At 50.6% G+C, this 115343-nt stretch carries 110 protein-coding genes and 1 pseudogene; 76 read left to right on the forward strand and 35 right to left on the reverse strand.

Annotated elements, in window-relative coordinates; all coding sequences use genetic code 11:
* Window positions 1-118 precede the first annotated feature (118 nt).
* The 13 genes from EKM83_RS05935 (at window position 119) to EKM83_RS05990 (ending at window position 16566) form a co-directional block, all read left to right on the forward strand.
* A complete protein-coding gene (locus EKM83_RS05935; RefSeq protein ID WP_164505601.1) occupies window positions 119-1834 on the forward strand; it encodes a hypothetical protein in 1716 nt (571 codons plus the stop codon).
* A 172-nt stretch (window positions 1835-2006) separates the two neighbouring features.
* Window positions 2007-2471 (forward strand): hypothetical protein, encoded by a 465-nt coding sequence (locus tag EKM83_RS05940; RefSeq protein ID WP_125575714.1) that lies wholly within the window; start codon window positions 2007-2009, stop codon window positions 2469-2471.
* An 83-nt stretch (window positions 2472-2554) separates the two neighbouring features.
* Window positions 2555-3070, forward strand: coding sequence for a hypothetical protein (locus tag EKM83_RS13440; RefSeq protein ID WP_225418627.1), 516 nt, complete (start codon window positions 2555-2557; stop codon window positions 3068-3070).
* 21 nt (window positions 3071-3091) lie between these two features.
* Window positions 3092-4201 carry a hypothetical protein gene (locus EKM83_RS05945; RefSeq protein WP_225418628.1) on the forward strand — a complete coding sequence of 370 codons (1110 nt, stop codon included), beginning with the start codon at window positions 3092-3094 and terminating at the stop codon, window positions 4199-4201.
* 6 nt (window positions 4202-4207) lie between these two features.
* Window positions 4208-5890, forward strand: a complete 1683-nt coding sequence (locus EKM83_RS05950; RefSeq protein ID WP_125575715.1) for a glycosyltransferase family protein — start codon at window positions 4208-4210, stop codon at window positions 5888-5890.
* A gap of 158 nt (window positions 5891-6048) precedes the next feature.
* Entirely contained in the window at window positions 6049-7188 is a 1140-nt protein-coding gene (guaB, locus tag EKM83_RS05955) for an IMP dehydrogenase (protein WP_125575716.1), read from the forward strand.
* A gap of 652 nt (window positions 7189-7840) precedes the next feature.
* A complete protein-coding gene (locus tag EKM83_RS05960) occupies window positions 7841-8530 on the forward strand; it encodes a response regulator transcription factor (RefSeq protein ID WP_125575717.1) in 690 nt (229 codons plus the stop codon).
* Between the two features lie 98 nt (window positions 8531-8628).
* On the forward strand, window positions 8629-9804 hold the full coding sequence (locus EKM83_RS05965; RefSeq protein WP_125575718.1) for a sensor histidine kinase: 1176 nt from the start codon (window positions 8629-8631) through the stop codon (window positions 9802-9804).
* Window positions 9805-9852: 48 nt separating this feature from the next.
* On the forward strand, window positions 9853-11175 hold the full coding sequence (locus EKM83_RS05970; protein WP_125575719.1) for a D-alanyl-D-alanine carboxypeptidase family protein: 1323 nt from the start codon (window positions 9853-9855) through the stop codon (window positions 11173-11175).
* A gap of 323 nt (window positions 11176-11498) precedes the next feature.
* Window positions 11499-14612, forward strand: coding sequence for a YhgE/Pip domain-containing protein (locus EKM83_RS05975; protein ID WP_225418636.1), 3114 nt, complete (start codon window positions 11499-11501; stop codon window positions 14610-14612).
* An 85-nt stretch (window positions 14613-14697) separates the two neighbouring features.
* Complete coding sequence (locus EKM83_RS05980; RefSeq protein WP_125575721.1) at window positions 14698-15192, forward strand: GNAT family N-acetyltransferase; 495 nt, start codon at window positions 14698-14700, stop codon at window positions 15190-15192.
* A gap of 202 nt (window positions 15193-15394) precedes the next feature.
* Window positions 15395-16201, forward strand: a complete 807-nt coding sequence (locus EKM83_RS05985) for an AzlC family ABC transporter permease (protein ID WP_125575722.1) — start codon at window positions 15395-15397, stop codon at window positions 16199-16201.
* A 17-nt stretch (window positions 16202-16218) separates the two neighbouring features.
* Complete coding sequence (locus EKM83_RS05990; RefSeq protein ID WP_125575723.1) at window positions 16219-16566, forward strand: AzlD domain-containing protein; 348 nt, start codon at window positions 16219-16221, stop codon at window positions 16564-16566.
* Window positions 16567-16655: 89 nt separating this feature from the next.
* Here EKM83_RS05990 and EKM83_RS05995 read toward each other — a convergent pair whose 3' ends face one another.
* From EKM83_RS05995 to EKM83_RS06010, 4 genes are all read right to left on the reverse strand, one after another.
* Complete coding sequence (locus EKM83_RS05995) at window positions 16656-17180, reverse strand: hypothetical protein (protein WP_125575724.1); 525 nt, start codon at window positions 17178-17180, stop codon at window positions 16656-16658.
* Between the two features lie 82 nt (window positions 17181-17262).
* On the reverse strand, window positions 17263-17505 hold the full coding sequence (locus EKM83_RS06000) for a hypothetical protein (RefSeq protein ID WP_125575725.1): 243 nt from the start codon (window positions 17503-17505) through the stop codon (window positions 17263-17265).
* Window positions 17506-17794: 289 nt separating this feature from the next.
* On the reverse strand, window positions 17795-18742 hold the full coding sequence (locus tag EKM83_RS13445; protein ID WP_225418629.1) for an Ig-like domain-containing protein: 948 nt from the start codon (window positions 18740-18742) through the stop codon (window positions 17795-17797).
* Between the two features lie 405 nt (window positions 18743-19147).
* A complete protein-coding gene (locus tag EKM83_RS06010; RefSeq protein WP_125575727.1) occupies window positions 19148-20344 on the reverse strand; it encodes an SAM-dependent methyltransferase in 1197 nt (398 codons plus the stop codon).
* A gap of 210 nt (window positions 20345-20554) precedes the next feature.
* On the opposite strand from EKM83_RS06010, the gene EKM83_RS06015 reads away from it, so the two are divergent.
* The 8 genes from EKM83_RS06015 (at window position 20555) to EKM83_RS13590 (ending at window position 28878) form a co-directional block, all read left to right on the forward strand.
* Complete coding sequence (locus EKM83_RS06015; RefSeq protein ID WP_125575728.1) at window positions 20555-21460, forward strand: hypothetical protein; 906 nt, start codon at window positions 20555-20557, stop codon at window positions 21458-21460.
* An 871-nt stretch (window positions 21461-22331) separates the two neighbouring features.
* Window positions 22332-23300 carry an ROK family protein gene (locus tag EKM83_RS06020; protein ID WP_225418630.1) on the forward strand — a complete coding sequence of 323 codons (969 nt, stop codon included), beginning with the start codon at window positions 22332-22334 and terminating at the stop codon, window positions 23298-23300.
* Window positions 23301-23564: 264 nt separating this feature from the next.
* Window positions 23565-24650: an AI-2E family transporter gene (locus tag EKM83_RS06025; protein WP_125575730.1), complete on the forward strand. Its 1086-nt coding sequence runs from the start codon at window positions 23565-23567 to the stop codon at window positions 24648-24650.
* A gap of 168 nt (window positions 24651-24818) precedes the next feature.
* Window positions 24819-25511: a 2,3-diphosphoglycerate-dependent phosphoglycerate mutase gene (locus tag EKM83_RS06030; RefSeq protein ID WP_125575731.1), complete on the forward strand. Its 693-nt coding sequence runs from the start codon at window positions 24819-24821 to the stop codon at window positions 25509-25511.
* Window positions 25512-25598: 87 nt separating this feature from the next.
* A complete protein-coding gene (locus EKM83_RS06035) occupies window positions 25599-25886 on the forward strand; it encodes a hypothetical protein (RefSeq protein WP_225418631.1) in 288 nt (95 codons plus the stop codon).
* 343 nt (window positions 25887-26229) lie between these two features.
* Entirely contained in the window at window positions 26230-26352 is a 123-nt protein-coding gene (locus EKM83_RS13525) for a hypothetical protein (protein WP_263853778.1), read from the forward strand.
* Between the two features lie 672 nt (window positions 26353-27024).
* Window positions 27025-28617, forward strand: coding sequence for a DUF5776 domain-containing protein (locus EKM83_RS06040; protein WP_125575732.1), 1593 nt, complete (start codon window positions 27025-27027; stop codon window positions 28615-28617).
* 153 nt (window positions 28618-28770) lie between these two features.
* Complete coding sequence (locus EKM83_RS13590; RefSeq protein ID WP_164505603.1) at window positions 28771-28878, forward strand: LPXTG cell wall anchor domain-containing protein; 108 nt, start codon at window positions 28771-28773, stop codon at window positions 28876-28878.
* 81 nt (window positions 28879-28959) lie between these two features.
* Here EKM83_RS13590 and EKM83_RS13295 read toward each other — a convergent pair whose 3' ends face one another.
* From EKM83_RS13295 to EKM83_RS06055, 3 genes are all read right to left on the reverse strand, one after another.
* Window positions 28960-29136 carry a hypothetical protein gene (locus EKM83_RS13295; RefSeq protein ID WP_164505604.1) on the reverse strand — a complete coding sequence of 59 codons (177 nt, stop codon included), beginning with the start codon at window positions 29134-29136 and terminating at the stop codon, window positions 28960-28962.
* A 24-nt stretch (window positions 29137-29160) separates the two neighbouring features.
* On the reverse strand, window positions 29161-29445 hold the full coding sequence (locus tag EKM83_RS06050; protein ID WP_125575733.1) for a hypothetical protein: 285 nt from the start codon (window positions 29443-29445) through the stop codon (window positions 29161-29163).
* Window positions 29446-29635: 190 nt separating this feature from the next.
* Window positions 29636-30154: a MarR family winged helix-turn-helix transcriptional regulator gene (locus EKM83_RS06055; RefSeq protein ID WP_164505605.1), complete on the reverse strand. Its 519-nt coding sequence runs from the start codon at window positions 30152-30154 to the stop codon at window positions 29636-29638.
* 149 nt (window positions 30155-30303) lie between these two features.
* Here EKM83_RS06055 and EKM83_RS06060 point away from each other — a divergent pair, with 149 nt between their 5' ends.
* The 3 genes from EKM83_RS06060 to EKM83_RS06070 all read left to right on the forward strand — a co-directional run bounded on the left by EKM83_RS06060 (window position 30304) and on the right by EKM83_RS06070 (window position 32936).
* Window positions 30304-31239, forward strand: a complete 936-nt coding sequence (locus tag EKM83_RS06060) for an ATP-binding cassette domain-containing protein (RefSeq protein ID WP_125575735.1) — start codon at window positions 30304-30306, stop codon at window positions 31237-31239.
* Window positions 31240-31251: 12 nt separating this feature from the next.
* Window positions 31252-32025 carry an ABC transporter permease gene (locus EKM83_RS06065; RefSeq protein WP_125575736.1) on the forward strand — a complete coding sequence of 258 codons (774 nt, stop codon included), beginning with the start codon at window positions 31252-31254 and terminating at the stop codon, window positions 32023-32025.
* A 194-nt stretch (window positions 32026-32219) separates the two neighbouring features.
* Window positions 32220-32936, forward strand: coding sequence for a nuclease-related domain-containing protein (locus EKM83_RS06070; protein ID WP_164505606.1), 717 nt, complete (start codon window positions 32220-32222; stop codon window positions 32934-32936).
* 335 nt (window positions 32937-33271) lie between these two features.
* Here EKM83_RS06070 and EKM83_RS06075 read toward each other — a convergent pair whose 3' ends face one another.
* Window positions 33272-33673, reverse strand: coding sequence for a winged helix-turn-helix transcriptional regulator (locus EKM83_RS06075; protein ID WP_125575738.1), 402 nt, complete (start codon window positions 33671-33673; stop codon window positions 33272-33274).
* Between the two features lie 99 nt (window positions 33674-33772).
* Here EKM83_RS06075 and EKM83_RS06080 point away from each other — a divergent pair, with 99 nt between their 5' ends.
* The 8 genes from EKM83_RS06080 (at window position 33773) to EKM83_RS06115 (ending at window position 40434) form a co-directional block, all read left to right on the forward strand.
* Entirely contained in the window at window positions 33773-34735 is a 963-nt protein-coding gene (locus tag EKM83_RS06080; RefSeq protein WP_125575739.1) for a 2-hydroxyacid dehydrogenase family protein, read from the forward strand.
* A gap of 199 nt (window positions 34736-34934) precedes the next feature.
* The gene (locus EKM83_RS06085; protein ID WP_125575740.1) at window positions 34935-35495 is read left to right on the forward strand and encodes a hypothetical protein; all 561 of its coding nucleotides are present in this window, start codon (window positions 34935-34937) and stop codon (window positions 35493-35495) included.
* An 18-nt stretch (window positions 35496-35513) separates the two neighbouring features.
* Window positions 35514-36077: a hypothetical protein gene (locus EKM83_RS06090; RefSeq protein WP_125575741.1), complete on the forward strand. Its 564-nt coding sequence runs from the start codon at window positions 35514-35516 to the stop codon at window positions 36075-36077.
* Between the two features lie 370 nt (window positions 36078-36447).
* The gene (locus EKM83_RS06095) at window positions 36448-36825 is read left to right on the forward strand and encodes a hypothetical protein (RefSeq protein ID WP_125575742.1); all 378 of its coding nucleotides are present in this window, start codon (window positions 36448-36450) and stop codon (window positions 36823-36825) included.
* 18 nt (window positions 36826-36843) lie between these two features.
* Complete coding sequence (locus EKM83_RS06100) at window positions 36844-37407, forward strand: hypothetical protein (protein ID WP_125575743.1); 564 nt, start codon at window positions 36844-36846, stop codon at window positions 37405-37407.
* 22 nt (window positions 37408-37429) lie between these two features.
* The gene (locus EKM83_RS06105) at window positions 37430-38539 is read left to right on the forward strand and encodes a CAP domain-containing protein (RefSeq protein WP_125575744.1); all 1110 of its coding nucleotides are present in this window, start codon (window positions 37430-37432) and stop codon (window positions 38537-38539) included.
* The gene (locus EKM83_RS06110) at window positions 38539-39306 is read left to right on the forward strand and encodes a hypothetical protein (protein WP_125575745.1); all 768 of its coding nucleotides are present in this window, start codon (window positions 38539-38541) and stop codon (window positions 39304-39306) included. The genes EKM83_RS06105 and EKM83_RS06110 overlap by 1 nt, the downstream gene beginning before the upstream one ends.
* A gap of 186 nt (window positions 39307-39492) precedes the next feature.
* Window positions 39493-40434, forward strand: a complete 942-nt coding sequence (locus EKM83_RS06115) for an aldo/keto reductase (RefSeq protein WP_125575746.1) — start codon at window positions 39493-39495, stop codon at window positions 40432-40434.
* A 32-nt stretch (window positions 40435-40466) separates the two neighbouring features.
* Here the strand turns inward: EKM83_RS06115 and EKM83_RS06120 are convergent, their stop codons facing one another.
* Window positions 40467-40820, reverse strand: a complete 354-nt coding sequence (locus EKM83_RS06120) for a winged helix-turn-helix transcriptional regulator (RefSeq protein WP_125575747.1) — start codon at window positions 40818-40820, stop codon at window positions 40467-40469.
* Between the two features lie 102 nt (window positions 40821-40922).
* Between EKM83_RS06120 and EKM83_RS06125 the strand changes: the two genes are divergently transcribed.
* Complete coding sequence (locus EKM83_RS06125; protein WP_125575748.1) at window positions 40923-41510, forward strand: NAD(P)H-dependent oxidoreductase; 588 nt, start codon at window positions 40923-40925, stop codon at window positions 41508-41510.
* A gap of 171 nt (window positions 41511-41681) precedes the next feature.
* On the opposite strand, the gene EKM83_RS06130 is transcribed toward EKM83_RS06125, so the two are convergent.
* Window positions 41682-41933 carry an NAD(P)-dependent oxidoreductase gene (locus tag EKM83_RS06130; protein ID WP_125575749.1) on the reverse strand — a complete coding sequence of 84 codons (252 nt, stop codon included), beginning with the start codon at window positions 41931-41933 and terminating at the stop codon, window positions 41682-41684.
* Window positions 41934-42181: 248 nt separating this feature from the next.
* On the opposite strand from EKM83_RS06130, the gene EKM83_RS06135 reads away from it, so the two are divergent.
* The 10 genes and pseudogenes from EKM83_RS06135 (at window position 42182) to EKM83_RS06180 (ending at window position 51173) form a co-directional block, all read left to right on the forward strand.
* Window positions 42182-43813 carry an SWIM zinc finger family protein gene (locus EKM83_RS06135; RefSeq protein WP_164505607.1) on the forward strand — a complete coding sequence of 544 codons (1632 nt, stop codon included), beginning with the start codon at window positions 42182-42184 and terminating at the stop codon, window positions 43811-43813.
* 19 nt (window positions 43814-43832) lie between these two features.
* The gene (locus EKM83_RS06140) at window positions 43833-44363 is read left to right on the forward strand and encodes a plasmid pRiA4b ORF-3 family protein (protein ID WP_125575751.1); all 531 of its coding nucleotides are present in this window, start codon (window positions 43833-43835) and stop codon (window positions 44361-44363) included.
* Between the two features lie 308 nt (window positions 44364-44671).
* Complete coding sequence (locus EKM83_RS06145; RefSeq protein WP_125575752.1) at window positions 44672-44986, forward strand: hypothetical protein; 315 nt, start codon at window positions 44672-44674, stop codon at window positions 44984-44986.
* Between the two features lie 34 nt (window positions 44987-45020).
* The gene (locus EKM83_RS06150; RefSeq protein WP_125575753.1) at window positions 45021-45221 is read left to right on the forward strand and encodes a hypothetical protein; all 201 of its coding nucleotides are present in this window, start codon (window positions 45021-45023) and stop codon (window positions 45219-45221) included.
* Between the two features lie 125 nt (window positions 45222-45346).
* Window positions 45347-45472: an LPXTG cell wall anchor domain-containing protein gene (locus EKM83_RS13595; protein WP_225418638.1), complete on the forward strand. Its 126-nt coding sequence runs from the start codon at window positions 45347-45349 to the stop codon at window positions 45470-45472.
* 433 nt (window positions 45473-45905) lie between these two features.
* Entirely contained in the window at window positions 45906-47123 is a 1218-nt protein-coding gene (locus EKM83_RS06160; RefSeq protein WP_125575755.1) for a Firmicu-CTERM sorting domain-containing protein, read from the forward strand.
* Window positions 47124-47187: 64 nt separating this feature from the next.
* Window positions 47188-47787: an exosortase family protein XrtG gene (gene xrtG, locus EKM83_RS06165; protein WP_125575756.1), complete on the forward strand. Its 600-nt coding sequence runs from the start codon at window positions 47188-47190 to the stop codon at window positions 47785-47787.
* Window positions 47787-49142, forward strand: a complete 1356-nt coding sequence (locus tag EKM83_RS06170) for a TIGR03111 family XrtG-associated glycosyltransferase (protein WP_125575757.1) — start codon at window positions 47787-47789, stop codon at window positions 49140-49142. The genes xrtG and EKM83_RS06170 overlap by 1 nt, the downstream gene beginning before the upstream one ends.
* A 2-nt stretch (window positions 49143-49144) precedes the next feature.
* Window positions 49145-49507: pseudogene (locus tag EKM83_RS06175) on the forward strand (6-carboxytetrahydropterin synthase); the annotation flags it as partial.
* A gap of 73 nt (window positions 49508-49580) precedes the next feature.
* Window positions 49581-51173, forward strand: a complete 1593-nt coding sequence (locus tag EKM83_RS06180) for a TIGR03766 family XrtG-associated glycosyltransferase (protein WP_125575759.1) — start codon at window positions 49581-49583, stop codon at window positions 51171-51173.
* A 145-nt stretch (window positions 51174-51318) separates the two neighbouring features.
* Here EKM83_RS06180 and EKM83_RS06185 read toward each other — a convergent pair whose 3' ends face one another.
* Genes EKM83_RS06185 through EKM83_RS06195 form a run of 3 tightly spaced genes read right to left on the reverse strand, consistent with a single transcriptional unit; the run spans window position 51319 to window position 53814 of the window.
* Window positions 51319-51987 carry a YczE/YyaS/YitT family protein gene (locus tag EKM83_RS06185; RefSeq protein WP_191987404.1) on the reverse strand — a complete coding sequence of 223 codons (669 nt, stop codon included), beginning with the start codon at window positions 51985-51987 and terminating at the stop codon, window positions 51319-51321.
* Window positions 51980-52639, reverse strand: a complete 660-nt coding sequence (locus EKM83_RS06190; RefSeq protein WP_125575760.1) for a cyclase family protein — start codon at window positions 52637-52639, stop codon at window positions 51980-51982. Before EKM83_RS06190 ends, EKM83_RS06185 begins: the two co-directional genes overlap by 8 nt.
* Window positions 52640-52662: 23 nt before the next feature.
* On the reverse strand, window positions 52663-53814 hold the full coding sequence (locus tag EKM83_RS06195) for an iron-containing alcohol dehydrogenase (RefSeq protein WP_125575761.1): 1152 nt from the start codon (window positions 53812-53814) through the stop codon (window positions 52663-52665).
* Between the two features lie 81 nt (window positions 53815-53895).
* Here EKM83_RS06195 and EKM83_RS06200 point away from each other — a divergent pair, with 81 nt between their 5' ends.
* The 5 genes from EKM83_RS06200 (at window position 53896) to EKM83_RS06220 (ending at window position 60181) form a co-directional block, all read left to right on the forward strand.
* Window positions 53896-54699, forward strand: coding sequence for a MerR family transcriptional regulator (locus tag EKM83_RS06200; protein ID WP_125575762.1), 804 nt, complete (start codon window positions 53896-53898; stop codon window positions 54697-54699).
* Window positions 54700-55239: 540 nt separating this feature from the next.
* Window positions 55240-57699: a phosphoketolase family protein gene (locus EKM83_RS06205; RefSeq protein WP_125575763.1), complete on the forward strand. Its 2460-nt coding sequence runs from the start codon at window positions 55240-55242 to the stop codon at window positions 57697-57699.
* Window positions 57700-57904: 205 nt separating this feature from the next.
* Window positions 57905-58852, forward strand: a complete 948-nt coding sequence (locus EKM83_RS06210) for a helix-turn-helix transcriptional regulator (RefSeq protein WP_225418632.1) — start codon at window positions 57905-57907, stop codon at window positions 58850-58852.
* A 172-nt stretch (window positions 58853-59024) separates the two neighbouring features.
* The gene (locus EKM83_RS06215) at window positions 59025-59672 is read left to right on the forward strand and encodes a hypothetical protein (protein ID WP_125575764.1); all 648 of its coding nucleotides are present in this window, start codon (window positions 59025-59027) and stop codon (window positions 59670-59672) included.
* A 113-nt stretch (window positions 59673-59785) separates the two neighbouring features.
* Window positions 59786-60181, forward strand: a complete 396-nt coding sequence (locus tag EKM83_RS06220) for a type II toxin-antitoxin system HicB family antitoxin (protein WP_125575765.1) — start codon at window positions 59786-59788, stop codon at window positions 60179-60181.
* Between the two features lie 95 nt (window positions 60182-60276).
* Here EKM83_RS06220 and EKM83_RS06225 read toward each other — a convergent pair whose 3' ends face one another.
* From EKM83_RS06225 to EKM83_RS06240, 4 genes are read right to left on the reverse strand one after another with little or no spacing between them, the layout of a single operon-like run.
* Window positions 60277-61536, reverse strand: coding sequence for an extracellular solute-binding protein (locus tag EKM83_RS06225; protein ID WP_125575766.1), 1260 nt, complete (start codon window positions 61534-61536; stop codon window positions 60277-60279).
* On the reverse strand, window positions 61533-62360 hold the full coding sequence (locus EKM83_RS06230; RefSeq protein WP_225418633.1) for a carbohydrate ABC transporter permease: 828 nt from the start codon (window positions 62358-62360) through the stop codon (window positions 61533-61535). Before EKM83_RS06230 ends, EKM83_RS06225 begins: the two co-directional genes overlap by 4 nt.
* Complete coding sequence (locus EKM83_RS06235) at window positions 62360-63268, reverse strand: carbohydrate ABC transporter permease (RefSeq protein WP_125575767.1); 909 nt, start codon at window positions 63266-63268, stop codon at window positions 62360-62362. The genes EKM83_RS06230 and EKM83_RS06235 overlap by 1 nt, the downstream gene beginning before the upstream one ends.
* Entirely contained in the window at window positions 63261-64304 is a 1044-nt protein-coding gene (locus EKM83_RS06240) for an ABC transporter ATP-binding protein (protein ID WP_125575768.1), read from the reverse strand. Before EKM83_RS06240 ends, EKM83_RS06235 begins: the two co-directional genes overlap by 8 nt.
* An 831-nt stretch (window positions 64305-65135) precedes the next feature.
* Here EKM83_RS06240 and EKM83_RS06245 point away from each other — a divergent pair.
* From EKM83_RS06245 to EKM83_RS06265, 5 genes are all read left to right on the forward strand, one after another.
* Window positions 65136-65840, forward strand: a complete 705-nt coding sequence (locus EKM83_RS06245) for a response regulator transcription factor (protein ID WP_125575769.1) — start codon at window positions 65136-65138, stop codon at window positions 65838-65840.
* Complete coding sequence (locus EKM83_RS06250) at window positions 65815-67248, forward strand: sensor histidine kinase (protein WP_125575770.1); 1434 nt, start codon at window positions 65815-65817, stop codon at window positions 67246-67248. Before EKM83_RS06245 ends, EKM83_RS06250 begins: the two co-directional genes overlap by 26 nt.
* A gap of 342 nt (window positions 67249-67590) precedes the next feature.
* Entirely contained in the window at window positions 67591-68259 is a 669-nt protein-coding gene (locus tag EKM83_RS06255; protein WP_125575771.1) for a GNAT family N-acetyltransferase, read from the forward strand.
* 407 nt (window positions 68260-68666) lie between these two features.
* Entirely contained in the window at window positions 68667-69551 is an 885-nt protein-coding gene (locus EKM83_RS06260; RefSeq protein WP_164505610.1) for a zinc ribbon domain-containing protein, read from the forward strand.
* A gap of 609 nt (window positions 69552-70160) precedes the next feature.
* Entirely contained in the window at window positions 70161-71291 is a 1131-nt protein-coding gene (locus tag EKM83_RS06265; RefSeq protein WP_125575773.1) for a GGDEF domain-containing protein, read from the forward strand.
* Between the two features lie 561 nt (window positions 71292-71852).
* On the opposite strand, the gene EKM83_RS06270 is transcribed toward EKM83_RS06265, so the two are convergent.
* From EKM83_RS06270 to EKM83_RS06285, 4 genes are all read right to left on the reverse strand, one after another.
* Complete coding sequence (locus EKM83_RS06270) at window positions 71853-73313, reverse strand: Ig-like domain-containing protein (protein WP_125575774.1); 1461 nt, start codon at window positions 73311-73313, stop codon at window positions 71853-71855.
* Window positions 73314-73330: 17 nt separating this feature from the next.
* Window positions 73331-74389, reverse strand: a complete 1059-nt coding sequence (locus tag EKM83_RS06275; RefSeq protein ID WP_125575775.1) for a DUF916 and DUF3324 domain-containing protein — start codon at window positions 74387-74389, stop codon at window positions 73331-73333.
* Window positions 74390-74617: 228 nt separating this feature from the next.
* On the reverse strand, window positions 74618-75346 hold the full coding sequence (locus EKM83_RS06280) for a WxL domain-containing protein (RefSeq protein ID WP_125575776.1): 729 nt from the start codon (window positions 75344-75346) through the stop codon (window positions 74618-74620).
* 755 nt (window positions 75347-76101) lie between these two features.
* Window positions 76102-76527 carry an Rrf2 family transcriptional regulator gene (locus tag EKM83_RS06285; RefSeq protein WP_125575777.1) on the reverse strand — a complete coding sequence of 142 codons (426 nt, stop codon included), beginning with the start codon at window positions 76525-76527 and terminating at the stop codon, window positions 76102-76104.
* Window positions 76528-76748: 221 nt separating this feature from the next.
* Between EKM83_RS06285 and EKM83_RS06290 the strand changes: the two genes are divergently transcribed.
* The gene (locus tag EKM83_RS06290) at window positions 76749-77324 is read left to right on the forward strand and encodes an NADPH-dependent F420 reductase (RefSeq protein ID WP_125575778.1); all 576 of its coding nucleotides are present in this window, start codon (window positions 76749-76751) and stop codon (window positions 77322-77324) included.
* A 91-nt stretch (window positions 77325-77415) separates the two neighbouring features.
* Here the strand turns inward: EKM83_RS06290 and EKM83_RS06295 are convergent, their stop codons facing one another.
* Both EKM83_RS06295 and EKM83_RS06300 read right to left on the reverse strand, forming a co-directional pair.
* On the reverse strand, window positions 77416-78456 hold the full coding sequence (locus EKM83_RS06295) for a zinc-binding dehydrogenase (RefSeq protein ID WP_125575779.1): 1041 nt from the start codon (window positions 78454-78456) through the stop codon (window positions 77416-77418).
* Window positions 78457-78558: 102 nt separating this feature from the next.
* The gene (locus tag EKM83_RS06300; RefSeq protein ID WP_125575780.1) at window positions 78559-79428 is read right to left on the reverse strand and encodes a LysR family transcriptional regulator; all 870 of its coding nucleotides are present in this window, start codon (window positions 79426-79428) and stop codon (window positions 78559-78561) included.
* Window positions 79429-79546: 118 nt separating this feature from the next.
* On the opposite strand from EKM83_RS06300, the gene EKM83_RS06305 reads away from it, so the two are divergent.
* The 3 genes from EKM83_RS06305 to EKM83_RS06315 all read left to right on the forward strand — a co-directional run bounded on the left by EKM83_RS06305 (window position 79547) and on the right by EKM83_RS06315 (window position 82583).
* On the forward strand, window positions 79547-80416 hold the full coding sequence (locus EKM83_RS06305; protein ID WP_125575781.1) for an aldo/keto reductase: 870 nt from the start codon (window positions 79547-79549) through the stop codon (window positions 80414-80416).
* A 4-nt stretch (window positions 80417-80420) separates the two neighbouring features.
* A complete protein-coding gene (locus tag EKM83_RS06310; RefSeq protein ID WP_125575782.1) occupies window positions 80421-81287 on the forward strand; it encodes an aldo/keto reductase in 867 nt (288 codons plus the stop codon).
* 132 nt (window positions 81288-81419) lie between these two features.
* The gene (locus tag EKM83_RS06315) at window positions 81420-82583 is read left to right on the forward strand and encodes a DUF998 domain-containing protein (protein ID WP_125575783.1); all 1164 of its coding nucleotides are present in this window, start codon (window positions 81420-81422) and stop codon (window positions 82581-82583) included.
* Between the two features lie 712 nt (window positions 82584-83295).
* On the opposite strand, the gene EKM83_RS06320 is transcribed toward EKM83_RS06315, so the two are convergent.
* The 4 genes from EKM83_RS06320 to EKM83_RS06335 all read right to left on the reverse strand — a co-directional run bounded on the left by EKM83_RS06320 (window position 83296) and on the right by EKM83_RS06335 (window position 86541).
* Complete coding sequence (locus EKM83_RS06320; protein ID WP_125575784.1) at window positions 83296-83835, reverse strand: hypothetical protein; 540 nt, start codon at window positions 83833-83835, stop codon at window positions 83296-83298.
* 167 nt (window positions 83836-84002) lie between these two features.
* On the reverse strand, window positions 84003-84401 hold the full coding sequence (locus tag EKM83_RS06325; RefSeq protein ID WP_125575785.1) for an aggregation-promoting factor C-terminal-like domain-containing protein: 399 nt from the start codon (window positions 84399-84401) through the stop codon (window positions 84003-84005).
* Window positions 84402-84629: 228 nt separating this feature from the next.
* Window positions 84630-85466: an undecaprenyl-diphosphate phosphatase gene (locus EKM83_RS06330; RefSeq protein ID WP_125575786.1), complete on the reverse strand. Its 837-nt coding sequence runs from the start codon at window positions 85464-85466 to the stop codon at window positions 84630-84632.
* Window positions 85467-85623: 157 nt separating this feature from the next.
* On the reverse strand, window positions 85624-86541 hold the full coding sequence (locus EKM83_RS06335; RefSeq protein WP_125575787.1) for a hypothetical protein: 918 nt from the start codon (window positions 86539-86541) through the stop codon (window positions 85624-85626).
* Window positions 86542-86772: 231 nt separating this feature from the next.
* On the opposite strand from EKM83_RS06335, the gene map reads away from it, so the two are divergent.
* The gene (gene map, locus EKM83_RS06340; protein ID WP_125575788.1) at window positions 86773-87561 is read left to right on the forward strand and encodes a type I methionyl aminopeptidase; all 789 of its coding nucleotides are present in this window, start codon (window positions 86773-86775) and stop codon (window positions 87559-87561) included.
* A gap of 284 nt (window positions 87562-87845) precedes the next feature.
* On the opposite strand, the gene EKM83_RS06345 is transcribed toward map, so the two are convergent.
* On the reverse strand, window positions 87846-88589 hold the full coding sequence (locus EKM83_RS06345) for a glucose 1-dehydrogenase (RefSeq protein WP_125575789.1): 744 nt from the start codon (window positions 88587-88589) through the stop codon (window positions 87846-87848).
* 231 nt (window positions 88590-88820) lie between these two features.
* Between EKM83_RS06345 and EKM83_RS06350 the strand changes: the two genes are divergently transcribed.
* The 5 genes from EKM83_RS06350 (at window position 88821) to EKM83_RS06370 (ending at window position 93505) form a co-directional block, all read left to right on the forward strand.
* Window positions 88821-89690: a tyrosine-protein phosphatase gene (locus EKM83_RS06350; protein ID WP_125575790.1), complete on the forward strand. Its 870-nt coding sequence runs from the start codon at window positions 88821-88823 to the stop codon at window positions 89688-89690.
* A gap of 86 nt (window positions 89691-89776) precedes the next feature.
* Window positions 89777-90583, forward strand: a complete 807-nt coding sequence (locus EKM83_RS06355; protein ID WP_125575791.1) for a Cof-type HAD-IIB family hydrolase — start codon at window positions 89777-89779, stop codon at window positions 90581-90583.
* Between the two features lie 182 nt (window positions 90584-90765).
* Window positions 90766-91959: a multidrug effflux MFS transporter gene (locus EKM83_RS06360; RefSeq protein ID WP_125575792.1), complete on the forward strand. Its 1194-nt coding sequence runs from the start codon at window positions 90766-90768 to the stop codon at window positions 91957-91959.
* 251 nt (window positions 91960-92210) lie between these two features.
* The gene (locus EKM83_RS06365; protein ID WP_125575793.1) at window positions 92211-92924 is read left to right on the forward strand and encodes a matrixin family metalloprotease; all 714 of its coding nucleotides are present in this window, start codon (window positions 92211-92213) and stop codon (window positions 92922-92924) included.
* Window positions 92925-93031: 107 nt separating this feature from the next.
* Window positions 93032-93505 carry a glutathione peroxidase gene (locus EKM83_RS06370; protein WP_125575794.1) on the forward strand — a complete coding sequence of 158 codons (474 nt, stop codon included), beginning with the start codon at window positions 93032-93034 and terminating at the stop codon, window positions 93503-93505.
* Between the two features lie 171 nt (window positions 93506-93676).
* Here the strand turns inward: EKM83_RS06370 and EKM83_RS06375 are convergent, their stop codons facing one another.
* The 6 genes from EKM83_RS06375 to EKM83_RS06400 all read right to left on the reverse strand — a co-directional run bounded on the left by EKM83_RS06375 (window position 93677) and on the right by EKM83_RS06400 (window position 99728).
* Entirely contained in the window at window positions 93677-95611 is a 1935-nt protein-coding gene (locus EKM83_RS06375) for a copper-translocating P-type ATPase (protein ID WP_125575795.1), read from the reverse strand.
* Window positions 95608-95880 carry a cupredoxin domain-containing protein gene (locus EKM83_RS06380; RefSeq protein WP_125575796.1) on the reverse strand — a complete coding sequence of 91 codons (273 nt, stop codon included), beginning with the start codon at window positions 95878-95880 and terminating at the stop codon, window positions 95608-95610. Before EKM83_RS06380 ends, EKM83_RS06375 begins: the two co-directional genes overlap by 4 nt.
* 19 nt (window positions 95881-95899) lie before the next feature.
* Entirely contained in the window at window positions 95900-96271 is a 372-nt protein-coding gene (locus tag EKM83_RS06385) for a cupredoxin domain-containing protein (RefSeq protein ID WP_125575797.1), read from the reverse strand.
* A gap of 182 nt (window positions 96272-96453) precedes the next feature.
* Window positions 96454-97431, reverse strand: a complete 978-nt coding sequence (locus tag EKM83_RS06390) for a serine hydrolase (protein ID WP_225418634.1) — start codon at window positions 97429-97431, stop codon at window positions 96454-96456.
* A gap of 168 nt (window positions 97432-97599) precedes the next feature.
* Complete coding sequence (locus EKM83_RS06395; protein WP_125575798.1) at window positions 97600-98433, reverse strand: DNA-binding domain-containing protein; 834 nt, start codon at window positions 98431-98433, stop codon at window positions 97600-97602.
* A complete protein-coding gene (locus EKM83_RS06400) occupies window positions 98433-99728 on the reverse strand; it encodes a sensor histidine kinase (protein ID WP_125575799.1) in 1296 nt (431 codons plus the stop codon). Before EKM83_RS06400 ends, EKM83_RS06395 begins: the two co-directional genes overlap by 1 nt.
* 107 nt (window positions 99729-99835) lie before the next feature.
* Here EKM83_RS06400 and argF point away from each other — a divergent pair, with 107 nt between their 5' ends.
* The 13 genes from argF to EKM83_RS06465 all read left to right on the forward strand — a co-directional run bounded on the left by argF (window position 99836) and on the right by EKM83_RS06465 (window position 114404).
* Entirely contained in the window at window positions 99836-100834 is a 999-nt protein-coding gene (gene argF / locus EKM83_RS06405; RefSeq protein ID WP_125575800.1) for an ornithine carbamoyltransferase, read from the forward strand.
* 14 nt (window positions 100835-100848) lie between these two features.
* Window positions 100849-101778: a carbamate kinase gene (gene arcC, locus EKM83_RS06410; protein WP_125575801.1), complete on the forward strand. Its 930-nt coding sequence runs from the start codon at window positions 100849-100851 to the stop codon at window positions 101776-101778.
* 389 nt (window positions 101779-102167) lie between these two features.
* A complete protein-coding gene (locus EKM83_RS06415) occupies window positions 102168-103715 on the forward strand; it encodes a YfcC family protein (RefSeq protein WP_125575802.1) in 1548 nt (515 codons plus the stop codon).
* A gap of 217 nt (window positions 103716-103932) precedes the next feature.
* On the forward strand, window positions 103933-104901 hold the full coding sequence (locus EKM83_RS06420; RefSeq protein WP_125575803.1) for an aldo/keto reductase family protein: 969 nt from the start codon (window positions 103933-103935) through the stop codon (window positions 104899-104901).
* A 76-nt stretch (window positions 104902-104977) separates the two neighbouring features.
* Complete coding sequence (locus EKM83_RS06425; RefSeq protein WP_125575804.1) at window positions 104978-105634, forward strand: hypothetical protein; 657 nt, start codon at window positions 104978-104980, stop codon at window positions 105632-105634.
* Between the two features lie 835 nt (window positions 105635-106469).
* Window positions 106470-107657, forward strand: a complete 1188-nt coding sequence (locus EKM83_RS06430) for an NAD(P) transhydrogenase subunit alpha (RefSeq protein WP_125575805.1) — start codon at window positions 106470-106472, stop codon at window positions 107655-107657.
* 2 nt (window positions 107658-107659) lie between these two features.
* A complete protein-coding gene (locus EKM83_RS06435) occupies window positions 107660-107974 on the forward strand; it encodes an NAD(P) transhydrogenase subunit alpha (protein ID WP_125575806.1) in 315 nt (104 codons plus the stop codon).
* The gene (locus EKM83_RS06440; RefSeq protein ID WP_125575807.1) at window positions 107971-109386 is read left to right on the forward strand and encodes an NAD(P)(+) transhydrogenase (Re/Si-specific) subunit beta; all 1416 of its coding nucleotides are present in this window, start codon (window positions 107971-107973) and stop codon (window positions 109384-109386) included. The genes EKM83_RS06435 and EKM83_RS06440 overlap by 4 nt, the downstream gene beginning before the upstream one ends.
* 321 nt (window positions 109387-109707) lie before the next feature.
* A complete protein-coding gene (locus EKM83_RS06445) occupies window positions 109708-110082 on the forward strand; it encodes a GntR family transcriptional regulator (RefSeq protein ID WP_125575808.1) in 375 nt (124 codons plus the stop codon).
* The gene (locus EKM83_RS06450; RefSeq protein WP_125575809.1) at window positions 110075-110785 is read left to right on the forward strand and encodes an ATP-binding cassette domain-containing protein; all 711 of its coding nucleotides are present in this window, start codon (window positions 110075-110077) and stop codon (window positions 110783-110785) included. The genes EKM83_RS06445 and EKM83_RS06450 overlap by 8 nt, the downstream gene beginning before the upstream one ends.
* Window positions 110778-111542, forward strand: coding sequence for an ABC transporter permease (locus EKM83_RS06455; protein ID WP_125575810.1), 765 nt, complete (start codon window positions 110778-110780; stop codon window positions 111540-111542). Before EKM83_RS06450 ends, EKM83_RS06455 begins: the two co-directional genes overlap by 8 nt.
* A 497-nt stretch (window positions 111543-112039) precedes the next feature.
* Window positions 112040-113089, forward strand: coding sequence for a proline racemase family protein (locus EKM83_RS06460; protein ID WP_125575811.1), 1050 nt, complete (start codon window positions 112040-112042; stop codon window positions 113087-113089).
* A 34-nt stretch (window positions 113090-113123) separates the two neighbouring features.
* Window positions 113124-114404 carry an MFS transporter gene (locus EKM83_RS06465; protein WP_125575812.1) on the forward strand — a complete coding sequence of 427 codons (1281 nt, stop codon included), beginning with the start codon at window positions 113124-113126 and terminating at the stop codon, window positions 114402-114404.
* 48 nt (window positions 114405-114452) lie between these two features.
* Here EKM83_RS06465 and EKM83_RS06470 read toward each other — a convergent pair whose 3' ends face one another.
* Complete coding sequence (locus EKM83_RS06470; protein WP_125575813.1) at window positions 114453-115319, reverse strand: LysR family transcriptional regulator; 867 nt, start codon at window positions 115317-115319, stop codon at window positions 114453-114455.
* Window positions 115320-115343 lie beyond the last annotated feature (24 nt).

Below are 115343 nucleotides of genomic sequence, written 5' to 3' on the forward strand. Positions count from 1 at the left end.
CAGCGATAATTTCTGTGGTAAGTTCATTCATGGGGAATGCCTCCTGTGATGTTTTCTGTGGTTACTAAATATCATAAGGGAAGGCATTCCCTATTTCTATACAATTTAGAAATCTTTTGTGCGTTTACACAAGATATTTTACGCTCTCTTAATTTTTGCTGTTATCAGTATGATTGATATTAGCGTTTTTTTGAAGTTTAATTGGCTTTTTGGCGCACCAGATTTACAATTCCATTTACAAAGAATTGATGAACTATACCAAAATGTTTTGAGCCTTCACTTCTTTCCGTTATTAGCGACGTACCACTTTAACCAAGTAGGTTCAGCTGTAATGTCGATGTACCCTAAATTGCCACTATATGTATATGTTTTCGTGAGAGTCTTGTTAAGAAATCCCATTCTCAGTTATTATGTCGGAAATGCTGTGATGGTTTGGATAGGATTATTGATCGGGTATTTCAGCTTTTTGTCGGTTATGCCTAAAGAAAAAGTGATGGCATTTATTTTTTCCATCACATATGGACTGTCTTCTGTCCTAGTTTCTTATCAGTATCGAATAGCAGATCTTGGAGTTGTGTCAGCACTTTTGGTTTTACCATTGGCCTTTTCAGGATTTTATCACTGGATTTCTAGTGGGCGTTATCGGATGATGGCGATAGGAATCACACTAGTATTGCTTTGCCATGTGTTGACTTTTATTTTCTTGATTTTGACATTGATTATTTTTACCATAATAAATATTAAAAAAATCAGTAAGAAAAAAATACTTAGTTTAAGTAAGGCCGTTGTGGCAACCGTGTTATTGACTAGTACGTATTGGTTACCAGCGATGGTTATTAGTTTTACTACTCGTATTAATCCACCGCAAGTATTCTCTTTGGGGGGGATGGACTTAAGCCAATTTGTGAAGGATGCGCTGACCAATAATGTTACATTTGGATTTTCAATTATTGCATTCTTAGGATTTGTACTTGGGACAGTAGGCTATAAACAGTTATACAAACCGTTTAAACAGATTTATTGGGTTTCTATAAGTTATGTAATTCTTAGCAGCTCACTAATTCCTTGGAAAATTTTTCAGCATACGCCACTTTGGATAATCCAATTTCCTTGGCGGTTTATTGGTATTTCCCAGCTGGGTTTTAGTGTTTTATTCAGTATTGGGTTAATTACATTTCTCTCTAGTTTAAGCAAAAAATTTAGTGTTATATTGTGTGTTATGGCGGTGACAATCATTACTGTGGGATTGGCAGTGAACCTACAAGCACGCTATGTGTCTTTTGAACTACCTTCTCCAGAGTTTAAACATCCTGTGACACCTACACACAGTTTTGTTGTACGCAGGAGTGAAGTGTGGGATAAGATAACGAATAAACGTGAATATCAAAATTTGATGAAATTTAACGGAACATATGATTACTACCCACAGAAAACAATGCATCTATCAGCTTGGATTTCAGAAGATAAAGCACGCATTAATGGAAAAAAGAGAGACGTTATCACTACAACAAAAAGTCTTCCTGATGGAAAGATCTTTATCTTGAGAACCAAGAGAATGCGTAAGTATCTCACTTTGCCATTTATTCTCTACAATAAGAACTATTCTGTTTCAGTAGATGGTCGAGGAGTTGCACCTGTCTTGAATAGGCAGCAGTTATTAACGATTAACGATGTTTCAGCAGGAAGACATGTTATTAAAGTCTCATATAATGAAACTATCATTTTTATTGCAATGATTTTGTTAACGATGAGTGGTGTGGTTTGGTTGGTACACCCAGGAAATTTAATGTCAAAACGACTCAAATTCGGAATGAAACAAGGAGTCAACGAATAGGTATTTGTCGGATGCCGTTACCCTTTTATGGCCCCATCAGCTAACGCTTACAACAATTGTCACTATCAGTGAAAATGCCCCTTGACGGATGAGGGGGAAAGAACTACGATTATTTAGTAATAAAATTATTTTATAGTTTTATTAGACTTACATATCTGGGAGGGTATTTTTCATGAAGAAAGTATTTGGTTATGTCTTAAGTTTACTGGCTGCCTTGACGTTTGCCGGGGTTATCGCCACGACTGCTAACGCTGCTGGTAGCAGTGCAACTGCCACTAGTGGTAGCGGTGTTTCTAGCAGTGTTGTTGCTTCCAGCAGCTCCAAGAAAGCTACGAAGAAAGCTAAGAAAGCTGTTAAGAAGACGGTCAAGAAGTCAAAGCGTGTTAAGTTAAGCAAGAAGTACAAGAAGAACGCACGTAAGGTCTACATCAAGAAGGCCATGAAGGGCTCCAAGATCAACTTCAAGAACAGCAAGAACAAGTCTGTCAAGAAGGTTTCTGTCAAGAAGGCCGGCAAGAAGACTGTTAAGTTCAGCAAGAAGCAAGCTAAGAAGCTCAACAAGGGTAAGAAGTTCAAGATGACTGTTACCAAGAAGGGCTACAAAGCTTACACGGTTAAGGTTACCATCAAGAAGTAAGGGTTAATTTTAACGTAACAGAAAGGACGTGGCTGAACCACGTCTTTTCTTTTTGAGTTTTTTAGGAAAAGGAGCAGGGTCCCGTGTACTTACGAATCAAGGAAAAATTGCAAAGCCACGAAGCTCAGTACTTTGTGTTACTCGCCATTATTGGGGTTTTTATGATGGCGTTTTGTTCATACACCTCGCCGGCATTTTATTTTGACACGTCGCCCGACAACAACGCCTTCTTCACGGTCGGCAAGGCCATGATGCACGGCATCACCCCCTACAAAGATATTTTTGAACAGAAGGGGCCGTACGTCTACCTGTGGCATGGATTGGCCTATTTGGTCAGTCACCGCAGTTTTCTGTTGATTTTTATTTCAGAAATTGCCGTGCTGATTGCGGCCATGATTTTGACGTATAAAATCGCACGCCTGCTCAAGTTAACTGAGCTACCGGCCTTTTTGGCGGCTATGCTGTCGCCCATGTTATTTCTCTACCATCCCTACTACAACTACGGCGATACGGTGGAGTTCTTTACGCTGCCACTATTGTTGTCGCTGATTGACCTGATCTTCTTGTTAGACCAGCACCGCACCGTCAGTCACTGGTGATATTTCACTCAAGGCCTGTTCGTGGGCGTCGTCTTCCTGTCCAAGTACACGCTACTGGGCGGCTGGATCGCCTTTTATCTGGCTTACGGCATCTACCTGCTGGTTAAGAAACAGTGGCGTGAACTGGGCCGACTCGTTTGGTGGAGTGGGCTAGGCTTCTTGTTAGCGACGTTGCCGTGGCTGATTTATTTCCTGGCGACCGGGTCGTTAGGCGACTTCGTCCGGGTTTATATTTTATTTAATACCAAGGTCTACATGACGTCATCGGTCTCGTTTTTCTCAAACCTGATTCAGTCGGCCATCTTGCTGGGGCATTTTTACCTGAGCGATGTGCTGTTCTTCATTCTCGGGGTGGGCGGCACGCTGCTGATCATGTTCCAGCGCACGATTTTGACCAGCAACTTCGCCCGAGCGCTCTATCTGGCGGCTTTTTTGGGCAGTGACCTGTTGGCGCTGTACGGCTACCAGACCGGGTCGCTGTACCAGTATTATCAGCTGGTGTACTTCGCTTTCTTCGTGGTGCCGTTCATTTTCCTGCTCGACCGCTTTTTCAAATGGGTGCATCTCCCCGCTGGCGACGACCCGTTTGTGATTCTGGGTACCTTGGTCTTAAGCGTGTTCTTAGTTCTCGGGGTCAACAACAACGTGGTCAGTTCGCGGCTATTTCCGAACAACCAGGCGATTACCAAACGCAACACGACCAAGCCGCAACAGCCGGCTCAAGTGGAATTTGCCCGGATCATGAACCGCCACAGTTCCCACCCGACGCTACTGAATTATGGGTCAATCGACATGGGCTTTTACACCGCGGCTGACGCCCTGCCGCCGACTTATTATTTCCAAAATTATAATATCCCCGAAAAGGCGGCGCCACAGATCTTGCGGTCCCAACGCAAGCTGATCCAGCGGCACCAGGTCCAATGGGTCGTCCTCAACACGCCGGCAAAACAGTCCGTGCGGGAATGGGACGGCGATAGCGATACGCCGGGCCGCATCACCAGTGGCAACCTGAACCCGGGGACGGCCAAATTAGCGTCGGCGCTGTATCGCAACTACCGCGTGGTCAAGGTCCACCGGCAGATGTTTGAACAGGTCGACGTCAAGTACTGGTTGTTTGAGCGGAAGGGGTAACCACACGTGAAAAATAAGCAAGGCGCGCCGGACTGGCTGACGCGGTATCGCTGGTTCTGGGAACTGTTGCTCTTCAGTGCGTTGAGTGTGTTTTGGTTGTTCCTGTGGGCCAGCCAGGGGAAAATTTACATGGGCGACGACTTGAGCTTTCATTTGAACCGCGTCCAGGGACTCGTCCAACAGCTGGTCACGGGGCATTGGAGCTTGGGCCACATCGCCACGACCACCTTTAGCGGATGGGGATATCCCATCAATTTGTTTTATCCGGCCTATACTTTGGTGCCGCTGGCCATGCTCCAGGTCTGGTTGGGCGGCGTCCGGGCCTATACGGTATTTTTATTTTTGGTGACGCTACTAACGCTGTACGTGACCCGCTTTGTGGGGCAGCGCCTGTTGGGCAGCTACTTCCAAGGGGTCTTGATGGCGATTCTTTACAGCTTTTCGCAGTACCGCATCCTGGATTTCTTTGCCCGCGGTGCTTTGGCGGAGGGCATCGTCTTTGCCTTCCTGCCATTGGTGCTGTACGGGACCTATGAGCTGGCGATTGGCGACGTTCATCAGAGTTATTGGCTGGTGGTGGGGATGGCCCTGATTGGCCTGACCCACGTCGTTTCCTTATTGCTGGCATCCGTGCTAGTCTTGCTGACGTTAGGCTTGTTTTTCCTGCACCGGACAGATTTCAAACGACGCCTGGGTGCACTCGGCCTGGTGATTGGGGCGACCGTCTTGTTGACGCTGACCTTTCTTGCGCCGCTGGCCGAACAGCTCCGTAGCCTGTCTGCGCTGAGTATCCTGCAGTTTAAGTTGACCCAAAGTGCCGTGCCCATGGGAACGTTCTTGGTAAACTCGGCGGTCAATCAGATGTGGTCGGGGCAGATCAACCTGGGATGGCTGATGTTGATGCTCTTGCTGCTGTCGCTGGTGATGTGGCGGCGACTGACGCCCGTGCTACGCTACTGGTTAGTGCTGGCGGTGGTCTTCGTGTGGCTAGTGACCACCTGGTTTCCGTGGGCGGTGTTTCAGCGTGTGTTAGGGATGATCCAATTTCCCTGGCGCTTTCTCGCGATTGCCAGCTTGCTGATTGCCTTGGTGGGGGCACGGGCCTTGACGCTAGTCCTCCCCCGGCTGACGCGACGTGGTCAGTGGGGAATCCTGACGATAGTGGCCGTCTTTGGCGTTGTTCTGAATACGACCAGCTACATTGCCTTTTATCAAAATCCTTATGGAAACGCCATTACCCAGGCCGATTATCACCGAGTGGCCACCACCAGTACCAGTACCGATTACGTGCGGCCCCAGTCGTTGGTGGCTATGCCGGCTTTGCGGGCGCATTCGGTGGCGGTCATGAATCCCGGCCACGGCTTGCGTCAGTTGAGTCGTCGCGTGAGTTCGGACCAGTTCAGATACCTGGTCCACAGCCCCCGCGCGCAAACGGTCAAGTTGCCCCATCTCTATTACCCGGGCTATCGGGTGACGGTCAACGGCCAGCGTCAACGCGTCCGGCACAATGGCATGGCCATTTTACAGGCGCGGCTCAAAGCGGGCCACAACCACATTCAGGTGGCTTATCAGGCTACGGGGATTCAGCGGGTCAGTGCCTGGATTTCAGCGCTGGCTTGGCTGGGGTTAGTGATCTTCTGCGGGCAAAAATGGCGCCGAAACTGGCGTAACCATCACCAGACAAATTAGTTTTTTGAATAATCATTTTAGCCACTGTGAATAATTAAACCATGATAGTTCCATGAGAAACCTTGACCTGAATGGCCTAGACTGGTAAATTAAGAAACAATATCTCCCAGGATTCCTAACCGAGCCTGAGACTAAAATCAAGAGGAGCGATATCAACTATGTCTAATTGGGACACGAAGTTTGCTAAAGAAGGATTCACGTTTGATGATGTTTTGTTAATACCCGCTGAAAGCCACGTTTTGCCGAATGAAGTTGACTTGAGTACCCAATTAGCACCGAACCTAAAGCTGAACGTTCCGTTTTTAAGCGCCTCAATGGACACGGTCACTGAGACCAAGATGGCCACGGCCATGGCTCGTAATGGGGGCCTCGGGGTCATCCACAAGAACATGAGCGCCGACAGTCAAGCCCAAATGGTGGCTGATGTGAAGGCCATTGAAAATGATGCCAGCCAGTTCCCTAACGCCGCGGTTGATGACAACAATCATTTGTTAGTTGCCGCCGCCGTGGGGGTCACCTCTGACACGTTTGATCGAGCCAGTGCCTTACTTAAGGCTGGTGCCGACGCCATCATCATCGACACGGCGCACGGTCACTCCGCTGGGGTGCTGCGCAAGGTCGCTGAGATTCGCCAACAATTGCCAGACGCAACGCTGATTGCGGGGAACGTGGCTACGGGTGAAGGTACCCGGGCGCTGTTTGAAGCCGGTGTTGACGTGGTCAAAGTGGGTATCGGCCCTGGTTCCATCTGCACGACGCGGGTGGTGGCCGGTGTCGGTGTGCCGCAGTTGACGGCCATTTACGATTCAGCGCAGGTTGCCCGTGAATTTGGCAAGCCCATCATCGCTGATGGCGGGATGAAATACTCCGGCGACATCGTCAAGGCCTTGGCCGCGGGTGGTAACGCCGTGATGTTCGGTTCGATGTTCTCCGGGACCGACGAAGCCCCTGGTGACGTCATCGAAGACAACGGTAAGAAATACAAGACTTACCGCGGGATGGGGAGCTTGGCTTCCATGTCTCACGGGTCGGCTGACCGTTACTTCCAAGGTGGTGTGAACGAAGCCGACAAGCTGGTGCCAGAAGGTATCGAAGCCCGTGTGGAATATAAGGGTAGCGTCAACGACATCATCTTCCAAATGGTCGGTGGCCTACGTTCCGGCATGGGTTACACGGGTTGCGGCACGATTCAAGACTTGATCAACGATGCCCAATTCGTGCGGATTTCCAACGCCGGCTTGATCGAATCACATCCACATGATGTGCAGATCACCAAGGCGGCACCTAACTACAAGTAAACAAGCGTGAGGCCAAGTGCCTGCGTCAGTGCTGTCTTGACTGGTAGTGTCTACTAACTTTAGAAAAATTATGATGAAGACCATTTACCTGGCTGTAGCTGGGGGGAATGGTCTTTTTTCATGAAGCTAAAAGAATGTGATATTGTCAAAGTTGCTGGTATCGGCTTGTAACGATTGCTATCGTAGACGAGTGGTGCAAGCGGTCTAAATCATTGTTGCTGGCATCGGCCACAGTAGCCGTGAGTCCGCCAACTATGGGTTCAGCCGTGGGAGTTGTCTTAGCGGCGCGATTCATGCCGCTTAGACAACTGGCGTCTTTGAGACGCGGGCTTCCGGCTCAAAGCGAGGGCCGAGACCGGTTCTCAGGCTCGGTCCGGTCCGCCCACCGCGTTCCAACCCATAGTTGGCGGACGGTAGGCGGAGTTCCCCTCAATCTCGTCAGCCAGCAACGATATTTAACCCCAGCTTAAACGCTAGGTTGGCGACGGGCCCACAAATAGTGTAAGATTAAGGAATGGTAAAGTGCCTTACGCCCGACTAAAGGTTCGGGTTTTCCGGTCACGCTGCGGGATTTATTTGCTAAAATAGACGTAAACCTACGGGGAAGACCGCTAGTGAAGTAATCTAGCTGGTAAAAGGAGATTTGCACGTTATGAAAATTCTAGTTGTCGATGATGATAAAGAAATTGCGCAATTACTTGAAATCTACATTAAAAATGAAGGCTACGAACCCTTGACCGCTTACAACGGGAAGGAAGCCTTGACCAAATTACACACGACGCCGGATATTGCCCTGATGATTTTGGACATCATGATGCCCGAAATGAGTGGGATTGAAGTCGTCAAGGAAGTACGGAAGGACTCACAAATTCCGATTTTGATTCTGTCAGCCAAGACGGGTGACATGGATAAAATTCAGGGATTGATCACTGGGGCCGACGATTACGTTACCAAGCCATTTAACCCCTTAGAGGTCATGGCCCGGGTCAAGTCACTGTTGCGGCGGAGCCAAGACCAAGTGACTGATGATAGCCCCGATATCCTGGACATCGGGACGTTGACCATCAATAAGGATTCCCACGAAGTCAAGACGATTGCCGGTAAGACGGTGTCGTTGACGGCCTTAGAGTTCGGGATTTTGTACCTGCTGGCGAGTCACCCCAACCGGGTCTTCTCCGCAGACGAGATTTTCGAGCGCGTTTGGCGGCAGGAAAGCATCGTCTCGGCCAAGACGGTCATGGTCCACGTGAGCCACTTGCGGGATAAGATCGAAGACGCCACCAACGGCGAAAAGGTCATTCAAACCGTCTGGGGCGTGGGCTACAAGATCGAATCGCACTAAGGCATTCGGCGGCCAGCCAGTCAAGAACCAATCTAGAGAGGGAATTATATGGTTAAAACAAAAAAATCCCCAGCACAACGCCGCCAGGGGGCCCGAGCATGAAGCTGACCACCCGAGAAAAAAGCGCGTTGTTCATGGAGGGTGTCGTCACCGTCATCTTACTGTTGATGCTGAACTTGGCGCTGCTGGTATTGATCAGCCAAGCCATCGAAAGCAACCCCGGTCTGCGGGACGGTATTTTTATCATCAAACGGTCCGTAGTGTTTGGGCCGAATCACTTTCAGCTGTGGAGCTGGGAAAATGTCTTCATTGGCTTCATGGTGATTGCGGACGCCGTGGTCGTTTGGTGGCGGCTGATTCGGCGTTACCGGCAAATGCAGCTGCACCACATCATTGAAGAGCTGCACTACATTGCCAACGGCCATTTTGACCACCGCATTCCGTTTCGGGTCAGCGGCGACGTACAACGGGTCGTGGACTCGGTCAACGCGCTGGTCGATTCCGTCATCCACTCGATGGATGAGGAGCGGGCCATCGAGAAGTCCAAAGACGAGCTGATCACCAACGTCAGCCACGATATCCGGACGCCGTTAACGTCCATCATTGGCTATCTGGGGCTGATTGAAGACCAGCAGTATCACAGTGAGGACGACTTGTTAAAGTACACGCACACGGCATTTTTGAAGTCTAAACAGATGAAATCCTTGGTGGACGACCTGTTCGAATACACCAAGGTCCGGCAGACGGATACGCCGCTGAGCCTGACCACCATTGATTTGGCCGCCATGCTGGAACAATTAGGTGCCAGCTTTGAGTTGGAGGCCCAAAAGAAGGGCATGACCATCGGCGCGTCCAGCGACCCGGCCAGCTTGATGATGGAGGCCGACCCCGAAAAATTGGTCCGTGTCTTCAACAATTTGGTAGCTAACGCCCTGAAGTACGGTGACGGCGGGAAGGAAATCAATTTGATTGCCAAACGCGTCACGGCCAATGAGCTGGAGGTCCGCGTGACCAATGACGGGCCGAAGATTCCACAAGAGTCGCTGGCCCTCATCTTCGAGCGGTTCTACCGCGTCGAGGAGTCACGCTCCAAGGAGACCGGCGGCACCGGGCTGGGGTTGGCGATTGCCCAAAGCATCGTCGCCCTGCACGGTGGCTACATCTACGTCGAATCCGACGACGACCTGACCAGTTTTGTGATTCATTTACCCGTAAAACACGACCACCCTTTGGCGATTCCCCAACGGTTAAAAACGGCGGGAACGCTCAAGTAACGCTGCCGGGCGACCGGCAACTACATAAGATAGAGGAGTTTTGATGAAATGAAACGTTTAAAGCAAGTTGTGATGGGCCTGGTAACGGCGATGACGCTGTTTGCCGGGAGCCTCAGTGGCTTCAGCGCGCCGGTAACGGCTCAGGCGGCCACCACCAACGCCAGCACCACGGTCAACCTGAAGGCCAAAGCCGGTATCGCGGTCGACGCCAAGACGGGCCAGATTCTCTACGATAAAAATAGTGATAAAGTCCTGCCGGTGGCTTCGATGACCAAGCTGTTGTCGATTTACCTGGTCTTGGATGCGGTCCACAGTGGCAAATTAAAGTGGGACCAAAAGATCACCATCAATAAGGCCACGGCCAAGGTCGCCCAAGACACGAACTTGTCCAACGTGCCACTGCGGGCGGGTCACCAGTACACGGTCAAGTCCTTGTACCAAGCGTCCCTGATCTACTCCGCTAACGGCGCCATCGAAGCGCTGGGGACGGCGGTGGCCGGTTCGCCTCACGCCTTCGTGACGATGATGCGTGCCCAAGCCAAGAAGCTGGGGATGACCAACGCCAAGATTTACAACGCCTGTGGCTTGACTAACAAGCAGGTCGGTAAGCTGGGTTACAGTAACGAGGCCGGTTCGGCGGAAAACGAATGGTCCGCCGCTGACCAAGCAAAATTAGCCGTGGCGTTGCTCGACAAGTACCCCGAAGTCCTGAAGACCACCAGCATCAAGAAGATGTGGTTTGAAAAGGGCAAGGCGGACGCTACCAAGATGGAGAACTGGAACTGGATGCTCAAGGGCTTGTCCGCTTCCTATTCGAAATTACACGTGGACGGCCTGAAGACCGGGACCTCTGATGCGGCCGGTGCCAACTTTACCGGGACTGCTAACAACGATGGTAACCGCATCGTGACGGTCGTGCTCCACGCGGCTCACAAGTCAGAGACTGACCCCTCACGTTTCCAACAGACCCAAAAGATGATGTCTTACGTCTACAACAACTTCAAGACGGTGAACCTGAAGGCCGGTAGCCAAGTCGCTGGCAGTAAGACGGTCAAAACTAATGACGCCAAGCAACCAACTGCCAAGACGGTCTTGACTGATGGTTTGAAGCTGTGGATCCGCAACGACCAAGTCGCTAGCAATGTCCAATCCACGACGACGCTGAAGCACAAGCTGACCAAGAACAAGGCGCTGGAAGCCCCAGTTGCCAAGAATACCCAAGTGGGGACGGCCAACATTTCCTTGAAGGGTGACCAGCTCGGGTTCTTGGGGAACACCAAGACCACGACGGTACCATTGAAGGTCACCCAGACCGTGGAGAAGGCCAATGTCTTCGTTCGTATCTGGCGGTCGATCGTCGCGTTATTCTAATTTAACGATGCCAAAAGTCCGGGCCAAGTGCTCGGGCTTTTTTTGTCGCCATTGATTTGAATCAAGGCCCCCGCTGACCGGCAATGATAAGCTAGATGATGTTGTCAGGACCTGACTTTAGCGAATCTGGAAAATTAATTTATTTAATTAATCAGCGTCCAAACGCCGTCGTATTGCGATTGGTAGCGATTTTGTGAATTGATTGATGGCCTGTTGTTATTTTGACAAGTCAAGTATTAATGTGCGAAGATACTTTTAATATTAGCTGAGAACGCGCAATTTTAAGATTATTTTGAGGAAAAAGGGAGTTGGCATTCGTGAACATGATTAAAGGCGAATGGAATTACATCCGGCACAATCGGTTGATCTTGATCTCCGTACTAGCCATTATGTTTATTCCATTCCTCTACAGTATCTTCTTTCTGAAGTCGGTCTGGGACCCGTATGGGGAGACCGGCGAACTGCCCGTAGCGGTCGTGAACCAGGATAAGCCGGTCACGTACCAGGGACAGAAGCTAAACGTTGGGGACCAAACCATCACCAACTTAAAGAAGAATCACCAATTGGGTTGGAAATTTGTCTCCGCCAAAACGGCGGCAGACGGCTTAAAGCACCACAAGTACTACACCGTCATTACGATTCCGAAGAACTTCTCGGCCAACGCGGCGACCGCGCTGGATGCCCATCCGAAGAAGATGACGTTTACCTACAAGACGAATGGTTCAGCCAACTACATCGCGCAAGTTATGAGTGAAGTTGGTTCTTCCAAGCTGGATAGCCAGATCCGCGCTAAGGTGACGAAGGCCTACGCCCAAGCCACATTTAAGCAGATCTACGCTGTCGGTAAGGGGATGGACAAGGCTGCCAAGGGGTCCGCGAAGTTGAAAGATGGGACCGTGACCTTGACGGATGGCCTGAACACCTACACGACTGGGGTTCACACGTTGAACAACGGCCTGCAAGAAATGAAGACGTCCGTGACGCCATTGGCTAACGGAATTCAAAAGCTGACCAGTGGGGCTTCGACCCTACAGAGTGGGCTGTCGACTTACACGTCTGGTGTCGGGCAATTCGCTAGTGGGGTGGATACCTACACGAGCGGGGTCGGTCAATACACGAATGGTGTCAACACTTATACGAGTGGCGTTGGTCAATACACGAATGGTGTCAACCAGTTCACTGGCGGGGTCTCCAAGCTGAGTGCGGGGATGCCAAAACTGACCGCCGGCACGTCACAACTGGCTAGTGGGGCCAACTCGTTGAAGAGCGGGACCTACAAGTACGTGGATGGCGTTTATACGCTGAATTCTGGTGTGAAGACCTTGGGCGCGGGTTCGACTTCTTTGGCTAGCGGCGTTACGAAGCTGGCTGACGGGAGTAAGACTTTGAACTCTGGGTTGAGTACTTTGAGTGGGAAGTCTAGTGAACTGAACAGTGGGGCCAATACATTGTCATCGCAAGCTTCTACGCTCTCATCAAATATCGCATTGTTAAGTGAAGCGGCTCAGGAGATTTCTGGACAATTAGATGCGATGTCCCCTTCCTTGTCGGGGATTTCTGGTGCGTCTAGTGCCATTGAGGGTTTAAGTAATGGATTAACTGATTTTTCTAGGGCAATCAAACTTATTGATGATAAGAGTAGTGAGATCAATAAACTTGCAACTTCGGGAAATGGAGATAACGGGAGTGCTACGGTTACTGGGCAAGACGGTGCCCAAACCGCTATTAACAATGCCCGAGATGCTGCCTCAGCGATAGATGAAGCAACCAGTGTTGATGACGCAAAGAAGCTTGCTAAGGAAGCTGTTAATAATATGGATACTGCTAAGACAGCAGTATCAAATATTAAAGCTACCGGAGGAACCAGTAATGATTCCTCCAATGCAACGACAATTAAAGCGGATGTGACTGTTATTCAAAAAGCCACTAAGGGAATGACTGATGGGATTTCTACAATCAATGCTTCACTTAGCAAGTTGTCACTACCTGATACTTCGGGACTGACTAGTCAAATTCAAGGACTACAAACTTTTATGTCCAAAGTAGTTGAGTTGAACGCGGCGGTTAATCCAACAGAGGGAACCAGTTTAGTCGCTGGTGTTAACCAGCTGGCTTCAGGTGTGACTCAGTACACGTCCGGTGTAGACCAAGCCTTCGCCGGGTCAACGACCTTAAACAATGGCTTGTCACAACTTAACAGCCAAGTGCCGACCTTAACCAACGGGGTAACCCAGATCATGAACGGAACTGCCAAGTTAGCTAAGAATGGTGGCACATTGAAGAGTGGATCTAAGCAAGTCGCTGCTGGTGCTAACCAGTTGAACTCTGGCTTGAAGACCGCTGCTTCGGGTGTTAACCAACTGAACGCCAACACGGGTAAGCTGACGGCCGCTGGCAACAAGCTTAACGCCAATACGCCGAAGTTAACGGCTGCTGGCAACAAGCTCAACGCCAACACGCCGAAGTTAACCGCCGCTGGTAACAAGTTGATGAGCGCTTCCAGTCAACTGAACAACGGTGCTGGCCAGCTGTCTTCTGGTTTGAACACCTTGAATGGCAAGATTCCAACGCTGACCAGTGGGGTCAACCAACTGGCCGACGGGTCACAAAAACTGGACAACAACAGCAACAAGCTCATGCAAGGGGCCAACAAGCTGAAGAACGGGAACGGCACGTTAGCCAAGTCACTGAAGAGTGGGGCTGATCAGATTCAGAACCAACCACTGTCCAGCAAGACGGCCGACATGTTCGCGGCACCAACACAATTGAAGCACGAAAGCTACAGCTACGTGCCAAACTACGGCCACGCCCTGGCACCTTACGTGCTGTCCGTTGCCTTGTACGTTGGGGCCTTGGTCTTCAACTTTGCCTTCCCAATTCGGAAGGTCTCACGTGAAGACGGCACCGCTACGGGCTGGTACTTGAGTAAGATTTCCATCGGAGCAGTGGAAGCACTGGCCATGGGTCTGATCGAACCAGTCTTGATGATGTTAGGTGGCTTGAGTGTTGATCACCCAGGTCAAATGATTCTGATTTCGATTTTCTTCGCGGAAGCGTCGATGTTTATCGTCATGTTCTTGTCAATGTTACTGGACAACCCTGGTCGATTCATCGCCATGGTTCTCCTGATGCTACAACTTGGTGGTTCCGGTGGGACGTTCCCAATGGAAGTGACCAACCACTTCTACAACGTCGTGCACCCATTCCTACCAATGACTTACTCAATCCTCGGATTCCGGCAAGCCATTACGTCAGGGATGCAGGGCATGGTCGGTCAAGCACTGTGGGTCTTAGCACTCTTTACCGTTATTGGTTTAGCTCTGTTATGGCCAACCATGGTTTGGCTCCAGAAGAAGCATCTCATGGGCAAGTCACAATTGGATGATAATCAGAAACTCCAAGCAGTGGAAGATCCAACTTCCAATTCACACTCATAAAATAACGAAAGCGTCGTGAAGCCACTGGTTTTGCGGCGTTTTTTGCGTATAATGAGATTCATTGAGAGAAGAGAGGAACTTAAAAATGTCAGTTAGTTTTCGTCTAGCCACCACCGCGGACCAGCCGCGTATCGTCGAGATTTATAACCAAGCCATCGCCACCAAGGGGAGTACCGCCGACCTGGCATTGACCACCGTTGCGCAACGCCAACCGTGGTTCGCTGAATTTTCTGCCGACCATTTTCCGTTATGGGTGATTGAAAATGACGGCCAGGTAGTCGGTTATGTCGGCTTGGAACCGTACAGTGATCGCGTAGCTTACGCGCAAACGGCCGAAATTGCCCTGTATTTGGCTTCCGAGGCCCAGGGCCATCACTTGGGTGGCCAGGCCATTCAGTGGGCTGAGAACGCCGGAAAACAGCTGGGACTGCACGCCATTATTTCGCGAATTTTTGGACACAATCAGGCAAGTCGCCATTTATTTGAAAAACACGGCTATGAACACTGGGGACATTTGCCAGCAATCGCCGACATGCAGGGCTTTAGCGCTGATTTGGAAGTCTACGGCAAGCATTTCTAGGTGGCCGTGGGGGATGAAAATTCGCTGGTTTTTTTCACAAACTTTTAATCAAACCAGGGTAGATTGCGGATTCTCTTTGCTAAATATCAGAAGTGTTATATGAAAATAGCGTGAAACATGTTAAAATATCATCGTGTGGTTTTCTCATGTAAACCCATTAACTTGCTTCATATCTCAGAGTATTCGACGGAGGCAAACATTCTTGAATAAACGACGGCCAAACCCCAAGCAGGTGCCGGACCCCAATGAACCCTTATGGCGGTCGACACTGCGGGTAGCCATGCCCCTTAATTTGAGTTACATTCCGATTGGGCTGGCTTGTGGGATTTTGCTACACGCGGCAGGGTTCAATACCTTACTGACTGGATTAGTTTCAATCTTGATCTTTTCTGGTGGGGCACAATTTTTAATTGCCACGATGTTGACCATTAATTCCCCACTACTTTCAATTGTTTTGATGTTGTTCTTTTTGGAATTACGGTATGCATTACTAAGTTCGAGTCTATCGCCTTACTTAAAAGGCCAGTCCAATCGCTTCTTATTTGCGTTTGCGATTTCTCTAAACGATGAAAATTACGCCATTAATTACTTAAAATTCGCCACGGATAAAAAGTGGACGGGTAAGGAAGCCCTGATGGTGGAGCATTATTCCTTGCTGTTCTGGGCCGTCAGCAACGTTATCGGCAGTCTGATCGGTAGCGCGCTGAAGATTGACCTGGGTGTCGTAAACTTTGCGTTAACAGCCTTGTTCTTGTACATGATCGTGATGCAGATCAAGAACCGTCTGACCATTGTGATTTGTCTGGTCTCAGGCGTCTTGGCGGCGGTCTGCATGATGCTCACCAAGAGTACATTAGGGCTAGTTATTTCGACGATTATCGCTTCATTGATTGGGTTCTTCTTGGAAACCACGCTGCGGAAACACTTGCCGGCGAGTCATTGGCTGTGGAAGTTACGTAGCCCGGGTGCCAAGAAGTCGACCGTGGAAAGCGAATCGGATGCTAATTAGGATACAGGAGACGCTATATGAGTGCAGTTAATACGTGGAACAGTACGCAACACTTTTGGTTGATCATTCTTGGTTTTTGCGTTGCCTTCGTGCCGCGCTTCCTTCCCTTGATGTTATTCACCAAGCGGGCCATTCCGGAATGGTTCAACGAATGGATGAAGTTTGTGCCGGTATCGCTATTTACGGCGCTGGTCGTGAAGGATGTCTTCATCGACAGTGCCACGTACCAAATCATCTTTACCCATTTTTCCGAAATGATTGCGGCCGTGATTGTCGTCGTCATTGCTTATCGCACGCGATCCATGGCCATTTCGGTGATTACAGGATTGATAGCTGTTTTCCTGTTGTCTATGTTTATTGCGTGAGTGAATTTAATTGAATGAGACTATGTAGGGCGGAGCCGGTTTTTGGCTTCGCCCTTTTTTGAAAAAAATAATTAGCAGGGGGGAACGTGTTAAGCATGTGCTGGAGCTGCAGTTGGAGTTAGTCCAGGCATGGTTGTAACAACCGTAGAAATTTCGTTCCAATTGTCTAATACGTTACCATAGTCAATTACAGCTTTATAAGCAGCGGGATTTTGGGGAAGTCCATCGATAAAGTTAGCAAAGGATGTCTTAGCATCACTATTTCCTGCCTTGTAAGGAGTTTTACCCTGTAAAGCTACAAATGCATCTTTGTCTGCCTGCTTACCAGTTAAAGTCTTGTGTTGAGCCTTGGCATACTTAACGAATGAATCAAAAGTGTCTTTGTTGTATGAAAAGTTAGAAATTCGCTCAAGCTCTGTCTTGGCAGTAACTAACTTTTCGTGTGCTTTTGTGATCTTATCTTGAGCAGTCTGAGTATCAGTTACGTGAACAACACTGACACTAGGTTTGCTCTGTGGCTTTTCCTTATCCGCAGGTTTCTTCCCCTCATCAGGCTTAACAGGGGTAGTCGAAGCAGGCGTTTCAGTAGTCACACTGTTATCAATCGCTTGCACGGCTTTCTTCACCTTGTGGGTGTAAGTCCGGGCCTTCATGCCGGGCTTAGTTGCTTTGATCTTGAACTTCAGCTTGGTTAAGTTATTGTTCTTGACCTTGACCGTGAACTTGCCTTTCTTGTTGGCCGTAGCTGAAGCCTTTTCCCCGTGCTTCAGCTTCATCAACTTTGGCCGTGGTGTAACCGGTGACTTTGTGCTTGGTGACTTTGACGTGGGTGATTTTGGCAACTGACTGGTGCGTGGTCTTGGCCGCTAAGGCACTGACTTCTCCACCGGTAACAATTGAGAGCAACGTTGCGGCCATAACAATCTTTTTCATGTCCATAACAAATATAATCCCCTTTATAAGTTGGTGTACCAACATCTCTGTCGGTAAAATCACTATATCATGTTGGCCACCCCAGCAAAAGAAGAGATGCCAATCAGTCACAAAGGTTCATATCATATACAGCGTTAATCGCCTATGCTGACGGTGATTCTGGGGCACCACCATTTATCCATAAATTTAGTAATACGAGAAATCGCTACTTTTCGGCGAGCCAGCGGCAGTGAGTAGGGGACGAAAAAAGGAGCCGGGACAACCGCCCCAACTCCTGATTTCACTTGCAAGTCGCTTAATTTAATTCTTCTGGAATGTAACTGTTATCCAAGACCCACAGCTCGTCCATCAGGGAACTGACCTTGGTCCGCGCATCTTCCAGGGGCAACAGCTTGGGATAAAGGTCGGCACGCTGGTCCTGCTTAGCCGCGATAATGTCACTGATTATTTTTGCTTGTTCCGTCAGTGTCGCCATTTTTTGCGTATCGTGGTTATCGGTGGCCACCTTCAAATCCGCCTGAATGACCCGTAAGTTATTCAATTGTTTGTGAATCTCAGTGGTCAAAGCCTCAATCTGATCCGAAATCGGCTGTAACTGTTTCTTCACCTGGTAGTAGTTCTGCTTAGCGGCCTCAATCTGGGCCTTCTTCGCCGCAATTTGGCGGTCCTTAGCCGACAGGTTGTTTCCTGGCCGACTCGGCGTTGTTGGCTTGCCAGGGTTTGCCGGACTCGCTGGACCGGACGGCTTGGTTGGCTTACTTGGTTTTACCGGTTTCGTCGGTTTCACTGGTTTTGACGGTTTCACCGGCTTGGCGGGCGTCGTCGGTTTCACCGGTTTATTCGGCTTATCCGGTTGACTGGGTACCGTCACGTTCGGCGTGGTGGTTGGCTTGGCCGGTTTTGCCTGTGCCCGTTTGATCTGCTTATTCGAGAACGTCCGGGACTTGAAGCCGGGCTTGGACGCCGCGAGTTTGAACGACAATTTCGTCAGATTTTGTTTCTTCACCGTGATCTTAAACTTGCCGACCCGGTTGGCCTTACCGCTAGCAAACGACTTCCCCTGAGCGTTCACTAACTTGATGCGGGCGTACTTGGTGGTCTTACCGGTCAGGCGGTGCTTGGACAGCTTGACCTGCGTGAGCTTACCAATCGTGTGGCTCTTAGCCATCGCGTTGACTTCGCCCCCGAAAGCCACCGTTAACGCCGCTGCGACCAGTAATGCTGGTTTAATCCCCATACTCATGATGAAATTTTTCTCCCCATTCTTTTTGCTAACACAATTTAATTGCGTACCATCAGTCTAACATGAACCATTTCAGAAAAAAAGCAGAGATGAAAATCACAAATAAAGATTGAGGGGCAACAGTTCACAATTCCTCGCGCCAATTAAATTGCGTATCAATAGGAAAGACAACGGTTACACAAATATCAAAATTCACAACCGAATATAAATAAGATTGTGAAAAATCAACCATCACCAACTAGACCACCCCTGGCTTAGCCTCCGCACGACTCGCTACAAGCTTCAAGACAGCTGGTCATTAAGACTAGCTAACCGCAGGCACACAAAAACACCCAACTACCGGTGATCAATCCGCTAGCTGGGTGTTTTTTAGTGAGTGATCCGCGGTCACTCGACTGATTTGAATTAATCCGCTACCTTGGCGTGGGTCTCATCATACATGTAATCCCGCGTCATTGGTAACATCCGGGCAGACGGGCCCTTGGAAATCAAATACTGAATCACGTCAATATTACCAGACTTGAAGGAAGCTGCGCAAGCTTGGAGGTAAAGATCCCACATGCGAACGAAGTTTTCGTCAAACATCTCGGCAACCTCGTCGCGGTGTTGGTTGAAGTTCTGATCCCAGATCTCCACGGTCTTTTGGTAGTGACGACGTAGGGGTTCCATGTCGTCGATCTGTAGGCCGTTTTCAATGATGTGGGTCGTGTTTTCAATCAAGCCGGGCACGTAGCCACCAGGGAAGATCCACTTGTTCAACCAACCGTTGTTGGCGCCACCTTGTTGCCGGGTAATCCCGTGAATCAAAGCGACCCCGTCGTTCATCAGGTACTTTTGGACGCAGTCGAAGTATTGGCCCAAGTTTTCTTGGCCAACGTGTTCGAACATGCCGACAGAGGTGATGTAGTCCCACTGTTCGTTGCCCAATTCGCGGTAGTCTTCCAAGCGAACTTCGGCGACGTCTTGGAGGCCTTCGTCTTGGATGCGTTGGTTCACGTAGTCGTATTGTTCCTGGCTCAGCGTGATCCCGGTAACGTGCAGGCCGTAGTCTTTGGCCGCCGTGAGCATCAAAGTGCCCCAGCCACAACCAATGTCCAGCAAGGTCTTGCCGGGTTGTGGGTTGAGCTTCTTGATGATGTGGTGGACCTTGTTCATTTGCGCCGTGTAGAGGCTGTCGTCCGGCGTTTCAAAGTAGGCACAGGAGTAAGTCATGGTGTCGTCCAACCAGAGCTTGTAGAAGTTATTACCGATGTCGTAGTGGTTCTGGACGTCGGCCTTGCTTTCCTTTTCCGTGTGCTTTTGTTTTGGTAAGAAATGAATGAACTTCTTGTTGTGGAAGAAGCTATCGGCGTTCTCGTAGGCTGCGGTCAGCAGGTCTTCGATACTACCGTCAATTTCAATCGTCCCATCCATGATGGCTTCCCCCAACGCGATGGAGGCGTTGCGGGAGATTTCCTTGACCGGAATGGCCTCGTGAATGGTAATCGTGATGTCGGGAGTGCCAGTCCCATAAACATCGGTGGTGCCGTCCCAGTAGTTTACGCGGACGGGGATGTTAAAGGTGTGGCTGAGAAATGTTTTGTAGAATGTTTTTTCAAGCATGTCAGGAGTCCTTTCCGGTTTTCTCTTAGATTTGGACACAAGAAAACGAAATTTACTTAGCCATTATACGCCTTTAATGGGAGAAAGGGTAAGGGGCGACTTCGTGTAACCGCTTAACATTAATTTGCCATGAGGGCGTGGCAAAAATGACGGATTCTTAAATGGAGCATGGTATAATGGACTTACAATTAACCAGCGGAGGTCTTTCATTTGAAAAAATGGGTATGGGTCGTGGCAACAATCGTTGTGGCACTGCTGATTGGCGGGTACGCGTATTCCAATCACCACGCGACAGCCAAGGAGTACCAAGCGGCAATGGCCAACGGACGGACTGCCATCCAAGCGAAACATTATACGCAAGCGGAAAGTTATTTCCAAAACGCCTTGAAACGGCGGCTAAACGACAAGCCAGCCCAACGCTACCTGACGCAGACCCAACGGTTCGTGTCAGCGGAAAATGCGTTGAGCGACCTGAAGTTTGCGAGCGCCGAGAGCCACTACACGGCGGTCGTGAATACCACCAATGCATCTAACGTGCTGGTGACGAGAGCCAAGGCCAAGGTCAAACAGGTCAAGGACATTCGCGCCAACGTTAAGCAATTTAAGAAGATTCTGAAGACGGCTAGCGGGCAAAACCTGGCGCTGAACTATGGCCAATCCAACACCACGTTAGACGAACTCTTCAACAATGCCAAGTTCCGGCAGAAGTACTACAAGGACTTGTATGACCAAGCCTTAGCCTTACGCAAGGCCAACAATGCTGGTCAATCGGCGGCAACGTCGAGCGCTAGCAGCACCAGTAGCAGCAGTAGTGCGGCGGCTAGTTCCTCTAGCAGTAGCACCTCAACGGGCAGTTCTAGTGCCTCGTTGACGTCTTCTGAACAGGCAGCGGCCAACAATTATTCCGGGAGCAACGAATACACCGTGACCCAGAAGCAAAAGGAACTCAACGGCAAGACCATCACGGCCGGCCAGATCGACAGTGCCCGTAAGACCATCAATGCGGCGGGCGGTCAAGCCGATGCCATGAGTGATCAAGACGTGCGGGTCGCCTTACAGACCGCTAGCAAGAAGAACATGTCATTGACACAATACACGAAACAATACCTCAAATAGGTCGGTTGGTTCGCCAATCAGCGAAACGACTCACCGCGCAGACGTGGTTAGCCCCTCATGGGTTAGGCACGCCTGCTTTTTTATTGCTCATTTTTTGACGAAATGGCTTGTATTTTGGGAGGCCCCTGCGCCTGGACAGTGAGTTCAGGTTATGGGACGTAGAAATTGCGACGGCGGAAATCTAAATCCCTTGATTGGCGCGCCTTTAACCGGTGATGAAGGGGCCACATCCCCCGACCGTGAAATTAGGTTGCCCGTTAAAGAGTTCAGTCGATTAAGTAAGAAACCTTACCTTTCCCAACCTTTTGAGGTAATAACTTGACATGTAAGGTAGGTTAGTAAACAAATTGGTTAATCAACTGAACGGGTAAATTACTGACGTATTTAAGAAATTAACGCCGTCAGACCGGGCCGCAACGGCATTTTTCCGAAAATTCCCGTTAAAAACCAGGAGAAAATTCGCGAGTCATAATCCAAGCACTATTTGTAAAGAGGAATTACTATATAGTTAGAATCAGAATCTACAAGGGGGGTTAGGTAACACGGCCCCCACAATAAGCAGGTGAGCACCAACCTTGGGGGATGGGGCAACCTAAACTGATTTGATTCCCGAATCACCGTAAGCTATTGGGGGAGTAGTGTTACCAAGAAAATTATGATTATCAACAAACACATTATGCGCACCACCAATGAAAAACAGGTTTTGCAGCAGATTGTGAATGCTGGCCCGATTTCTCGGAGTCAGATATCACGAAATCTTAGTCTGAATAAGGTGACGGTCTCGGATATTTATAGTCAGTTACTTCATGAAGGGTTGATCCGTGAGGTTGGTCACGGTGTCAGCACCCGGAATGGTGGACGGAAACCAGTGATGGCATTGCTAAACGTGGGGTATGGCTATGTCATCAGCATTAACATCTTGCGGTCACGCTTCTCGATGATCACTTGCCGGTTGGACGGGCGATCTGAGAATTATGAGAGCGTCTCGACGCGGGATGTGGACTTGACCTCGGTCCTGGATATGATTGATGAACGCATCAATCACACCGTGGCGGCTAGTGAAACGCGGCTGCTCGGGATTGCCTTTGGTCTGGACGGCACGATTTACGAAAACCAAATCTTGGACGCCTCATTGAAAGGCTTTAAGAACTTTGATTTGGCGAAATACTTTAGTGATAAATTTCAGGTCCCAGTTGTTTTGGAAAACTTAGCCAACGAATCCGCTATTTACGAACGAGACTTCGCAGGTGAAGGGGTCTACCGTAACCTGATCTCCGTGACCATTCGTGACCAGGTCGCTGCGGGAATCGTGGCGGAAGGCCACCTGTACCGTGGCCACAACGGCGAGGCCGGCAATATTGGCTGTTGCCCATTGGCAGACCGCTATCAAGAAGATAATATGGAAACGGTCAACCACTACGTCGCTGAGGGTAATGTCTTACAACGCATCATGGCCTATCAACACCTAGACCGGGTAGACGTGAACCGCATTCGGCGGGACTACTTAGGTCACCGGCCAGAACTGTTGAGCATTTTGGATGAATTTGCTTACTACCTAGGGAAAGTGCTGGGCAACCTGTCCAGTACCTTTGCCCCCGATGCCATCGTGGTCAACGCGCCAATCTTGGAGCTGTTACCGGAATTAATGGATCAGGTCCGCGAGTACGTTGGCCAGCTGGATATTTGCCGCAAGGCGCCGTTACTTCTGACCAAGAACTCTAAGGAAGCATCCCTGATGGGTGGGGCTTCCGCCATCATTCACCGGGCCTTGGCCTTGGATGACTTGCAATTGACGTTTGGCAATCAACGGTCGGCAGTTTTAGAGGAAGTTGAATCGTAAACACTTTGGATGGAAGCCCGGGCATGGTGCCTGGGCTTTTTTTGTTTCGAGTGGGGCCAAAGGTGCTTAGCCGGCCGCCCACCGCGTGCCAGCCACATAGTTCACGGCCGGTAGCGATAACCCCAGCCTGCTGGCCTGGATTTCACGCACTGGTAGGTAGCTGGAGCCGGCCATTTCGAATTTTGACCAAGATTCACCGAAACTATTAGGGATTTAGCCGAGATACGGTATAATAAAACTATTACGGGATGGAGGAATTTATCATTGAGTTTATGGCAACGCTTCGTTGAAAATGTTCGGCTCCGACGCTTTACCGTGCTGGCGCTGATTATCTTTGTGCTCTGGCTAATTCGCGCGGAAATGAACATGATTCTGCTGACGTTTATTTTCACGTTTTTAGTCCTGCAATTGGTTAAGGCGATTCGCAAGGTCGTCAAGCTACCGCCAGCGCTGATCGTGACGGTCACCTACGTCGTCGTGATTGGGGCGCTCTACTGGGCGGTGACCACGTATCTCCCGCAGATTCTGAATTCCTCGATTCACGGGATTGAGAACCTGTACCAGTTTTATCAAAATCCGAAAAATAACAGTAATGAGATTATCAGTTATGTCACGAATTATATTCAGACGTCGGACATCGTCAACCAGCTGCAGAACGGGGCTAAATTGGTGCTGACGTACGTGTCGACGATTGGATCGTTTGGGGCCACGCTGTTCATGTCCATGATCTTGAGTTTCTTCTTCACGATTGAAAGCAAGCAAATGGGTGAGTTCTCTCAGCGCTTCTTGACCAGTACCTACGGATGGTTCTTTCAAGACATTAACTTTTTTGCCACGAAATTTGTAAACACCTTTGGGGTCGTCTTGGAGGCGCAATTCTTCATTGCCCTGTGCAATACCGTGATTACCACGATTGTGCTGGCTATCATGGGGATGCCGCAACTGCCGACGCTGGCGATTATGATTTTTATTTTAAGCCTGATTCCAGTGGCCGGGGTCATCGTGTCCATCGTACCGCTGACGATTCTGGGCTACTCCGTGGGCGGCTTCCGCTACGTCATTTATATCCTAGTGATGATCGTGGTGGTCCATGCGCTGGAAGCCTACGTGCTGAACCCTAAGTTCATGTCGAGCCGGACTGAATTGCCCATCTTCTACACGTTTGTGGTCCTCCTCGCCGGTGAGCAGCTGTTCGGCGTCTGGGGGCTGATCGTCGGGGTCCCAATTTTCACGTTCTTCTTAGATATCCTAGGGGTGCGGCCGGTCCACGGTTTACATCCGGCGCCACACGTCGACGTGAAAAAATTGCGCGAGATTCGCCGCAACCATAATCAAAATAATGAAAAATAATTGGTAGCACTTAACGGTCGTCCCGAGAAATGGGGATGGCCGTTTTACTTCACAGGATTCTCACAGAAGAAAACGATTACATGCAAAGAAGCGCACAATTTAGCTGAAATCCGCGGCTAGATGGTGTAAAATGACAAGGTATTCTACGACAGAAAGAGGTTATAAGTGATGGCAAAATTAGTATTGATTCGCCACGGCCAAAGCGAATGGAACTTGGCTAACAAGTTCACTGGTTGGGTTGACGTTGATTTAAGCGAAAAGGGTGTTGAAGAAGCTAAGTCCGCTGGTCAAAAGATCAAGGAATCTGGCTTGAAGTTCGACTACGCTTACACGTCAGTTCTGAAGCGGGCCATCAAGACGTTGCACTACGTTTTGGAAGAATCTGACCAACTTTGGATTCCAGAAACCAAGACTTGGCGTTTGAACGAACGTCACTACGGTGCTTTACAAGGCTTGAACAAGAAGGAAACCGCTGAAAAGTACGGTGACGACCAAGTCCACATCTGGCGTCGTTCTTACGATGTCTTGCCACCACTCTTGGACGCAGACGCTGAAGGCTCAGCTGTCAAGGATCCTCGTTACGCTAACTTGGACCCAAACATCGTGCCTGGTGGGGAAAACTTAAAGGTTACCCTGGAACGTGTAATGCCATTCTGGGAAGACCAAATCGCACCAAAGCTGCTTGACGGCAAGAACGTGATCATCGCCGCCCACGGTAACTCACTGCGTGCCCTTTCCAAGTACATCGAACGGATCAGTGATGATGACATCATGAACCTTGAAATGGCAACCGGCGAACCAGTTGTCTACGACTTCGATGACAAGTTAAACATGACTAACAAGACGAAGTTGGGCAAGTAATTCTCAACTGACTCGAAGCCGCCTCGTTTGTGGGGGCGGCTTTTTCGTGGGAAAAAATGTCACTAGAGGTCACTAGAGGGGCCGCTAGTGACCGAAAATTTAGATAAGAGAAAAGAGATTGAATTGGCAGACAAAGAAGTATCACAGATTGAAATGATGAAGATTATCGCCTTATTCCGCAAAGAAGGGTTCAAGGGTGAATACGAAGACTTCCAACGCGTCAGCGGCACTGACCGGGAGTTCTTCGTGGTGATGAGTAATGAGCAAGGCATCAAGGCGTTGTTCCGGGCAAGCCTGATGTTGAATTCCGTGGCCTTCCAGTATGTGTTGGATGACAAGCATACGTTTGTGCAGGAAGACGCGGACGCTAGCTAGGGTAGAATGAACCACTAGAATACGGTTAGGCTCTGTTGGGGGCCTAGCCGTATTCTTTTACGATAAGCTAACTTATACGAGGACCACTCAGGTAAATAAATATTTAAAGCAGCTGGTCGACTCTAACGTTTTGAAAAAGGTTGGTGCGGGTCCCACGACAAGATACGTGCTGGTGCAACAAATTCTCAATAAATAAAAATTGGCCGGGAGATACCGGGAAACTGGAAAATTTGGTTATGATTGATGGTTCATGCTAGGAAGATTCGAACCGAATCAAAGTCATCTAACGATAAGAATATGATTGTGTTCGTGTAACTCCCAGTTGTTTCATTTGCGAGGGCGAGTGAAGGCAACCTCAGGCATCAAGGCGTTGTTCCGGGCAAGCCTGATGTTGAATGCCGTGGCTTTCCAGTATGTGTTGGATGACAAGCCTACGTTTGTACAGGAAGACGCGGACGCTAGCTAGAGTTGAATGAACCACTAGAATACGGTTAGGCTCTGTTGGGGGCCTAGTCGTACTTTTTTTCGATAAGCTTCTTTGCCCTTGGCCCCCTGGTGTACGGGCTCTCCAGCCAAACTATCATTATTTCAGTGATAAGCAACGCGGCGCTTGTGGTGAACACGCAAAATTTAGGGCAATTGGGGCGCGGTTAAAACAGGTTGCCAATAGACTGATGCGACGATTCACGTCATAGATTATTAGCATGAACCATCAAGCTATGAAATGAAGCATGTGTAATAAAGTTAATTACATTTTTGGTTAAAATAATGTACCAAATATGATAAACTGAAAGTGTCATAATAACGATTTTAACTTGTTTTAGGGAGGAGAAGCTCTTGAAACGAAGACTTATTACACACTTACAGGCCGGCTTAATAGTAGTTATGCTAGCAGTGACTGTTTTGCTAATCTGTCCAACTGCAGTGGGACGTGCGGACACTGCTGCGGATATCAATCCGGTAACTCAAAAGCCAATTACTTTTTTGGACAATCTGGATGATCTCTTACCTCCAGGCGACCCTAACGCTGATATTGTGCGAGCGGCTTTGGAACGATATAACATACGTACCAATACTATCAATAATGAACCGCGTTACCTCACTATGTCTGGTCAGCAGTTGGGACTCCTTCCAAACCATGGGTACACAAATCTACATTGACCAGCCGATGACCGACTACACGCCGTTATTGCGAGTTGCGAGGGGCCTGACCGGACTACATCTCTACAATCAAACGGCACTCAAGTCGACGGACATTACCGCGATCACCAATGCAATGCTGAACAATCGTCTGACAAGTTCTAGGGGAGAGATTGCTTCCTATCCGGCGGTGATTGATTTTTCTAGACATAACTTAGGTAATTCAGAATTTTCGGCCTTTGTTAAAGCGGTTCGGGCGAATGTTGACTTGGCGGCTTCTCGACCACCAGTCAGATTAGGATTTGCTCAAAATCGGGTGACTGACTTTGGTCCGTACTTAGCTTATAAGCAAGCGCTACTTAAAAGTGAATCGGAGAATCAGCGTTTTTCAGCCTCAGGTTTGACTCTTTCGGCCCCCTTTCAGCAGGCGCACGGAAGTATCAAACTCCCTGATACCAGTGACGTGAAGCTAGACGGGAACACACTCACGGTACCATTTTCGGCATTCCCCGAAAATAAAATTCAGACGTTACAAGATGCCAAAAAGGAAATACCAATGGTGATCGGTTATCGGATGGACCATGGCGAGCCGGATTACTTTGACGACCCACAAAACGTGCAAACGCATGTCAGCGCTAACCCAAAGCAGCAGAGCCAAGAAGGGGTCGATCAGGATCAGGATACGGCTGGTTTTAAAAATTCATATGGGCCGTTCATCGCTCTGGATCAATTAAGTGACAAACTAGGTAGCAATGACCTGACACGAGTGAATCAGTTGGATGCGCAGCAGCGGTTGACCAAGTATGCGACGCGGTTAAGTACCGACGATTTGGCCGAATTGAAAGAGCTGGTACAGGAAGTTCCGGAGTACTTTAAAGGGGAGTTGCCCGACCAAAATATCTTGCGAATCACCAATGTACCAGCTGATAGTACGTCGGTTAAGATTCGCGTAATGTCTTTTGCGGTGCCGATTTCCAATTCACCACTTAGCAGTATTTTGCCGTACGCTCAGACGTACAACATTCCCATTCCCCGGGCAACGACGACCGGCAATCACGGGACTTCAGGAGAAACTGACTCGTCTCAGTCGGACACTGTAGCCCCACAACCAGATGCTGTAGCCACGCGACCGGCCAAGGTGAAGCAGAAGTTGGTCTGGTCCACGCGAAAGATTGGCTTGTATCGGCGACCAACCTTTACAGTCAAGAATCGCCTGCGTTGGTACCAGAAACAGCCACGGATCAAGCGGCCCATGTTCAAGGTGATCGGGTACGCCCGTTCTAAGCATGGTGTGTTGCGCTACCGAGTACGTGAGGTCACACCGGGGGCTGCCGGACGCCAGGGGTACATTACCGCTAGAAAAGCCTTTGTCGACCAGGCCTATTACCAAACGACTGCCAAGCAGATCAAGGTTCTTAAGGGACTAAATGGTTATCGGACAACAGACCATTTGGGCAAACAAGCCCACTACAAGAAAGGTCAGATTCTGCGAGTAAAGCGTTTGGTCAAATGCAAGCTGACAGCGCGTTACCAACTGACGAACGGTCAATATGTTTCGGCGGCTAAGCGATTGGTTCTCAAGGTGAAGTAAGTTGGTTTGCGGGAGTCAAGCCAGGCTTTGACCATTAGCCTAGCCGTATTTTGAGTAACAATTGCGTCTGGTGATTTAATCATAACAAAAACCAGTGATTCCGGAGCGGTTGATTTAAACGCAGCGAAAACCGGCGATTCCGCAGCCACCACCTTGTCGCAAACCGATGAGCAACAGTCCGGCCTGGCAGCCTGGTTTGGTAGCTGGCTGCTGGCCTTGGCGAGTCTCTCATTGTTTAAACGGCGGAAGAAACGAGATTAGCTAACTCATCTTTCAACCTTCAGCAGCTAGCTAAATAAAAATCCGGTCAGGCCCTGTTCAAGGGTCTGACCGGATTTTTTACTAATGCTTCGGGGTGCCGCAGAAGCCGTCACAAGCGCACTTGCGATCAGAAATCATGGGGCAGTGGCAAATACCATCGGCACTGGCACAGCCGCAGCCGGGGGCGCAGGTCATCCCCGCGTGGCAGAAGGGATTGTCGTCAGTTTTCGGATTGTTCTGTTTGGAATTTTCAGCCATCGTCATCGTCTCCTATTCAGTTCGTTAGCAGCTTTCCAAGTTATCGGTACTGATGATTTCAAAGCGGGCGTCGAGCTTTTCCGTCAATTGCGCCTGTTCCTGCTCGCTCAGTTGGGAACGCTCGCTACCGACCGCGGGATGCGTTAAGACCTGTTGGTATAGCGCGGCTTTGGCGTCCGTTGGGGTCGCGCTTTTAACGGCGGCGGCGACATCCAACCCCGCGGCTGTGTCGACGTAGGCGTTGCCATGATTGACGGTAAAGCCCGCTGCGAAGTAGTCCTGTTGATTCACCAGAAAGTACTCGGTCATGTTGTTCCTCCTTTGAAATCAAAAACCCATCACTTACTCAAAGTATACTAGCCCAAGCTGAAAAAACAACCGCCGCTGAGCCGACATCAGGGCGATTTAAAAATTAAGGCACGCAGTCACCCCTGAAATAGCCGGTGTTGAGCGGTGTCGGTTCGAGGATTGGGCGCTGGTGCCAGCCGAGCAACGCACGCTACAAAAACCAATCCCGCAAATGATCCGCCACCGACCGCTGGAAATTCTCAAACCAGTGGGGATTCTCCGTGTGGATCTCGTCGTACAGGCTATTGTTGATCTTGGTTAAAATCGCAATCAGCTGGTCCAGTTCGGTATCCGTCAAGTCGTCTAGGTAGGCGGGAATCTTCGCGGATTCCTTGCTGGCGGTTTGGCGGCCGTGGTCGGTCAGCCGAATGATGGTCTTACGCCGGTCGACCGTGGATTTTTCCTTAGAGACCAGGTGTTTCTTGACCAGTTTATTGACGAATTCGGCCGTGGACTGGGCCGTCATGTTCAGCCGGTTGGCCAGTTCCTTTTGGGAGAGGCCGTCCGTTTGCGACAGGGCTAGCAGGATTTTTCCCTGGCCCTGAAATGGCGATTGCTGGTCGCCCTTATTGGCGTGGCGGCGGTGGGCGAGGTCATCGGCCATGTGCTGGACCATGCCGTACTCAATCAGCTTACCGGCCGCGTTTCTTTTCTTCGTTAAATTAGGCATGTTATCGCCCTCCATACAGTCATTATACCTGACATCGGCGACGAGGCCAGCGGAAGTTGTGGCAAAATTGTTGACAATTTCATCAGGGGGCCTTATTATAATTTTAGTCAGGGGGACCTGATTAATCGAACAGCTAAGAGGGAATGAACATGTCACAAGAAAATGCCATTGAAGTACGTCATTTAACGAAACGGTTTGGGACGAATCTGGCGGTCGCCGATGTCTCGTTTGATGTCCATCAAGGTGAGGTGTTTGGCCTGCTGGGGCCCAATGGTGCCGGGAAGACCACGACGCTGCGGATGATCACCACGTTACTCAAGCCGGATGCCGGGCAGGTCAAGATTTTTGGCCACGACACCGCGACTGAGGGGCGATTGGCTCGGTCCTTGTTTGGGTTGACCGGGCAATATGCCTCAGTAGACGAAGACATTTCGGCCCGGGAAAACCTGATGATCTTTGCGCGGTTAAATGGCCTGTCGCGCGCAGATGCCAAGGCGCGGACGGCGGAGTTATTAGCCGAGTTCTCGCTGGAACATTCGGCGGATAAGGCGTTGAAGCATTTTTCCGGGGGGATGCGCCGGCGTTTGGATTTGGCCGTCAGCTTGATCACGCGGCCGGCGTTGATTTTCCTGGATGAACCGACGACGGGGTTGGACCCGCGGACGCGCACCCAGATGTGGACCACGATTCGCGGCTTGGTGGCGCAGGGGTCGACCATCGTGCTGACGACGCAGTATTTGGAAGAAGCCGACCAGTTGGCCGACCGGCTGGCCGTGATTGACCACGGTAAGTTAGTCAAGATGGGCACGCCCGCAGAGCTCAAACGACAGGTCGGCGGCACGGTACTGACTTTCACCGTGAACCAGGCCGAACAAGTTAAAGCGGCCCAGACCGTCCTGGCCCAACAGGGGGTCGGGACCGGCCAACTGACCGGCTCACAGCTTAGCGTCACGTTGGCCCGGCCAGCCCAGTTAACGTCGATCTTGGAAAAGCTGGCGCAGGCCCAAGTGGCCATCAGTCATTTAACGGTCAATGAACCCTCACTGGACGATGCCTTTATGGCGTTGACCGTGGGGCAGAATTAGGAGGTCTTGAGAATGGATGTACAAACACACAGCGGCAACGTGGTCATGAATACGGCCACGATGGCTTATCGGAATTTATTAAAGACGGTGCACAACCCGGACCGGTTCATGGATGTGATCATCCAACCCATCTTGTTCATGATGATGTTCGGCTACCTGTTCGGCGGCGCGATTGCCGGCAACGTGCAGGCGTATTTGCCGACAATCGTGCCCGGCATCTTGGCGCAAACGATGTTGTCAGCGGCGTCTGGATCGGGATCCCAGTTGCGTGAAGACCTGGATTCCGGTATCTTTGACCGGTTCAAGTCCTTGCCGATGGCCCATATCGCCCCACTAGCCGGGCAACTGTTCGCCGACAGTCTACGGCTAGTGATTGCGGCCATCACCTCGCTGACCACCGGCTTCTTGATGGGCTGGCGGCCAGCCGCAGGGTTCGGCTGGGTCTTAGTCTGTGGCCTGCTGGCGATTTTCACCGGCTGGGCGCTGTCCTGGGTCTTTGCCTTGTTGGGACTGTTGGCCAAGCAAGCGACGACCGTCCAGAGCTTTTCGCTGATCACCATGCTGGTCCTGTCGTTCGTATCCAATGCCTTCGTGCCGCTCAAATCGCTGAGTAAGCCATTGCGTGTGCTGGCGGAGCTGAATCCCGTGACCTACGTGATTACCGCGATTCGCCAAATCTTAGCCACGGGTGGCTGGACTCGCGAATCACTGCTGGTGCTGGTCGCCGGGGTGATCATCGTGCTGGTCTTTGCGCCGCTAGCGGTGTGGGCGTATGACCGTAACTGAAGGGGTTTATTGAAAAAACTGCGGGGTAACCAGACCACACAGTTTTTTTGCGTTGATCGGTGGGACTCACAACTTGGGTAGGTGGTCTGCCTAACTGGTAAGGTGGTCAAGACGTTTTCTGTCGTACCTGATCAAAATCTGCTGGTACTCGTCAGCGTTTTTTCCTATACTTAGAGATACGGAGGATGATATGCATGGCGGTCAATTATACCAATCGTGGCGAGTACCGAACTTATAAATTATTAAAAGAATTAAGCAATAAATATCCAGAGGATAAATTTCATATATTTGCCAATTTATATCTAGATTCAGATGACAGTCGCTTTCCCAACCGGCAAGTCGATCACCTGGTGATTTGTCGCAAGGGCATCTTCATGATTGAGACCAAATATTGGACGGGGACGGTCTACCATGACGTGCGGCTACGAGATCTATTAAAAATGGTCGGCGGCAACGAAGCGGGCAAAACCCTGTTATCGCGGCTGTTACCGCAAGAGGTCATGGACCAGGGCAACCAGAGTTTTACGATGTGTATTAAAAGTCCAGAGAATATCCAGGTGTATGCCGGGGATGAGAACCCGATTCGCCAGGTGGAACTGTCCGGGCTCAGTCTGAACAGTTTGATTCAAGATAAATTAAACGAGTTAGGCATCAAGCCCTATATTCATGAGTTTGTGTTCTACAATTACGTCAGCCGGGCCGAAGACGACCAGGTCGTGGACCCTAACGGCGTGTTGAACCGGCCATATAGCAATAACTACGATGACTGGGGTGAGGGCTTTACCAAGCCGCAGCACTTCCGGGAATTCTACGAGGCTGTCCATGAACGGTTGCCTCATCAGCTGGAGCTGAAAGAGGGACAAGTCAACGCGATTGCCCGGCTGATTCACCGGACGATTTTGTTTGATTAGTGGGTTGAGATAGGCGGTTATCAGCTAAAGGTTGAGAGCTGAAAGTTAGCTAGAAACATTGGCACCACGCGACTGATGGCATAAAGATTAGTCGTTTACAGCTTCATAGTGAGGAATGGCCGCCTACCGTCCGCCAACTATGGGGTGGAACGCGGTGGACGGACGGGTCGAGCCAAAGGCCGGTCTCGACGCCTCGCTTTGAGCCGGAAGACCGCTCCTCAGGCTGGAGGTGTTCCCCATAGCAGGCGGAACCCTGGCTGACGCAGGCATCTGGTTTCACTAGTTCTGGTGGACAAAAAACGAGTTTGGGCGGTTTGGGCCCAAGCTCGTTTCGTTTACTGTTTAACTTTCCCCAACCCGAACTGGACATCGTGGACGTTCAGCTCGCGTAGGCGCTTGTCACCCCAGTCGTACATGGCGTCGATGATGGGGAGTAGCGAGCGCCCCAGCGGCGTCAGGGAATAGGCGACCTTGACACGGGGGCCGTTGTCCTCAATTTCGCGGTCGATCAGGCTGTCTTCTTGGAGTTCCTTGAGCTTCTTGGCCAGCTCCTTGTGTGAAGCGTGGGGCAACAGCGCCTGGAGCTCGTGAAAGTAGTAGCTGCCCTCGTGGCCCAGGTGATAAATAATATTGACTTTCCATTTGCCATTGAACATGGCCAAAGTGAACTCCTTGCGGCAGGTGTAATCGCCGTCACGGAGCCGTTGTTGGACGAGTTTGCGAACTGAATCAGTCATGTGATTTCCTCCTTGTAGATTGGGTAACTAAAAAGTGCGTTATTGAGAATGTATCCGTTTCCATTATACTAAGAGTATCAAATCTTTAGGAGGCAAATTATGAAAAAAGTCTATTTATCCGCCCAGTTTCCCCAAGTTGCGCTTGATGAATTGCGCCAAAACAATCTAGAGTTCGCCAGCTATACGGGTGAGGGCTTGATTTCACATGCAGAGTTATTGCGTCAAGTAGCTGACGTGGATTACCTGATCACCACGCTGTCCACGCAGGTCGACCAGGAGATCATCGACGCGGCGCCCAAGCTCAAGCTGATTGCCAACTTTGGAGCGGGCTTCAACAATATCGATACCGCCTACGCTAAGACTAAGGGCATCCAAGTCACCAATACGCCGGCGGTCTCCACGAATTCCGTGACGGAAGTGACCATGGGCTTGATGCTGGCATTGAGCCACCGGATGGTCGAAGGCGACAAGCTGATGCGGACCAAAGGCTTTGCCGGCTGGGCCCCACTGTTTTTCTTGGGCCACGAGATTGCGGGCAAGCAATTGGGAATCGTGGGTCTCGGCAGCATTGGTAAGGAAGTGGCCAATCGCGCGAACGCTATGGGGATGTCTGTGACTTACTACGGCCCACATCCACTGGCCGCTGAAGACGCCAAACGGTTGAACGTTCACTACCTGCCGCTGGAAGAACTGATCAAGACCAGTGACTTCATCAGTATCAACGCACCGGGCACGCCGCAAACGCATCACATGTTTGACGCAGCTGCCTTTGACAACATGAAGGACACGGCTTATTTGATCAACGTTGGGCGGGGTCCAATCGTTGACGAGGCCGCTTTACTGCCAGCATTGAAGGCGGGAAAGTTGGCCGGGGCCGCTTTGGACGTTTACGAAAACGAGCCCGAAGTTGACGACGGCTTCAAGGCCTTAGACAACGTGATTTTGGTGCCACACATTGGTAACGCCACCGTGGAAGCACGGAATGCCATGGCTAATATCGTGGCCCACAACGTGGTTTTGCTGGACCAAGGCCAAGCGCCGAAGTTCGTGGTCAACGCTTAGCGGACTTGATTTTAGCAAATTGACGAGAATGAGAAAGGCCATCGACTGGAAATTACCGGTCGATGGCCTTTTTCGCCATGAATCATTTGAAATGACAAGTTGTGACACCCCCAACCGCTATAATGAAATTTAGTTGGTGGGATACATAAGCAAATGGCGTAAACGACCACCAACAGAACTTAATGAGGAGGAACAGATCATGCGAGTGAATCATATTTTAGGCGCCCTCTTAGTGGCGACCACGATTGGCATCGGCGGTACGACGCTGAGTGCCCCGACCACGGCTCAGGCCAAGGCGAAGAGTAGTTTGACGACCTTTCCCAAGAACATGCGGGGGACTTGGTACCACTATGAGGAGAACAATGGGTATTACTACAAGAGTATGAAGTTTACGACGAAGAAGCTGGTTTTGCGGAACTACTTTGGCTATTCCGGCGGCGGTTTTACGGCTAAGCGGACATTAAAATATGTTAAGGCAAAGAGCCCTACTAGTCTTGAAGAAACTTACAACTTCACGAGTAAGCGTCGTAATCGTGTCAGTGCGTTTGCGGCCAAGAGTGGCTACACCAAGTTGGTGTCGGGTGGTCTAATGGTCACAGACGGTAATGGAACTTACAAGGTGATTCACAAAAATTACAAAGGTAAGTCAGTGAAGGTGTTATATAAGAAGGCTGATAACATGGGTAAAATCACGGATCATTTCTACCAAACCAAGGCGCAGGCTAAGCACTTCAATCCAGTTGGCGCGCTGCACAAATAAGCAAGGAGGACGAAATCAATGAAATTCACAAATATGGTAGGCGCATTACTAGCGACCGTTAGCTTTGGCGCGGCCTTAGCTGTGACAATGCCAACGACGGATGCACAAGCCAGTACTAAGATGACCATGGCTAGCTTCCCGAAGAAATTTCAAGAGACCTGGTACTACTACCAAAAGGGTCACTACAACCGGTATACGATCAAGGCCAAGCAGACTTCGTATCGGAACTTCAGCGGTAAGAAGTGGCGTACGGGGCAGAGTCCAGTTAAGGTAACACCACTGAACAAGAAGACTAAAAATGTGAAGAAATATCAGGGGTATACGGTTCTGTTCATGAGCAAGGGCTGGTTGATGGATCATCCCTGGGAAAACTACTCCAAGGGCATTAAGTTCCAAGACCCAGGAACAGAGGGCTATAAGATTGTGACGCGTCATTACCAGGGTAAAAAGGTTAAATCACTAGTCGTTAGCAGCATGTGGTCTCTTAGCAACGGCGAAATCCATCAGCAACACTACTACAAGACCAAAGCCCAGGCTAAGGCGTTTAACCCAACCGGCTTGGCGGAAGACTATCTGGATTAAGCATGATTGTCCTTGGTTGCGAGCGCAGGTCAAACTGCTTTTCGAGCCAAGTAATATGAGGATTGATTGCTAGGCTTTAGGCCTTAAATCTGTCTAATCGCGTAGAAAAGGCCATCGACTGGCAATTACCGGTCGATGGCCTTTTTCGCCATGAATCATTTGAAATGACAAGTTGTGACACCCCCAACCGCTATAATGAGATTTAGTTGGTGGGATACATAAGCAAATGGCGTAAACGACCACCAACAGAACTTAATGAGGAGGAACAGATCATGCGAGTGAATCATATTTTAGGCGCCCTCTTAGTGGCGACCACGATTGGCATCGGCGGTACGACGCTGAGTGCCCCAAAGGCTACTACTACAAGAGTATGAAATTTAGTGCCAAGAAGCTGACCGTGAAGAACTATTTCGATGCTTATGGTAGGAAAAAATCTAAGCGAGTGATGACGCTACATGCGGCTAAGAGCTCTCTGAATTATCGGCAAGGGTTAAGCAACAAGAAATTTAAGCAACACCTAGTGAGTGCCTTTGCCGCCAACGGGAGCTATACCCAAGTAACACCTTATGGCTTTCTCGCTACTGACGGGTTGGGCAAGTATAAAGTTATTCATAAAACTTATAAAGGTAAATCCGTAAAAGTGTTGTATAACAACTTGAACGATGATCACTTTAAGGTCAAAGACCATTTCTATCAAACGAAGGCTCAGGCCAAGTACTTCAATCCAGTTGGCGCGCTGCACAAGTAAGCAAGGAGGATGAAATCAATGAAATTCACAAATATGATGGGTGCATTGTTAGCCACCGTCAGCTTTGGCGCGGCCTTAGCCGTGACGACACCAACGACGGATGCACAAGCCAGCACCAAAATGAGTATGGCTAGCTTCCCGAAGAAATTTCAAGGGACCTGGTACTACTACCAAAAGGGCCACTACAACCGGTATACGATCAAGGCCAAGCAGACTTCGTATCGGAACTTCTTCAGTAAAAAGTGGCATACGGGTCACAGTCCAGTTAAAGTGGTTAACTTAAACAAAGATACGCATAACGCTACAAAAGGTAAGTATGATACACTGCTTTTCATGAGTAAGGGCTGGTTGATTGACCAAGGACGTGACCAACATCATAAATGGTCTGGCTTTGAAACGCCAGGTACAGAAGCCTATAAGATTGTGTCTCGGAAGTATAAAGGAAAAATGATTCAGTCATTAGCTATGGACATCCAATATAATGCTAGCAACGGCGAAGTCCATCTCCGACATTACTACAAGACCAAAGCCCAGGCTAAGGCGTTTAATCCAAACGGCTTGACTGAGGACTACCCAAATTAAGGCGCATAAAGGAGGAAATCTCGTGAAAAAACTAACGCGGCTACTGGCCGTCAGTGCGTTGACCGTTCTGGTCGGTGGTGGGGTCGTTGAGACCGTGACACCACAGTCGACCGTTCAGGCGGCGAAGAAGGCCAAAGCCAAGAAGGCTAAGAAGACTAAGGCCAAAAAGACTAAAGCTAAAAAGAGTAAAGCCAAAAAGAGCAAAGCTAAAAAGACTGCCAAGGAAAAGAAATACTACACGGCTAAACAGTGGTCCCAGGTCTTGCATTACCGCAAACAGGCCAAGAAGATTGGCGTAACGACCAAGGGTATGTACGCGCAGAAGCCGCGGTTGAAGAAGTCATTTCGTCCCGGCAAGCTGAGTGCCAGCTATATCAATCGAACCGTCAATTGGATCAATTTCTACCGGACCATGTTTGGCCTGAGTAAGGTGCAGGCCGATAGTGACTGGAACACCTCGGCTCAGTATGGTGCGGCCACGTTAGCCGCTGCCGATAAGGGCCTGTCCCACGGTTTGGTTGGCATCAAACGGCCTAGCTTTGTTTCTAAGGCTGATTGGCAGAAAGGGGCGGACGCAACCAATCAGAGTAATCTTTCTCGAGAGGTGACTGGACCTTATGACATTGTTACGGGATACCTCAGTGATGACAATGATCTTAGTGGCTTAGAACCAGGTCACCGGTTGTGGATCCTGGGGGGCATCGATCGAGTTGGTGTCGGTCAGGCTGATGGTTATAACGATTTAAGAGTTTTTGCTGATAATAGCTATGGAGCAACAACGCCTGTTAAGAAGACTGCCTTCCCACGAGCAGGTCTTATGCCATATGCACTAGTCAGTCAGGGAGCACCATGGTCGGTCTCTTGGCCTGATGAATACACTGGCGACAGTAGCTCAAGCCCCCAAGTGAGTGTTTATGATAAGACTGCTAAGAAAGCTGTGAAAGTGACACACGTCAATGCCAGTCAGGCCGGTTATGGCTTTTTCGGGACCACAGTTTACTTCTTACCCAAGAAGAGTCAGCTTAAAGTCAACCATGCCTATAAGGTTGAGGTTTCTGGCGTCGAAGATCAGTCAGATATTTCGTACACGACCCGGCTATTTGATTTAAAAGTTAATGGAGCGTTCTACTAATGAAAAAAGTTGGAAAAAGTTTACTGGTACTGGCGAGCGTGGGTATTCTAGGATTAGGTGTGCTCCCGGCGCTGCCAGCGCAAGCCGGGACGAAGACGGTCAAGGTCACCAAGGTAAAGCGGGCCGCTTATCATGCAACTAAGGGAACCATTTACACGTCAAAGAAACTGAACAAGGTGCGGGGGAAGGCCCAAGCCTATCAACACGTGACGCTGTACGTGACCAAGCACGCGACCATCAAGCAGAATGGCAAGAAGAAAATTTATTACTACATCAATACGAGCAAGGTCAAAGGCTGGCTTTGGCGTGGGGACCTCAAGTTTGGCAAAGCAACGCCTTCCGTGGCTTCAATGAATGCGGCCATGGCAAAGCGCTTCGTGAAACAGGCCAATACTTACCGTGCGGCCAAGGGGATTGCGCCACTGAGCTTGGACGCAGCGCGAGTGAACGTCTTGAAGACGCATGCTAGTTGGCTCACGTTCGGGAAGTACCCTAGAACAAAAATTGACTGGGATGCTTATAATCAGGAGGCTGCTAAGTTCGGGCTTCCCGCCGATAGTGCTGTGATGGAAATTGGGTCCACCAGCAGCAAGGCCGACCTGAAGAACAGCCAACGGTTAAGCCAAGCAACGATTGATTTTTACATGATTACGGGTCGCAATCAACCGGACTATACCCAAACGGTTTTAAAGGCGGCAACGACCAAGATTGGGATTTACTGGTTTAATGACCACGGCACGGTGTGGTTCATCCTGTTACCCAACTAGGTTGGCTAAATTGTTTCGCAAAGGCAAGGTGCCCAGCACCTTGTCTTTTTGCGCCCCACCACCATACGCCAAAAGCATAGCTACCAATCACAAACAAGCATTGGACATCCCCACCGCCGACGCCTATGCTAGGACCAAGCAAAGACAACTGCCACGTTACGCGGCAAGGAAAAGGAGCTTTTATTCATGAAAAACACAACCGCTAAAATTGCACTGGGTACCTGGGCCTGGGGCGACACCAGTGATGGGCAAGTCTTCGGCGACCACCTGACTGCTGAAGACCTTCAACCCGTCGTGGCCGACGCCATGGCCGCTGGCCTGAACGTCTGGGACACCGCCTATGCTTACGGTTCCGGCGAATCCGAAAAAATGTTGGGGACACTCTTACAGAAATATCCGCGGGACAGCTACCAACTCTCGACCAAGTTCACGCCGCAGATGGCAGGGACCGGCGATAACGAAGTCGCCGACATGCTGGCCGGTAGCTTGCAGCGCCTGCACACGGATTTCATTGACATTTACTGGATTCACAACCCGGCCGACGTGGAAAAATGGACGCCAGCTCTGATTCCACTCCTGCAAAGTGGCAAGGTCAAACGCGTTGGCGTGTCCAACCACAATTTAGCCCAGATCAAGCGTGCCGATGAAATCTTAGCCACGGCGGGTTTCCACGTATCTGCCGTACAGAACCATTTCAGCTTGCTCTACCGGTCTTCCGAAGAGGCGGGCATCCTGGATTACTGCCGTGACCACGATATTGACTTCTTCGCCTACATGGTCTTGGAACAAGGCGTGTTATCCGGGCGTTACGACGTCCAGCACCCGCTGCCAGCCGGGAGCATGCGCGCTCAGGTCTACAACCAAGTGCTGCCGCAAGTCGAAGACCTGACCGCGGGCCTGACCAAGATTGGCGCCAAGTACGACGCTTCAGCCGCAGAAGTGGCCACTGCCTACGCCTTGGCCAAGGGCACGACGCCGATCATCGGGGTCACCAAGCCCAAGTACATCGCCAGTGAAATGAAGGCGGCGAGCCTAGACCTCACGCCAGTTGACATCATTGAATTGGAAACGCTAGCCGCCGCAACTCACGTGGACACCAAGGGGTCCTGGGAAGCACCGATGGCTTAATCCTGTGTAAACGAAAGGTCCGCCGCGCTGGTTTAGCGTTGCGAACCTTTTGTTTGTTGCCGTTCACCCCAATTGCAGAGGTCATCCATGACGGGGATGAGTGATTGCCCCAGAGCCGTCAAACTGTATTCGACCTTGGGCGGAATCTGCGGATATTCCTGGCGGTGGATGAGGCCATCTACTTCGAGCTCACGCAGCGTGTTGGTCAGCGTTTTAAAGGAAATCGGGACTAGCAGTCGTTTCAAGGCGTTGTAGCGCAACGGGGCGTGGTTGAGATGCAGGGCGTAAAGTGTCTGCATCTTGTATTTACCACCGATGAGTCGCAAGGTGTAGGCAAAGCCGGTATCTTCCAATCGATTCTCTTTGATGTAGTCAATGTCAGCCATGAACACTCTCCTTTGGGTAAGTACCGCACTTTAATTTGCGTACTTGTTTGTCTACTGAGTATAGCATAGACTTTAAGCAACAACTTGAAGGAGGACGCCTCAATGAAGACCATTGTATATGCGCATCCCTATGCCGGTAGCCTCAACCACGGTATCTTGACGCGACTCACGGACTATTTTACCCAAACCCAACAGGACTTTCAGGTCATCGACTTGTATCAAGATGGCTTCGACCCGCGGTATTCACCGGAAGAACTGCGCTTGTTCAGCCGAGGTGAGACGCCGTACCCGTTGGTCAAACACTACCAGCAACTCATTAGTCGGTCCACGGAATTGGTGATCATCACACCGATTTGGTGGTTCCAGTTGCCCGCTGAGCTCAAGGGATTCTTTGACAAGGTCATGTTAAAAGGGTTCGCTTACGAAGAGGACCCAGCATGGCAGGGCTTGTTGACCGATATCCAAAAGGCCACGGTCATCACGACGGCGACGGTGACCAAGGATTATTTACGCACGCAAGCTGGCGACCCCATTCAGGGTAATCTGATCAACCGCGTCTTCGCCGACATTGGTATCGACCCACAGCGCACCAACTGGATTCATTTGGGAGAAGCCAACACCACGACAGACGCCGTACGTGAACAGTTTTTGGCGGCGCTACCGCAGTTGTATTTGACCGGGCAAGACTAGTGGGTCTCGGGTTCTACTCCTAGCAGCGACAGGCCGGTCAATACGGCGGCTGATTATCGCGCCTATGATACGGTAGCTGATGAAGCTGACGAGGCGTAAAAAAAGTAGCTAAAAAGGCTGACCAGTGCTGGGAGAAATTTCCCGGCTGGTCAGCCTTTAGTGTCTATTAAATTACCGCTCGCCACCCACCAACGTGATTCGTTGGCGTACGTACTGGCCGCTTTCCAACAAGTCAAGCATGCCGGTCGCATAGTCGGCGTAGCTAATGTAGCTGTCGGCATCGTTGGTCGCCAGGTAGTCTTCACCGTCGACGTGGTAGTGGCCGGTGGCGGCCCCAGTCGCGTCGTAATTGAAGGCGGGAGTCACGTAGGTCCAAGCCAAGTTGGCGTAGGAGGGTCGCCGGTCCAGGCTGGCCCAACACAATCACGGCGTTGTGGTGTGCCTGAAGCTGAATCAACACTTTGACCATTTGAAGTTCATTCCGCTAGCCCCGAAGCTAGAACTCCGCTCCGCCTTGGTCTGGCGCGCCCAACAGGTTCACTCGCGGGCGGCGACGGCCTTTGTGGAATTCTCGCGGGAGAAGAAGGGGTGGGTGAAGTAAGGCTAGAAGGTCGTGTGTTTCTGACGCTGAGCTGGTATAGTAAAGACACATGTTTGGGAGGGATAGGCCAATGGACTGGGAAACGTTATTTGAGCCGCAAATCATTAAGCGGGGCTGGGATTATTATCAGCAGGGTCTGGTGAGAAATTTTCGTAACCGTGACGGGCAGATCACAGCGACGGTGTTGGGGAGCAAGCGCTATCAAGTCACGCTCGCCGTGGATGGTGAACGGCTACTGGCGGGCAGTTGTACCTGTCCGTATGCCGCTGAGGACCGCTATTGTAAGCACATGGCCGCGGTCTTGTTCATGGCCGATGACGTGGATGCTGGCAAGCCTGACGAAACGACCGTCGCCAACCTCCTGAAGCGCGCGACAAATCAGCAGGTGCGCGACTTCTTGGCCCAAATGATGCAGGTCGATCCCGGATTGGTGACTCGGTTTGCGCAGCAATTGGACCGTGATACCCACAAGCCGGGCATGGACCTGAGCGACTATCAACACCAGCTGGACCAAATCATGCAAAAGTACACGGACGGCACCTACTTCGTTGACTATCCCCAGGGTGATGCTCTCACCACGGCCATCGGCGACTTCTTAGCGCAAACGGTGCGGCGATTGCTGGCGGCGGAACAGATGAAGCTGGCCGTTGAGGTAGTTAACCAGGTGGCCCTGAACGTCGCCAAGTTGGAATTCGATGACGGTCTGGAAGACGAGACCATGTGGCTGGTCGATGCGTGCGCGCACGCTTGGCGACAGGTGCTTAAACCGGCCGATTACCGGGTGAAAGAATTCGCGTTGGACTGGTTTTTAGCGAATGCGTTACGGCTGGGAGTAGTCGAAACGGATGCGCTGACCGTGATGTTTGATACCTTTCTAGAGCCGGACTTTCTTCAGAAAAAAGCCGCCTGGACCGCACATCAGTTGGCCATCGTGCCCCAGATTCGGGAGCGGCAGGAACGCCAGCGGCAGCGCAATCGCTGGGTGAAGTTGCATTTACTGACCATGCAACAGCTTGAACTGCCACCGGCCGAAATTGAACGGTTCTGTGTGGGCTATCTCAGCACCAAGCAGGCGCGATTGGCGTACGTGGCGTTGCGACTGGACCAGCAGGATTACGCAACGGCCGTGCGCCAACTGATTCTGGGCCAACAGGCCGCCCCGTCATGGGACAAAGCGGACTTTAGCGACCAACTGCGCCAGCTGTATCGTCAGTTGGCCCAGACCGCCACCCCGGAACTGCAGCGGTCTCTATTTGTCCTGAGCTACGGCCTTGGAGACCTGGACTTCTACCAGGTCTTGAAGCGGCAGTGTGCGCCCGAACAATGGCTCCAGTGGCGTCAATACCTGTTAGCTGGGTTACCCCAAAATACGGATCAGCTGCCCTTGTTGGCCGTGGACCAGGCATACCCCGACTTGCTAGCAGGAGTCCTGGCCCGACCAGGATTACAGGCGGTGCAGGACTATCAACGGCTCTTGTTGCCGCAATTTGCCCCACAGCTGGTTGAAAAATACGTGCGGGAGCTGCATCAGGCGGCCCAGTCGGCGAAGTCACGTACCCAGTATCACCAGTTGGTCGCCTGGTTGACTGACCTAGTCAAGTTGCCCGGTGGCCGACTGGTTGCCAATCGGGTGGTAAGAGATTGGCGGCAGCGTTACCGCCGGCGCTCGGCCATGATGGCTGAGCTCAACGTTTACTTTTAAAAAAAGAGGAAAGATTATCATGCAAGAGAAACCCGTTGCGATGGAAATCACGATTAAATTGAAGGATGTTCGCCTGGCGACGTGGCGGACGTTGTTGGTCCCCATTGACATTCGCTACGATCAGCTACACGTGCTGTTACAGCTAGCGTTTGGCTGGGAAAATGAGCACCTCTACGGCTTCTGGCCCAAGAGACACAGCGACCAGATGTACGTGCAATCAGTCGATGAGTGGGGTGGCTTGGGGGACATTCCCGCGTCCCAGGGGCATCTGTACACCGATGTCGCGGTCGGACCGGTGATTTACGAATACGACTTCGGCGATAGCTGGGAGCACGTGATTACCTTAAAGCACGTCTTAACGGCACCCCAACTGGCGGGGCGGCAGCTGCCCAGTTGCGTGCGGGGTTCCGGTGCTAACCGCTTGGAAGATGCGCGGGGAATGAGTGACGAAGGCCAGGGTGACCGTTACAACCGGTCGGCAGTGAATCATTTGCTGGCACATTGGAAGACGGCTGAGAAGGCTATGAATGCTGAGGAGGGGTACTTCTGACGGAAAATTCGCGTAGGGTTAAAGCGGTTAGGCTGAGCCCGGATACGCCGTACAATCTGGGGTCATTCTTTAGATGGTACCAACAGTTATTTTTGGCGAATTCTATAAGCAAGTTAGCCGCTTAAAGATTGGTTCTGTTTTGGTTTAATTGAAGTGAGCAGACTAAAACGACGGGTGGACTTGATTACTGTTAAAAGATTGTAAGTCAGAATTGTTAATCAACTGCGATGTTTTGAATAAATCGTCCATATTGTGATAGATTTAGGCCAAGAGGTAACGTTGATGCTTTAAATTTTGGGGGAATGGTTATGAATAGGCGAGAGTTAGTGCTCAGCACAACTTTTCAGGCGGAGAAGTTTGAACAACGAGTCGAGAAAATGGTTTCGCCATTTCGGGGATTGACGACGGTCAAACGGATTTGGTGTGTGAATCGCGATGTCCAGCAAAAGAGTGAGTCGGCGTATACCGTCGTGGCGTTTGCTCGGCAGGCGGATGTTGGATTGGTGCGGCAACCGGAGGGTGAAAGCCGTGCCTCGTATCGGAGAATTCTTCAGCACGCCAATGCGACTGAAATTTTAGCCTCTGAAGTGGAAACGGATTCGATATTTCTGCATCGGCTTTAGACAGAATTGTGATAAGGGATAGGGGGAGATCACAATGACATTGCAAGTACTATTGGAAAATTTGGGGACCCTGTTGGGCTTGTTTTTCTTGACCTACGGCATTGTGCTGTTTTGTTACCAAATCTGGGAGCTACACAAAAAGCACCGCGATTACCGCAAGTGGTGCCAAAGCGTTAAGCCCAGTGGCGTGCAAATGGACATCCAAAAGCGCGGTGGCAAGTATCGCATGCAGTAGCGGGGGCAAGGGTCAGAACAGCTGACGCAATCAGCCAGATAATTTAGGGCCATCATGAAAACGACTAATTTCGTTTAATGGGATTAGTCGTTTTTGCATGGGACGGTCAATGTTTAGTTCTGATGATGATAAACACGGCTACACAGTTACCACAAACTGGTGAACTGGTGACCAGTTGGATCCAGTGGCTGGGCGCGGTCTGCCTCCTGGTCTTAGGCGGGGCTGGTCTGCGTTGGTGGCGACGACACTAAACGACAGTAAGTCAGTAGAATAGACGTGCAAACGGTCAGACCGCCACATGGTTTGGCCGTTTTTAGTCTTAGTTGCGCATGACTGATTTTGACCTTAATAGGAAAGCTTATCGTAAGCTTAAAATTTGTGAGTGATTTTCACGTGCTTTCTTCCCGACAAAAAGTGACGTGAAAAGTTCGCTACTGGCGCCAAAACCTAGTACAATGGAGGTGGTTAAGGGCCGTCATGATGACGCCTGAGTGGGGTGCGTAAATGGCCATTAAGCCAGGGATTACCAAACGATTAGAAACTATATATTGTATGAAAATGTTAGCTTGCTTAATGGACAATGATGGCATAGTATAACGATAGATGAAACATTTGATAGTTGCACAGGTAGCGGCCGGTTTAGATAACGGGCTGCTTGCCTTCTTGGAGGGAGGATTTGACCTCATGAAGTTGTGGAAGTTAATGATAGCAGGTGTGGTTGCGTTAGGACTAGCTGGCGCAGCGACCGTGAGCGCGACACCGGTGACGGCTCACGCGAGCGATAACGTCACGATTGATGGCAAGTTTTCGGATTGGGACGGGACCAGTCTTACCGTGGGGTATAACGGGTACACGGCTCTGAAGAGTAATGGTAAGTATATTGATGTGTATGTGAAAATGAAGAACGGTCCAGTTCCAGGACATGGTGATTACATTTTTAAAATAGGCGGGAAAACTTACCATGCCTGGTCAAATGATATTGATGGTACGCCTAGCAAAGGGAGCGTTAAGTCGTTTACCGTGACCGGTGGTTCTGATTTTGATGGCACGCAATATGGTACAGTTGGTGCCGGATATACAACGAACGATGGTAGCAATTATCTGGGAGAATTTCGAATCGATCTCAGTAAGTTTGGGCTAAAAGACTCAGACAACGGTGATCAGGTCACCATGACCAATCCCAATATTGGTAGCGATGCAGCGAAGACCACTGTAGACGATATGTCCGCTAGTGACGATGCCAATGCCACTTCCGGTGTTGTTGATGGCAAGGCTGACAGCAGTTCCAAAGCCACGACCACAACTGATACCAATGCCAGCAACGATAACGATAATCTCAATATTAAGATTGATGGGAAGTATGAAGACTGGAAGGACATCAAGTTGACTGAAGGTTATGGTGGCTACACCGCCTTGGTTAGTGATGGTGACAAGGTCTATGCTTATGCTCGAATGAAGTATCAAACGATTCCTCGCACGGGGTATCGGTTTGACTTTAATGGCAAGACGATTTATGTCTGGGCCAATGATGTGCCGACGAATCCGGTGAAACATGGTGAAGCAGTTGCTGTCCACTTCTATGGCGGTAATACTGAACAAGACTACGATCCTAATGCTGATTATGGTCAAGTGGGGATGGGGTACGTCTCCAGTGACAGCAATGGAAAGAATATTATCGAATTTGAAATCGATGTCGGCAAGCTGAATCTATCGAGCATGACTGGTCAAACGATTACCATGGATAATTCCAGTATCGGTGATAAAGCGGTCACCGTCGCCGGTGGGTCCACCGGCCCTTACGTCATCTCCGGCATTGGTCTGGGAATCGCTGGTCTCGGCTACTGGCGGTTACGCAAGTCGGGCAAGCTGAAGCGCCGCGAGAAGCAAACGACCGGGAAGTAAACGTTAGTGGCCAGCAGTCTGTGGTCAGCAACGTTAGCAAAGTTAATTAATAGGACTGGTGCGAATGAAGATAAGTATCCTAGTGGGAACGGTCGTGTGGCTGTATGCGTTATCCGTTTTAAAGCGAGCTCGGTTGTCTGCCTACTTCTTTATTGTGGGAAGCGCCGGACTCTTCTTTATCCTCTCGGCCATCAGTCGGCCGTACTGGGTCTGGTTCTTCACCCACGCAGTCATTCACGGCGTCGCGCTATTTCGCGACCTGACGGGGTGGTGCACGATCATGTACAATACCGGACTGGTCTATATCACCAATGGCGCCAATCCGGTCATCATGTCGATCGACTACGAGTGTTCGGGTATCATTGAGACTTGTGCCTTCGTGGCGCTGGTCGTCTTCTTCCCCATGTACCACCGCAAGGAAAAGGTGTTCTACGCGCTATTTGGCTTAGTTTACATTTACGCCATCAACGTGATTCGCCTGTGCCTCGTGATTATCATCGTCCACTTTGGCGGCGGGCAAACGTTCTTCATTGCCCACTCGATTATCGGGCGGCTGGTCTTCTACGTGCTGGTGATTGCCTTGTACTACAACGTCTTTACCTATTCACAGTTGGCGCACGGCATTTATCGGGAGTTCATCGATTGGAGGCAAGATAAACTTTGATGTACTGGATCAATTTAGCATTGACACGGATGGGGTTCTGGATTACCTGGGCGTTGATTCCCATTGTGGTGGAAATCATTCCGGCCATCATCTCGACCATCAAGCTGATGCGGCTCCATCTCCATGAGCCCAAGCTGACGCCGCCGGGTAAATGGCCGTGGGTGACGATTATCGTCCCGGTTTATAACTCAGAGGATACTTTATTTGAGTGTATCCGCTCGATCAATAACCAGACCTATCCCAAGAGTGCCATGCAAATTGTTCTGGCCAATAACCAAAGCACCGACGACAGTTTCGGCGCCTACGCCCGGGCGCAAAACACCTTTCCGGAACTGATTTTACGTTACGTCAACACGGACAAAGGGAAGGCCCGGGCGCTCAACACCGCCATTTACGAAAGCATCGGCATCTACGTCATCAACATTGATAGTGACGGCCTGCTGGAGAAAAACGCCGTGAAGAACATGGTGTTGCGGTTTGAAAATGATAATAGCATCGCTGCCATGACCGGGGCCATTTTACCCAAACGGGAAATGGTTCAAAACGTCAAAGGGTTCTGGCATAAGATGTTGGCGAAAAATGAATACTACGAATATGCCCAGGCCTTCCTGTCGGGGCGGACGATTGAGTCGTCTAAAGACCAGCTGTTTACCATGTCGGGGGCCTTTTCTGCCTTTCGTCGGGAAGTCTTGATGGAGACGTTTCTCTATGACATCGACACGATTGGCGAGGATACCGACATGACCTTTCAGATTCGTACGCGGCTGGGTAAGAAGGTCGTCATCTGTGCCGACGCCATCTTCTACGTCGAGCCGATTTCGGGCTTTTCCGAGCTGTACACGCAGCGGCAACGCTGGCAACGTGGCGAGTTGGAGGTTACTGAGAACTATATGTCGCAGACCGCCAGCCTCAAGCGGTTCTTCAAGAACTTTCTGGTGCGGCGGATGATTATTGACCACACCTTCACGTTTCCGCGGATGATTTGGACATTTGCCAGCTTTGTCCTGGTGGCGTTCGGGTATGCGCCGTTGATCTTGATTTTGTCGTATGCCCTGATTTATGCGCTCTACGTCTTCGTAGCCATTATCAACTTCGCCAGTGTCTGCGTGATTCTGCGCAAATACCCGGGCGAGCAGCATTTCTACTCCCATCTGTGGTGGGTGACCTTACTGCTACCGCTGTATATGTTCGTCAATTCATGGATTCGGCTGGTCGGTATCATCAACGCCATGACCACCCAGGCGACCTGGCACATGCGCGGTGTCGGTGAGGAATACCACCGCATCACGGCCGTATTACGCGACGACGTGGAAACGATTCGCGAGCAGCGTCGGCGTGATCGGAAAGGAAAATGAGTATGCAAAAACAACGCAGCTATAAAATTAAATCATATGTCAATGCCAGTCACGCGGTCCGGTGGAAGTCCGGGACTGGGAAGAAGCACAATCACACCTGGGAAATCGTCTGTGAGCTGCACGTGTTTGAGGGGATGGTGTCGTTCTTTGACATCGAAAAGTCGCTGAACAAGGCCATCGATGCCTTGTCCGGTAAATACTTGAATGACCTGCCAGAATTCAAGGTGATCAATCCCACCGTCGAAAACGTCACGGAATACCTCTTTAATCAAATTGACGGCATCCTGCGGCAAAATAACGCGGTACTCTTACGTATCGAGGTCAGTGATTCGCCGACCCGGTCGTATTGTATCGACATCACGGAGCGGCAGTTCCCGACCGAAGCAGAAGTCACCCAGCAACAAGCCACGGGCAAGCAGTCCCCCCAGGCGGACGACCATGCGTAGGTTTTATAATTTCAGCCAAAGCGTCATTAATTTTTTCTGGCGGATTTTGTTTTTCTTGACGCTGTTTTTTGCGCTGACGTCGCCGAACATCATTCTCGGAGATAATCCTACGTTTGGGACCAGCACGACCCTGTTGACCACTGGTTTAGTGATTGGCATCGTGGCGATTTTGGTCATGAATTATGCTTATCCACGGGTGCATGCGTGGTTGGTGAACATCTTAGTGACTGAACAGATTCGGACTGGGCTGGTTTTGCTAGGTTTGGTTTTGATTGGTCAGATTATCTTTATCTACTTTGTCCATCCCGTCAGTGGGTTTGATGCCGGCATGCTACACTATGCGGCCGTTAACGTGACGCACGTCCAGGAAGTTGGGGTCACTTCGTATTACAGCCTCAACCAAAACAACATGCCAATCATGCTGTTCATGCACTGGCTAGTCACGTTAACGGGGCAGACGTCGTGGATGTTTTTTGATTACGTAACGCTAGTCTTTGTAGATTTGTCGGCGGTCTTAAATCTGCTGATCGTCATGCTGGTGCAGCGGCGGGCGCTGGGAACCGCGATGTATTTGCACGCGGCTTGGTTAGCCGTGTTTCCCAGCATTATCATGCCATATACCGATGCATGGGGCTTGCCGTTGGTGTCATTTTACCTGTTGTGCTACTTCATTATGCGCCGCGCCACAGTGCACCCGCTGATTCGGGCAGTGGCGGCCAATGGCTTTGGAATCAGTGTGATGCTGACGTATTTCATGAAACCTTCGTCGATCATTCCGGTCATTGCGATTGCCATTATTGAGCTATTGAACCTATTGATCAATCATCGACGAGTGACGTTAGAGGCGGCTTTTATTGCCTTTGCCATGCTGCTATTCATCGGCCGTAGTGGATTTGAGACGTACCGTTACGTCGACCACAAAGTTGAAAGTCAGACCTATATTCAGCTAGATAAATCACGGGCGATTCCAGCGATTCACTTCATGGCCATGGGTATCTATGGTCAGGGTGGCTATAGCGAAAAGCAAGCGATTATGATGGCGGTGTTGCCCACGGCAAAGCAGAAATCTGATTATTCCATCAAGATGTTTAAGAAGCGGCTGAAGAAATTAGGGCCGCTGGGGTACTTGGAATTTCTAGTCAAAAAACAGCGAAATAACACGGCTGACGGGACCTTTGGCTGGCTAAAGGAAGGGAATTTCTTCCGTGAGAATCAAAAGCCTAATAATAACGGCATTGCGAATAAACTGAAAAATTTTATTTACCTGTATGGTCGGCATATCGCCGATTTTCGGTTTGCCGCGCAACTCTGGTGGATTGCACTACTGCTGATGATTGGCTTAGGCTTTGGCCCGCGTCGAGATGTGATTCAAATCCTCCGACTAGCCATGGTCGGCGGCTTCATGTTCCTGTTGCTCTTTGAAGGGGGCCGGAGTCGCTACATCATTCAGTATTTGCCATGTCTGCTGTTGCTAGCGACCTTCTCGTATGAACGGGTAGTCATCAACGTTAAGCGGCTAGCCGGCGTGTATGAACGCAAGCTGGACGCGGCTATTGCGGCGGATGAACGGGAACAAAGTGAATAGGAGTTGTGGGATACCTAGTCCATTGACTGGGTATTTTTTATGTGAATGTAATAAATTATTTGTAGTGGAAAGAATAAAGCATCTGGTTATCAGCCAGATAAGTTGATAACCAGATGCTCATATATAAATTTAGAATTAGACGTAATTAGTTATTAACGATTTCAGATTCTAACTTACTCGCTTTGCCTTCAGCAACCCATTTCGAGAAAGGAGTGAGTATTTTCATTAACTGATCGACAATTGGGCCATATCCGAATATTGCGACTAGTGTACCAATTCCCCAGGCGCCACCAAGTGCCCATGCAGCGCTAAACAAAATAGCATAGACAATTGTTAGTGATATGCCATAGCCCTTATGAATGATTTCGCCTAGTGAGAGGGTTAAGATATCTGAAGTTTGATAGCCGAAATTCATCGGAATATAGTAGGCTAACGCCAAGCATACCAGTGCGGTCCCGATAATGATGCAAAGAATTTTAACTGCAATCGATGGGTTTCCTGGAATTACAGCATTGACTACGGGTGACATTAAGTCTAGACAGGGACCGATACCAAAGCAATAAGCGAATGAACCGAAATTAACAAGCTTACGATTGAGAAAGAAAAATAAGACGAAGATACCACCTTCAAAAGTTAGTGAGGCCATTCCTAATGAGATGTTAAACGTTGAGGATAAAGCCAATTCCCACATTGTTAGGGGATCGGTACCCCATCCTGCTTTAACGAAGAAATCCACACCTAGAGCGCAAATCGGAACAGAAGGGACTACAGCTAAGCATTTTCGTAAGTAGTAGCCAATCTTATTTTTAGTCATCATCTTCTACCTCGATTGCCACTGGCCGAACGGGAGATCCATCACAGTGCCAACGGATTGGAAAACTAGCTAGATAGAAATTCTTGCTGTGGATACGGTCAAAGTGCCCCCAGTTTTCTCCAATCATTAAGTTACGATTGCTAAATAAATCGTGTACTGGAAATTCAGTACCACCGGTTTGGTCAGCATTAATAGTATCAATTCCTAAGAACTTGATACCATGATTCACTAACTCTTCAGCAACTTCGCCATTCACGTAGGGGTGTTTGAAGTAAGTTTCGGTATGGATATATTTATCTGTCCACCCGGTTTTGAATAAGACAAATGGATGTGATTTTACGTCTTCCAGGTATGGCGCCACATCATCCAGTGTAATGGCTTCATTTTCTTTTTTTCCAGTGACATCAATCAGCATTGCCTTTCCAAAGAAAAGATCTAGTGGCATGTTGTCTACTCGAGTACCGGCATCGCGAAAATGAAATGGTGCATCTACGTGAGATCCAGATTGAGAGCCTAAATGGATGCTTGATAAATTGTAACCATCGTGTTCTGTAGTTGTAGCGACTTCAAAATGAGGTTCTGGATCGCCAGGGTAAATTGGAGTATCGTCATTTAAGTCTAAAGAAAGATCATCAAATTGTTTGATATGCATAATTGTTACTTCCTTTCGTCATGCTAGAGACTGTAAGCTTTTTCAATGATTTCTTTGTAGGCGGATGCTGTCATTGTTTTTGAATTATCCAAAGTTAAATCATTTTGCATAGCCTTTTTAGAAATATCGGAGAATTCATTAGTATGGAGACCACCAAGTTCTTGCAGATTCGGTAAGTCAAACGAACTGATTAACTTTTTTAAAACGCTTACGCCGGCATGTGCAGTTTCTTCTACTGAGTCCAAAGGGGTGACGCCTAAGGCTTGAGCAATATCGGAAAAACGCTTCCAATTGGAGTCTAGGTTGTATTCAATTGTAGGCACTAACAGAAGTGCGTTAACCAAACCGTGTGGGAAATCGTGGAGCGCACCAATTGTTTCAGATAAGGCATGTACAGATCCAACATTTGCGTTGATAAAGGCCATTCCAGCAATAGAGGAAGCTACAAGCATGTTCTCTCTTGCATTAATATCCTTTGGATTTTTAAAAGCTTTTGGTAAATTTTCATAAACCAGCCGAATGGCTTGTAGCGCTAAGGCATCTGAGATGGGATTATGTACTTTGCACGTATATGCTTCGATAGCGTGGGTCATAACGTCCATCCCAGGACCGGCCGTGGCTTTAGCAGGTAAAGTTACTGTTAACTCAGGATCTAACAAGGCAATTGTTGGAATTAGATTTACCTCATCTTGGAACGCCATTTTAAAATGACGTTGGGTATCATCAATTACCGCGCAGAAGGTGACTTCACTCCCTGTCCCAGCGGTAGTTGGAATACAAATCATTGGGAGCATAGGCTTATTTAATGGCTTAGCGTCCCAGTCAGAGCATTTCCCACCATTTGTCATTAAAGCGCCAATTGCTTTTCCTTCGTCCATTGCGCTTCCTCCACCTAGAGCAATAATTAAATTTACTTTGTGAGCTTGGGCAACTTTGACGCCGTTTTCACAGTCGTAATCTCTGGGATTGGGTTGCACATCAGCGTATTCTTGTGACTTAATTTCCAAAGTATTTAGTGACTTCTGAATCCGATTCATAACACTGGAATCTTTGAAGAATGGATCGCAAACAATTAAAGCGCTGGTTGCAGAAAGGGTTTTTGCAAGTGAACCAACATTATCTAATTCACCAGCACCAGAAATAATTCGTGTCTGATGATTAAATTGAAAATTCATAAGATTGCCTCCTGATTTGTGATATCATTTACAATGTTAAGATAAACCCTACAGTAACAATAGAGTAAAGGGGATTTTAAAATGAATACAAAGCAGTATCGAATAGGTGAGTTTGCCCGTCTGACAGGGGTTAAGAAGCAAACACTGTTATGGTATGACAAGATTGGATTGTTCAGTCCAGCTGAAGTTGGAGCAAATGGCTATCGTTACTATACGCTCAATCAATTTGATCTTTTTAGCGTCATCCGTAGTTTTCAAAGCATTGGCATGTCTCTGGAAGAAATAAAAAACATCTTACAAAATAGGAATCCACAATCCAGTCAAAAAATTTTTGCACAACAACTTAAAAAAGTTCAATCAGAAATCACTCTCGAAGAAAATTTAGCCAATTCTCTTCAGCAACGAATCGAAATAATTCGAGACGTTAAGGAAGTTAATACGCAATCAATTCGAATCGAAAATCAATCGGCTCAATTTTTATTTCGTTCAAAGAGTTTTAAGGATATTTCGCAAGAGGAGCAGGCAATGGAGATATCAAAGATATCAAATTTTCGATATCAAACTAATCAGTTTGGCAGTGCGCTAGGAGCAATGGTTAGTAGGAATAACTTCTTGAATGGTAAAACTATCTACAATTATTATTACTGCGAAGTCCGTGCGGAAGATAGTAATTATATTAAGCCACAGGGCACTTATTTAACGGGATTTTATCATGGAGATTATCGCGATACGTATAAGATTTACATGGAAATAAAGCGTTATGCACAGCAACACCATTTCGAACTGGGAGATTTTAGTTACGAACAGAGTTTAATTGATGAGACGCTTTCGGCGACTTCCCGGGAGTACTTGACACGTGTCTCTATTCCTCTTCGAGACAACTAATCCTATTATTGTAATGTGTAGAGGATATCAAAGAGTAAGTCTGGGATGAGTTCTCAGGCTTTTTTCTAACGAATAGCTAGCGCCCTCAATCAGCGAAAACCTAAAGAAATCTGTAAGCTCGCCGTAAATCTACCAGATCAGGGGGATGTTGCCAGCGACTCTGCTATACTCGGGCCATCAATCACACGAGTAGGTCACTTTTCATCGGGATTTTAACGAAAATTGCCGATTGATGAGCAAACCAAGCCGTGTTGGTTCAGAAATTTGCTATACTATGAGCGGAAATGTGTTTGGTTCAGGAAAGCTTGTCAGGACAACTACTAGGAAGGATGTGCCTGCTAAAGACGACTGAATTCACCCCGTAATTTTTCCAAATTGGCGCTCGTGAAAATCAATTAATTTTATAATTGGTTCGTCCCAATTATAAAAAAGGTTGACTTTTCGGAAAACTTTAGTATGATTAAAGAATACAAATTAGCTACGGCTGATTGACGTTAATTGTTGCAAAGCAAGTTACCTAACGAAGGAGTGTAAGAATTCATGGCAGTAGATTACGATTCCAAGTCTTACTTGGAAAAAGTTGACGCTTGGTGGCGTGCCACGACGTACCTTTCCGGTGGTATGATCTTCCTGAAGAGCAACCCATTGTTCTCAGTAACGAACACACCAATCCAAAAAGATGACGTTAAGGTGAAGCCTATCGGGCACTGGGGTACGATCTCAGGACAAACGTTCCTGTACGCCCACGCCAACCGTTTGATCAACAAGTACGGCTTGAACATGTTCTATATCGGTGGTCCCGGTCACGGTGGCCAAGTTATGGTAACGAACTCTTACTTGGATGGGACTTACACGGATGCATATCCAGAAATCACCCAAGACCTTGAAGGGATGTCTCGCTTATACAAGCGCTTCTCCTTCCCTGGTGGTATCGGTTCCCACATGACTGCCCAAACGCCTGGTTCACTCCACGAAGGTGGGGAACTTGGTTACTCTCTTTCCCACGCAACTGGTGCTGTCTTAGACAACCCAGACCAAATCGCCTTCACTGTTGTTGGTGATGGGGAAGTTGAAACTGGCCCAGCCATGACTGCTTGGAACTCCATCAAGTTCTTGAACCCTAAGAACGACGGTGCTGTTTTACCAATCCTTGACTTAAACGGCTTCAAGATTTCTAACCCAACGCTGTTCTCACGGATGAGCGATGACAAGATTGCTAAGTTCTTCGAAGGCTTAGGCTGGTCACCACGTTTCCTTGAAAACGACGATATCCACGATTACATGACTTATCACGAAAAGGCTGCGCAATTATTTGACCAAGCCATCGCTGATATCCAACAAATCCAAAAGGATGCCCGCGAAAACGGCAAGTACGAAGATGGGACTATCCCAGCTTGGCCAGTTGTTATCGCTCGTTTGCCTAAAGGTTGGGGCGGTCCTCAAAAGAACCCAGCCGGCGAACCTATCGAAGGCTCCTTCCGTGCTCACCAAGTTCCGCTTGGCTTGAGCCAAAACAACTTTGATGAATTACCACAATTCGAAGCTTGGATGAACTCATACAAGCCAGCTGAATTATTCAACACTGATGGTTCATTGAAGGCAGAAGTCGCTGACTTTGCACCTAAGGGTGACAAGCGGATGGCTGCTAACCCAGTTGCTAACGGTGGCCGTGTTCGCGGTGCCAAGGCCGACATGCTCGACTTGCCTAACTGGAAAGACTACGCTAACGACATCAACGAAAACAACCGTGGGACGCAATTGCCAGATGGCAACAAGAACATGGACATGAACGTTCTGTCAACCTTCTTCGCTGGCGTTGCTACGAAGAACCCATCATCATTCCGGATCTTCGGACCTGATGAAACGATGTCTAACCGTCTTTGGGAAATGTTCAAGATTACCAACCGTCAATGGATGAGTAAGGTCAAGGAACCAAATGACCAATACGAAGCTCCTGAAGGTCGTATCTTGGATGCCCAATTATCAGAACACCAAGCTGAAGGTTGGCTTGAAGGTTACACCTTAACTGGTCGTACCGGTGTGTTCACGTCTTACGAATCATTCTTGCGGGTTGTCGACTCAATGACGACGCAACACTTCAAGTGGATCCGTCAGGCCGCCGCAGAACCATGGCGTAACGATTACCCATCCCTGAACTTGGTCTCAACTTCCACTGTGTTCCAACAAGACCACAACGGTTACACCCACCAAGATCCAGGTATGCTGACTCACTTGGCAGAAAAGAAGTCTAACTTCATCCGCCAATACCTGCCAGCTGATGGGAACACGTTATTGGCTGTCTTTGACCGGGCCTTCAAGGACCGTCAAAAGGTTAACCATATTGTTGCTTCCAAGCAACCTCGTCAACAATGGTTCTCAATCGATGAAGCTGAAGAACTGGCTACGACTGGTTTGAAGACGATCGACTGGGCTTCTACTGTTGCTGAAGGCGAAGATGCTGATATCGTCTTTGCTTCTGCTGGTGTTGAACCAACCATCGAAACGCTGGCTGCTGTTGACTTGATCAACGATGCCTTCCCAGCTGTTAAGATGCGTTACGTCAACGTGGTTGAATTAGAACGTCTGCAAAAGAAGAACGGGCCTTTAAACGACGACCGTGCTTTGAGCGATGCTGAATTCAGTTCACTCTTCGGCGAATCCGGGACTCCTGTTGTCTTTGGTTTCCACGGTTACGAAGACTTGATCGAATCCTTCTTCTACGAACGTCAACACTTAGGCTTACACGTTCACGGTTACCGTGAAGACGGTGATATCACGACTGCTTACGACATGCGTGTATACTCCGAACTTGACCGGTTCCACCAAGCCAAGGATGCTGCGAACACCTTAGCTGCTAAGGGCGTTATTGACGAAGCTGCCGCAAAGGCCTTCGACAAGAAGATGGATGACATCTTAGCTAAGCACTTCAAGGTTACCCGTGACGAAGGTCATGATATTGAAGAATTCACGAAGTGGGCATGGACCCCATTGAAGAAGTAATTCTTCGATTCAACTAACTTAACATTTCGCGCGTCAGGCGCAGGAAAGGATCAACTCATTTTGTGGGTTGGTCTTTTTCGTTTTGCCATAAATTTTGAAACGGCGGTTTACTTTTACAGAGTAACGCTTCATAATGGTGGATATAGTCTTGGTTAATTCGGTGATGAACTAATAACATAGTGACACAGTGAGCGAGGTGAGAGAGATGCAGAGTAATCAGCGAATTGCAGAGTTGATGGTCCGACTAATGTCCGGCGAAACGCTCAAGCAAAGCGATTTGGAAGCCAAATACGGCGTCAGTCGGCGAACTTGCCAGCGGGACTTTGCGTATATTCGGCGCGCACTCTCGGAGTACGTCGCTGGAAATTTGCTGGAAGAGCAGGGCACTTACCGGCTGGCCCGGCAAAGCGAAGAGACAGACTTTGAAATGGCGCTGACCACCAGCAACATTCTCATCGGCTCGCGGGCCTTGGATCAAGACGAGTTAAGCGGCACGCTGGACTTTTTGGTGGGTAGCCTCTCTCCGCAAATGCAAGCGGCCGTGCGTCAACAGCTGACGTTGTCGCGCGGCAGTTATGTGCCACTGTCACGGGCCAAGCCATTGTTGAAGCGGTTAAAAGAAATGACCGAAAGCATCGCGCAGACGCAGCGGTTAGTCTTCACGTATCGTGGCAGTAGTGGTGATGATCAAAAGCCCCAAGTCCATCACGCTCAGCCAGTTGCCTTGTTCTTTGAAACGTACTACTTCTACGTGGCGATGCTGAGCGAAGAGCACGGGGGTTACTGGTTGTATCGGCTCGATCGCATCGTCGAGATCTTGGCGCAGTTACCCGGTGAGAAGCTGGACTACGCCAAACGTTTTTCGCTCCAGGAGCACCGCAACTACACGTACTTGCTGGATACCGGCGAACTCACGCAGATTCGCTTCCTATACCGCAATTATCCGCAAACGGCGCTAGACCATTTTCCCGGGTCGCGCATCATCAAGCAAAATGCCGATGGCAGCTGCGTTATCGAAGCCTACGTCAAGACAGACGGGGCCATGCTGTGGCTCTTGAGCCAAGGGGCCGGACTGCGCGTGCTGTCGCCGGTCTCACTGGTGCGCCGGGTGCGCGATGCACTGGCTGCTGCGCGCAATCAGTATGATGATTAGGTGGGAGACATTTAAATAGTCAGTTAGGTCAAGGTCACGTCAATTGGCGTGGCCTTTTTTGGGACTTTTTTAGTCGGACAGAGAGCCAGCGCCAAATTGTGGCACCCCCATTTTGTATAATCAAGTCAGTGCTTGGCAGTGAGACTAAGCCAAATAAGGAGGACACATACATATGAAAATGCTTAAATTTGTTAGCGCGTTGTTAGTAGCGGCGGGGTGTGGCTTGTTTGCCAGCGGGGCCGGGACGACGCTCACGTCAGCGCAAGCGGCGGTCAAGACGCACAAGGTGACGAAGCTACCGAAGACTTTTCGGGGAACATGGTACAACAAAGGTCATAAGTTTAAGGTAACGGCCAAGAAATTTGGCCCATCGACTTATCGTAAGAAGCATGATACCAACGCTATTGCTAGTAGCGAGCGGTACTTCATGCCATATACTTTAAGCAAACCCAAGCACACCATGTATTTGGTCACCAGCATGGGTATCAACACGATTCGACGGACAAAGATTGGCGGACGGGCCGTGCTGATTCGGTATGATCAACAGGAACATGGCAATCAGTTGATCATTTACACCAAGGCGAAAAAGGCCAAGCAACAAAAGAATATTTTCGCCACCAATCCCTTTGGTATCAACATTTCGACGCGTAAGGATGCGCTGAATAATCAAAAGGGTTACCGCAAGATGAATCCAACGGTGAAAAAATACCTACGGCAAGCCACGAAAAAGAAGGTTGATAAAATCAACGCCAAACCATTTAAGGGGATTAAGATTACTTCCTACACGGCGTACGGCTTCTTTAATAAAGTTGTTGGCTAGCAATCATATTGCTGGTAATGGCTACGGCGATTTGCTATCTTTAATACTCAGAAAGGTGGGTTGCTGCCATTGCCTAGGAACAGATTAAAGAATGGCGTTGGCAGAGACAAGCAATGCAGACAAAGTTAGTTTATCCCATCATCGCGCAAGAAAATGATGATGCGGATGGCCATTACTTCGTGGGGTTCACGCCGAATCTTCCGGGAGTGGTTACCCATGGCGGAACGTTAGTCGACTTGGTCATCAATGCAGAAGATGCCATTGCAACGATGTTAGATGGCGAGTCCTATCCAGCAGTTCAGGATCCACGAAAATGGACGCTGCAGGCCAATGAATCAATCATCTACGTGACTGTTGACATAACAGCTTGGCAGCGAAGAAACGCGCGCAAGGTCAGACGAACCATCGCAGTGCCACAGTACCTTAGCGAGATGGTTGACCAGCGAAAAATTGATGTTTCCCGACTCACGATTGAGGCATTGGAAGACGTCTTCCGTGCGGATCGCTAGTTCAAGATGATAGAGACACCAAAAGGACATCCCTACCGGCAATCGTATTGCTGGTAAGGATGTCCTTTTTGATACTTCACGTCAGCTGATTAAGCCTATTCGCCATCCGTCTGCAAAGCCGTCAACTTCCGCTGCAACTGGGCCAATCCTTGTTTGGGCGTCGTTTGCAAGGCTGCCAACTCGTCGGCGACCTGGGTAGCGGCGTCTTGCGTTTCACTGTAACCGTAGAAGGCGGTGTCGGGTTTGCCGTATGGCAGGGACTTGACGGTAGCCTTGGCCGCTGGGTTCTTGGCCAGGTAGTCGCGGTAATCTTGGCTCCGTAAGGCCTTGGTGGTCAGTGGCAGGTAGCCCGTGGCCTTGGCCCATTTGAGCGTCTGCTTTTCGGCCAACAGGAATTTCATTAATGCCGCAGCCCCGCGACGTTGCGCCGGAGACGCTGAGCTGAACATGACCAGCTCGTTGCCTTGTACGGCGTAGACCCGCGGATTGCCCCGGAAACTCGGCATCTTGGCGGCGGACCAGTGAAGCCCTTTAGGCGTGTTGGCCTGCATGATACCGATGGCCGCGGAAGTTCCCGTGTAAAAGAGCGTCTTGCCCTTGAGGAAGCGGACGTTACCGAAGCCATCCGTTCCTGCGGTGGCGGCCGTTTGGTGTTTGATCATTTGGTAGATCACGTCAGTTGCTGCTAGCATCCGGGGACTCGACAGCTGAGGATGCTTGGCGACCAGTGGGGTGCCGGCTTGACAGGCTAAGGCGCTCCACTGTGGCCGGAAGGTTTGGTCGAGGGCGAGTCCCGTGTAGCCGTTGGCGTGGGCCTTCGCCGCGTCACGCGCCAGGTCGTTCCAGGTCCGCGGAACGGTCAAATGAAGCTGCCGCAAGAGGTCTTGATTGTAGAAGAGCAGACCGATCGACTTGGAAAAAGGCATGGCGTAGGTCTTCCCATGATATTGGCTGACTTGGCGCAATGTAGGATCAATGCGGTTGAGCGTGCGCTTGGTAATGTAGCCGTTGAGCGGAACGATAAATTTGCCGTGCAAATAATCGGGAACGTTGGTGTAAGTGGTCTGCGCCAACGTTGGTAGCGTCTGTGATTTGGCGGCGGCCGTGATTTTTTGCTGGACGTTGGCAAAGTTACCCTGACCGCTGGCGACCACGCGATACTTGGTCTGGGAATGGTTGAAATCGCGAATCATGGCGTTGAGCGTCTGCTGGCTGGTTCCGGTCATACCGTGCCAGAAGGTCACCGTGGTCCGTTTGGTCGGCGCGGGCGCTGTCGTTTGGCGACCACAAGCACCGAGCACGCCCACCAGGCCGAGGGCGGCCATGATTAGCAGATAGCGAGATAATTTTTTCATTGGGTTGATCCTTTCCACCGGGATTGGGTGATTCCCAGCATCAGATATTTTTGCAAGCAGAGGTAGAGAATCAGCAGTGGCAAAATCACGCACACCGAGGCCGCCATTAAGAGTGGGTAGTTGGTCCCCTGCTCACTGGTAAAGGCCATCAAGCCGACCGGTAGCGTGCGGAGCTGATCACTGTTGGTCATGATCAGGGGCCACATGAAGGCGTTCCACGAAGCAATTACCTGGAGGACCGCCACGGCCGTAATGATGGGCCGGTTGGTCGGCACCAGGATGTGCCAGAGATATTGCCAATCACTAGCGCCGTCGATGTGCGCCGCATAGTAGAGCGACCGCGGTTGTGATTGAAAGGCTTGGTGTAGCGTGACGACCATGAAGACGCTGGCGAGCCAGGGGATGATCAGCGCGGCGTAGGTGTTGACCCAGTGGAGTTGCGCAATCGTCACGAAGTTGGGAATCAGCAGCAGTTCGCCGGGGACCAGCATCAAGGCCACTAGCAGGCCGAATAAAAAGCGCCGACCGTAGAATTGGAGATGCGTGAAGGCAAATGCGGCCAGCAGACTACTGAAGAGTTGGCCCAGCGTCGTAGTCGTCGTGACCAGTAGTGAGTTGAGCCAGTATCGGGTAAATGGCGCCAGCTGCCAGACGTGTTGGTAATTGACCCACTGCAAGGTCCGTGGAAGCCAGTTGGTCGGCATCGTCAGGGTGGTCGCCGCCGGTTGGAGGCTGGTCAAAATCATCCAGGCAAACGGCAGTAGCATTAAAGTAGCCCCACAGATGAGGAGGAGATACCAGAGAAGCGTCGTGAACACTCGCATTAGGACCGCCCCCCTAACCGGCGGCGTTGCCAGCGGAAATAGCCGTAAGTCAGCAAGGTCAGTAGCCCGACCAAGCAGAACAGGACCACGCCGCTAGCCGCCGCTACCGTGAATTGGTTGTCGACATAAAATTTTTGATACAGGTAAAACATCAGCGTCAAAGCAGCGTTGCCAGGTCCCGCGGCACCGTGAAACAGCGCGAAAGCCTGGTCGAAGACTTTGAAATTGGTGACTGCCGTGTTGATGACGATCAGGACCGTCATTGGCAACAGTAATGGCCAGGTCACGTTGGTGAAACGTTGCCAAGCGTTGGCGCCATCGAGTTGGGCCACGCGCGCGTATTTATCATCAATACGGTTGAGTCCGGCGAGAAACAAGACGACGTTGAAGCCGAGCCCTTGCCAGACGCAGACCACGATGAGGGCCAGTAAGGCGACGTGCGGGTCGTTGAGCCAGTCGATGGGGGCTATCCCCAGGTGGTGCAGGCTGACATTTAGCAGGCCGCCGTCCAGGCGAAAGATCCAGTTCCAAACCAATCCCGTGGCAATCGTGGCGGTAACGAAGGGCAGAAAATAGATGGTCTGAAAGAAGCGGGCTAGTCGGGGGATGTGGTTGAGCCCTAGGGCAATCAGTAGCGCGAGGGCCACGGTCACGGGCATCGCCACGAGTACCAGCCAGAGCGTGTTGCGCAGGGCCAGGTGAAAGAGCGGGTCGTGCCAGAGGTAAACGAAGTTGTCCCAGCCCAGCGCGCCCACGTGATTGGTGAAGTAGTTGTAGCGCACGTAGCTACTCATGAGCAGGGCGTGAATCAGGGGCCACACGGTGAAAAGTAGTGTGATGATCAGCAGGGGTGCCAGGTACAACAACGCTTTGAGCGTGGACTTCAAGGTTGGTTTGGCATTAAGCATGGTCGTCACCTCCTGACCACAGGCAAGCACCTTGCGCGTCAAACAGCAAACAGCCGTGCCGGTCAATCGTGAGGGGCAAAGCGGTCGCCGTGGTCGGCGCGATGGCGGTACTGATGAGGTCGCCGTAGCTGGTATGTAAATGAGATTGCGTATCCCGGCCCAGGCGGACTTGGGCGGTGAGCGTGGCGGTCAGCAGTGAAGGGGTCGTGGCCACGTGCAAGGCCTCGCTCCGGATTCCCAAGGTCGTGGCTTGAGCCAGCTGGGCCGCCGGGAGCAATGCCCGCAGTGTTGCGGGCAATTTGGTGACGGCACAGAGGTTGATCTGCGGGCGGCCAATGAATTGGGCCACGGTCAGGTTTTGCGGCGACTGATAGAGGGCTTGCCCCGTGCCACCCTGTTGCAAGCGACCGTGGGCCAACACCATGATCTCGTCAGCAATCTGTAGCGCGTCTTCTTGGTCGTGAGTCACAAGCAACGTGGTCACGCCGGTCTGCCGTTGGATGTGGCGAATGACCGTGCGGAGTTCTTCGCGCAGGGCGGTGTCGAGACTGGATAGGGGTTCGTCGAGTAGGAGCAGCGCTGGGTGTTTGGCCAGCGCGCGGGCAATGGCGACGCGTTGCTGCTGGCCGCCAGAAAGTTCTTGGGGAAATTTCCCAAGTTGGTCGGTCAATTGGACCAAATCGGCCAACTCAGCCACCCGTTGGTAGCGCGCGGCTTTTTTGGCGTGGGCCATTTTCAAAGGAAAAGCGATGTTGTCGCGGACGGTTAGATGCGGATACAGCGCATAGTCCTGGAAGACCATGCCGATGTTGCGTTGGCGGCTGTCCTGGGCGGTGACGTCGGTCTGGTCAAAGTAAATCTGACCGGTTTGTGGCGTCAAGAGGCCGGCTAACAGATTTAAAATCGTCGACTTGCCGCTACCACTAGGGCCGAGTAGTGCCACGAGTTTGCCATCGGGCAGCGTACAATTAAAGTGCTCGAGGATGGCGGGCTGACGGTCGTATGCCAATGTAATCTCGCGAAGCGTGACCTGCATGAAACGGGTTCCTCCTTTTCACAAGTAAACGCACTCTTAACGACATTATACGTCGTTAAAAAGGGCCATTGTTCCTTAATTATAGCCTATTCCGACAGCCGGTGGTATCAATATTTTGGCGAAGAGAAAGTTCTAGACTGAGATTGGCTGGCTGGTGAAATTCGCTAAATCAGGAGCCGGACTCAGCCAGGGCTTCCGGTTGCTCTGGGGGAGACTATCAGCCCGAGGAGCGGTCTTTTAGTAGAAACTCTAACATCTAACAACGTTTCCTTAAGAATCAAAAAATCTGATCGAACAACCGGTAAAACATGCTAAACTAAAACTGAAGGTTGAAAGATAAATATCAGCTAGAAGCACTGTCACCACGCGACTGGTGACGTAAAAATTAGTTGTTTATAGCATCCTAGTGCGGACTGGCCGCCTACCATCCGCCAACTATGGTTGCTAGTAACAATCGGTTTAGCCACAGGTAATGGCTGATTTGACAACTAGTCTTTAATTAAGACAAGGTTACTGATAATCGCTAACCCCGCCGGAGACAGCCAGAGGTGGAGCCAGCTGTGTCGACGGTGTTGGCTGAGGTCTTTTCTCAGCCTACAGCGTGGGGCGACTTGGGAGACTGGCGGGGTTTGCCAGGCTTCAAAGCGAACTGGAAGCCCGCTCTTTGGCTGGAGGTGTCCCCCATAGCAGGCGGAATCTCTGGCTGACGCAGGCTCCTGGTTTCACTAATTTTAACGGACAGAACACTGTCGTTCCAGGGACTGTCGCGTTAATGCTAATTTCAACCTTTAGACACTAAAACTAATAACGATATCAAGGGGGCGTGGCGGTTTGAAAGTCACGATTTTGCTAGTCGAGGATGAGGCGGGGTTGCGGACGTTGTTGAGCGCTGAGTTGGGGTTTGAGGATTACACGGTGATTCCGTGCGCCAGTGGGGAAGCGGCACTGACCCAATTTGCCCAGCATCAAGCGGATATCTCACTGATCATCTTGGATTGGATGTTACCGGGCATTGATGGGTTAGGCGTATTACGCAAGATTCGTCGGCATTACGACGTGCCCGTGATCATGATGACGGCCCGCGATTACGTGGGTGACAAGGTCTCTGGACTGGACGCGGGGGCGGATGATTACATCACCAAACCCTTTGACACTGAAGAGTTATTGGCACGGATTCGGGTTATTCTACGGCGCAACGTGATCAAAAATTTGAACGATAAAAAATTTCACGTGGGGCCGTTAACGCTGGATACCAAAACGCGCCAAGTCTTTGCGGGGGATGCCGAGATTCAGCTGACCCAGCGGGAGTTTGATTTATTGCTGACGTTCATGCAACATCCTGGCGAGGTGCTGACCCGCGACGACCTGCTGGACGCCGTGTGGGGCACCAGCTTTGACGGCCAGGTCAACATCGTGGACGTTTACGTGCGGTACCTGCGAAATAAACTCAAAACCAGTGTGGCTGGCCAGCCCATCCAAACGGTGCGCGGCGTGGGCTATAAGTTAGGCGATGACGATGAAGAAAACCATCTTTAACACCAGTGCGGCGCGGATCACCAAGGTCTACGCGCTGCTACTACTGGGCATCACGGTCATCTTGAGTGCCGTGATCATTTCCGTGGTCGGCTTAAAGCAAGCAGAGGGGCAACGCCACCAAGCCCTAGGTATCGTGCGTGGGCTCAAACGGAGCTTCATTGCCAACCGAAACGACTGGTACTGGTGGCGGCTGGGAAGTTGGGCCGATACCGAGACGACCTTCATTCGCATCAGCGTGGCCCAGCCTGGCAAGGCGCACCGGTATTTGTACTCGCCCCATGCCAAACGATTTTTAGCGATGCAACGGCGGGGAACGCTGCACCGGGTGACGGCCAACATTGGCTATCTCAGTAACAGCGGGTTCGTTTATCACGTGCGGGCTTCGGACGTGTCGCATAACAGCCAAGACCCGACCGTGCGCTATGACGTTTGGGTCAAGTTAAATGGCGTGACCGACCTGTTACTTCTACTGATTAAATTGATTTTACTGATTGCGCTGGCGTTTCTGTTGCTGGGCACCTGGGTCATTTACCTGCTGGCGCGCAAATTGAACCGGCCACTGGTCGAACTGACGGGGGCGACCAAAGCCATCAACCGCGATATTTCGGAAAACTTTCAGCGGCAACTGCCGGTCCCGGCCACGCCGCAAGAAGTGCACGACTTAACGGTCGAGTTCAACCTACTACTGCATTCGCTGAGTGAACAGGAGCTGGCCGACCGGCGTTTCGTGGCCAACGCCTCGCATGAATTGAAGACGCCCATCGCCACGATTCGCGGGTACGTTTCCATGATCAACCGCCGGGGACAGGATCATCCAGAGGTCATTCCGACCGCGCTACAGTTCATCGACCAGGAGTCGGAACGCATGCAGCGATTGGTCACCAGTCTGTTGACGTTATCACGGGCCAATCAGCTGGAGTTGACCGCCACGACCGTTGACCTGAGCCAGGTCGTCACGGATACGGCGCAAAATTTTGGCGCGTCGTTGGACCGAGAAATGGTGTTGCAAATCCAACACCACGTGGTCGTGACGGCCAATCAGGATAGCGTGACGCAGATTCTGACCAGCCTGCTCAGTAACGCGCAGAAATATTCGCCGGCAGCTACCGCCATCACGGTCAGTCTGACGGCGGTCGGCAAGGCGGTGACCCTGACTGTTGCCGACCAGGGTCGCGGGATTCCGGATGACCAAAAGGACTTGATCTTCGGCCGTTTCTACCGGGCCAGCAGTGTCCGTAATGCGGTCGCTGGCAACGGCTTGGGATTGGCCATCGTCCAGCAGTTGGTCACGTTGACTCACGGCCAGATTCAAGTCCAGGACAATCATCCGCAAGGCAGTCGGTTCGTCATCACCTGGCCACGCGTTACCCCCAAAGTAGCCTCAGCAACCACCCTGAGCGGCAAATAATGGCGATTTAAGCCGGGAAACGGTTTTGTACAACTAAATGGACTGGTAGCGATTAAACTAGCTGAGACGGCGATTTGGGGCCAATCAGTCGGTGCAACCAATCCAGGAAACGTCCTGACGCCAAGACCATTTCTGAGAAACTCTCAGACAACCTTCGTTTTATTTAGCTAGCAAGTCTAGCCCGACCCGTGTAAACTGACTCTCAGTTAATCAATTTGATTAACCGAGGGGCGTGCGCCAGGGGGTAAGCAGAATAGAAGGTATCATGGTCATTGGATAGCAGGGAAAAGTGTCGAGCACGAGCTGTGGGGACAGTGAGGTGCTCAGTAAGGAGGATGCCAATTGATTAATAAACTACACATTAGAGTGATGCGGTATGAAGATGTGCCAGCACTGGCAGAAATCGTGGGCCGTCTCTGGCAATTTGACCGAACCAATGGCCAGTTGAATGATTTAGCGGCGCAGGTGTATTTCCGCCGCTGCATGACCCAGCAAAATTACGTGCGGGTCGCGGTGTGGGACGGCCAGGTGGTCGGTGCCATTTTAGCGGACACCAAGTATCAGAAAAAAGAACGGTCTTATGACGTTTGGCAATTGCTGGTGGCCAAGGTGGCGTTAGCCATGCGGCCCGGGGGACGGCGCTTGCTGAAACAGTTAACTGAACGCAGTGAGATTGACGAGCGCTTACTGGCCAATCTGCAACGACGCGAGTTCTTGGGGGAAATCGTGTTGTTGATGGTCGACCCGGAATATCAAAATCTGGGGATCGGTCGGGAATTGATGCACACGGTTGCTGAGTATTGGGATGCAGCGCCGGTCGACAAGGTGTACTTGTTCACGGCGGTGGCCACGACTGGCCGCTTTTACCGGCAACACGGTTTTCAAGAAAGTCAGCACGAACAGATCGATTGGCAAACGACACCGCAGCCGCGCCGGCTGACCGGTTATTTGTACACCGGCCACGTCCACGACTTAGCGGCAGACACGGCGCACCACTTACTGGTGGATTGAGGTAGGGAGACTATCAACCGTTGCTAAATAGACAAGTGACTAACTAGAAACTTGGCCAACAAGTTTTTGGTTAAAATAATTGCTGCTTGCGACGAATCGGCTTGAGTTCGTCGGCCACAGCAATATCTGATGAGAGACTGGTTCGCGGGAACTGGTCTTTTTTCGTGTCTGCGCGTTGTGAGCATCGCCACCCCCTGGCTGACGCAGTCCTTGGTTTCACTAGTTCTGGTGGACAAAACGCTGTTGATTCGGGAGTCAAGACATTAATTCAACTTTCAACCTTTAGCCCATTAATATAAATCTGAGAATATCGGGAATCAACGCACACAACATGTAATGATTATGCTATGATAATATTGTTTCAGGGTAAGATTACTGAGGCTGAAAACAGTGGAAGAAGGAAAATAATGGAAAATGCAAAGTTTTGTCCGCACTGCGGGACTGAATTAGATGCGGGGGTCAAGTTTTGCCCCAAGTGTGGTTACAAGTTAACCAGTGAAGCGGCGACTCAAGCCAACGCGACACAAACAACGACTGAGGCGAATAAAACCGCTCAGTCGGCACAGTCAACGGGGAACACGAACGGTAATGGTGGTTTTTCAGAACGTTTAGACGCAATGGTCAACTGGGTGGCAAATAACTGGGTAACGGCAATTATTATCGTTGCCGCACTGTTGATCTTTACGCTGGTGACCCGGGCAATTTTTTATAATGTCTGGTTGGGTGTCATTGCCTTGATCGCAGTTTTGGCTTGGTTATATAGCGTGGCTTGGACGCGTGGCAGTGGTGCGACCGGATTTGAACAAAAATTACGGCACACGGCTAACGAAACAGCTAAGCAGACGGCTAAGGCGGCTAAGACGGTTAATAACGACCAGACAAATTCGGAGCCAATCAAGCAGGCAACTGAGACGACGGATACTGCTTCACAGGCCCCCGCTCAGCCGCAGCTGCAACAAGCAAGTGCCAATGCCCAAGCCACGATGGCGGAGCAAGCACCTGCACAGCCGGCTGGTCAGAGTAGCGGCAACACCGTTTATATTCAGCAGGCTCAGCAGCGAAGCAACGGTCTGGGAACGGCCGGCTTTGTCCTGGCCTTGATTTCACTGTTTACTTCCATTATTCCAATTGTAGATTGGGTGGTCTGGTTCTTGGGTGCCCTGTTCTCATTTATTGGGTTGTTCCGAAAGCCACGGGGCTTAGCCATCGCTGGCTTTGTCATCTCATTCATTGGTGTTATTATTATTCTGACCTTGGCTGCCACTATTGCGGGCATGCTGGGAATGATGTAAATTTAAAAAAATTGGCATCAGGCCAATCAAAAAAGCTTGCGAAAGTCCATCTGGATTTTCGCAAGCTTTTCAGGTTAAAGCAACTATGAAAGGTGAAAAATCGGCTCAAAATACTGTCATCACGCGATTCATGGCGTGAAAATTAGTCGCTTACAGCTTCGTAGTTCGAGCGGGCCCAAATATGAGGTGAAGGTGGCGGACCGGACTGAGCCTGAGAAGCGTTCGTCTGCCACAGCAATCATCCGATGGGAGATTGGTTCTCTGGAACCAATCTTTTTTCGTATCTTCAGTGGCGTGGCGTCGCTGGGACGGGACTTGACGGTAAGCGTTATCGGCTTATTAGTTAACCATTAACTTAAAACTAGTTCAAAAATTATTTACATAATTCAGCACTTTTATAAATCTGGGCATAGTTTTCTGGGAGTAACGGGTCTAACATTAGGCACATGTTGTTATCTGGGGTAAAACCTACCGGCCCACAATTTGCTTGTGGTAAACCGGGTACGTAAACCGTTTCGGTCAACTTCGACCGAAACGGTTGCATTTCGCTAACCAGGGCCGTTTGCGGTGCCTGGCTATTCACGTAAACTTAAAGAAGAGGGGTACGTCATGACTTGGTCTCATTGGCAAGTCCCACCATTTTTTACCAGTGTGTTTTTCGTGCTGGGCGTCTTCACGTTCTACTGGGTATCCTACAACTGGATTGCCTCGTGGGCACGCACCCGACGACTGAAGCTTTCTGAAGAAACGATCAACGCCTGGTACGGGATTATTTACATGGTGGTCTTTGTTTTTAGTATTCAAACGTTGGTGGTCGGCAAGAGTATCTCCTGGGAGTTCATGAATTTCCAGCTGATTGCGATTATCTTCTGCGCTTACTTTTTAAAAATTCATATGCCCTATTACCTGCTGGCGCCGATTATGCTGGTGTACATGGTTTTCAACGGCTCGATGGGCTACTGGCAGTCGTGGGGCCACGCGGTAACGCTACTGACGTTCTTCATAGTCTTAAATCAAGTCCGGCGTAAATTTTACAATCACCGTTACGCGCTCCTGTTGTACATGGCGGTCGGTATCCCGTTCGGCGGGATGTTGTGGCTGTGGATGAAGTGGAAATTCGACTTCTCCTGGCTGACGTTTTGGCAAGAGTGGCTGTACCTGGGAATTTTCGAACTGCTATTGTACGTCTACGTGTCGATGCTGTCTCACGATACCGAGCTGAAATTGCGGCTGGCCAAATTTGCCAGTCACGATGCGTTGACCCAGACCCGCAACTTTGCGGCCTACACAGAAACGATTGAATACCTGTTCGGCGAGAGTCATACGTCCAACCGGCCGCTGTCGATGATGATGTTTGACATCGACCATTTCAAACACTTCAATGACACCTATGGGCACGCGATTGGCGACGAGGTCTTGCGGCAGGTCGCCGGCACGGTCCAGACGGTTCTGGCGGAAAATGATCCGCGCCTGGAACTCTACCGGACCGGGGGTGAGGAGTTCAACGTCCTCTTCCCGGGCTACGACTTGGCAAGCACGCAGCGGGTGGTCAATCAAGTCTTCATGGCGGTTAACCACATGAATATTCATTCGGCCAAAACGGTGATTCACGTCTCCATTTCCGTGGGCGTGTCGGAAATCGGGGGCAAGGACCAGTCACCACTGGACTTCTACAATCGCGTCGACCACAACCTTTATCATTCCAAACGCAACGGCCGGATGCAGATCACGGCTGAATGATGTTGCTTGACTAGGGGTGGATGGAGCCAGTTGCCTGCTATGAGGGACTGATGGTCAGTTCCAGCCTGAGAAATGGACTTCCACCTGAACTACAGTAGCCGTCCGAATTCAGTCATATTTCAAATAACCAGCCTAATATCTGGGCAAACAAAAACAGGCAGAGCCAGCGGTTCTGTCTGTTTTTGGCGCCATTCAAATTTTTGTATCAGGGGATACGGCAACGAACGCTTCAATGACGCGACTGAGGTTGTGGCTGAAGCCGACTGCGACGCGGGAAACGTGTCCTTGTCGTTTGGCTCATGCGCACTTCCTTAAGTCTCATCATAGCGTCTGAGTGCCGGTGTTGCACTGGTACTTTCCTGAAGTTTTGCTGAAAGATTCTCAGAAAACTAGAGAAACGGTCTTTCGGTTCACTTGGTACACCAGCTAAAGAAAGTAGCATTGACGCGGTAATTCCCAGAACGATAGTGTTCTGTCCACTAAAATTAGTGAAACCAGGAGCCTGCGTCAGCCAGAAATTCCGCCTGCTATGGGGGACACCTCCGTCCCAATCTCGTAAGATCAACTAGGTGCCACGGACAAGGTCCAAGTCACAACGCTCTGGTAATCGCCGGCCGCAATTTCTGGGTCTGCCGTCAGGTCCAAACTGCTGTCAGTGACGTCGAAGTTTTGGCCGTCGTAGTCACTGGACGTGTAGATCTTGGTGGCTGTCGACGTGTCAGGAATATTTTCGTCCAACCGTGAAGTTGGGTCGTACAGATCAAGTGTCGCTGTGCCCAGGTGACCATCAGTGCCATCACTTAAGGTAAAGGGGGCAAGACTGGCTGTTAACGTCCAGTCGCCACCGGTCGTTCGACTATCCATGACGGACAGTTCACCGTTATTGTTGCCATCGTAAGCACTGCCGCTGGTAGTGGTGTCTGTGTTTTCCAACGCGGCATCGTTGTCGATCAGCGTGCCAACGTCGACAGCGCCGAAGTTGAAGTTGGGTACCGCGGTTAACGCTAGCAAACCGCTCTTGTTGACGGTGAGCAGGGCGGAGTTGGTGTTGACCGATTTGGTACTGCCATTGACCGTGTAGTTCAGCGTGGCGTAATATGACGTTCCGTTGTCGCCGCCGACGGAAGTCTTCGACACGGTGTAGCTGGTACTGGTCGAATTCAGCGCGGTGACGTCACCGTCTTGAACGCGATACCAGTTGGCAACGGTCATGCCCTCTGGCAAATCTTTCAGCGTGAAGGTGGCGTCACTTCCTTCGTTGACCGTAACATTTTGTAAGGCCCCGACCATGATCTTGACGGAATCGCTGTGGCCGTTACTGGTCCCGGTGATGGTAACGATACCGTGGTCGTTAGCGGTCCCAGATGTACTGCTAGAGGCGTCAGTCGCCGTGACGTTCCCGTATTCATCGACGGAAGCCAGCGACGGATTACTGCTGGTCCAGGTGATGGGGTCGGTCGCTGTGCTTGGCGTCAAGGTTGCACTAACCGTGGTCGATGCGCCGTTGTAGATGCCGGGACTGGCACTGGTGACTTGGATATCCGTTGTGGGTACCCGTGCCGGTGTAATGGTGACGGTCGCGATTCGTGACCATTCATTGTAGAACAAACCGATCCCAGTAAAATCGTATTCACATTGAAATTGTAACTGCGTCGGACTGGTAACACTGGGCGCGGTAAACGTATAAGTCGTACTGTTTGAGCCAACCTTGTTGTAAGTCGTACCGCCATCAGTGGATTCCCACCAGACGTATTTCCGACTACCTAAAGGGTTGGTCAGTGTTTCCAAAATATTCCGGGTCCCCTTGGCGGAGAGCGTCACGGTATCACCGGAAATGTGGTTGGAGTCGATTGGCTCCTGCGTGAAACCCCCGGCCAGGTTAATCCCCATAATCGTCGTTGGTGGCGAGGTCGGTGGCTGTGGCGCACTGGTGGCAGCGTGTGCGGAGATGCCGACACTTAAGCCGACAAGCAAGACGAACAGGCTGACACCTAGTCGTTTGATTTGTTGCCAAACTTCCATGTCCACTGCCTCCAAACTTAATTGTCATTTTCCGTGTCATCGTCATCTGCGTCCCGTCGGCGTTTGCCGAACCAGTAAGCACCGATGGCTAGTAGGATAGCGAATAATAGGAGCAGTAACCAAACCCACCAGTAGTTGGGCTGGGTGTCAGACTTGATTAGAGAATTGTGTTGCGCGGTCTGGCGTCGGGTCAGCGTGAAATTCCCACTGAAGTTCCAGGCGCGTTGGCCGCTGGTTAAATGTAACTTGAGCGTGTATTGGCCGGCTGCTAATGGTTGATTGCCCAGGCTGATATTGTCGTCAAACCAGCTGTTCGGGGCCATCGAACCGTCGCGTAGTGTCTGGGTCGCAATCTGCTTGCCCGTACTGTCTTGAATGACCCGCGCGGTAACGGTGAGGTCGCCAAATAGGGCGGGCGTCAGGTTGCGGATGCGGGCAAATGCTATGGGTTGGTTGTTCGGCTGATGCAGCCCGACCGCGGCTAATTTTAAATTCGTTCGCAATTTTTGCTGGGGCCGGCATTGAAGCGCCACCGCGGTGACCTCGGCGTAGCGGTTATTGATCCGGAAGTCGGAAGTGTCGCCGTTTTCCGTGCTGGACCGCGTGGCGTTGCGGTCCGTTACGAACAAGCCGCCCAGCACTGTACCGGTGAAGCCGCCTGCTGGAATCTGCGTGTGAAAGGTGACGGTCTTGCCTTGGTGCGCCGCCAGTGAAACGGTCACGGCACCCGACGTCATCTTGGTAAAAGTGGTTTGCGCCGACGCATCGGCGGGCCGGTCGGTCGGAATGTACACAGCGTGACCGGAGTCGGCGGTGGTCGCGTTGACGGGGATGACTTGCAAGGTGCGCGGCCGGCCACTAGGATTGGTCACCGCTAACTTCAGGACTTGTGTAGCCCCGGGAGTGACTTGTAAATCGAAATACCCCGCTTTAGCTGACACTTGGTTCTTGGGCAATAACGGTGTCGCCGCGAAATTGGCGGGAATCTTAGCCGCAGTGACCGGCGTCACCCCAGCCAGGATACCCATCAACAGGATGCCGGCTAGTAGCCAGCCGGAGATGCGTTTTAATTTCATACTTAGCCCCACCTTTGCGGAATTCAGCGATGGTCCACTAGTAAATTGAATGAGTGACGTAATCAGTTAGCAATGAAATATATTTCACTTGTGGATATTGGGTAAACCGAAGGAAAAGGCAGTCCGGACCGTCACGCCTGACGTCCGCCACGTGGGGTGGTGGGAGTTAGGCGTGAGCGACGGGGGGTCTACCTTTTCGTTCGGTAACCCGATACGCTAGTCAATCGATTATGAGGCTGGTGTTGTCGCTGCTGGGGCATTTTGCAAAGCCCAGTAGAGGGTTGCATCGTAAGTGCCGGCCGCAATGTCAGATTGCTTCGTGATCTGTAAGTTGCTGGTAGGTGCCGTGGTTGCGGTGTTGCTCCCTTGGCCAGTGCCAGCTGCAGCGTTCCACAACAATTGTGGATTGCTGATCCAGCCATTAGCGACAGTCGATTGTGTTAACTTGATGCTGCTTGGTACGGCGGTCGCGGTGTTATCCAACGTCCCGGTCGTTTGATCCAAGGTCAAAGCCGCTTCAGTTACCGTTGATTTACCGGAAGTGAAGGGCCCCAGTCCAACAGTCAAAGACCAGCCAGCGCTGTTGCCCCGGTAGTCGGTGACGTTCAAGGTCCCGGTGTTATTCCCATCGTAGGCCGTGCCGGCTGTTGGTGCATTGTTCGTGACCGTCAGCTCGGCGTTGCCAGAAGCAATCGACTTAACGCTGGTATTTTCCAGCACGATGTTAGGCACTTGATTCAAGGTCAAAGCGCCAGGCGTGACCGTGAATTCAGCGTTCGACGTGGCTTCGGCGTTACCAGTACTGTCAGCCACGTACCCGCTGGAAACGTTGGTCAAGTTACTGGACGCGGTCCCAGGGCCTGAAGCCCCCGCGGTAACGGGACTAAAGGCTAAAATAGCCGCCGCAATCGCAATGGTACTGCTGAGTTCACCTAATAATTTCTTTGTAATTCGCATAAGATTCTCCCCCAATCCGTTTGCCAATGAGCTAGGAACGAAGCAAAGCGTAAACTTTAGTTTGGTGACAGTCGCATAACGGGTGACCAGCGCGGTTGGGCGTTGGCCGCAAGTAGCTTAAAAAGTCAGCCACCGAAACCAAGTTCAGTTGGCAAATTCTTTATCTACTCCGTTGACAACTATATAGTAGCAGTACCTTGTCAACGGGTGATATAAAAAAGCGGGGCTTTGAACATGGCATATACTAACTGCTAAAGATGGGGTGCGTTTCTCTGGTAATCTAAAGAATTTCGTTGCGACTGTGGCAGGGGCAATACAAATAGGCGGCCAATTCGTGTGAGTCGGAATTGGTCGCCTTGGTTGATGGTTTATGGAGTGGTAGCTATCGGTCCCAAATTGAAGATAGTCCTCTAAAACTAGCGAAACCAGAGGCCTGCGTCAGCCAGGGTTTCGCCTGCTATGGGGAACACCTCCGGCGAAGAGTGGCGATTATCAGCAATATTGTGTTAGTTCAAGACTAGTTGCTAAATCAACTGCCTGTTGGCGCATGTTTCGGTTATGAGGCCAGAGACGTGGATTTCCGGCTCAAAGCGAGGCCGAGACCATCCCTCAGGCTCGGTCCGCCCACCGCTTTCCACCCCATAGTTGGCGGGCGGTAGGCGGCTAGTTCTCACTAGGATGCTGTAACCAACTAGTTTTTACACCATGAGCCGCGTGGTGACAATGTTTCTAGCTGCAACCTTTGGCGACTAAAATTAAGTCAGTCGTTGCAAGAGCGTGACGTCGTTGAGCAGATCCTGCAGCGTGATTTTAGCCATCTTGGCTTCGGCGGCTGCCTGAATTTCCTGGTAGTAAGTCGTCAACACTTGCGGTACGGCGCGGCCGACCGGGCAGTTTTGCGAGGTGTGGGTGTCCACATTGAACAGTGGTGGCTGCCCGGGCAAAATTGCATAGATATCTCTGAGGGTAATGTCGGCCGGGTCCCGGGCTAAGGCCAGTTGGGTCGGACCGTGAGTGGGGGCGAGCAGCTGGTGGCGTTTCAGATTAGCCATGATTTTACGAATCAAGCTGGGTGAAGTTTCCAGGCTGCTGGCAATTTCTTGACTGGTCATCTTGTTGCCCTTAAAGTAGGCAATGTAGACCAGCACATGGATGGTATCACTGAATTGGGTATTTGCCATGATGATGGCCTCCTAAGTTAATTTCTGTATTATATTAACTAACAGTTTATCAAAAAATACACGAAAAAGCGACCCGGTTGATTAATCAGCGAATAAACCGATTATTTTGAACGAACACAAAGTTTTTAAGCAAACGAATTGACTTTAGCCGTCGCATGACGTATCTTAAAAGTGTACTTAAAAATAATACAAAAATATATTAAACACAGGGGGTCTGCATTATGGCAGCAATCACAATTTTTGGTAAAGGTAACATGGGTCAAGCAATCGGTGACGTTTTCCAGCAGGGCGGCAATCAGGTCAGTTTCATTGATTCTGGTGACCCAGTCGAAAATTTAGGCAGCATCGTTGTTTTAGCGGTGCCTTACAACGCAGCCTTGAGCATTGCCAAGGCTAACCAAGCCGCATTAGCAGGCAAGGTGGTCGTGGACATCACGAACCCACTGAACTTTGACACTTGGGACGAATTGGTCGTTCCCGCTGACAGTTCTGCGGCTGCCCAAATCGCTGCACTGTTGCCAGATTCTAAAGTCGTTAAAGCCTTCAACACGACCTTTGCCGCTACTTTGCAAAGTCGCAAGGTCAGTGACCAAGCCCAAACGACGGTGATGGCCGCCGGAGACGATGACGCCGCCAAGCAAGAACTGGCTGACGCTTTGACTGATAGTGGCGTGGCCTTCGTCGATGCCGGTGCCCTGAAGCGCGCTCGTGAATTAGAGAGCTTTGGCTTCCTGCAGATGACCTTGGCAGCCAAGGAAAAGATTGGCTGGACCGGCGGCTTTGCAGTCTTGAAGTAAAGTTAAGTAGAATAGAAGATATTAACCGAAAAGGACGTCCAGCTAGCCAAATTCGCCAGCTGGGCGTCCTTTAATCTATTCATTTTAGTTCTTAATCTACCACGATCAATGACTTGATGGCTTCACGCTTGGTCATGGCTTGGTAAGCGTCGTCAATTTCATCCAGTTTGAAGGACTTCGTGAAGACCTTACCAGGGTGAATGTCGCCGTCTAAGACTGCCTTCAACAAGACTTGCTTGTCGTAGGTGGTAACGGAAGCGGGCCCACCAGCGATGATGGTGTTGCTGTAGAAGGATTCGCTCATATCCATCTTAGGTTCATGAGGCAGACCGACCCGACCGACAATGGCGCCTGGCCGGGCAACCTTCATGGCCGTGTCGTTGGATTGTTCCGTACCGACACATTCCAGAACGGCATCGGCACCGGCATTGTTGGTCAAAGCCATTACCTTGGCCACGGCTTCGTCGCCCCGTTCGGCGATGATGTCGGTGGCACCAAATTCGGTGGCTAACTTTTGCCGGTCTTCGTGACGACTCATCGCGATGATCCGCTTGGCACCGCGCATTTGCGCTGCGATGACTCCGCACAGGCCCACGGCGCCGTCACCCACGACGACCACCGTGTCACCGGCAGAAACGTTAGCGACCCGAGCGGCGTGGTAGCCGGTGGCCATGACGTCAGCCAAGGTCAACAAAGACTTCAACATGGCTTCGCTGTAATCCTGAGGTTGGCCAGGAATCTTGACCAGGGCCCATTCGCCGTGTTGGAACCGGATGTATTCGGCTTGCACACCGTTACTGAAATTGTCGGTGTGGTTCTGGCAATCGCCTTCAAATCCGGCCCGGCAAGCAGCGCAGTGCCCACAGCCGTGGGTGAATGGCGCAATCACGAAGTCGCCCGGTTGGACGGTCGTGATGTCGCTGCCGACTTCTTCGACGATTCCGATGGCTTCGTGACCACTGTTTTCAGAGTGAGCTGCCTTGTCTTCTAATCCGCGGTAAGCCCACAGGTCAGACCCACACACGCAGGTCCGCACCACGTGAATGATGACGTCGTCGGGTGCCTGAATGGTTGGTTTGTCAATATCTTCAATCTGGACTTGACCAGGTTTCATAAACATCGTTGTTTTCAAGATTGTGACCTCCTAAACATGTCTAAATGAATTCTAAGCGTTTGCAAAATGAAAGTAAAGTAAGTACCCTTTCAAATCGTTACCAACAATTGAAAAGACGCGTCACTGGGGCCAAATGGCTGTGACCTGGGCAATCACGGGATGAACGCGAGCGGCATCACTGCTGAGATAGTTGGCGTAGACCGGCATTTGTGCGGCAGCGTCCGTGATGGGCAGTCGCCGGCGGTTGTCATCGGTCGGGGGCTGGGTAGGCGTCGGGTCCAGCGGGGTGATGTTGGTACTGAAGTAAGGAAAGTCCGAGAACTGCGTAATGGCGGCCAGAGCGCCACGTTCCTCTTGATAGAAAAACTTGGCTCCCGGGATATGTTGCTGGATGATGGCACGCCACGGGCCAATGTCATCGAGGACCACGAAGCTCAGGTTCTTGAGCTGGTCAAACGTGACACTGGGCTGATTGGCCTGGCTCATGAACTGGTTGAGGTTGACGGCCAACCGTTCTGTACCGACGGATTGGGTGGTAATGGCCGGGTCCACTAGTGGTGTATTGGTGAAGGCCAGGACAGCGGCGCGCGTGATTAGAGCCTGGAGCGGGTCGGTCGTCAGGGCGTGGGTTGGCCAGTGAACGTTGCTGGGTAGCCGGTCGCGTAAGGCATCTAGGACGATGAGGACGCCAGGCAAGGTAGCCGTGACCGGGAGTATTTGCTGGTTACGGTCAAAATTTTGAATGCGCTGGACGGCTTGGTCGGTGGCCTGTAGTAAATGTTCAGCCTCACGAGCAGCCAGTTCGCCGGTGGGGGTCAGGCTGAGGCGATTGGGTTGGCGGATGAAGAGCTGGACCCCCAGTTCCGTTTCTAATTTTTGCATCCCCCGAGTGATGGTCGGTTGCGTGACGTGCAAGGCAGCCGCCGTTTGGGCCAGCGTGCCACAGCGGGCGAACGTCACGAGTTCTTCAAGTAGGTAATTGCTGAGCAAGGGACAGACTCCTTTCAAGTATACGTTACCCGTATACTAGCATGACTAATTGGTAATTTTCAAGTGCGGGATGCGGTCGTATAGTAGAGCCATTGCATGAAAAGGAAAGGTGATTCAAATGGTTGAAGTCCCAACAGTTAAGTTAAGTAATGGCGTCACGATGCCACAACTCGGCTTCGGTGTTTTCCAGATTCCCGACCTAGCGGCATGTGAAGCGGCCGTGACCGCTGCACTACAGGCTGGCTACCGGATGATTGATACGGCCACGGCCTACAACAATGAAGAAGCCGTGGGCCGCGCGATTCATAAGAGTAGCATCCCCCGCGAGGACCTGTTTATCACGTCCAAGTTGTGGGTCTCCGACTTCACGTACGACCGCGCCAAACAAGGCATTGATGCTTCGCTGAAACGCTTGGGCCTGGATTACTTGGACCTGTACCTCTTGCACCAACCTTATGGCGACACCATGGGCGCTTGGCGAGCTTTATCTGAAGCTTACCAAGCAGGTAAAATTCGGGCGATTGGCGTCTCTAATTTTTACGCCGACCAGCTGAAAAATTTGGAATTGACTATGCCAGTCCAACCGGTCGTAAACCAGATTGAAGTCAATCCGTGGTATCAACAGCCCGCTGAAGTGGCGTTTAACCAGGGCGAGGGGGTCCGCGTTGAAGCTTGGGCCCCGTTTGCGGAAGGCAAGCAAGCCATCTTCACCAACCCAACGCTGCAGGCGATTGCGCAAGCTCATCACAAGACGGTTGGTCAAGTTATCTTGCGTTGGCTGCTACAACGCGGCATTACCGTGATTCCCAAGTCGGTTCATCCCGAACGGATGCAAGAGAATATCGATGTCTTTGATTTTGAATTGACGGCCGCCGACATGCAGACGATTGCCAGTTTAGACCAACGGACCAGCCAGTTCTTTGACCATCGCGACCCAGTAACGATTGAACAGATTTTTGGGTCAAGTTTGCAACAATTAAAGGAGTAATGAGATGACTAATCAACCAACGATTCATTTAAATGATGGTAATGATATCCCGGCCATTGGTTTCGGGACCTTCCAAATTCCCAGCGATGGGTCTACCAAACAGGCCGTGACGGCGGCCTTAAATGCCGGCTACCGGCATATCGACACGGCTGTGGCCTACTTCAACGAAGCCGAGGTCGGCCAGGCCATTGCCGCTAGCGACATTGCCCGCGACCAAATCTGGGTCACCAGCAAGTTGTGGCTACAAGATTACGGTTACGAAGCAGCCAAGCGGGCCATTGACACGTCACTGACCAAGTTGGGTTTGGATTACTTGGACCTGTATTTGATTCACCAACCCTACGGCGACGTACCCGGAGCTTGGCGAGCGATGACGGAAGCCCAACAGGCCGGCAAGCTCAAGTCGATTGGCGTCTCCAACATGACGCCTAAGATTTGGCAGAAATTTGTACCGGACTTTGCCGTCAAGCCTGCCGTCAACCAAGTCGAGTTCAACCCAACCTTCCAGCAGCGACCATTGCGCGACCTGATGGCGAGTGATGACGTGAAGCTGGAAGCCTGGGCACCTCTGGGTCAAGGGAATCAAAACTTACTGCAAAATCCAGTAGTGACGGCTTTAGCTGCCAAGTATGGCAAGGACGTGGGCCAAATCATTTTGCGGTTTGAAAACCAATTGGGCGTAGTCGTTTTGCCCAAGTCCGTCCACGCTGCGCGGATCAAGAGTAATTTAGCCATCTTTGATTTCACGTTGACCGATGCGGAGATGCAGCAGTTGGCCGCACTGGATACGGGTGAGGGACGGCATGATCCGGATGCACCGGGCGTTCAGGACATGTTGTTAGGGGCATTTGATGTCCACGCTGATGATTAAATCGATAGCGTCAAATTGGTCGGAGCCTAGGTGCTGCGGCCTTTTTTGTGCTGAGTTGATTTAACCACTAATTAAGCGGGGGAACATGTTATAATGGAATTCATTGTGTCACATGAGGTAACGGAGGAAAACATGCGTGAGAAAGATTTTCAATTAAATATCCCCGCGGAGATTGGTGAACAGCTACAGTTGAAGCCGGAGACGCCGGTCAAACTGGTCGTAAAACGCAATCGGTTAGTCGTGCAACTTGAGGAACCCCGCCAGCAATTATTTCAAAATAAAGTCCTGTTGTGGCCAGTCCTGACCGCACTATTCGTGAGCCTGTCCTTTTATCTTTACAGCCTGCAACAACGGCTGCGGACCATCAAGTTAGTGGGGGACTATTCTTTGGCCACGGCTATTATCGTGTTGGGGGTGGTGATGGGTACGGCCTTGTTTGCCGGCTTCTTCATCCACGGGCGCCATGATCCGGAGAATCATTTCAGCCAAAACGTTTACTGGCGAAACTTTCCCGTGATTGTGCTGTCATTTGCGCTGATCTTGGGGCTCGTGTTGACTGGGAGCATGTGGCTGCTGGGGATGCTGTTCAAGGGCGCCCGCTTTGACCTCATCACGGCTAGTATCATTTTATTTGCGTTTAGCGTGGTGACTAACGCCGTCATGATTTATTTTGCCTTGGTGGTCGATGCCGGGGTGCTGTCAACGGTGCTGATTCTCGTGATTATCAGTGGGGTCATCATCGCAATGGCCGTGAACAATCAGAAATATTGGTGGCAGCACAACCTGAGCTTCCTGGGGACAAGCGGGGCGTCGAGTGGGTGGCAGTTCAACGCGACCTTGATTTTCTCGGCGCTGTTGATGATTGCTCTGATCGACTACCTATTCGTGCGGCTACAGGAATCGCTCCTGCAAAGCCGGAGATTGCTGATACTACGGGGATTGCTCACGTTGACGGCGCTGGATTTGGGATTAGTCGGCGTCTTTCCCAATAACATTAGCTCCCATGCGCTACATGACCAAGTATCTGTATTCCTGGTCTACTTGATTATCGCGCTGATTGTTGGTGTCCGCTGGTTACTGCCGCAGGTGACCCGGGATTTCTTATACCTGTCATACGGGATTGGCGCAGCCTTAGTTGTGGCCGCCGTCTTGTTCCAAGTCATCGGCTACTTCTCGCTCACTGCGTTTGAAATGGTCGCGTTCGTGCTGGCATTTGGCTGGCTGTTGATGCTATTGGACCGTATCGAAGCGTTGATCGATGTGGGGACTGAAGGGCTGATTACGCGGCAGAAGTAAGTAAGATGATGCATTAAAAGGTGGCTGTTACCGGAATATTTCTGGTGACAGCCACCTTCTTTAATTACGGGGCTAAAGGTTGAAAGTAGTAATAACGCGGTAGTTCCAGAAATGACAGTGTTCTGTCCACCAAAATTAGCGAAACCAGGGCCTGCGTCAGCCAGAGATTCCGCCTGCTATGGGGGACACCTCCAGCCTGAGAAACGGTCTTCCGGTTCGCTTTGAAGACTGGCAAAATCCGCCAGTCTTCAAAGTCGCCCCACGCTGTAGGCTGAGAAAAGGCCTCAGCCAACACCGTCGACACAGCTGGCTCCACCTCTGGCTGCCTCCGACGGATTGGTGATAGTCAGCAAGACGGCGTTAGTTAAAGACTAGTTGTTAGATCAACCGCTAACTGGGGCTAAGCCAACTATTACTAGCACGCACACTTGTAGCCGAGAGTCCGCCAAATATGGGTTCAGCCGTGGGAGTTCCCTTAGTGGCATGGGTCACGCCGCTTAGGAAACTGGCGTCTTTGAGACGTGACTTTCGGCTCAAAGCGAGGCCGAGACCGTTTCTCAGGCTCGGTCCGGTCCGCCCACCGCGTTCCAACCCATAGTTGGCGGACGGTAGGCGGCCAGTTCGAACTATGAAGCTGTAAACGACTATTTTTTTACGTCATGAGTCGCGCGGTGATAAGACTTCTAGCTGATTTTTATCTTTCGGCCTAAGGCTATTGGTGATTCAAGACAGACATCTTCGCCGGCATCTGCCGTACCTTTTGCGCCGCGTGCTGGGCATTGATTCGCTTGACGATTTTGCTAAGCGTGGTCGTGGCCGTTTGGTCCTGGCGGAATGAATGGACGATCATGCTGTCATAGGTGACCCGGTCGCCTTGTAAAGAAAACCAGTTGGGGGCGAGATTTTTATCTGCCGTCGTTACATGCTGATTCGGCCAGACCAAGTAGCGCGTGGGGTGCTTAGTCGCATAGTGTTCGACCTGCCAGCCCGCCTGAAAATCGTTGACCTCCTGCCAGCGCTGGAGCTTGGGTTCTTTGATGGCATAGTAAATGATGGCACTGTAGGCGAGCTTGGGATGGTGAGCCAAGTCGTTGGTCGTCAGTTTGGTAGACTGGTGGTGCGACGGGTGCGTTGCCGCTGACTGAGTGGTTGGGCTAGGGGACTGGTGGTGCGACGTTGCCACGACTGCAATCAGTCCGCCAATCAGCAGTAGGCCAACGAGACCGACCAGCCATTTAGTTAGTCTTGACATGTCATACCTCCTGAAAAAATGGATAACCTTAGTGTAGCGGTCGGGCGTGCTGGCGTAAAGGGGGCAAAGATTGGGAAACGACGCGACGCAACACCTTTAGTGCCCATCAAAAAAACCACCTAAGCGCAGTCTACACTCAGGTGGTTATGGCTAAATTCAATTGTGTTTTAGTACCAGTGGTGATGTTGCCAGAAGGACTTCGCTTTGGTCCAAGTCCCATAACGACCAGCCACGTACTTGTTGGCGGTCTTTTCTTGGTTGACAGCAGATAAGTTGCCATGCAAATAAGACTTCAGTAATTGGTAACGACCATAACAGTTACCGTTACGTGCGGTGTAGCTGTAGCGGGATTCACGGTAAGCAATCCACTTCTTAGCAGCCTTTTGCTTCTTAGATAAGCCAGAGTTGATCTTGGCGATTTTCTTCTTTTGGCTAGCAGATAACGTTGCAGCTTCTGCAGTCACAGTTGGTTCCGCATTAAAACTGGTGGCGACGTTGGTAATCATCCCAAAGGAGATACCGAAAATTAGTAAGATTGAAGCTAATTTGATTTTAAATTTAGTCATATTTTTTAAACACTCTTCCTCGTTTGTTAATCTCTACCTAGTAGCATACGCGATGAATGTTGCAGTCATGTTACTACGCAATTAAAAGGCCGTCACAAGGAGGTAAAGTTATATGACGTTATTTGGGGTATTAATCCTTATTGGGGTGCATTAAAACCGCTTGGTAGAGGGAATGGCAGCGGATTTAAGTAAATATTTCAATAGTGAATAGGCGGATTGGTTAGCAGGTCATGAAAAGAGTTGTTGCCAACCAAAATAGCCGATGACTACGATCCCCAGCGCAATACGATACCAGCCGAAGAGCTTGAAATCATTGTTGCGGATGTAGCTGAGCAGAAATTTAATGGCTAAATAGGCCACGATGTAGGAGACGATAACGCCGGTTAACAAGATGATGACTTGGGTATAAGTAAAGGAATTGCCGTGGATCAGGTATTTTAAGACCTTGAGCGAAGAGGCGCCGAACATGGTCGGAATAGCCAGAAAAAAGGAAAATTCAGTGGCCACGTAGCGGGAAGTTCCTAGTAAGATTGCCCCCAGAATCGTTGCGCCCGAGCGCGAGGTACCCGGGACCATCGCTAGAACCTGGAAGCAGCCAATCAGGATGGCTAGCTTGAAGGGAAGGGTATTGAGATCGGTGAAGCGTGGCGTTTTGGTCCGGTTGTAATTTTCAATTACAATAAAGAGCATCCCGTATAGAATCAAGGTCGTGGCGATGACCGGCCAACTGGTCAGGTGGGCATCCATCCAGTCGTTGAGCGGTAGGCCGACGATGATAGCCGGTAAAACGGCGACGACGACCTTGATCCACAGTGACCAGGTTTGGCGGCGTTCGCGAATGGATTTCGTGGTGGCCCATGGATTGAGTTTGTTAAAGTACAGAACTAACACGGCCAGAATGGCGCCCAGCTGGATGACGACCATGAACATATTAATGAAAGCGGTCGGCTCGTTAAGCTTGATGAATTCGTCGGCCAAGTACAGGTGGCCTGTGGAACTGATCGGCAAAAACTCCGTGACACCCTCAATGATGCCGAGAATAACGGCTTTAATAATGTCTAACACAAGAAATTCCCCTTTGTAAGTAGCAGTAATTTCTAGCTTATCAGACCGACGTAAAGAGGCTGTCTCAGTTGTGTAAAATCTATGTAAAACAAAAAGGCCGACGACTGCCGACCTTGGTATCATGGGATTTAGCGCATGAAAATTTTTAAAAATCAGCTTAACCGTTATTTTCCGAAGCGAGTCCGCGTTGGTACGCCAAGACCTTGCGGAAAACAAAGACGGTCCCTAAAAAGAAGCAGGCGGCCAGACTCGCAGCAATCGGCAATGTGTGGAACATGTTGGCGGGTAAGACCAATGCCAAAAGTGGAAAGGCGTAGGCCGCGGGCAACTTGATGCGCAAGAGTTGCAGGAGCACGAAGACCAGCGGCAATGCCAGTAACGTGGTCAGTAACCAGGATGCCAGGAGGGTGTGGATCAGCACGCCCAACGTGGCGGCACCGGCCAGCGCGATGATTTGGCGAATGGCCAGTTTGCCTGGGTAGTCGGGCAACTGCGAGACCTCAAAGAAAACCACCAGGACCGGGGGAATCCCCGCCATTTGTGGGAAGCCGGCGAGCCAAACGGCGGCGACCCAGACGGAAGCGACCAACGTGAAGCCCAGCATGTGAGAGACGTGGAGTGGTTGGCCCGCAGGTTTACCGCGGTAATGGCCCTGGAGCAAGACGCCGACGGTCAGGGTCAACGTGAAGATCAGAATCGCCAGGATAAAGGACCAGTGCGTGGCGTTGATGATGATAGGCAGCAGACCAGTGGCAAATGAGGGGGCGAGGGTCGAGCGCAGCACGCTGAGTAACAATAGGATTAAAATCAAGGTCAGATAGACCTTCTCAGCGTAAGTGATGTTCAGTTGGTTGACCAGAAAGCCAATCACAGCGGTCCCAGACGGTGCCAGGAAGATTTTAAATGGTTGCGCGATCCAACTGCTATTATGGTAGATCCAGGTGCCGGCCGTCAGTGCGCCAATTTCGGGGAGAATGATTTCGTAGTCCCCGAGGATAGTCGCCGCGGCGACCATCAGTAGAACAAACGCAAAGCCAATCAGGTAGTCGCGCCGCTCAAGTTTGGTTAATGACATGAGTCAAGAATACCTCCTTATATTTTTTTATATAAAATCGGATTTTTTGTCTAAGCGGTTTTGATTATAGCACGATGCGCCAGTGATTTCAGGTTGAAAATGTTCTGAAAACGTTGCCAACATTGGTATTGCGGTCACCAGAAATTTGGCTTGTCCGGTTGAACTTTCCCGTTTCATTTCGCTGGGCTTAGGGTATACTAAAGAAATAACCAAACATCAGGAGAAAACACCATGATTGCATTGAAATCGCAACGCGAGATTGACGGCATGCAGGCGGCGGGAGATATCCTCGTCGGCCTCTTCCATGAACTCGAAGACTACATTAAACCTGGCATCACGACCTGGGACATCGACCATTTTTCCTACGAATACATCGTGGGCCACGGGGCTACCCCGGGTGAATTAAATTTTGAAGGCTACAAGTACTCGACCTGTGTCAGCGTCAATGACATGATCTGCCACGGTTGCCCCAGCAAGGCAATCGTGTTGCGCGACGGCGACCTAGTCAAAATGGACACGGTCATCGACTATCACGGCTACCTCAGTGATGCCTGCCACGCCTTTGTTGCGGGCACCCCGTCGGCCGAAACGCAGACGTTGATGGACGTCACGCTTAAGGCGCTTTACAAGGGAATCGACCAAGCCGTAGTGGGCAACCGGATCGGCGATATTGGTTTTGCCATTCAGGACTACGCGGAAAATCAATTGGGTTATGGCGTGGTGCGCGACTACATCGGCCACGGCATTGGACCGACGATGCACGAGGACCCCGATGTGCCGCATTACGGCCGCGCCGGTCATGGTACACGGTTAAAGGCGGGGATGACGATTACCATCGAACCCATGATCAACGTCGGTAGCTATGAGTGCAGCGTGCCCGCCGAAGATGGCTGGACGATTCGGACGGTTGACGGCAGTTGGAGCTGCCAGTATGAACACACGATTGTGATCACCGATGATGGTCCGAAGATTTTGACGTCGTTTGACCATGAGTTGGATGCGCGGTATTTATTGAAATAGGTATGACGAAAGGGGCCCGCGAATTGTTCGCAGGCCCCTTTGCTGTAAAATTTTTAAGCCATTATGACGTTGGAAAAAAATCGTGATCAGTTAGTGCGCTTTGATGCGCTTGAATAAAACGTTCATCTGTAAAGGGATTAGGTTTTTTAGGTAAAAAGACAATTGCCCCATCGCGACCAGCATAGACTTCGTATTGCTCAAACGGACTGTTAATGTTCTCCGGAACGGGCAGAACGGTTGCTTGCTTCTAACAACTGTCATGAAATTTCCTCCTAATAGTGAGCTTAAACCGCCGTGTACCCACCGTCGACCGTGAATTCAGACCCGGTCACGTAGTTGGATTCATCTGACCCCAAGTAGACGCAGATTTCGCCAATATCTTGTGGTTGGCCGACACGTTTCATCGGGATAGCGGCCGAGACTTGGGCGACCTGGTCGTTGGGACCACTGGTCATCGGCGTGTTGATGACACCGGGGTGGACCGAGTTGACCCGGATGTTGTAGCCCTTGGTCGTCGCGTCAATGGCGGCGGCCTTGGTCAGCATGCGCGTGCCGCCTTTAGATGCCGAGTAAGACGAGATGAGCGGGCTGGCGACCATGCCGGCAATCGAAGAAATGTCGATGATTGACCCGCCAGACTGCTTCATAGCCTTGATGGCGTGCTTCATGCCTAAGAAGTTCCCGGTCAAATTAATGTCAATGACCCGTTGCCATTCGGCCAGCGTAATTTCGTCAAGGGGCTTCATTTCCGGCAAAATGCCCGCGCAGTTGACTAAAATGTCGAGCTGCCCAAATTGTTCGACGATGTGGCCAATCGTGGCTTGCCAAGCAGCCTCGTCGGTGACGTCGAGTGAGACGAAACTCGCGGTGTCGTGGTCGCGAATCAAGGCGCGTTCGCCGTCGCTTTCCTGTAAGTCGGAGAGGATGACTCGGGCTCCTTCCCGTAAGTAACATTTGGCGATGCCGATGCCGATTCCCCCGGCACCACCCGTAATCAATGCCGTCTTGTTTTGTAAACGCGCTGTCATCAAATTACCTCCTTGTAGATTCTAAGTTCATGGTATCACAAATAACGAGAGGGGGTGTCGTTGTTTGTTGGGAAATTGATTGGTGGACAGGAGCGTTAGGCTGTCTTGGTTACCGGGCATCATTATAAATATGATTATGTGACGTCTACAAAAGTTTTACACAACCAATATCAAAATGCTACACGGGCCTGCTATCCTAGTTGAGAACTAAAATTCTAGGAGGCAATTCCATTGAAATCTAAATTACGCTTAGGCCTGTCATTGGGCGCACTCATCATGACGTTAGGAATCGGCACGCAAACGATTGTGACACCGGTTCAAGCAGCGACTCACGCAACAACGACTCAGGCAGGAAAGCAGATCAAGCTGCAGGGCGCCGATAACGTTCGCGACTTGGGTGGTTACCGGACTAAGACGGGCAAGACCGTCAAAGCCCACGTTTTATTGCGGGCGGCGGCACTGAACAAGCTGACGAAGGCTGATGCGAAAAAGCTCAAACAGGTTTACCACGTGCGGACCGATATTGATTTGCGGTCCAAGGCCGAAGCGGCTAAGGCACCAGACGTGAAGATTTCTGGGGTGACCTATAAGTTTGATCCCGTCGTCAAGGACGTCTCACAGCAGTTCTCCATGACCAGTAAGGACGGCGTGAAGATCATGGAAGACGGCTACAAGGCCATGGTCACGAGTGCTCAGGGGAAGAAGGCCTACAAGCAGCTGTTCAAGGTGCTTTTGAAGAATCCTAAGGGTCAAGCCGTGTTGTGGCATTGTACCGCTGGTAAGGACCGCACTGGGATCGGGACAGCGTTAGTGCTGTCTGCTTTGGGCGTCAATCGCAAGACGGTCATGAGCGATTACCTCTTATCCAACAAGTACCTGGCGGCCAGCAACCAAGCGGCCATTAAGCAGTTGAAGGACAAGGGCGCTGATGCGGCGACCATCAAGCTGATGACAGACATGATGACCGTGAAGAAGTCCTATCTGAACGCGGCTTTCTCTGCCATCAACAAGAAGTATGGTTCCGTGGACAAGTACCTGCAAAAGGGGCTGGGCCTAACGAAGACGGACCGGACGAAGCTGCAGAAATTGTATTTGAAGTAAAAAAGTAGCAACGTGTTCAGTCCCCCTTCCCAAATTGGTCTACACCATGGTACACTGGGTCTAAACCAACGAGGGAGCGAATCAGCTTGTACAAGATTATTACCAGCGACTTAGACGAAACGCTATTGCGGATGGATGGCAGCATTTCTCAGGCCAATATCGATGCCATTGCGGCGGCTTCGGCCCGCGGTGTCAAGTTTGTCCCCAATACGGGGCGGAGTTTTTTGACTGTGCAGGAACTGTTGAAGAAGCTGCATCTGTACCAGCAGCCGGGAGAATACGTCGTGTCATACAACGGTGGCGTGGTCGTGGAGAACCAAGACAACCGCGTGATCGTTAGCAATCAAATGCCCTTTGCCGAAGCGAAGCGGGTCTTTGAAATCATGACACAATTCGATGTCGACATCCACGTCTATACGCTGGACCATCTGTACATTTATCGGCCGCGGGTGGACGACATGGCCTACTTGAAGACGCGGGGCGTGACCTTTGACGAGATGACGGGGTCGTTTGACCAATTCGCTGACGACCGAATTATGAAGGTCATCGTGATGAATCCGGATCTGACTGTGCGCCGGGCCGTGTATGACGCGATTACCGCGGCGTTTGACCAGATTAACTGTACCTATTCTTCCGGGATCTACATGGAAGTCAACCATGCCGGGGTGGATAAGGGAACGGCGATTCTGGATTTGGGGCGGCAGCTAGGCGTCGGGGCCGATGAGATTATGGCCATCGGGGATAACGCCAATGACCTGGGGATGCTGACTAAGGTGGGCATGCCGGTCGCCGTTGCCAACGGGATTCCCGAGGTCAAGCAGGTCGCTAAGTTCGTGACGCCGCATGACTTTGAGTCTGGCGTGGCGGATGCGATTCATGAATTTGTTTTGTAAATCAGAGCTGGGACTGCGGTCCTGGCTTTTTTTGAGTTGACAACGATTGTCGAATCCCGTATGGTTAAAGGACTTTAAACGAGAGGGGTGACAACCCATGGAACTGAATAGCTTAATGGCGTGTGTCCCCGCAAACGGGCAAGGACGTTTTTCCCTAGATTAACTTTTAAAGGAGAAAATTTGTGAAAAACGTCCGTCAAACGGTCCCGTCATTGGGACTGATCATTACGCTGGTGGGGTTCCCCCAGATCAGCGAATCTATTTTTACCCCAGTTCTGCCACAACTGCAACGCGCCATGCGTGTGAGTGCCAACCAGGCGCAGTTGACGATGAGCAGTTACTTCATTGCCTTTGCCATTGGCGTCCTGATTTGGGGCCAGTTGGCTGATAAATGGGGCCGCCGTCCAGCGATGTTGGCAGGCATAGGAGTCTATTTGTTAGGCAATATCGGTTTGTACTTGAGCCCTAACTTCAGTTGGCTCTTGGTGAGTCGTCTAGTCCAAGCGCTCGGCGCCAGTGCGGGGTCCGTGGTGACCCAGACCATCATGCGTGAAAGCTTTAGTGGTCTCAACGGGGCGCGGGTCTTCGCACGAACCAGTGCCGCCATGGCTTTAGCGCCGGCATTGGGACCGCTGATTGGTGGTGTGATGCAGACTTATTTTGGCTACCGCAGTGTGTTCGGTACGCTAGTTGCGATGGCCGTTGCCGTGGGCTTATACGCGCTCAGTCGGTTACCGGAAACGCAGCCAACGACCGTGGCAACCACCCCGGTCAACCAAATTGCCGTGATTCGGCGACTGTTGACCGATCGGGTGGTTTGGGGTTACGGCTTGTTAATTGGCGGAATCAATGGCGTCTTGTTTAGTTATTACGCCGAAGCACCATTCATCTTCATGACCCATTTTGGCTATTCGGCCGTGCAATACGGGTGGCTGGGCTTAATCTTGGCCAGCGCCAGTCTGTTAGGCGCCGTGATGGTCAACTGGCTATTGCATTGGGTGACGCCAGAGCAAGTGGCACTTGGTGGTTTGCTCTTTAGCGTGGTAGCGAGTGGCAGCTTGGTCATCGCGGCTTATGTTCAGAGCGCTGGAGCCATGTTGGTCACCATTTTTCTGACCTTCCTGGGCTTAAACGTGACGCTACCCAACGCCTTGAATCGGGCATTGGTCGGCTACGAAGACGTGATGGGCAGTGCCAGTGGGTGGTTCAGCCTGGGGTATTATTTACTCGTTAGCGGCTTCACCTATGGGATGAGCTGGCTGCACAATGGTGCGATTGAAACGCTACCGTGGTACGTGTCAATTCTGTGCGCGGGAATGCTGCTGAGCTTTTTAGGCTTAGTCGGACGACGCGCACGAGTAGTTACTGAAAATTAAATTGAAAGACTGACGGGCGTGGGTTCAGCGAAAAGGCTGACTCACGCCCGTTTTATGATGAAATTTGTAAGACGTCTGGGCATTCTCAGTGCTGAGGGGGTGGTACACTGACGGTACAATTGCGTAAGGAGGAACACTATGTACAAGATCTTTAATCCCCACCAAGGCAAAGTAGTTGCGGCCCACAACTAGATAGCCTAAAATCAACTTAATTAAAACATTGTTGCGGCAAAGAGAGGGAAGGTCACGCTGTGAAAATTGTCAGACGCTTGTTACTTGCCATGATTTTGGGTATCGCCATTTTTGTTTGGGTCAACTGGCAGCCGTTGTCCACGCAGTTTCAATACTACCGGGCGGCCATTTGGGCTACGGTCACTGGTCGCTCGGAAACGGCGGCGAGTCAGCGTGCCGGCAATTATCAGTCGAGTGGCTATATTTTGCGCAATCTCAAGGACGCCACCACCCAGACCGGGGCCGATGATACGCCGGTCGAAGAGGCCATGCAGGGACTTTTGTTGCAGAAAAAGTACTACTATCGCTTTGCGCCCAACACGCCGACAAAAGCCCACCAAGCCTTTGATTACGCCATCGACACTTACAATCAAACGGGCATCGTCCAGTTGGTGGCGGGGACGGGCAGTTCGGAAACCAACCGGGTGACGTTTGGTATCTATCATAAACGCGAGCCCAAGGGCCAGACGACCGTCGAGTACGGTCACGGCGGTCCGCAGATTACGCAACGTATCAGCTGGCGCGGCATCTTGACCACCAATACCGCCACCGCCAAGCTCAACGCGACCTATCCCCAAGCTTTTAAAAAATCCGTCGCCGTCCACGAGCTGGGGCACGCGTTGGGCTTGGATCACAGTTCGGACAAGACCTCAGTCATGACACCCATCGACCGGGGAAAAACGCAGCTGTCCGCCGCCGACCTCAAGAGTTTGCGCGCCATTTATCAAAAATAGCCCCGCAAGTTAAGGGCATCCGGCACTCAACTGGTGTATGATTAACTTGTATACAACTAATAAGATTCGAATTTGTACAAGCACTTGACCAGAAGGGATGCGGTTTTATGGCAACGATTTACGATTTTACGGAAACGGAAATGAGTGGGCAATCGATTGACTTCAAGGACTATCAAGGCAAGGTCTTATTGATCGTCAATACCGCCAGCAAGTGTGGCCTGGCGCCGCAACTGGCAGGTGTCGAGGCTTTGTATAAAAAATATCACGACCAGGGCTTTGAGGTCTTGGGCTTGCCGTCCAACCAGTTCCACCAGGAATTGGCCACGGATGAAGAGGCCAATGACTTTTGCCAAATGCATTACGGCGTGACCTTCCCCATGACTCAGCGGGTGGTCGTCAACGGCGACGATGAAGATCCGCTGTTCACTTACCTCAAGGAAACCGCGGGCCACGGCCGAATCAAGTGGAACTTCACCAAGTTTCTGATTGGCCGCGACGGTCAGTTGATCGACCGTTATGCGCCGGTGACCAAGCCGGAGAAGGTGGAACCAGATATCGTGGCAGCCTTAGCACAAAACTAAAAGAAACAGGCGTCCAGGAAAATTTCCCGGGCGCCTATTTCTTTTAGTTTTAGCTTAATGTCCCACAATCAGCGCCCCGACGCCGGTGGCTACCACCACGTAAATGGCGGCGACCAGTGCAGTCAGCCAGGTGCTCTTACTCCAAAATTTTTCTGACATGTGTGATTCCTCCTAGGCCACGGATGAGGTGGCGGGTGTTGATGTTAATTTGGACTTGTTCAGCAACAATGAGCTGGCGACCACGGACAGTGAACTGAGCGCCATGCCAAGGCCGGCCAGTTCAGGACTGAGTGATAGGCCAAAGACTACGAAGATACCGGCGGCCACGGGGATGCCCAAAGTGTTGTAAATGAAGGCCCAAAACAGGTTGAGCTTGATCCGACTGAAAGTCTTTTGACTGAGTTCCAGCGCCCGGACCACGTCCATCAAGTCGTTCTTGACCAGGACGATGCCGCCAGATTCAATGGCGATATCCGTCCCGGACCCCATGGCAATCCCAACGTCAGCAGTCGTCAAGGCTGGGGCGTCGTTGATGCCGTCGCCCACGAAGGCTACGGGGCCATCGGCTTGTAGTTGCTTGACGTGATCGGCCTTATCACCAGGCAAGACGTCGGCGATGACCGTATCGATGCCGACTTCATCCGCGATGGCTTGCGCGACGCGTTGATTATCCCCCGTCAACATGACGGTTCGTAAGCCGCGGTGTTTCAAAGCAGCGATGGCCGCAGCTGAGCTGGCCTTAGGCGCATCTTGGATGGCAATCAACCCGATGATGCGGTCCAAGACACCGACCAGTACGACGGTCTTGGCTTCGGCTTGTAGTTGGGCCATTTGGGTGCTTAAGGTGGCATCTAATTGGTAGTCTGCCATCAACTTGTCGTTACCGATAAAGGCTGGTTGGCCGTCAACCGTGGCCCGGACACCTTTGCCTTCAATGGCTTGGAAATTCTGGGCGGCGGTCACTGAAATGTTTTCGGCCTTCGCCTTGTCTAAAATGGCAGTGGCTAGCGGATGTTCGGAAGCGACTTCCAAGTTGGCGGCGACGTGCAGGACCTGGGAAGCATCGCCCACGATGTCGGTCACTTGGGGATGGCCGGCCGTAATGGTTCCAGTCTTATCAAAGACCACCGTCTTCACGCGGTTAGCGGCCTCGAGGACTTCACCGTTCTTGATCAAAATACCCATCTTAGCGCTCCGACCAGTGCCCACCATTAAAGCTGTGGGGGTGGCGATGCCCAAGGCACATGGGCAGGCGATGATGACGACGGAAACGGCAAAGAGCAGTGCACTAACGAGCGGTGCATCTAAGAAAACGTACCACACGGTAAAGGTGGCAATGGCGGCAATCAGGACGGCCGGAACGAAAATGTCAGCGACCTTGTCCACCGTTTTTTGGATGGGCGCGTGACTGGTCTGAGCCTTCTTGACCATTTCCACGATTTGCGACAACAGCGTGTCGTTGCCGACCTTGCTGGCTTTGAACGTGAAGGTCCCGGTATTGTTCATGGTGGCCCCGATGACCTTGTCGCCGGCTTGCTTGGTGACGGGCATGCTTTCGCCAGTGACCATGGATTCGTCGATGGTCGAAGTCCCGTCAACGATGACCCCGTCGACCGCAATCTTTTGGCCGGGGCGAACACGAATGATGTCGTTGACGACAACTTGTGCTAGTGGTACCTGGGTCCATTGACCGTCACGTTGGACCTCGGCGTCCTTAGCCTGGAGGTCGACTAACTTACTGACAGCGCCGGAAGCAGAATGTTTCATTTTCTCTTCGAAATATTGGCCTAGCAAGATGAAGGTGACCACGAAAGCAGCACTTTCAAAGAAGACCGCCTTGCCAGCTAGCATGGCGTAGAAGCTGTATAGGTAGGCCGTGATGGTACCGATGGCGACCAGCGTGTCCATGTTGGCGTGGTGATGACGAAAGGCGGCCCAGGCACTTTGGATGAAGGGACCAGCGGAGACCGCCATCACAGCGGTTGCCAGCAAGAACATGGTCCAAGCGCCGCCCGGGAGCATCAGGCCAAAGGGTTTGGTAAACATCTCGACGAGCATTGGTAGGGAGACGACTAGCGAGAAGACAAAACGATTTTTGATACTCATGGTTGGACGACCACCTTTCCAGAGAACATGTCCATGCCGCAGCTAAACGAAAACTCGCCGGCCTGACTAGTGTCAATGGTGACGGTTTGCGGTTGGTTAAGGGGCAGGTCACGGTTAAATCCGAGTGCTGGCGAATGCACTTGGTCCAAACAGCCAGCGTCGTTGACCCGGGTAAAGGTCAGTTCGGCGGGGATGCCTTGCTTCAGGACGATTTCAGCGGGGGCGTAACCCCCATCAACGGTAATAGTTGCAGATTGTTTTGTAGTCATGATAAATTCCCTCCATAAATTATTTGATAATGACTTTGCCGTGGAACATGTTCATCCCGCAAGCGTAGTCGAATTCGCCCGGCTTGCTGGTGTCGATAGGAATGGCGTGCGCTTCATTTTGCGGGAGAAATTCATTGATCCCGAAGTCGGGGAAAACGACCTGTTTCAGACAGCTAGATGGGTCCTTGCGGTTAAACGTCAGTGTGGCGGGGACGCCCTTCTTCAAGACGACCGTACTGGGAGAGTAGCCACCGCTGACTTCCACGCCCACGTCTTGGGAGTTGGCACTGACGGCGGCGTCGACAGCCGCGGTTGCATGATTGCCGAAGAACCACCAGGCGATGAAGCCGATGAGCAAGAGTGCAACGATGAGAACAATGAGTTTAATCATAAAGAAAATCTCCTTTGGTTTACATTTGTAATCCTTAACTGATGAATTAAGCATACCGCCATCGTTTACAATTGTCAACGATAAAAAACCAATATGCCAAGATGATATATTTTTCAGGGAATAGATAAACCAGTGGTGAGCGACGAAAAAAGCCTAGGCACCGGGCCTAGACTCAATTCTGACTATTCTAATTGCTTAACTAATTTGGGATTATAAACTAATTTTTGAATGTGCTTGGTGCTCTGGCCCATCCGTGGGAAACCACTAAAGCCGCTTTGCCCGGCACCATGGGTCATGATGACCAGCACGTAGCGTTGACCGTTGGGCAGGGTGACGATACCAGCGTCATTGTTGGTGTCCGCCAGCCAGCCGACTTTGTCAGCGACGATGGTTCCTTTAGTCGCGGCAGCTGCCCCGGCGGGAATTCCGTCACGGTAAACTTGTTTTTTCATTAATGATAATAGCCAAGAACGGTTGTGGGCATTGTTAAATGGTGCCTGTGCCCGGGCCAATTTGACCAGCATCTTCCGGAGACTCGTGGCGGTCGTCGTGGCCTCTTGGCCGGCGACGAAGGTCGGGGTGTAGAGGCCCTCACTGGCTAGAAAGGCATTGAGGCCATCCAATCCGTAGGTGTCGAGGATGTCTTCGGGAAAGTCATTGGCACTGTTGACGATCATGCGGTGGAAGCCGTCCTGATTGGTAGGCGTCCAGGTGTAGGCGTGCTGCTGGCTGAGATGGAAGAGGTAGGCCGCAATGTAAAGCTTGTAGGTGCTGGCCGAAACCTCCGGCGTGTGGGCATTTGCGGAGGCTGCCAATTTACCACGTTGGTAAAATTTATTGGCCACAGCGGACTGCGCAGAACGACTTCCGGCCACAGCGCCGAGGTTGTAGAAGCTCACGCTGGTATTACCGTCAGCGGTGATGTGCTTGAGATATGTATACAGCTGTTTCTTGACCCGGCGCTGTTCGTGCGTGATCTGCCGACCAGTCGCCGGTTGCGGAGACGTGGTCGCGTGCGCTTGCGACGTATTTTTCTGGCGTGCTTGAACACTGAAAATACCGGTGAAGCCAAGGACTACGATGGCGATGGCCATCACGACGATCCGGTACTTAAAGAGTAGGCGGCCAATGGAATGAGTTTGGGCGTGTTTCATAGGCATATGATCACTTCTTTGGTGTTGGTCTACTGAACTAATTAATGGTTTTAATTATACGCCCAAATTTGGGCGACGTATACGTGAAAATGAAGGGTTGGCCAAAAATAGTTAGGGCAGAGTGAACCAACAGTCGGTTAGCTAGTGAGCAGTAAGTGTCATTACCAACATCCCTTAAACTTCCTGGACTAGCCCATCAAAGAAGCGCTTCAATGAGGTCTTGCCGCCGGTGCTCCGGGTGCCCTCCAGCAGGAGCATTTCACTGCGAACATTCTTGTATTCATACAGGGTGTTGGCGTATTCGACCACGATCTCATCGCCCATGCCGTCCAGGCTGATATTGGCCAAGTTGGTCAGGCCAGTCTTGATGGCTCGGCGGATCCGCTGGAACATGATCTTCTTTTCGCGGTCGTCGATGTGGTAGGCCGCGTTGAAGTCTATTTCACGGAAGCTCAGGTTCTGGTCGAGCATAATCTGCGCAATGGCTAAGATATCTGAAGAACCCGCTTCGGAGGTGATTCCCAGGAAGCGCAGAATCGACAGAATCTTTTCTTTTTGCTGTTGCTTCTGGTCAACGACCGGGGCCGTGGCGACCGCCCCACCGCCAACCAGCGACTGGATGTTGTTGAGCTTGGTGGCCATCTGAACGCTCTGGGAGACCTTTTCGACCACAGTCTTTACTTCAATCATGTTGATTGGTTTATCAATGAAAAATTCAATGCCGGCTTCGTAGGCCTCGGCGCGCAGGTCGCTGTCCTTGACCTGAGAAATCATGATGGCCCGCAGTGCCGGTTTGAGCGCCTTCAGTTTCTTGATCAACTCGATGCCTGAGATGCCCGGCATTAAGAGGTCAGCTAAAACAATATCAACGTCCATGATCATGATGTCCGCCAAGGCTTTCTTCGCCTCGTGGGCAATGCCAATCACGGTGTTTTCGGGATTCTTTTCTAAAATCTGCCGTAAAATCATGGGAATCGACGGGTCATCATCTACGATATAAAAATTCATTAGGCATCTGCCTCCTGTTCTAAACGTTTTTTACTGAGTTTCACTTCAAAATTGGTGCCTTTCCCCAGCTGAGACTCAACGTGAATGTCGCCGTCAAATTGCTCTTGGGCAATGATTTTGACGTGGGAGAGGCCAATCCCCCGGTAGACGTCGCCGTTCTCGTTGAACTTAGTGGTGAAGCCGGGTTGAAAAATCATGGACAAGGTGTCGGGGTCCATCCCGTTAGCATTGTCACTGACATTGAGCAGAATATCGGGCCCGTGGTCGATGACACTCACGACGATGGTGCCACTGGGACGCCCCGCCATGGCATCAACACTATTAAAAATGAGATTGGATAAGATTGAGACGAGGTAATAGTGGTTCGGCACCATCAGGTCCACGTGGTTGTGGACTTCAATCGTCACGTTGGGGGACTTGGGCTTGATCGATTCGCGGATATAGTCGGTCGTGACCTTCAAGATATCTGCCAGCTGCATGGCGGTCTCGGCGTCGTCATTGAAGTAATCGCCGAGACCACGAATCACGTTTTGGTAGTCTTTCTTGATTTCGTGGACGTCGCGGGCAATCTGAAGAGCCTTGTCGCGTTCGGCCTCACTGACATTTGCCTGCTGCAGGTCCTGATTCAAGAGGTAGGCGTTCTTCATGACGTTTTCAATCTCACTGATGTTTTTGCGCATGAAGTAGACCTCGCTGTTCACCGCCGAAGCGACCCAGATGAAATGGTAGTAGCGCTGTTCGTGGTTTTCTTGCCGCAGCATCAATTGGAAGTAATGGTAGAGAAAGGCCAGTAGGCAACTGACCAAGCTACGAATCAAGGCGGTGATGAACAGAATCTGAAAGAGCTGGTAGGTGTAGTGCGAAAAGCTCGTGAGCAGGCTGACTTCTAAGAGGTTGGCCACGTAATCGCAGAGCACGATGGTTAGAAAGAAGGTCATGTTACTGCGTTGGCCGCGACGCCAGTATAAAAAGTAGTAGAGAATGCCGTAACAGAGGTAGAAAGCCATGTCGGCCAAAATATAAATCAGGTTGTCATGAGAATTTACGTCATGGCTAATGAAGAGAAGGATTCCCCGAAAGACGGGTGAGGCCACCGCTACTGCCACGGTCAGTGAGATGGGGTTGAAGTCGCGATTGAAGTACAGAATGACTGGCAGCAAGAAGACGGACAAGGTGACGATGAAACCGGGTGCGTATGTTTGGAAATTCACTTGTGAAGCCAAAGCGATACAAATCGCTGACAAGGCTATCCGTTGGTAACGTTCGTGCGTGAAGAAACGGGACTGCTTAAACATGAATTGGACTCCTTAGAAAAAGTTTTAACAAAGTTTTGAAGCATTTTGAAGTTTCTTGAAACCGCTTACTATACTTATGATTGTAAATAACAAAGGAGGAACTTACAATGTTTAATCTTCGTAACCGTAGCTTTTTAACTTTATTGGACTACACCCCTAAGGAAATGGGCTTCTTACTGCAATTAGCTGAAGACCTGAAGAAGGCCAAGTACACTGGGACGGAACAACAAAAATTAGTTGGCAAGAACATTGCGTTGATCTTTGAAAAGAGTTCCACTCGGACCCGCTGTGCGTTTGAAGTCGGTGCCCACGACCAAGGCGCCCACGTCACTTACTTAGGCCCTACTGGTACCCAAATGGGCAAGAAGGAATCAGCAGCTGATACGGCCCGGGTATTGGGCGGCATGTTCGACGGGATTGAATATCGTGGGTTCTCTCAACGGACAGTTGAAACGTTAGCTAAGTACTCAGGCGTCCCAGTTTGGAACGGCTTGACCGATGAAGATCACCCGACCCAAGTGCTGGCTGATTTCCTGACGGCTAAGGAAGTCCTGAAGAAGAACTACAGTGACATCCACTTTACTTATGTTGGTGACGGCCGGAATAACGTGGCCAACGCCTTGATGATCGGTGGCGCAATCATGGGGATGACCTTCCACCTGGTTTGCCCTAAGGAATTGAAGCCAACCAAAGAATTACGCGACAAGGTCAATGCTATCGCTGCTAAGACGGGCGCTGACATCTTGATTACCGACGACATCGACGAAGGGGTTAAGGGCTCTGACGTGCTCTACACCGACGTTTGGGTTTCCATGGGTGAACCAGACTCAGTTTGGAAAGAACGGATCGAATTACTCTCACCATACCAAATCAACAGCGACATGATGAAGAAGACGGGTAACCCAGACGTTATCTTCGAACACTGCTTGCCATCATTCCACAACGCTGAAACTGGTGTGGGTAAGGAAATTGCGGACAAGTATGGCATCACCGAAATGGAAGTCACTGACGAAGTCTTCGAAAGCGATGCATCAGTGGTCTTCCAAGAAGCTGAAAACCGCATGCACACCATTAAAGCGGTGATGGTCGCAACCTTAGGCGAATAATCGGAGGCGCACAGATGGCTAAAATTGTAGTTGCTTTGGGCGGTAACGCCTTAGGTAAATCTCCAGAAGAACAATTAAACTTGGTCAAGCACACAGCCAAATCCTTGATTGGCTTAGTAGCAGCCGGCCACAAGGTCGTTATCAGCCACGGCAATGGCCCCCAGGTCGGGGCAATCAACCTCGGCATGAATTTTGCCGCTGAACACGGCCAAACCGCCGCCTTTCCGTTCCCGGAATGTGGCGCGATGAGTCAAGGCTACATCGGCTACCATTTGCAACAGAGTCTGCACAATGAGCTGCACCGTCAAGGCATCCAAAAGGACGTGGCGGCCGTGGTCACTCAGGTGGAAGTCGACGAGAGCGACCCTGCCTTTGACCATCCCACCAAACCGGTTGGTTCCTTCTACAGCAAGGCAGACGCCGATAAAATCGTGGCAGAAAAGGGCTACACGTTCGTTGAAGATGCTGGCCGGGGTTACCGGCAAGTCGTGCCATCACCACTCCCCAAGTCCATCATTGAAATCAAGAGCATCAACGACTTGATTGAAAATGATAATTTGGTCATCGCTGGTGGTGGGGGCGGGGTGCCCGTCGTCGAAACGGCTGACGGTCTCAAGGGTGTCCCTGCAGTCATCGACAAGGATCGTTCCAGTGCCTTGCTAGCGGCTAACATTTCCGCAGACCAACTGATTATTTTGACCGCTGTGGATGATGTTTACGTCAATTACGGCAAGCCAGAACAACAAGCACTACGGGAATTGTCCAGTGCAGATGCGCAACGCTATATTGACGAAGGTCAATTTGCTCCCGGCAGTATGTTACCGAAGATCGAAGCTTGCTTAGGCTTCGTTGCTTCCGGTAACGGTCGGACGGCGCTGATCACGTCACTTGATCACCTCGACGACGCCTTAGCAGGCAAGGTGGGGACTCTGATCAAGGCCTAAGTAATTAAATTAACGGAACGTGGTCCAATCGTGCGGTGATGTTGGTGACACCCGTTCATGGACCACGTTTTTCATTTATTCAGGTAGTAGTTTGAGCTGGCCGCCTACCGTCCGCCAACTATGGGTTGGAACGCGGTGGGCGGACCGGACCAAGCCTGAGGGACGGTCTCGGCCTCGCTTTGAGCCGATGGTCCGCGTCTCAAAGACGCCAGTTTGCTAAGCGGTGAGAATCATACCGCTAAGTAAACTCCCACGGCTGAACCCATATTTGGCTGACGCAGGCTCCTGGTTTCACTAATTTAGCAGGCAGAACACTGTCGTTCCGCGAATTACTGCGTCAATGCTATTTTTAATTTTTAAGCGTCAAATCACTTAAAGGGGTGAACTTAATGGATGCATCAGTAGAACCAAAACCCAAAAAGAAATTCAAATTAAGAATGCCCGGCGCGTTTGTCATTTTATTCATTCTGACCATCGTCGCCGTGTTTGCGACCTGGGTCATTCCGGCCGGTTCGTATTCTAAGCTATCATATAGCGGCTCGCAACTCCAAATTTCGCGGCCATCCGGAAAGACGGTCAAGGTCCCCGCTACCCAAGAACAGCTGGATAAGCTGGGGGTTAAAATCAATATCAAAGAATTTACTTCCGGGGGCATCACCCAGGAAGTCTCGATTCCCAATACTTATCACCGGTTGAAGCAGCGGCCGGCGGGACTGGGCGCCATCACCAGCAGTATGGTGCGGGGGACCATTGAAGCCGTCGATATCATGGTATTCATCTTCGTATTGGGGGGCCTGATTGGCGTGGTTAAAGCCAGTGGGGCCTTCGAATCCGGCTTGATGGCCTTAACGAAAAAGACTAAGGGCCACGAGTTTATGTTAATTTTCATGGTGTCCATCCTAATGGTTCTGGGTGGGACACTCTGTGGGATTGAAGAAGAGGCCGTGGCCTTTTACCCGATTCTGGTACCCATCTTCATTGCGATGGGGTATGACTCAATCGTCTGTGTGGGGGCCATCTTCCTCTCCAGTTCGGTTGGGACAGCCTTCTCGACGATTAATCCGTTCTCCGTTGTTATCGCCTCCAATGCGGCTGGTATCAACTTTACTGAAGGGATTAGCTGGCGGATCGGTGGCTTGGTCGTTGCGGCCATCTTCGTTATCTTCTACCTGCACTGGTACAGTAAGAAGGTCAAGGATACGCCATCGTTCTCCTACACTTACGAGGACAAGAGTTCCTTTGATAAAATGTGGTCCGTGGCCTCTGATGACACCAGCAATCAGGAATTTACATTGCGCAAGAAGATTATCCTGATTCTGTTCGTGATCACCTTCCCAATCATGGTCTGGGGTGTGATGTCACAAGGTTGGTGGTTCCCAACCATGGCCTCCTCATTCCTGCTGTTTGCGATTATCATCATGTTCATGACCGCAACCGGTAAATATGGCATCGGTGAAAAGGGCGTCGTGGATGCCTTTACTAACGGGGCCGCTAGTCTGGTCGGGGTTTCCCTGATCATTGGCTTGGCCCGCGGGATTAATTTGGTTATGAATGAAGGGATGATCTCAGATACCATCCTGCAATACTCCTCATCGTTGGTCGCGCACGTGAGTGGTTCAGTCTTCATCATTGTCATGATGCTGATCTTCTTCGTCCTGGGCTTTATCGTGCCATCTTCATCTGGATTAGCGGTGCTGGCCATGCCAATCTTTGCGCCACTGGCCGATACGGTCGATATTCCGCGGTTCGCCGTGGTTACCGCCTACCAATTTGGGCAATACGCAATGCTCTTCTTGGCGCCAACTGGTTTGGTGATGGCAACGCTGCAGATGCTAGACATGAAGTATTCGCACTGGTTCAAATTCGTTTGGCCAGTCGTTGCGTTCGTGCTGGTCTTCGGGGGCGCTATCCTGGTCATGGAAGTCCTGCTGAGCTAGCGGTTACGACCAACTATCACAGTCTCAGAATTATTTCAATCAACGGGAAAGTCGACTTGCGGGTCGGCTTTTTTGCTGGCATTGGGGTGAAAGTGGACGGCTCGTTCGGGCCATGATTAATTGCTTCATAAATTACGCGCCACCGCTGCATAAAACTGCTAAACTAAAACTATCAGCGAAAATAAAGCGTTTACATAATTTCAAGGAGGATTCATTCATGAAGTATCGGCATTTAGGTAAATCTGGGTTACGCGTCAGTGAATTGGCATTGGGCAGTTGGATGACTGACGTTAGCGATAGCGCCAAGCAGGACCTGGCGGCACAGAGCATCAAGTTGGCTTATGAGAAAGGCATCAACTTTTTTGACTGTGCAGATGCCTACAGCGGTGGGGCGGCCGAACGGTTCTTAGGGAAGACACTCAAGCAATTTCCACGGAAAGAACTGGTTGTTTCCAGCAAGGTCTTTTTCCCGACTGGCGATGGCGTCAATGACCGCGGCCTATCACGCAAGCACATCACAGAATCCGTGGACCAATCGTTGACCAATCTTCAAACGGACTATCTGGACCTATATTTCTGCCACCGGTTTGACCCGGAAACGCCGCTAGCAGAAACGCTGAGTACCCTCAGCGGCCTGGTCGACCAAGGTAAAATTTTGTACTACGGCGTCAGTGAATGGCGGCCGGTGCAGATTTTAGAAGCACAACTGATCATTCAAGAACGCGGCCTGCACCCGCTGACGGTGGTTCAGCCGCAATACAACATGTTTGACCGGTACGTTGAGCATGAATTACTGGATGTTTGCGAGAAGCTCGGCTTAGGCGTCGTGCCATTTTCGCCGCTGTCCCAAGGTTTGTTGACCGGGAAATACCGCAAGGGCCAACCAATCCCAGCCGGTTCTCGGGCCACGTATCAGGGGCAAATCAAGGCCCTGTTGACGGATGACAATCTGGATAAGGTTGAAGAACTCATCAAAATGGCGCAAGAACTGGACACCGACTTGGCGACGTTTGCCTTGGCCTGGGGCTTACGTGACTCGCGGATTTCCAGCTTGATTACTGGTGCCAGCAAGCCCGCACAACTGCAAAATAACTTGAAGGCGTTAGACCTGGAGATTCCAGCCGAGTATTACCAACGGATTGATCGGCTGTTTGGGTTTAAGAAATTTTCCCGGCAGATTGGGTAGAGTTGGGCTGTACCACTCCGTGTGGTATGCTTATTAATCGTAAGCACCCGTGACACGGGGAAAGGGAGGGACCACTTTGGCTTTAACGACCGCCAAAAATTATTTATTACTCACAGAAGGCATTGACCGGCGACCGCGATTGCGAACTCGGTTCACCACGCAGGCCTACCTGGTATTAGCCGCTGTGCTGGACCTGGTGGATCAAGGCGTTTTGGCCGTGACCGGTGACCAAATGACGATTGCTGACCCGGCGCGCTTTGATCAGTTGCCGCAGTATTTAAACGCCTTCAAGATTCGCCTCAAGTCGGACTTGGCGCAGGATGCGCAGTTGAAAACTGCACTGAAACTGGTGACTAGCTGGGATATCGTGAATGCACTTTACGATGGCTTGGGCGCCCAGACACTCGCCGAGCAAACGACAGAGCGAGTGATTTTTCAAAATAATCTGAAGCCCCACGTCATCTACGTCCCCACGGACACCAGTCGTAATCAGGTGCGCACCGCCTTGCTACAGCAACTGTCGACGACGAACCCGACCGCGGCTGCCTGGAATCTATATGAGATTTTAGCGCAACAGCAGGCCTTAACGTGGGTCTTTTCCGCTGACCAGCAACGGCGACTAAAGACGGCCGTTGCTCAGCAGCCAGGCAATCCCACGGTCCAACTACTGGTTGCCCAGGCCGGTGAAATTATTCAAGCCAAAAAGTTTGAAATGGATGGCTGGTTGAGTTAAATGATTAAAGGGCGAAAGTAGACTTAACATGTTGATTCCTGGAATGACACTAGTGAAACCAGGAGCCTGCGTCAGCCAGGGTTCCGTCTGCTAGGGGGAACACCTCCAGCCTGAGGAGCGGTCTTCCGGTTCGCTTGAAAGCCTGGCAGAATTCGCCAGGCTCTCAAGTCGTCCCACGCTGTAGGCTGAGACAAAACCTCAGCCAACACCGTCGACACAGCTGGCTCCACCCTGGCTGCCTCCGGCGGGGTTAGTAATCGTCAACAACATTGTGTTAGTCAAAGACTGGTTACCAATTTAGCTGCAACTTGGAACTAAATCAACTGTGACTAGAACGCACTTTAGTAGCCGAGAGTCCGTCAACTATGGGTTCAGCCGTGGGAGTTGTCTTAGCGGTGTGATTCATGCCGCTTAGACAACTGGCGTCTTTGAGACGTGATTTTCGGCTCAAAGCGAGGCCGAGACCGTTTCTCAGGCTCGGTCCGGTCCGCCCACCGCGTTCCAACCCATAGTTGGCGGACGGTAGGCGGCCAGCTCAAACTACGAAGCTGTAAACGACTAATCTTTACGCCCTGAGTCGCGTGGTGACAATGTTTTTTGCTGGTTTTCGGCTTTCAATCTTGAGTTAAATCTGCTGTCAAGTAAAGATTCTTCGTTATAATCACGAAGAATCTTTTTTTATCGGGTAAATGGTCCAGAAGGTTGACAGGTCGCGAAATAACCGCGTTGGACGGTATCCTTATTAACTGGTTAATTATGCCGGTTAGACTTGTTTTAGCCCGGCTGGGGACCTATGATGGAATTGTGAAGTAATTCTCAAAAGGAGATGGGTGGCATGTCATTAACGATTGCTGCTTTACGGGAAGCCCCGGGAGAAAACCGGGTCGCACTCTCGCCAGAAGTCGTACGTAAATTGGTAAAAGGTGAGTTTCAAGTCTTGATCGAATCAGGAGCCGGTGACCGGTCATTTTACCCGGACGCGGTCTTTGAAGCGGCTGGTGCCAAGATTTGTGACCGGCAAGCCGCAATTCAAGGGGCCGATGTCTTGGCCACGATTGGCCAGCCAGGTAAGGATGTGACTGATCAACTCAAAGCCGGGCAAACGCTGCTGGGTTTGCTGCAGCCGTTAACGGATTTGGACTATGTGCAAGAGTTAGCGGATAAGAAAATCAATGCGCTAGCGTTTGAACTCCTGCCCCGGACCGTTTCGCGGGCACAAACCATGGATGTCTTGAGCTCGCAAGCCAGTGTGGCTGGTTACAAGGCGGCCTTGCTAGCGGCGGACCGTTTCTCGCGGTATTTACCAATGATGATCACTGCCGCCGGGACCGCCAAGCCCACCAAAGTCTTGGTGCTCGGAACCGGGGTCGCGGGCCTGCAAGCCATCGGGACGGCCAAACGGTTAGGCGCGATGGTGTCCGGCTACGACATTCGGCCCGCTTCTCGTGGTGAAGTCGAATCATTGGGGGCCACGTTCCTAACGACTTCCGTCTCCGCCACTGGTGAAGGCGGCTATGCCCGGGCCTTGACGCCAGAAGAAACGGCACAACAACAGGCCGAACTGGCCGAATTCATTGCGCAAAATGACGTCATCATTACTACGGCGCAAGTGCCTGGACGGCGGCCACCATTGCTGGTCACCCAAAAGTCAGTGGACGAAGCCAAGGCAGGCACGCTGTTCATTGATTTGGCGGCTAGCGAATTGGGCGGAAACGTGGCCGGGTCACAGCCAGATAAGACCGTGACGACAGCCAAACAAGCCCAAATCATTGGGGCTGGTGACATGGCCAGCCAACTGCCCGCTTCCGCCTCTGACATGTTTGCCAAGAACGTGCAGGCGGTGCTCAATGCCATTATCCAGGACGGTAAATTGGTGCTGGATGTCGATGACGAGGTGGTCGGTGAATTGCTGGCGACGACCAATGGTGAGATTATCAGTAGTCGGGTCCGGCAAGCCATGAAACTACCCGACCGGCAACCGGCCAAGCCGGCAGAATCAACTGATAGTAAAGGAGTTGATTAGCCATGAGTCAGGAATTATTTACAAATTTAGCCATTTTTGTCTTAAGTCTATTAGTGGGGTTTGAAGTCATGAGTAAAATCCCGGCGACCTTACAAACGCCCATGATGTCTGGGGCCAACGCGATTCACGGGGTCGTCGTAGTCGGGGCCTTCGTCATTGCGGCGGAAGCCAACAGCGCGTTATTTTACGTCTTGGCGTTTCTCGGCGCCTTCTTTGCCGCGGTCAACGTGGCTGGTGGTTACACCGTGACCGACCGAATGTTGGGCATGTTTGACCGGAAACCAGCTGCGAAGAAGGGGGAGGCTGAGCAGAAATGAGTGCGCTACAAACGATTTCTTCTTTAATCTATCTAATTTCAGCGGTCTGCTACGTCTTAGGGGTCCACTTGATGCGCTCCCCAAAGACTGCACGACGGGGAAATGGCCTGTCTGCGGTCGGGATGTTTTTGGCCGTCATCACGATTATCGTGACGATTATTGTTGAAGGCAAAATTGATCCGATTGGCTGGGTCGTCTTGCTAGTCGGCCTGGCATTGGGGATTTTGTACGGGGTCGTCAAAGCACGCAAGGTGCCGATGACCGACGTGCCCCAACTGGTCAGCCTCTTTAACGCCGTGGGTGGCGGGGCCGCTGCCACGATTGGGATCTTCGATTACCTCCTGAAGGGGGACGGGGCCGCTTTGAGCGTGGCCTTCTCCCTACCAGTTTTACTGGACGTTATCATCGGGGGCATCACGTTCTCCGGGTCATTGATCGCCACGGGCAAGTTATCCGGTCACGTTTCCGGGAAGCCGATTAGTTTTCCGGGCGCGCGGCTGTTAAATGTGATCGTCGTGCTGGCGATTTTAGTTTCGGCTTATCTGATGATTGGCTTGCCAACCAACGTGTGGTACGTGACCTTGGCCTTGGTCATGAGTTTGGTCTTTGGCCTGCTGATGACTTTACCAATTGGTGGGGCCGACATGCCAGTCGTCGTTTCACTGTTAAACGCCTTTACCGGGTTGGCCGTCGCCTTTGCCGGGTTCGTTATCAACAACCAAGTCTTGATTATTGCCGGGGCCTTAGTCGGGGCTGCCGGGACCATCCTGACCTTACAAATGGCGGATGCCATGAACCGCTCCGTAGCCAATATCTTGGCTGGGGGCTTCGGAACTGATGATAGCGACAGTGGTGCCGCAGCGGCTGATGTGCCGGTCGACGTGAAAGAAACGTCTGCCGACGACATTGGCCTGCAACTGGCCTACGCCCACAGTGTCATGATCGTGCCGGGCTACGGATTGGCCGCAGCGCAAGCCCAACACGAGGTTGCTGAGTTGGCCAAGGTCTTGACGGACCAAGGCATCGTGGTCAATTACGCGATTCACCCAGTGGCTGGGCGGATGCCTGGACACATGAACGTGTTGCTGGCCGACGTCAACGTACCTTATGAACAAATGAAGCAGTTGGACGATGCCAACCCAATGTTTGAAAGCACCGACGTTTCGCTGGTCATCGGGGCCAACGATGTCACGAACCCATTAGCTCGTGAAAGTGGCAACGCCATTTCCGGGATGCCAATCTTGGACGTCGATAAATCCAAATCAGTCGTCGTCATCAAGCGTTCCATGAGTACCGGGTACGCTGGCGTGCAAAACCCACTGTTCGCGATGGACAACACGCAAATGTTCTTCTCCGATGCGAAGAAGGGGCTGCAAGAAATCGTCGCGGCGACGAAGCAGTATCTGGCTTAGTCAATTGATGAATCCATTGCCTACGAACGCTAGGGGTTCTGCCTGCTAGGGGGAACGCCGCCAGCCTGAGGAGCGGTTCAATACTTTCTTGTGTCTGGGACCCGTGCCAACGGTAGGCGGTCATCGGCAACGTTGTTGAGGGTTAAATCCAAGTATTCCAGTAAAAAACGTGTGCCAACAAAATTTGTCTGAGACGACAAACGCTGTTGGCACACGTTTTTTCTGGCCTATCTTTCAAATTTACTGGGGGAGCGGGTTGTCAGACCTGTGTACTCATGTTATAGTGTACTAGTAAAATATAACACTAGGGAGGCGGGACAAATGAAATTTGATGATAAGGTGCCAATTTATTACCAGATTAAGAATTATCTTTATCATGAAATGATGACCGGTCAGCTGAAACCCGGGGATAAGTTGCCGGCAGTTCGCCAGCTAGCGGTAGATCTCACGGTCAACGTCAACACGGTCCAGCGAGCACTCGGGGAAATGATTACGGAAAATATTTTGGAATCCAAACGGGGCAAGGGAAATTTTGTCACGACGGACGAGCAGCGCATCACCCAGTTAAAGGAGCATTTGGTCATGGAGCAGTTGGAGCGAGTCTACGAACAATTACATGCATTGAACTTAACCGATGAACAAATCATCGATAGCTTGAAACGATTTATTGCACAAAGGGGGCAACAAGATGACTAACGTCTTAACCATCAATCAACTCACTTATAAGCACAACCTGAAAACCATTTTGAACGACATTGATTTGACCTTGGAAACGGGTAAAATCGTCGGCTTGCTGGGTGAAAACGGCGCCGGGAAGACGACCTTGATGCGGTTGATTACCGGTAGTGCCAAGGGTGCCGGCACCATTACCGTGTGCGGTGACAGCGTGACGGCCCACCACAAGGGCCACGTCAGCTTCACTGAACAACTCCGTGGTTTTAAGAGCAACACGCGGGTCGACCGCGTCGCTAATTTTTATCGGCTAGTCTACCCTGACTTCGATGGCCAACGCTTCGAAGAGCTGGTTACCTTCCTGCAGATTGACACCAGCCTGAAGCTAGGGGCGCTGTCCAAGGGGATGAAGGAAAAGGTGGTCATCGCCTTGACCCTAGCGCGGCAAACGCAACTGTATCTGCTGGATGAACCGTTTAGTGGGATTGATTCCATGAGCCGCAAGAAGATTATTAGCAGCATTATCAAATGGAAACCGGCGGACGCCACCATGGTCATTTCCGACCATTACGTGTCTGAGATCGCGCCGATTCTAGACGAAGTGGTCATCGTCAAGGACCAAACGATTTACGCGCACAAGGCCAGCGATGCCATTCGGGAAGAGTTCGGCATTGGCATCGAAGCTTACTACGAGAGTTTGTATGAAGGAGGCGTCAGCCATGACTAGTTTTGGAAAAGTCTTTCAAGTGATGAGTCGCGACCGATTCCGGACCATCAATAAAATTATTTTGGTCGAACTGGCCGTCATTGCTGGGACGCTACTGTGGAGCGTGGCGACGCGCGGCATTCAAAGCGGCGAGTTCTTCGGCGCAACCATGTCCTGGTCGGTGCCGGCGCTCTTCGCGGCCATCATTCTCATGAGTGTTGCCAACGAACACGTTTATACCCGCGACACTTACCGATTGATTCCAATTGGGGAAACGAAACTATATACCACGAATTTGTTATCATCATTGCTCATGTTCCTTTACTTCAGTGTGATTCAAGTCGTCCTGTACGCGATTACGAGTACGATCGACGCCAAGTTCTTAAGTAGTTTATTTGCGGATCTCATGAACCCCCATTATCCGCTGGGCGAGGCCATCAAGATCGTCATTGGCCTGGAGCTGATGGGCCTGGCACTAGTTATCCTTAGCTGGACCACGATTTCTTTGGTCCACCTAGTTGTCAGTGCCACCAACAATTTCCTGCCTAATGTCAGTCGGCGGGCCGTTGACACCGTGCTCTATATCGTTGTCATCTACCTGGTCGTGCGAGTAGCGGCCTTCATATTCCATGAGTTCAATAACTTGAGCGGCATGATGAGTGCTGGTATGCAAACCCAGTTTATCGTGAACATTGTGGGTATCCTCGTGGTTGCCGCAATCGAGGCAGTAATCAACGTGGTCCTGCTGAAGAAGTGGGTTGAAACGATTCCGAATTAATCAGTAGAATAGAAATTGCTAAACGATAGTGGAAACGGCTGCCTTTTGGCGCACGTTTCGGCCATTTAAATTGACGCATAAGGGTCTGGGATGTTTTATCCCAGGCCCGTTTTTGTGGGTGAATGGTTTTTTAAAGTGATGTTTGAAATTAGTGAAAAATTTTAAATTGCTGTGCATGTAACGAAAGTACGGAATCGGGTCTTCTTGTAGGATTATGCACGAGTTCAATAGAAATTATTTTCTAAAGAAACTAGATACGTGTGCGTCAGTACTAGGTATTCAATTTTTTTGAATGGAGTATCCATTTTTATTTGATTGAATATTCACAATATAAGCATAATAATAGGGTTGTACGAGAGATTGAAGCTTTAATCTATAAAAATTGTTCTTTGAAGGGAGTTGGAATAGAAGAAGTAAACGTAGCAATGAAAGCGCAAACATCGAATGGTGATTGATAATTGGTTATCAGTAAATCCAAAGAAAGAAGTGAATGTGAAATGGCTTTCAAGAGAATGTTTGATTCAGTTGAGTGTCACGAAGGTGAACCAATGCGGGTTATTACGAGTGGTGTGCCTACAATTCCTGGAGATTCTGTGTATGAGATGGAAGAATGGCTGAAGAAAAATGATGATCAAGTCCGTCTATTGATGCTACGCGAACCTAGAGGTATTCCAGCCACATGTGCAAACTTGATCGTGCCTGCTAAAAATCCCAAGGCCAAGGCAGGTTATATCATTATGGAACAAACGGAATATCCAATGATGAGTGGGGGCAATACAATTGCGGTTGCCACCGCTTTACTAGAAACTGGCCAAATTTTAATGACAGAACCAGTCAGTGAATTCGATTTGGAAGCGCCTGCTGGCTTGATTCACATTAAAGCTGACTGTAAAAACGGCAAAGTAACCCGTGTCACCTTTAAGAATGTTCCGGCCTTTCCAGTATACTTAGACAAAGAAATTGACGTACCACACTTAGGAAAGGTCAAAGTTGATATTGCTTGGGGTGGGATGTTCTATTGCTGTATTGATGCAACGCAATTCGAAGGCTTGCATCTGGTACCAGAAATGGGGAGTGAAATTGCTAAAATTTCCTCGTTAGTGACGACAGCAGCAATCGATCAATTGCCGGTTAACCACCCTGACTATCCAGGAGTTGGTATTACATTGTCAATGATGCATGAGCCATCAGATGATCCTGATGTTTATATGCGTACTTCCAACTGGTACCCAACTGGCAAAGTTGATTTTGATAAGCCAGAGACTTGGAAGGGTGCCCTAGACCGAGGTGTCTGTGGTACTGGGACTTGTGCCCTAATGTCGATTGAGCATGCCAAGGGACGCTTGAAATTAAATCAACCGTTCATTAACGAAGGTTTGCTAGGAATTCGATTTGAAGGTCGGGCCATTGAAGATACCGAGATCCACGGTCATAAAGCTATTGTGCCTACTGTGGGTGGACAATGCTGGATTTATGGATTTAACAAGTGGGTCTTGGATGATACGGATCCGTTCCAAAACGGCTTTACCATCGGTGATATTTGGTGAGCAATTAAAACCCTGATGGGAGGAGCGATGCTGTTTGGAACTATCAAAATTATCTTCGTTTAGAAAATGGCTAATGATTGGACTACTAGCATTCTTCGGTCGAGCGATTGCCAACGTTCCTTACTTACGCGAAGTGTATTATGATCAGATTATTAGCGCACTGCACATTACGAACACACAGCTGGGATTGCTGTCTAGTGCGGTGGGAATCGCTAGTTTAGTTGGTTACTTTTTTGGTGGCTTTTTGGCCGACAGAATTAGTTCGAAGAAAATGATTATGGTCTCTGGTGTTGTCGGGGGATTATTCTCTCTGTGGTACATGGCTCTGCCGTCTTTTCCCATTTTATTATTGATTCATGCTGTATTAGCCTTAGATGGCACGCTGATTTTCTGGGCAGCGTATGTCCGGATTATTCGGATATTAGGGGGTAGTGAAGGACAAGGGAAATATTATGGCTTTGCGGAAGGTATTCGTGCAGGGTTTGGTATTCTTCTTCCCATTACCACGACATTTATTTTGGCGCAATTTGTGAATGTTAAGCTGGGAATGAAGTCAGTCTTATTATTTTATGCAATTTGTTACTTTGCGACTAGTATCTTGGCAGCTTTCGTCTTGGTTGATGTTCGTGAAGATACCCAACCAGATCAGCCGCAGGCCAAAATAACTAAGGCAGACTATGTTGCGCTATTAAAAACGCCAGGACTATGGCTAGTCTCGTTCTTAATTTTTGGCACTTACTTAGTCTTTTCACTTCAGTCGTACACGACGCCCTATTTGACAGGAATGGGAGTCTCAAATGGTGTTGTCAGTATGGTGGCAACGTTCCGCTCCTACGGGGTTGGTGTGATTGCTATGCCGCTGTTTGGAATCATGGCAGATAAGTGGCTGAAGTCCTCAGCCAAAGCTTGTGTGATTGGCATGACGTTGCTATTGCCATGTGCGCTAGCGATGCTATTTATCCCTAAGTCTGCACCAGTGGTTATCATCATAATGACCTTAGCTATTGGATTCTTAGCTAGTGGCACGCGCGGCGTTTACTATGCCACGCAAGATGAAGCACGGATTCCGGTTACGATGACGGGGACTGCAGCTGGCATCATTTCTACTATTGGATTTTTACCTGATGCATACGTCTTTACGCAAGTTGGTGCTTGGCTGGATAAGTATCCGGCTACGCAGGCTTATCATATGATTTGGATTTACATGGCAATCGGTTGTTTAATTGCCATCGCTGCTGGTGGGGGCATTCTGTGGCTAGCCCTTCATCAGGGAACCAAGGTTAAGTCTAATGTTCAGACGCAGGATATTGCATAGTCAGTAAAAAGCACCACTCTAGATTTTCTAGGGTGATGCCTTTGCTGGTTATGCAGGGATTGTGGCGAGGGAAACTTTGCTGCGAATCAACTGACCAAGACGCTGAACAATATCTCGATGTGTCTGATCCTTGCTAGTTAGTCCGACTTTCAGTGTGAACGGACAGTCGATTAAGTCAGTGGAGAGAATACGCATGTCAGTGGTAATGAGCGATTCGGGAAGTAAGGAGACGGCCACACCAGCTTGTACCGCTGAAGCAATGTTATCCATCATGGTGCTTTTAAATACCACTTTAAAGTTAGCGTCAGTTTTTTTCAGACATCTTAAGGAGTAGTTATTCACAATGCAATTATCTGAGAATAGCGCAACTGGGAGGGATTGGGATGCGTCAAGAGTTAGATCATGACTAGCTACCCAGAACATTTTTTCTTCCCAGAGGGGGTAATCGTCTGAATATTGCGGTTCCATAGCAACTAAGGAGATGTCAACTTTCCCTTCTGCCATTTGTTTTCGTAAGATACGGCTACGGGAGGCAACAATGTCAAAATTGTAATTGTTAAATTCTTGCTTGATTGTCGGATAGACTTTTTTGACGAGAAAGTCAACATAATCTGTGGGAACGCCAAGAGTGAGGGCGCCTTGCCAATCAACATTGCTCAGTGAATTGAATGCGGAATCATTTAGCTCTAAGATTTGTTGGGCGTATTTATACAGCGTTTCACCGGCCTGAGTCAGTGTAAGGGTATCTTTTTCCCGAATAAAAAGGGGTTCGCCCACTTGCTCCTCCAATTTTTTGATCTGTGTACTGACAGAAGAGTGAGAACGGTAGACCATTTCAGCTGTCACATTAAACTTTTTAGTTTCAGCGGCAATGACGAAGGTATTCAAGTATTCGAGATTAAAGCGTTCTTGCATTCTATCAAATCCTTTTATGTTTTC

Source organism: Levilactobacillus angrenensis, from assembly GCF_003946085.1.
GTDB classification, from domain to species: Bacteria; Bacillota; Bacilli; order Lactobacillales; family Lactobacillaceae; genus Levilactobacillus; species Levilactobacillus angrenensis.

Excerpts from the sequence above, each read along its gene's own strand:
- EKM83_RS05940 (WP_125575714.1), top strand. The coding sequence starts at position 2,007 with ATGAAGAAAGTATTTGGTTATGTCTTAAGTTTACTGGCTGCCTTGACG.
- guaB (WP_125575716.1), top strand. The coding sequence starts at position 6,049 with ATGTCTAATTGGGACACGAAGTTTGCTAAAGAAGGATTCACGTTTGAT.
- EKM83_RS05960 (WP_125575717.1), top strand. The coding sequence starts at position 7,841 with ATGAAAATTCTAGTTGTCGATGATGATAAAGAAATTGCGCAATTACTT.
- EKM83_RS05965 (WP_125575718.1), top strand. The coding sequence starts at position 8,629 with ATGAAGCTGACCACCCGAGAAAAAAGCGCGTTGTTCATGGAGGGTGTC.
- EKM83_RS05970 (WP_125575719.1), top strand. The coding sequence starts at position 9,853 with ATGAAACGTTTAAAGCAAGTTGTGATGGGCCTGGTAACGGCGATGACG.
- EKM83_RS05975 (WP_225418636.1), top strand. The coding sequence starts at position 11,499 with ATGATTAAAGGCGAATGGAATTACATCCGGCACAATCGGTTGATCTTG.
- EKM83_RS05980 (WP_125575721.1), top strand. The coding sequence starts at position 14,698 with ATGTCAGTTAGTTTTCGTCTAGCCACCACCGCGGACCAGCCGCGTATC.
- EKM83_RS05990 (WP_125575723.1), top strand. The coding sequence starts at position 16,219 with ATGAGTGCAGTTAATACGTGGAACAGTACGCAACACTTTTGGTTGATC.
- EKM83_RS06000 (WP_125575725.1), bottom strand. The coding sequence starts at position 17,505 with ATGGACATGAAAAAGATTGTTATGGCCGCAACGTTGCTCTCAATTGTT.
- EKM83_RS13445 (WP_225418629.1), bottom strand. The coding sequence starts at position 18,742 with ATGAGTATGGGGATTAAACCAGCATTACTGGTCGCAGCGGCGTTAACG.
- EKM83_RS06010 (WP_125575727.1), bottom strand. The coding sequence starts at position 20,344 with ATGCTTGAAAAAACATTCTACAAAACATTTCTCAGCCACACCTTTAAC.
- EKM83_RS06020 (WP_225418630.1), top strand. The coding sequence starts at position 22,332 with ATGGCATTGCTAAACGTGGGGTATGGCTATGTCATCAGCATTAACATC.
- EKM83_RS06030 (WP_125575731.1), top strand. The coding sequence starts at position 24,819 with ATGGCAAAATTAGTATTGATTCGCCACGGCCAAAGCGAATGGAACTTG.
- EKM83_RS06040 (WP_125575732.1), top strand. The coding sequence starts at position 27,025 with ATGGGTACACAAATCTACATTGACCAGCCGATGACCGACTACACGCCG.
- EKM83_RS13295 (WP_164505604.1), bottom strand. The coding sequence starts at position 29,136 with ATGGCTGAAAATTCCAAACAGAACAATCCGAAAACTGACGACAATCCC.
- EKM83_RS06050 (WP_125575733.1), bottom strand. The coding sequence starts at position 29,445 with ATGACCGAGTACTTTCTGGTGAATCAACAGGACTACTTCGCAGCGGGC.
- EKM83_RS06055 (WP_164505605.1), bottom strand. The coding sequence starts at position 30,154 with ATGCCTAATTTAACGAAGAAAAGAAACGCGGCCGGTAAGCTGATTGAG.
- EKM83_RS06060 (WP_125575735.1), top strand. The coding sequence starts at position 30,304 with ATGTCACAAGAAAATGCCATTGAAGTACGTCATTTAACGAAACGGTTT.
- EKM83_RS06065 (WP_125575736.1), top strand. The coding sequence starts at position 31,252 with ATGGATGTACAAACACACAGCGGCAACGTGGTCATGAATACGGCCACG.
- EKM83_RS06070 (WP_164505606.1), top strand. The coding sequence starts at position 32,220 with ATGGCGGTCAATTATACCAATCGTGGCGAGTACCGAACTTATAAATTA.
- EKM83_RS06075 (WP_125575738.1), bottom strand. The coding sequence starts at position 33,673 with ATGACTGATTCAGTTCGCAAACTCGTCCAACAACGGCTCCGTGACGGC.
- EKM83_RS06080 (WP_125575739.1), top strand. The coding sequence starts at position 33,773 with ATGAAAAAAGTCTATTTATCCGCCCAGTTTCCCCAAGTTGCGCTTGAT.
- EKM83_RS06085 (WP_125575740.1), top strand. The coding sequence starts at position 34,935 with ATGCGAGTGAATCATATTTTAGGCGCCCTCTTAGTGGCGACCACGATT.
- EKM83_RS06090 (WP_125575741.1), top strand. The coding sequence starts at position 35,514 with ATGAAATTCACAAATATGGTAGGCGCATTACTAGCGACCGTTAGCTTT.
- EKM83_RS06095 (WP_125575742.1), top strand. The coding sequence starts at position 36,448 with ATGAAATTTAGTGCCAAGAAGCTGACCGTGAAGAACTATTTCGATGCT.
- EKM83_RS06100 (WP_125575743.1), top strand. The coding sequence starts at position 36,844 with ATGAAATTCACAAATATGATGGGTGCATTGTTAGCCACCGTCAGCTTT.
- EKM83_RS06110 (WP_125575745.1), top strand. The coding sequence starts at position 38,539 with ATGAAAAAAGTTGGAAAAAGTTTACTGGTACTGGCGAGCGTGGGTATT.
- EKM83_RS06115 (WP_125575746.1), top strand. The coding sequence starts at position 39,493 with ATGAAAAACACAACCGCTAAAATTGCACTGGGTACCTGGGCCTGGGGC.
- EKM83_RS06120 (WP_125575747.1), bottom strand. The coding sequence starts at position 40,820 with ATGGCTGACATTGACTACATCAAAGAGAATCGATTGGAAGATACCGGC.
- EKM83_RS06125 (WP_125575748.1), top strand. The coding sequence starts at position 40,923 with ATGAAGACCATTGTATATGCGCATCCCTATGCCGGTAGCCTCAACCAC.
- EKM83_RS06135 (WP_164505607.1), top strand. The coding sequence starts at position 42,182 with ATGGACTGGGAAACGTTATTTGAGCCGCAAATCATTAAGCGGGGCTGG.
- EKM83_RS06140 (WP_125575751.1), top strand. The coding sequence starts at position 43,833 with ATGCAAGAGAAACCCGTTGCGATGGAAATCACGATTAAATTGAAGGAT.
- EKM83_RS06145 (WP_125575752.1), top strand. The coding sequence starts at position 44,672 with ATGAATAGGCGAGAGTTAGTGCTCAGCACAACTTTTCAGGCGGAGAAG.
- EKM83_RS06150 (WP_125575753.1), top strand. The coding sequence starts at position 45,021 with ATGACATTGCAAGTACTATTGGAAAATTTGGGGACCCTGTTGGGCTTG.
- EKM83_RS13595 (WP_225418638.1), top strand. The coding sequence starts at position 45,347 with ATGATAAACACGGCTACACAGTTACCACAAACTGGTGAACTGGTGACC.
- EKM83_RS06160 (WP_125575755.1), top strand. The coding sequence starts at position 45,906 with ATGAAGTTGTGGAAGTTAATGATAGCAGGTGTGGTTGCGTTAGGACTA.
- xrtG (WP_125575756.1), top strand. The coding sequence starts at position 47,188 with ATGAAGATAAGTATCCTAGTGGGAACGGTCGTGTGGCTGTATGCGTTA.
- EKM83_RS06170 (WP_125575757.1), top strand. The coding sequence starts at position 47,787 with ATGTACTGGATCAATTTAGCATTGACACGGATGGGGTTCTGGATTACC.
- EKM83_RS06180 (WP_125575759.1), top strand. The coding sequence starts at position 49,581 with ATGCGTAGGTTTTATAATTTCAGCCAAAGCGTCATTAATTTTTTCTGG.
- EKM83_RS06185 (WP_191987404.1), bottom strand. The coding sequence starts at position 51,987 with ATGACTAAAAATAAGATTGGCTACTACTTACGAAAATGCTTAGCTGTA.
- EKM83_RS06190 (WP_125575760.1), bottom strand. The coding sequence starts at position 52,639 with ATGCATATCAAACAATTTGATGATCTTTCTTTAGACTTAAATGACGAT.
- EKM83_RS06195 (WP_125575761.1), bottom strand. The coding sequence starts at position 53,814 with ATGAATTTTCAATTTAATCATCAGACACGAATTATTTCTGGTGCTGGT.
- EKM83_RS06200 (WP_125575762.1), top strand. The coding sequence starts at position 53,896 with ATGAATACAAAGCAGTATCGAATAGGTGAGTTTGCCCGTCTGACAGGG.
- EKM83_RS06205 (WP_125575763.1), top strand. The coding sequence starts at position 55,240 with ATGGCAGTAGATTACGATTCCAAGTCTTACTTGGAAAAAGTTGACGCT.
- EKM83_RS06210 (WP_225418632.1), top strand. The coding sequence starts at position 57,905 with ATGCAGAGTAATCAGCGAATTGCAGAGTTGATGGTCCGACTAATGTCC.
- EKM83_RS06215 (WP_125575764.1), top strand. The coding sequence starts at position 59,025 with ATGAAAATGCTTAAATTTGTTAGCGCGTTGTTAGTAGCGGCGGGGTGT.
- EKM83_RS06220 (WP_125575765.1), top strand. The coding sequence starts at position 59,786 with ATGCAGACAAAGTTAGTTTATCCCATCATCGCGCAAGAAAATGATGAT.
- EKM83_RS06225 (WP_125575766.1), bottom strand. The coding sequence starts at position 61,536 with ATGAAAAAATTATCTCGCTATCTGCTAATCATGGCCGCCCTCGGCCTG.
- EKM83_RS06230 (WP_225418633.1), bottom strand. The coding sequence starts at position 62,360 with ATGCGAGTGTTCACGACGCTTCTCTGGTATCTCCTCCTCATCTGTGGG.
- EKM83_RS06235 (WP_125575767.1), bottom strand. The coding sequence starts at position 63,268 with ATGCTTAATGCCAAACCAACCTTGAAGTCCACGCTCAAAGCGTTGTTG.
- EKM83_RS06240 (WP_125575768.1), bottom strand. The coding sequence starts at position 64,304 with ATGCAGGTCACGCTTCGCGAGATTACATTGGCATACGACCGTCAGCCC.
- EKM83_RS06250 (WP_125575770.1), top strand. The coding sequence starts at position 65,815 with ATGACGATGAAGAAAACCATCTTTAACACCAGTGCGGCGCGGATCACC.
- EKM83_RS06260 (WP_164505610.1), top strand. The coding sequence starts at position 68,667 with ATGGAAAATGCAAAGTTTTGTCCGCACTGCGGGACTGAATTAGATGCG.
- EKM83_RS06265 (WP_125575773.1), top strand. The coding sequence starts at position 70,161 with ATGACTTGGTCTCATTGGCAAGTCCCACCATTTTTTACCAGTGTGTTT.
- EKM83_RS06270 (WP_125575774.1), bottom strand. The coding sequence starts at position 73,313 with ATGGAAGTTTGGCAACAAATCAAACGACTAGGTGTCAGCCTGTTCGTC.
- EKM83_RS06275 (WP_125575775.1), bottom strand. The coding sequence starts at position 74,389 with ATGAAATTAAAACGCATCTCCGGCTGGCTACTAGCCGGCATCCTGTTG.
- EKM83_RS06280 (WP_125575776.1), bottom strand. The coding sequence starts at position 75,346 with ATGCGAATTACAAAGAAATTATTAGGTGAACTCAGCAGTACCATTGCG.
- EKM83_RS06285 (WP_125575777.1), bottom strand. The coding sequence starts at position 76,527 with ATGGCAAATACCCAATTCAGTGATACCATCCATGTGCTGGTCTACATT.
- EKM83_RS06290 (WP_125575778.1), top strand. The coding sequence starts at position 76,749 with ATGGCAGCAATCACAATTTTTGGTAAAGGTAACATGGGTCAAGCAATC.
- EKM83_RS06305 (WP_125575781.1), top strand. The coding sequence starts at position 79,547 with ATGGTTGAAGTCCCAACAGTTAAGTTAAGTAATGGCGTCACGATGCCA.
- EKM83_RS06310 (WP_125575782.1), top strand. The coding sequence starts at position 80,421 with ATGACTAATCAACCAACGATTCATTTAAATGATGGTAATGATATCCCG.
- EKM83_RS06315 (WP_125575783.1), top strand. The coding sequence starts at position 81,420 with ATGCGTGAGAAAGATTTTCAATTAAATATCCCCGCGGAGATTGGTGAA.
- EKM83_RS06320 (WP_125575784.1), bottom strand. The coding sequence starts at position 83,835 with ATGTCAAGACTAACTAAATGGCTGGTCGGTCTCGTTGGCCTACTGCTG.
- EKM83_RS06325 (WP_125575785.1), bottom strand. The coding sequence starts at position 84,401 with ATGACTAAATTTAAAATCAAATTAGCTTCAATCTTACTAATTTTCGGT.
- EKM83_RS06335 (WP_125575787.1), bottom strand. The coding sequence starts at position 86,541 with ATGTCATTAACCAAACTTGAGCGGCGCGACTACCTGATTGGCTTTGCG.
- map (WP_125575788.1), top strand. The coding sequence starts at position 86,773 with ATGATTGCATTGAAATCGCAACGCGAGATTGACGGCATGCAGGCGGCG.
- EKM83_RS06345 (WP_125575789.1), bottom strand. The coding sequence starts at position 88,589 with ATGACAGCGCGTTTACAAAACAAGACGGCATTGATTACGGGTGGTGCC.
- EKM83_RS06370 (WP_125575794.1), top strand. The coding sequence starts at position 93,032 with ATGGCAACGATTTACGATTTTACGGAAACGGAAATGAGTGGGCAATCG.
- EKM83_RS06375 (WP_125575795.1), bottom strand. The coding sequence starts at position 95,611 with ATGAGTATCAAAAATCGTTTTGTCTTCTCGCTAGTCGTCTCCCTACCA.
- EKM83_RS06380 (WP_125575796.1), bottom strand. The coding sequence starts at position 95,880 with ATGACTACAAAACAATCTGCAACTATTACCGTTGATGGGGGTTACGCC.
- EKM83_RS06385 (WP_125575797.1), bottom strand. The coding sequence starts at position 96,271 with ATGATTAAACTCATTGTTCTCATCGTTGCACTCTTGCTCATCGGCTTC.
- EKM83_RS06390 (WP_225418634.1), bottom strand. The coding sequence starts at position 97,431 with ATGCCTATGAAACACGCCCAAACTCATTCCATTGGCCGCCTACTCTTT.
- EKM83_RS06395 (WP_125575798.1), bottom strand. The coding sequence starts at position 98,433 with ATGAATTTTTATATCGTAGATGATGACCCGTCGATTCCCATGATTTTA.
- EKM83_RS06400 (WP_125575799.1), bottom strand. The coding sequence starts at position 99,728 with ATGTTTAAGCAGTCCCGTTTCTTCACGCACGAACGTTACCAACGGATA.
- argF (WP_125575800.1), top strand. The coding sequence starts at position 99,836 with ATGTTTAATCTTCGTAACCGTAGCTTTTTAACTTTATTGGACTACACC.
- arcC (WP_125575801.1), top strand. The coding sequence starts at position 100,849 with ATGGCTAAAATTGTAGTTGCTTTGGGCGGTAACGCCTTAGGTAAATCT.
- EKM83_RS06415 (WP_125575802.1), top strand. The coding sequence starts at position 102,168 with ATGGATGCATCAGTAGAACCAAAACCCAAAAAGAAATTCAAATTAAGA.
- EKM83_RS06420 (WP_125575803.1), top strand. The coding sequence starts at position 103,933 with ATGAAGTATCGGCATTTAGGTAAATCTGGGTTACGCGTCAGTGAATTG.
- EKM83_RS06430 (WP_125575805.1), top strand. The coding sequence starts at position 106,470 with ATGTCATTAACGATTGCTGCTTTACGGGAAGCCCCGGGAGAAAACCGG.
- EKM83_RS06435 (WP_125575806.1), top strand. The coding sequence starts at position 107,660 with ATGAGTCAGGAATTATTTACAAATTTAGCCATTTTTGTCTTAAGTCTA.
- EKM83_RS06440 (WP_125575807.1), top strand. The coding sequence starts at position 107,971 with ATGAGTGCGCTACAAACGATTTCTTCTTTAATCTATCTAATTTCAGCG.
- EKM83_RS06445 (WP_125575808.1), top strand. The coding sequence starts at position 109,708 with ATGAAATTTGATGATAAGGTGCCAATTTATTACCAGATTAAGAATTAT.
- EKM83_RS06450 (WP_125575809.1), top strand. The coding sequence starts at position 110,075 with ATGACTAACGTCTTAACCATCAATCAACTCACTTATAAGCACAACCTG.
- EKM83_RS06455 (WP_125575810.1), top strand. The coding sequence starts at position 110,778 with ATGACTAGTTTTGGAAAAGTCTTTCAAGTGATGAGTCGCGACCGATTC.
- EKM83_RS06460 (WP_125575811.1), top strand. The coding sequence starts at position 112,040 with ATGGCTTTCAAGAGAATGTTTGATTCAGTTGAGTGTCACGAAGGTGAA.
- EKM83_RS06470 (WP_125575813.1), bottom strand. The coding sequence starts at position 115,319 with ATGCAAGAACGCTTTAATCTCGAATACTTGAATACCTTCGTCATTGCC.